General features: G+C 65.8%; 107 protein-coding genes, 9 tRNA genes, 1 pseudogene and 1 riboswitch (2 of these 118 only partly in view). Of the genes and pseudogenes, 73 read left to right on the top strand and 44 right to left on the bottom strand.

Features of this window, described 5'->3' with window-relative positions:
- The 14 genes and pseudogenes from ABE434_RS01615 to ABE434_RS01550 form a co-directional block, all read left to right on the top strand.
- On the top strand, positions 1-21 hold the end of the coding sequence (locus ABE434_RS01615) for a type IV secretory system conjugative DNA transfer family protein (protein ID WP_179458636.1). The gene continues 1,656 nt to the left of window position 1, outside the view; only the last 21 of its 1,677 coding nucleotides appear in the window; its start codon lies beyond the left edge, outside the window; its stop codon occupies positions 19-21.
- Positions 22-454: 433 nt separating this feature from the next.
- Positions 455-898: a hypothetical protein gene (locus ABE434_RS01610; RefSeq protein ID WP_346477557.1), complete on the top strand. Its 444-nt coding sequence runs from the start codon at positions 455-457 to the stop codon at positions 896-898.
- 89 nt (positions 899-987) lie between these two features.
- Positions 988-2,070 carry a VirB8/TrbF family protein gene (locus ABE434_RS01605; protein ID WP_346477556.1) on the top strand — a complete coding sequence of 361 codons (1,083 nt, stop codon included), beginning with the start codon at positions 988-990 and terminating at the stop codon, positions 2,068-2,070.
- Complete coding sequence (locus tag ABE434_RS01600) at positions 2,067-2,846, top strand: TrbG/VirB9 family P-type conjugative transfer protein (protein WP_346477555.1); 780 nt, start codon at positions 2,067-2,069, stop codon at positions 2,844-2,846. Before ABE434_RS01605 ends, ABE434_RS01600 begins: the two co-directional genes overlap by 4 nt.
- Positions 2,843-4,099 carry a TrbI/VirB10 family protein gene (locus tag ABE434_RS01595; RefSeq protein WP_346477554.1) on the top strand — a complete coding sequence of 419 codons (1,257 nt, stop codon included), beginning with the start codon at positions 2,843-2,845 and terminating at the stop codon, positions 4,097-4,099. Before ABE434_RS01600 ends, ABE434_RS01595 begins: the two co-directional genes overlap by 4 nt.
- Positions 4,100-4,115: 16 nt before the next feature.
- A complete protein-coding gene (gene virB11 / locus ABE434_RS01590; protein ID WP_319207051.1) occupies positions 4,116-5,159 on the top strand; it encodes a P-type DNA transfer ATPase VirB11 in 1,044 nt (347 codons plus the stop codon).
- 71 nt (positions 5,160-5,230) lie between these two features.
- On the top strand, positions 5,231-6,193 hold the full coding sequence (locus tag ABE434_RS01585; protein ID WP_346477553.1) for a transglycosylase SLT domain-containing protein: 963 nt from the start codon (positions 5,231-5,233) through the stop codon (positions 6,191-6,193).
- 73 nt (positions 6,194-6,266) lie between these two features.
- Positions 6,267-6,671, top strand: coding sequence for a TrbC/VirB2 family protein (locus tag ABE434_RS01580; RefSeq protein ID WP_319207055.1), 405 nt, complete (start codon positions 6,267-6,269; stop codon positions 6,669-6,671).
- Positions 6,664-6,972, top strand: a complete 309-nt coding sequence (locus ABE434_RS01575) for a VirB3 family type IV secretion system protein (RefSeq protein ID WP_319207057.1) — start codon at positions 6,664-6,666, stop codon at positions 6,970-6,972. The genes ABE434_RS01580 and ABE434_RS01575 overlap by 8 nt, the downstream gene beginning before the upstream one ends.
- Before the next feature lie 81 nt (positions 6,973-7,053).
- A complete protein-coding gene (locus ABE434_RS01570) occupies positions 7,054-9,501 on the top strand; it encodes a VirB4 family type IV secretion/conjugal transfer ATPase (protein WP_346477552.1) in 2,448 nt (815 codons plus the stop codon).
- Positions 9,498-10,367, top strand: coding sequence for a hypothetical protein (locus tag ABE434_RS01565; RefSeq protein WP_179458646.1), 870 nt, complete (start codon positions 9,498-9,500; stop codon positions 10,365-10,367). Before ABE434_RS01570 ends, ABE434_RS01565 begins: the two co-directional genes overlap by 4 nt.
- Before the next feature lie 70 nt (positions 10,368-10,437).
- Complete coding sequence (locus tag ABE434_RS01560; RefSeq protein ID WP_346477690.1) at positions 10,438-11,559, top strand: type IV secretion system protein; 1,122 nt, start codon at positions 10,438-10,440, stop codon at positions 11,557-11,559.
- Positions 11,560-12,230: 671 nt separating this feature from the next.
- Positions 12,231-13,132 (top strand): annotated as a pseudogene (locus ABE434_RS01555) (type IV secretion system protein).
- A gap of 45 nt (positions 13,133-13,177) precedes the next feature.
- The gene (locus ABE434_RS01550; protein ID WP_346477551.1) at positions 13,178-13,717 is read left to right on the top strand and encodes a DUF4189 domain-containing protein; all 540 of its coding nucleotides are present in this window, start codon (positions 13,178-13,180) and stop codon (positions 13,715-13,717) included.
- A gap of 39 nt (positions 13,718-13,756) precedes the next feature.
- On the opposite strand, the gene ABE434_RS01545 is transcribed toward ABE434_RS01550, so the two are convergent.
- Positions 13,757-13,918: a hypothetical protein gene (locus ABE434_RS01545; protein ID WP_346477550.1), complete on the bottom strand. Its 162-nt coding sequence runs from the start codon at positions 13,916-13,918 to the stop codon at positions 13,757-13,759.
- A gap of 197 nt (positions 13,919-14,115) precedes the next feature.
- On the opposite strand from ABE434_RS01545, the gene ABE434_RS01540 reads away from it, so the two are divergent.
- On the top strand, positions 14,116-14,721 hold the full coding sequence (locus ABE434_RS01540) for a DUF4189 domain-containing protein (protein WP_346477549.1): 606 nt from the start codon (positions 14,116-14,118) through the stop codon (positions 14,719-14,721).
- 548 nt (positions 14,722-15,269) lie between these two features.
- Here the strand turns inward: ABE434_RS01540 and ABE434_RS01535 are convergent.
- A complete protein-coding gene (locus tag ABE434_RS01535; protein ID WP_346477548.1) occupies positions 15,270-16,589 on the bottom strand; it encodes an XVIPCD domain-containing protein in 1,320 nt (439 codons plus the stop codon).
- Positions 16,586-17,206, bottom strand: coding sequence for a hypothetical protein (locus ABE434_RS01530; RefSeq protein WP_346477547.1), 621 nt, complete (start codon positions 17,204-17,206; stop codon positions 16,586-16,588). The genes ABE434_RS01535 and ABE434_RS01530 overlap by 4 nt, the downstream gene beginning before the upstream one ends.
- Before the next feature lie 380 nt (positions 17,207-17,586).
- Here ABE434_RS01530 and ABE434_RS01525 point away from each other — a divergent pair, with 380 nt between their 5' ends.
- Positions 17,587-17,718 carry a hypothetical protein gene (locus tag ABE434_RS01525; protein WP_346477546.1) on the top strand — a complete coding sequence of 44 codons (132 nt, stop codon included), beginning with the start codon at positions 17,587-17,589 and terminating at the stop codon, positions 17,716-17,718.
- A gap of 14 nt (positions 17,719-17,732) precedes the next feature.
- On the opposite strand, the gene ABE434_RS01520 is transcribed toward ABE434_RS01525, so the two are convergent.
- Positions 17,733-18,032 carry a hypothetical protein gene (locus ABE434_RS01520; RefSeq protein WP_346477545.1) on the bottom strand — a complete coding sequence of 100 codons (300 nt, stop codon included), beginning with the start codon at positions 18,030-18,032 and terminating at the stop codon, positions 17,733-17,735.
- Between the two features lie 155 nt (positions 18,033-18,187).
- Between ABE434_RS01520 and ABE434_RS01515 the strand changes: the two genes are divergently transcribed.
- Positions 18,188-19,183, top strand: coding sequence for a GAF domain-containing protein (locus ABE434_RS01515; RefSeq protein WP_346477544.1), 996 nt, complete (start codon positions 18,188-18,190; stop codon positions 19,181-19,183).
- Between the two features lie 36 nt (positions 19,184-19,219).
- On the opposite strand, the gene ABE434_RS01510 is transcribed toward ABE434_RS01515, so the two are convergent.
- The 4 genes from ABE434_RS01510 to ABE434_RS01495 all read right to left on the bottom strand — a co-directional run bounded on the left by ABE434_RS01510 (position 19,220) and on the right by ABE434_RS01495 (position 22,957).
- Complete coding sequence (locus tag ABE434_RS01510; protein WP_346477543.1) at positions 19,220-19,474, bottom strand: DUF1653 domain-containing protein; 255 nt, start codon at positions 19,472-19,474, stop codon at positions 19,220-19,222.
- 69 nt (positions 19,475-19,543) lie between these two features.
- A complete protein-coding gene (locus tag ABE434_RS01505) occupies positions 19,544-21,328 on the bottom strand; it encodes a sensor domain-containing phosphodiesterase (protein ID WP_346477542.1) in 1,785 nt (594 codons plus the stop codon).
- Between the two features lie 110 nt (positions 21,329-21,438).
- Complete coding sequence (locus ABE434_RS01500; protein ID WP_121037386.1) at positions 21,439-21,807, bottom strand: response regulator; 369 nt, start codon at positions 21,805-21,807, stop codon at positions 21,439-21,441.
- A complete protein-coding gene (locus tag ABE434_RS01495; protein WP_346477541.1) occupies positions 21,800-22,957 on the bottom strand; it encodes an ATP-binding protein in 1,158 nt (385 codons plus the stop codon). Before ABE434_RS01495 ends, ABE434_RS01500 begins: the two co-directional genes overlap by 8 nt.
- Positions 22,958-23,111: 154 nt before the next feature.
- Between ABE434_RS01495 and ABE434_RS01490 the strand changes: the two genes are divergently transcribed.
- Genes ABE434_RS01490 through ABE434_RS01475 form a run of 4 tightly spaced genes read left to right on the top strand, consistent with a single transcriptional unit; the run spans position 23,112 to position 28,742 of the window.
- Entirely contained in the window at positions 23,112-26,222 is a 3,111-nt protein-coding gene (locus ABE434_RS01490) for a response regulator (RefSeq protein WP_346477540.1), read from the top strand.
- A complete protein-coding gene (locus ABE434_RS01485; protein ID WP_346477539.1) occupies positions 26,195-27,043 on the top strand; it encodes a CheR family methyltransferase in 849 nt (282 codons plus the stop codon). The genes ABE434_RS01490 and ABE434_RS01485 overlap by 28 nt, the downstream gene beginning before the upstream one ends.
- The gene (locus tag ABE434_RS01480; RefSeq protein WP_179458656.1) at positions 27,043-27,627 is read left to right on the top strand and encodes a chemotaxis protein CheB; all 585 of its coding nucleotides are present in this window, start codon (positions 27,043-27,045) and stop codon (positions 27,625-27,627) included. The genes ABE434_RS01485 and ABE434_RS01480 overlap by 1 nt, the downstream gene beginning before the upstream one ends.
- Entirely contained in the window at positions 27,624-28,742 is a 1,119-nt protein-coding gene (locus tag ABE434_RS01475; protein ID WP_346477538.1) for a hybrid sensor histidine kinase/response regulator, read from the top strand. Before ABE434_RS01480 ends, ABE434_RS01475 begins: the two co-directional genes overlap by 4 nt.
- A gap of 48 nt (positions 28,743-28,790) precedes the next feature.
- Here the strand turns inward: ABE434_RS01475 and ABE434_RS01470 are convergent, their stop codons facing one another.
- From ABE434_RS01470 to ABE434_RS01455, 4 genes are all read right to left on the bottom strand, one after another.
- Positions 28,791-28,970 carry a hypothetical protein gene (locus ABE434_RS01470; protein ID WP_346477537.1) on the bottom strand — a complete coding sequence of 60 codons (180 nt, stop codon included), beginning with the start codon at positions 28,968-28,970 and terminating at the stop codon, positions 28,791-28,793.
- 60 nt (positions 28,971-29,030) lie between these two features.
- Entirely contained in the window at positions 29,031-29,210 is a 180-nt protein-coding gene (locus tag ABE434_RS01465; RefSeq protein ID WP_346477536.1) for a hypothetical protein, read from the bottom strand.
- A 54-nt stretch (positions 29,211-29,264) separates the two neighbouring features.
- Positions 29,265-29,459 (bottom strand): hypothetical protein, encoded by a 195-nt coding sequence (locus tag ABE434_RS01460; protein WP_346477535.1) that lies wholly within the window; start codon positions 29,457-29,459, stop codon positions 29,265-29,267.
- Between the two features lie 109 nt (positions 29,460-29,568).
- Complete coding sequence (locus ABE434_RS01455; protein ID WP_346477534.1) at positions 29,569-30,183, bottom strand: TlpA disulfide reductase family protein; 615 nt, start codon at positions 30,181-30,183, stop codon at positions 29,569-29,571.
- Between the two features lie 241 nt (positions 30,184-30,424).
- Between ABE434_RS01455 and mntR the strand changes: the two genes are divergently transcribed.
- The 5 genes from mntR to ABE434_RS01430 all read left to right on the top strand — a co-directional run bounded on the left by mntR (position 30,425) and on the right by ABE434_RS01430 (position 34,262).
- Entirely contained in the window at positions 30,425-30,883 is a 459-nt protein-coding gene (gene mntR / locus ABE434_RS01450; protein WP_176988641.1) for a manganese-binding transcriptional regulator MntR, read from the top strand.
- On the top strand, positions 30,876-31,400 hold the full coding sequence (gene tadA / locus ABE434_RS01445; RefSeq protein WP_179458660.1) for a tRNA adenosine(34) deaminase TadA: 525 nt from the start codon (positions 30,876-30,878) through the stop codon (positions 31,398-31,400). The genes mntR and tadA overlap by 8 nt, the downstream gene beginning before the upstream one ends.
- Positions 31,401-31,500: 100 nt before the next feature.
- On the top strand, positions 31,501-32,070 hold the full coding sequence (gene orn, locus ABE434_RS01440) for an oligoribonuclease (RefSeq protein ID WP_176988643.1): 570 nt from the start codon (positions 31,501-31,503) through the stop codon (positions 32,068-32,070).
- 73 nt (positions 32,071-32,143) lie between these two features.
- The gene (locus tag ABE434_RS01435) at positions 32,144-33,013 is read left to right on the top strand and encodes an EcsC family protein (RefSeq protein ID WP_346477533.1); all 870 of its coding nucleotides are present in this window, start codon (positions 32,144-32,146) and stop codon (positions 33,011-33,013) included.
- A 118-nt stretch (positions 33,014-33,131) separates the two neighbouring features.
- Complete coding sequence (locus ABE434_RS01430) at positions 33,132-34,262, top strand: alkene reductase (protein WP_346477532.1); 1,131 nt, start codon at positions 33,132-33,134, stop codon at positions 34,260-34,262.
- Between the two features lie 180 nt (positions 34,263-34,442).
- On the opposite strand, the gene ppsA is transcribed toward ABE434_RS01430, so the two are convergent.
- Complete coding sequence (gene ppsA / locus ABE434_RS01425) at positions 34,443-36,821, bottom strand: phosphoenolpyruvate synthase (protein ID WP_346477531.1); 2,379 nt, start codon at positions 36,819-36,821, stop codon at positions 34,443-34,445.
- Between the two features lie 143 nt (positions 36,822-36,964).
- Here ppsA and ABE434_RS01420 point away from each other — a divergent pair, with 143 nt between their 5' ends.
- From ABE434_RS01420 to ABE434_RS01410, 3 genes are all read left to right on the top strand, one after another.
- Entirely contained in the window at positions 36,965-37,786 is an 822-nt protein-coding gene (locus ABE434_RS01420; protein ID WP_019184148.1) for a pyruvate, water dikinase regulatory protein, read from the top strand.
- 257 nt (positions 37,787-38,043) lie between these two features.
- Positions 38,044-38,553, top strand: a complete 510-nt coding sequence (locus tag ABE434_RS01415) for a DUF1249 domain-containing protein (RefSeq protein WP_179458666.1) — start codon at positions 38,044-38,046, stop codon at positions 38,551-38,553.
- A 59-nt stretch (positions 38,554-38,612) separates the two neighbouring features.
- Positions 38,613-39,101 (top strand): 8-oxo-dGTP diphosphatase, encoded by a 489-nt coding sequence (locus ABE434_RS01410; RefSeq protein WP_179458667.1) that lies wholly within the window; start codon positions 38,613-38,615, stop codon positions 39,099-39,101.
- 19 nt (positions 39,102-39,120) lie between these two features.
- Here ABE434_RS01410 and ABE434_RS01405 read toward each other — a convergent pair whose 3' ends face one another.
- A complete protein-coding gene (locus ABE434_RS01405) occupies positions 39,121-39,771 on the bottom strand; it encodes a methyltransferase domain-containing protein (RefSeq protein WP_346477530.1) in 651 nt (216 codons plus the stop codon).
- A 376-nt stretch (positions 39,772-40,147) separates the two neighbouring features.
- Between ABE434_RS01405 and ABE434_RS01400 the strand changes: the two genes are divergently transcribed.
- From ABE434_RS01400 to ABE434_RS01355, 10 genes are all read left to right on the top strand, one after another.
- Entirely contained in the window at positions 40,148-40,762 is a 615-nt protein-coding gene (locus ABE434_RS01400) for a CDP-alcohol phosphatidyltransferase family protein (RefSeq protein WP_070474651.1), read from the top strand.
- A 52-nt stretch (positions 40,763-40,814) separates the two neighbouring features.
- A complete protein-coding gene (phaE, locus tag ABE434_RS01395) occupies positions 40,815-41,918 on the top strand; it encodes a class III poly(R)-hydroxyalkanoic acid synthase subunit PhaE (RefSeq protein ID WP_346477529.1) in 1,104 nt (367 codons plus the stop codon).
- Complete coding sequence (locus ABE434_RS01390) at positions 41,915-42,985, top strand: class III poly(R)-hydroxyalkanoic acid synthase subunit PhaC (RefSeq protein WP_346477528.1); 1,071 nt, start codon at positions 41,915-41,917, stop codon at positions 42,983-42,985. The genes phaE and ABE434_RS01390 overlap by 4 nt, the downstream gene beginning before the upstream one ends.
- Positions 42,982-43,353, top strand: a complete 372-nt coding sequence (locus tag ABE434_RS01385; protein WP_346477527.1) for a YfeK family protein — start codon at positions 42,982-42,984, stop codon at positions 43,351-43,353. Before ABE434_RS01390 ends, ABE434_RS01385 begins: the two co-directional genes overlap by 4 nt.
- Before the next feature lie 47 nt (positions 43,354-43,400).
- On the top strand, positions 43,401-43,604 hold the full coding sequence (locus ABE434_RS01380) for a PspC domain-containing protein (RefSeq protein WP_123729552.1): 204 nt from the start codon (positions 43,401-43,403) through the stop codon (positions 43,602-43,604).
- Entirely contained in the window at positions 43,601-44,065 is a 465-nt protein-coding gene (locus ABE434_RS01375) for a hypothetical protein (RefSeq protein WP_346477526.1), read from the top strand. Before ABE434_RS01380 ends, ABE434_RS01375 begins: the two co-directional genes overlap by 4 nt.
- A 134-nt stretch (positions 44,066-44,199) precedes the next feature.
- Positions 44,200-44,415, top strand: a complete 216-nt coding sequence (locus ABE434_RS01370; protein ID WP_176988654.1) for a hypothetical protein — start codon at positions 44,200-44,202, stop codon at positions 44,413-44,415.
- Positions 44,416-44,622: 207 nt separating this feature from the next.
- Entirely contained in the window at positions 44,623-46,998 is a 2,376-nt protein-coding gene (locus tag ABE434_RS01365; RefSeq protein ID WP_346477525.1) for a Tex family protein, read from the top strand.
- A gap of 228 nt (positions 46,999-47,226) precedes the next feature.
- Entirely contained in the window at positions 47,227-49,374 is a 2,148-nt protein-coding gene (locus ABE434_RS01360) for a PAS domain S-box protein (protein ID WP_346477689.1), read from the top strand.
- A 280-nt stretch (positions 49,375-49,654) separates the two neighbouring features.
- The gene (locus ABE434_RS01355) at positions 49,655-51,517 is read left to right on the top strand and encodes a methyl-accepting chemotaxis protein (RefSeq protein WP_346477524.1); all 1,863 of its coding nucleotides are present in this window, start codon (positions 49,655-49,657) and stop codon (positions 51,515-51,517) included.
- Between the two features lie 62 nt (positions 51,518-51,579).
- Here ABE434_RS01355 and ABE434_RS01350 read toward each other — a convergent pair whose 3' ends face one another.
- The 3 genes from ABE434_RS01350 to ABE434_RS01340 all read right to left on the bottom strand — a co-directional run bounded on the left by ABE434_RS01350 (position 51,580) and on the right by ABE434_RS01340 (position 52,441).
- Positions 51,580-51,939 (bottom strand): transcriptional regulator, encoded by a 360-nt coding sequence (locus ABE434_RS01350; protein ID WP_346477523.1) that lies wholly within the window; start codon positions 51,937-51,939, stop codon positions 51,580-51,582.
- Complete coding sequence (locus ABE434_RS01345) at positions 51,936-52,241, bottom strand: type II toxin-antitoxin system HigB family toxin (RefSeq protein WP_346477688.1); 306 nt, start codon at positions 52,239-52,241, stop codon at positions 51,936-51,938. The genes ABE434_RS01350 and ABE434_RS01345 overlap by 4 nt, the downstream gene beginning before the upstream one ends.
- Positions 52,242-52,354: 113 nt before the next feature.
- Positions 52,355-52,441, bottom strand: a tRNA-Leu gene (locus ABE434_RS01340).
- Positions 52,442-52,565: 124 nt separating this feature from the next.
- Between ABE434_RS01340 and ABE434_RS01335 the strand changes: the two genes are divergently transcribed.
- On the top strand, positions 52,566-52,946 hold the full coding sequence (locus tag ABE434_RS01335) for a response regulator (RefSeq protein WP_346477522.1): 381 nt from the start codon (positions 52,566-52,568) through the stop codon (positions 52,944-52,946).
- Positions 52,947-52,955: 9 nt separating this feature from the next.
- On the opposite strand, the gene ABE434_RS01330 is transcribed toward ABE434_RS01335, so the two are convergent.
- Positions 52,956-53,912 carry an SOS response-associated peptidase family protein gene (locus ABE434_RS01330; protein WP_176988658.1) on the bottom strand — a complete coding sequence of 319 codons (957 nt, stop codon included), beginning with the start codon at positions 53,910-53,912 and terminating at the stop codon, positions 52,956-52,958.
- 105 nt (positions 53,913-54,017) lie between these two features.
- Between ABE434_RS01330 and ABE434_RS01325 the strand changes: the two genes are divergently transcribed.
- Positions 54,018-54,434, top strand: a complete 417-nt coding sequence (locus ABE434_RS01325) for a GNAT family N-acetyltransferase (RefSeq protein WP_346477521.1) — start codon at positions 54,018-54,020, stop codon at positions 54,432-54,434.
- Between the two features lie 49 nt (positions 54,435-54,483).
- Here the strand turns inward: ABE434_RS01325 and ABE434_RS01320 are convergent.
- The 9 genes from ABE434_RS01320 to ABE434_RS01280 form a co-directional block, all read right to left on the bottom strand.
- Positions 54,484-54,559: transfer RNA gene (locus ABE434_RS01320), tRNA-Glu, on the bottom strand.
- 50 nt (positions 54,560-54,609) lie between these two features.
- Positions 54,610-54,685 (bottom strand) — tRNA-Ala (locus ABE434_RS01315).
- 103 nt (positions 54,686-54,788) lie between these two features.
- Positions 54,789-54,864: transfer RNA gene (locus ABE434_RS01310), tRNA-Glu, on the bottom strand.
- A 50-nt stretch (positions 54,865-54,914) separates the two neighbouring features.
- Positions 54,915-54,990 (bottom strand) — tRNA-Ala (locus ABE434_RS01305).
- A 135-nt stretch (positions 54,991-55,125) separates the two neighbouring features.
- Positions 55,126-55,201, bottom strand: a tRNA-Glu gene (locus ABE434_RS01300).
- 52 nt (positions 55,202-55,253) lie between these two features.
- Positions 55,254-55,329 (bottom strand) — tRNA-Ala (locus tag ABE434_RS01295).
- A gap of 226 nt (positions 55,330-55,555) precedes the next feature.
- Positions 55,556-55,631 (bottom strand) — tRNA-Glu (locus tag ABE434_RS01290).
- A 53-nt stretch (positions 55,632-55,684) separates the two neighbouring features.
- Positions 55,685-55,760, bottom strand: a tRNA-Ala gene (locus ABE434_RS01285).
- Positions 55,761-56,060: 300 nt separating this feature from the next.
- Positions 56,061-56,459 carry a heavy metal-responsive transcriptional regulator gene (locus ABE434_RS01280; protein WP_346477520.1) on the bottom strand — a complete coding sequence of 133 codons (399 nt, stop codon included), beginning with the start codon at positions 56,457-56,459 and terminating at the stop codon, positions 56,061-56,063.
- A gap of 210 nt (positions 56,460-56,669) precedes the next feature.
- Here ABE434_RS01280 and ABE434_RS01275 point away from each other — a divergent pair, with 210 nt between their 5' ends.
- The 9 genes from ABE434_RS01275 to map all read left to right on the top strand — a co-directional run bounded on the left by ABE434_RS01275 (position 56,670) and on the right by map (position 67,070).
- Entirely contained in the window at positions 56,670-57,734 is a 1,065-nt protein-coding gene (locus tag ABE434_RS01275; protein ID WP_346477519.1) for a helix-turn-helix domain-containing protein, read from the top strand.
- Positions 57,735-57,848: 114 nt separating this feature from the next.
- Positions 57,849-58,649, top strand: coding sequence for a TlpA disulfide reductase family protein (locus ABE434_RS01270; RefSeq protein ID WP_346477518.1), 801 nt, complete (start codon positions 57,849-57,851; stop codon positions 58,647-58,649).
- A 41-nt stretch (positions 58,650-58,690) separates the two neighbouring features.
- On the top strand, positions 58,691-59,512 hold the full coding sequence (gene dsbG, locus ABE434_RS01265; RefSeq protein WP_346477517.1) for a thiol:disulfide interchange protein DsbG: 822 nt from the start codon (positions 58,691-58,693) through the stop codon (positions 59,510-59,512).
- Between the two features lie 432 nt (positions 59,513-59,944).
- On the top strand, positions 59,945-61,378 hold the full coding sequence (locus ABE434_RS01260; RefSeq protein WP_346477516.1) for a DcaP family trimeric outer membrane transporter: 1,434 nt from the start codon (positions 59,945-59,947) through the stop codon (positions 61,376-61,378).
- Between the two features lie 51 nt (positions 61,379-61,429).
- Positions 61,430-62,779: an arginine/agmatine antiporter gene (gene adiC / locus ABE434_RS01255; protein ID WP_176988665.1), complete on the top strand. Its 1,350-nt coding sequence runs from the start codon at positions 61,430-61,432 to the stop codon at positions 62,777-62,779.
- Positions 62,780-62,800: 21 nt separating this feature from the next.
- The gene (locus ABE434_RS01250) at positions 62,801-65,089 is read left to right on the top strand and encodes an Orn/Lys/Arg decarboxylase N-terminal domain-containing protein (protein ID WP_346477515.1); all 2,289 of its coding nucleotides are present in this window, start codon (positions 62,801-62,803) and stop codon (positions 65,087-65,089) included.
- A gap of 28 nt (positions 65,090-65,117) precedes the next feature.
- A complete protein-coding gene (locus ABE434_RS01245; protein WP_346477514.1) occupies positions 65,118-66,020 on the top strand; it encodes a cation diffusion facilitator family transporter in 903 nt (300 codons plus the stop codon).
- A 73-nt stretch (positions 66,021-66,093) separates the two neighbouring features.
- Positions 66,094-66,306 carry a ParD-like family protein gene (locus tag ABE434_RS01240; RefSeq protein ID WP_088433419.1) on the top strand — a complete coding sequence of 71 codons (213 nt, stop codon included), beginning with the start codon at positions 66,094-66,096 and terminating at the stop codon, positions 66,304-66,306.
- Positions 66,303-67,070, top strand: coding sequence for a type I methionyl aminopeptidase (gene map, locus ABE434_RS01235; RefSeq protein ID WP_346477513.1), 768 nt, complete (start codon positions 66,303-66,305; stop codon positions 67,068-67,070). The genes ABE434_RS01240 and map overlap by 4 nt, the downstream gene beginning before the upstream one ends.
- 4 nt (positions 67,071-67,074) lie before the next feature.
- Here the strand turns inward: map and ABE434_RS01230 are convergent, their stop codons facing one another.
- Positions 67,075-67,851: a LytTR family DNA-binding domain-containing protein gene (locus tag ABE434_RS01230; RefSeq protein WP_346477512.1), complete on the bottom strand. Its 777-nt coding sequence runs from the start codon at positions 67,849-67,851 to the stop codon at positions 67,075-67,077.
- Positions 67,848-68,984, bottom strand: coding sequence for a histidine kinase (locus ABE434_RS01225; protein WP_346477511.1), 1,137 nt, complete (start codon positions 68,982-68,984; stop codon positions 67,848-67,850). Before ABE434_RS01225 ends, ABE434_RS01230 begins: the two co-directional genes overlap by 4 nt.
- A gap of 185 nt (positions 68,985-69,169) precedes the next feature.
- Between ABE434_RS01225 and ABE434_RS01220 the strand changes: the two genes are divergently transcribed.
- Positions 69,170-69,547: a hypothetical protein gene (locus ABE434_RS01220; RefSeq protein ID WP_346477510.1), complete on the top strand. Its 378-nt coding sequence runs from the start codon at positions 69,170-69,172 to the stop codon at positions 69,545-69,547.
- Positions 69,548-69,576: 29 nt separating this feature from the next.
- Here the strand turns inward: ABE434_RS01220 and ABE434_RS01215 are convergent, their stop codons facing one another.
- Positions 69,577-70,494 carry a LysR family transcriptional regulator gene (locus ABE434_RS01215; RefSeq protein WP_346477509.1) on the bottom strand — a complete coding sequence of 306 codons (918 nt, stop codon included), beginning with the start codon at positions 70,492-70,494 and terminating at the stop codon, positions 69,577-69,579.
- A gap of 139 nt (positions 70,495-70,633) precedes the next feature.
- Here ABE434_RS01215 and ABE434_RS01210 point away from each other — a divergent pair, with 139 nt between their 5' ends.
- From ABE434_RS01210 to pnuC, 5 genes are all read left to right on the top strand, one after another.
- Positions 70,634-71,023 (top strand): RidA family protein, encoded by a 390-nt coding sequence (locus ABE434_RS01210; protein ID WP_176988673.1) that lies wholly within the window; start codon positions 70,634-70,636, stop codon positions 71,021-71,023.
- A 72-nt stretch (positions 71,024-71,095) separates the two neighbouring features.
- On the top strand, positions 71,096-73,294 hold the full coding sequence (locus ABE434_RS01205; protein ID WP_346477508.1) for a hypothetical protein: 2,199 nt from the start codon (positions 71,096-71,098) through the stop codon (positions 73,292-73,294).
- A gap of 102 nt (positions 73,295-73,396) precedes the next feature.
- Positions 73,397-74,533, top strand: a complete 1,137-nt coding sequence (locus tag ABE434_RS01200; protein ID WP_346477507.1) for a phosphotransferase — start codon at positions 73,397-73,399, stop codon at positions 74,531-74,533.
- A 39-nt stretch (positions 74,534-74,572) separates the two neighbouring features.
- A riboswitch (TPP riboswitch) is annotated at positions 74,573-74,668 on the top strand.
- A 67-nt stretch (positions 74,669-74,735) separates the two neighbouring features.
- Positions 74,736-76,901: a TonB-dependent siderophore receptor gene (locus tag ABE434_RS01195; protein ID WP_346477506.1), complete on the top strand. Its 2,166-nt coding sequence runs from the start codon at positions 74,736-74,738 to the stop codon at positions 76,899-76,901.
- Complete coding sequence (gene pnuC, locus ABE434_RS01190; protein WP_346477505.1) at positions 76,898-77,494, top strand: nicotinamide riboside transporter PnuC; 597 nt, start codon at positions 76,898-76,900, stop codon at positions 77,492-77,494. The genes ABE434_RS01195 and pnuC overlap by 4 nt, the downstream gene beginning before the upstream one ends.
- Positions 77,495-77,542: 48 nt before the next feature.
- Here pnuC and ABE434_RS01185 read toward each other — a convergent pair whose 3' ends face one another.
- The 5 genes from ABE434_RS01185 to ABE434_RS01165 all read right to left on the bottom strand — a co-directional run bounded on the left by ABE434_RS01185 (position 77,543) and on the right by ABE434_RS01165 (position 81,915).
- A complete protein-coding gene (locus tag ABE434_RS01185; RefSeq protein WP_346477504.1) occupies positions 77,543-79,594 on the bottom strand; it encodes a TonB-dependent receptor in 2,052 nt (683 codons plus the stop codon).
- A gap of 142 nt (positions 79,595-79,736) precedes the next feature.
- A complete protein-coding gene (locus ABE434_RS01180; RefSeq protein WP_179458702.1) occupies positions 79,737-79,970 on the bottom strand; it encodes a hypothetical protein in 234 nt (77 codons plus the stop codon).
- 73 nt (positions 79,971-80,043) lie between these two features.
- Positions 80,044-80,973: a hypothetical protein gene (locus ABE434_RS01175; protein ID WP_346477503.1), complete on the bottom strand. Its 930-nt coding sequence runs from the start codon at positions 80,971-80,973 to the stop codon at positions 80,044-80,046.
- A 46-nt stretch (positions 80,974-81,019) separates the two neighbouring features.
- Positions 81,020-81,376, bottom strand: coding sequence for a VOC family protein (locus tag ABE434_RS01170; RefSeq protein ID WP_346477502.1), 357 nt, complete (start codon positions 81,374-81,376; stop codon positions 81,020-81,022).
- An 11-nt stretch (positions 81,377-81,387) separates the two neighbouring features.
- Positions 81,388-81,915 carry an H-NS family nucleoid-associated regulatory protein gene (locus ABE434_RS01165; protein ID WP_346477501.1) on the bottom strand — a complete coding sequence of 176 codons (528 nt, stop codon included), beginning with the start codon at positions 81,913-81,915 and terminating at the stop codon, positions 81,388-81,390.
- A gap of 76 nt (positions 81,916-81,991) precedes the next feature.
- On the opposite strand from ABE434_RS01165, the gene ABE434_RS01160 reads away from it, so the two are divergent.
- From ABE434_RS01160 to ABE434_RS01150, 3 genes are all read left to right on the top strand, one after another.
- Positions 81,992-82,366, top strand: coding sequence for a glycine zipper 2TM domain-containing protein (locus tag ABE434_RS01160; protein ID WP_176988680.1), 375 nt, complete (start codon positions 81,992-81,994; stop codon positions 82,364-82,366).
- A 256-nt stretch (positions 82,367-82,622) separates the two neighbouring features.
- The gene (locus tag ABE434_RS01155; protein ID WP_346477500.1) at positions 82,623-84,002 is read left to right on the top strand and encodes a hypothetical protein; all 1,380 of its coding nucleotides are present in this window, start codon (positions 82,623-82,625) and stop codon (positions 84,000-84,002) included.
- Complete coding sequence (locus ABE434_RS01150; protein ID WP_346477499.1) at positions 83,995-84,282, top strand: hypothetical protein; 288 nt, start codon at positions 83,995-83,997, stop codon at positions 84,280-84,282. Before ABE434_RS01155 ends, ABE434_RS01150 begins: the two co-directional genes overlap by 8 nt.
- Positions 84,283-84,329: 47 nt before the next feature.
- On the opposite strand, the gene ABE434_RS01145 is transcribed toward ABE434_RS01150, so the two are convergent.
- Entirely contained in the window at positions 84,330-87,935 is a 3,606-nt protein-coding gene (locus ABE434_RS01145) for an autotransporter outer membrane beta-barrel domain-containing protein (RefSeq protein ID WP_346477498.1), read from the bottom strand.
- Between the two features lie 522 nt (positions 87,936-88,457).
- Here ABE434_RS01145 and ABE434_RS01140 point away from each other — a divergent pair.
- The 7 genes from ABE434_RS01140 to ABE434_RS01110 are packed head-to-tail and all read left to right on the top strand — an operon-like array spanning position 88,458 to position 96,796.
- Positions 88,458-89,624: an efflux RND transporter periplasmic adaptor subunit gene (locus ABE434_RS01140; RefSeq protein ID WP_346477497.1), complete on the top strand. Its 1,167-nt coding sequence runs from the start codon at positions 88,458-88,460 to the stop codon at positions 89,622-89,624.
- Positions 89,621-92,797, top strand: coding sequence for an efflux RND transporter permease subunit (locus ABE434_RS01135; protein ID WP_346477496.1), 3,177 nt, complete (start codon positions 89,621-89,623; stop codon positions 92,795-92,797). The genes ABE434_RS01140 and ABE434_RS01135 overlap by 4 nt, the downstream gene beginning before the upstream one ends.
- A complete protein-coding gene (locus tag ABE434_RS01130) occupies positions 92,794-94,299 on the top strand; it encodes a TolC family protein (RefSeq protein WP_346477495.1) in 1,506 nt (501 codons plus the stop codon). The genes ABE434_RS01135 and ABE434_RS01130 overlap by 4 nt, the downstream gene beginning before the upstream one ends.
- A gap of 21 nt (positions 94,300-94,320) precedes the next feature.
- On the top strand, positions 94,321-94,587 hold the full coding sequence (locus ABE434_RS01125) for a glutaredoxin family protein (RefSeq protein WP_346477494.1): 267 nt from the start codon (positions 94,321-94,323) through the stop codon (positions 94,585-94,587).
- Positions 94,588-95,607, top strand: a complete 1,020-nt coding sequence (locus tag ABE434_RS01120; protein WP_346477493.1) for a 2Fe-2S iron-sulfur cluster-binding protein — start codon at positions 94,588-94,590, stop codon at positions 95,605-95,607.
- 36 nt (positions 95,608-95,643) lie between these two features.
- Positions 95,644-95,916: a heavy-metal-associated domain-containing protein gene (locus tag ABE434_RS01115; protein ID WP_346477492.1), complete on the top strand. Its 273-nt coding sequence runs from the start codon at positions 95,644-95,646 to the stop codon at positions 95,914-95,916.
- Between the two features lie 25 nt (positions 95,917-95,941).
- Positions 95,942-96,796, top strand: a complete 855-nt coding sequence (locus ABE434_RS01110) for a hypothetical protein (RefSeq protein WP_176988688.1) — start codon at positions 95,942-95,944, stop codon at positions 96,794-96,796.
- A gap of 79 nt (positions 96,797-96,875) precedes the next feature.
- On the opposite strand, the gene ABE434_RS01105 is transcribed toward ABE434_RS01110, so the two are convergent.
- From ABE434_RS01105 to ABE434_RS01095, 3 genes are read right to left on the bottom strand one after another with little or no spacing between them, the layout of a single operon-like run.
- Entirely contained in the window at positions 96,876-98,474 is a 1,599-nt protein-coding gene (locus tag ABE434_RS01105; protein WP_346477491.1) for a DHA2 family efflux MFS transporter permease subunit, read from the bottom strand.
- A complete protein-coding gene (locus tag ABE434_RS01100; protein ID WP_346477490.1) occupies positions 98,471-99,607 on the bottom strand; it encodes an HlyD family secretion protein in 1,137 nt (378 codons plus the stop codon). Before ABE434_RS01100 ends, ABE434_RS01105 begins: the two co-directional genes overlap by 4 nt.
- Positions 99,608-99,636: 29 nt before the next feature.
- Entirely contained in the window at positions 99,637-101,103 is a 1,467-nt protein-coding gene (locus tag ABE434_RS01095) for a TolC family protein (protein ID WP_346477489.1), read from the bottom strand.
- 39 nt (positions 101,104-101,142) lie between these two features.
- Between ABE434_RS01095 and ABE434_RS01090 the strand changes: the two genes are divergently transcribed.
- The 3 genes from ABE434_RS01090 (at position 101,143) to ABE434_RS01080 (ending at position 103,223) form a co-directional block, all read left to right on the top strand.
- Positions 101,143-101,976 carry a helix-turn-helix transcriptional regulator gene (locus ABE434_RS01090; RefSeq protein ID WP_346477488.1) on the top strand — a complete coding sequence of 278 codons (834 nt, stop codon included), beginning with the start codon at positions 101,143-101,145 and terminating at the stop codon, positions 101,974-101,976.
- 135 nt (positions 101,977-102,111) lie between these two features.
- Positions 102,112-102,381, top strand: coding sequence for a hypothetical protein (locus ABE434_RS01085; RefSeq protein WP_088433391.1), 270 nt, complete (start codon positions 102,112-102,114; stop codon positions 102,379-102,381).
- Between the two features lie 155 nt (positions 102,382-102,536).
- Positions 102,537-103,223 (top strand): hypothetical protein, encoded by a 687-nt coding sequence (locus tag ABE434_RS01080; protein ID WP_346477487.1) that lies wholly within the window; start codon positions 102,537-102,539, stop codon positions 103,221-103,223.
- Between the two features lie 42 nt (positions 103,224-103,265).
- Here ABE434_RS01080 and ABE434_RS01075 read toward each other — a convergent pair whose 3' ends face one another.
- On the bottom strand, positions 103,266-104,006 hold the full coding sequence (locus tag ABE434_RS01075) for a hypothetical protein (protein ID WP_346477486.1): 741 nt from the start codon (positions 104,004-104,006) through the stop codon (positions 103,266-103,268).
- A 139-nt stretch (positions 104,007-104,145) separates the two neighbouring features.
- Positions 104,146-104,805, bottom strand: coding sequence for an AprI/Inh family metalloprotease inhibitor (locus ABE434_RS01070; RefSeq protein ID WP_346477485.1), 660 nt, complete (start codon positions 104,803-104,805; stop codon positions 104,146-104,148).
- A gap of 226 nt (positions 104,806-105,031) precedes the next feature.
- Here ABE434_RS01070 and ABE434_RS01065 point away from each other — a divergent pair, with 226 nt between their 5' ends.
- A complete protein-coding gene (locus tag ABE434_RS01065; protein WP_179458719.1) occupies positions 105,032-105,313 on the top strand; it encodes a hypothetical protein in 282 nt (93 codons plus the stop codon).
- A 48-nt stretch (positions 105,314-105,361) separates the two neighbouring features.
- Positions 105,362-105,946: a DUF3011 domain-containing protein gene (locus ABE434_RS01060; RefSeq protein WP_179458720.1), complete on the top strand. Its 585-nt coding sequence runs from the start codon at positions 105,362-105,364 to the stop codon at positions 105,944-105,946.
- Between the two features lie 20 nt (positions 105,947-105,966).
- On the opposite strand, the gene ABE434_RS01055 is transcribed toward ABE434_RS01060, so the two are convergent.
- On the bottom strand, positions 105,967-107,475 hold the full coding sequence (locus tag ABE434_RS01055) for an FAD-dependent oxidoreductase (RefSeq protein WP_346477484.1): 1,509 nt from the start codon (positions 107,473-107,475) through the stop codon (positions 105,967-105,969).
- A 48-nt stretch (positions 107,476-107,523) separates the two neighbouring features.
- Here ABE434_RS01055 and ABE434_RS01050 point away from each other — a divergent pair, with 48 nt between their 5' ends.
- Together ABE434_RS01050 and ABE434_RS01045 are read left to right on the top strand one after the other, a co-directional pair.
- The gene (locus ABE434_RS01050; RefSeq protein ID WP_346477483.1) at positions 107,524-108,009 is read left to right on the top strand and encodes a MarR family winged helix-turn-helix transcriptional regulator; all 486 of its coding nucleotides are present in this window, start codon (positions 107,524-107,526) and stop codon (positions 108,007-108,009) included.
- Positions 108,010-108,082: 73 nt separating this feature from the next.
- The gene (locus ABE434_RS01045; protein WP_346477482.1) at positions 108,083-108,898 is read left to right on the top strand and encodes a trypsin-like serine protease; all 816 of its coding nucleotides are present in this window, start codon (positions 108,083-108,085) and stop codon (positions 108,896-108,898) included.
- A 112-nt stretch (positions 108,899-109,010) separates the two neighbouring features.
- Here the strand turns inward: ABE434_RS01045 and ABE434_RS01040 are convergent, their stop codons facing one another.
- On the bottom strand, positions 109,011-109,916 hold the full coding sequence (locus ABE434_RS01040; RefSeq protein WP_346477481.1) for a tyrosine-protein phosphatase: 906 nt from the start codon (positions 109,914-109,916) through the stop codon (positions 109,011-109,013).
- Positions 109,917-109,933: 17 nt separating this feature from the next.
- Positions 109,934-111,330, bottom strand: partial view of a TonB-dependent receptor gene (locus tag ABE434_RS01035; protein ID WP_346477480.1) — the 3' portion only. 886 nt of this gene lie beyond the right edge of the window; the window shows 1,397 of its 2,283 coding nt (coding positions 887-2,283); its start codon lies beyond the right edge, outside the window; the stop codon is at positions 109,934-109,936.

Raw genomic sequence — 111,330 nt, 5'->3', positions numbered from 1 at the left:
GTCCCGAACCTCAATATCTGATCAGCTTGGCATCAATTGTGTGATGCACGTCAAAGAAGTGACGTTTGAAAACGTTTTTTTGCTCGTGATTTGACGCGGAATTGACGCTCGCCTGTGGCATCGTGTTCATGATGGTGAGCTGCTTTCGTCGTCGTTTTTGTCTGGCATGCGACGCGGAAGCCGAGCATCGAATCGTTGCAGGGAAGTCATGGACGGCATTGTTGAAGTGATGTGGATGTGGGGCGATGGGGCCGGGCAGTACGCCCGGGGCGCCTGCACATCGGTACGTGCAGCCACGGGCTGCACAAGCGGGCGGGGGCCGATCGCAGTAGTCCAGGATGTTTCATCACTCCATCTGCCATAGCCAACTGCGTCCGGGTCTTCCACCCGGTCCAGTGAGTTGCTGCCAGTCAATCGAATCAAGCCGCGTTACGTACGTCATAGGGAAGTCCGTATGAAGCAAGCGTATCTGTCACAGGGATTCATCGTCGCCGCCGCCGCACTGATGCTGGCCGGCTGCGCCACCAAGCCGGCCCCGGATATCGGCGGCCGCTGGAAGCCGGTCAACCGCTTCGCCAGCACCACCATGGAAATTCCGCTGTACACCAGTTACGTGTACCAGGCCACGCCGATGGACGGCACGCTGAAGACCATGCTGGAACGCTGGGCCAAGGATTCGGGCATGACCCTGGATTACCGGATCAGCTCGGACTACACGCTCTACGGTGCCGTCTCCGGCATCGGGACCACCAATCCACAGCAGGCGATGGTCGACCTCAGCTCCGCCTATGCGGCGCAGGGCGTGTCGGTGTCCATCGTCGGCAATCAGATTGTCGTGCAGGCCGCTGCGTCGCCCACCGTTTCGGCGGCTGCGGCCGACGCGTCCAGCGGCAGCTGACGCGGGTCGAGTATCGGTAAACGTGATGCTCCCCGCGTACCGCGCAGGGGTGCCGCGCCCATTGACGTTCCAGTAGTACGGATGAACCCATGTTCCGAAAGAAGGAAACAGGCAGTAGCCAGAAGGTCGACCAGGCGGTCGCCAAAGCGGTGAGCTACGAGCTGACCGTGGCCGACATGGCACGCCGCAGCGAGCGCCGCGCATGGTGGGTGGCCACGGCCTCGCTGGTGATGTCGCTGGCCCTGGCCGGCGGCTATTACTACATGCTGCCGCTGAAGGAGAAGGTACCGTTCCTGGTGATGGCCGATGCCTATACCGGTACGGCGACCGTGGCGCGGCTTACCGGCAACTTCGAAAACCAGTCCATCACCGCCAGCGATGCGATCAACCGCAGCAATGTGGCGCAGTACGTGATGGCGCGGGAGTCCTACGACTTCGCGGTGATGGGGCTGCGCGACTGGCAGTTGGTCTTCGTCATGTCTGATGACCTGGTGGGCGGCTCGCTCAGGGCGCGCTATGCCAACAACAACCCGCAGAGCCCGTTCAACATGTACGGCAAGGAGCGCGCGATCCGGGTCAAGATCCTCAGCATCACGCCGCTGGAGGCGCAGGCCAATGGCGGCTTCCGCGGCGCTTCGGTGCGTATCCAGCGCAGCCTCTACGACAAGACCAAGGCGACCACCACCTATCTGGACAACCAGTTGGTGACGCTGCGCTTCCGCTATGTGCCGAATCTGGCCTTGAACGAACAGGAGCGCATCCTGAATCCGCTCAGTTTCCAGGTGTTCGAGTATCGCGTGGACAACGATTACTCGCGCGGCGTGCCCGGCCCGGACCAGGCCGCATTGCAGCAGCAGGCCGCCCAGGCCCAGCAGATCGCCCAGCAGGGCGTGTACGACCCGAACAACCCGGCGGCAGCGACTATGGTGATCGACCCGACCACCGGGCAGCCGATGGTGGTGCCGGCACCCGGCGCTCCAGGGCAGGCCTATCCGGGCCAACCCGTGCCGGGCCAACCGGTGCAGGGCGTGCCGCCGGTTCCGGGGCAGCAGATCCAGGGCCAGGGGATGCCTGGCCAGGCAATGCCGGGGCAGGCAGTGCCCGGACAGCCGGCAATGACGCCGGCGCAGAACAATTCCACCGGAAGTGCTGATGGAGCAAGCAACCGATGAGTAGTCGAAAAGTCAGAGGGCGCGCATGGGCGTTGGTGTCGATGCTGTCATTGTTGTTCTCCGCGTCCGCGTTCGCGCAGGCAGTGGATTATTACGAGTATGAAAAGGACCGCATCTACCCGGTGCGTACCGGCCTGGGCCTGACCACCCAGATCGAATTGAGCCCGGACGAGAAGATCCTCGACTACAGCACCGGCTTCAGCAGTGGCTGGGAGCTGACCCGTCGCGAGAACGTGTTCTATCTCAAGCCCAAGAACGTCGACGTCGACACCAACATGATGGTGCGCACCGAGACCCATTCCTACATCTTCGAGCTGAAGGTGGTGGCCACCGATTGGCGCCAGCTGGAACAGGCCCGTCGAGCCGGTGTGCAGTACAAGATCGCCTTCAACTATCCGGCCGATACCGAATTCGGCATCGCGCAGGAGGCCGTGAAGGAGGAAGCCAAGCCGCTGCTCAGCACCGAGCTGGCCAAGGATCGGCAGTACAACTTCGATTATTCCTATTCGACCCGGCGGGCCAAGAAGATGGGCTGGCTGGTTCCGGTCAATGCGTATGACGATGGTCGTTTCACCTACCTGCGTCTGCCCAATTCGCCTGAGTTCAAGACCGGCATCTTCCCGGCGGTGTTCGGACGGGATACCGAATACGGTGAAGACTTCGTGGTCAATACGACCGTGGAAGGCAACAACCTGATCGTCCACGGGACCTACCCGTACCTGGTCATCCGCCACGGCGAGTTCGTCGTCGGCCTGCGAAGGAACGTCAAGAAATGAGCCAGAACACTACGCCCGGGAATGATCCGTACGACGGACGTGAGCAGGAGCAGGGGCCGCAGGGCAATGGCCCAGCTGCCGGAGAAACGCATTCGAATCCGTACTTCGGCACGGCGCAACCGGCGCAGACGCCGGACCTGGATGCCGCTGCGCCGCAGCTGCGCTCGGCCGAAGAGCAGCGCCTGAACCGCAAGGCCCTGGCCTTCCTTGCCGGCATCCTGCTGCTTGTGGTGGCCATGGGGTATCTGCTGCTTCGCGGCTCTGGCGACAAAGACGCCAAGCCGGTCACCGGAACGCCGGTCACCTCCACCCCGGAGCTTCCGAATCTGAACCAGGGGGCGCCGGTGGTGCCGGTGGCGCCGGCCGATCCCATCCCGATGCTGCCGCCCTCGGAGGCCAACACGCAGCCGACCCTGGTCCCTCTGCAGTCGCCTGAGCCGATGGGGCCGCGCGTTCCCACGTTGCTGGAGCGTCGCCTTGCCGGCATCGACGGCGCGGCAGCCAATGGCGTTTCCGGTGGCCCGCCCAATGGCCAGAATCCCGCCATCGAGGCTGCTGCGCGCAGCGCGATGATGGCGCAGATGGGGGGGCAACAGCCCGGCGGTCCCGCCAGGCTCCAGCGTGGTCCCGATGTCGAGGACGTATCCAATGCAAGCTTCATCCGCAGCCCGGATGCCTTGCTGGTGCGCGGCACCTATCTGCGCTGCGTACTGGAAACCCGCATCATCACCGACTACGCCGGCTACACGTCGTGCCTGCTGACCGAGCCGGTGTATTCGATCAATGGTCGCAGCCTGCTGCTGCCGAAGGGCTCCAAGATCTATGGCAGCTACGGCGGCCGCCCGACCGGCAAGCGTGTGGAGGTGATCTGGGATCGCATCACCACGCCCAATGGCCTGGACGTGGCCATGTCCAGCCCGGGTATCGATGGGTTGGGCAGTGCGGGCCATCCGGGCCAGTACGACGCCCATTGGGGCGCGCGCATTGGCTCGGCGCTGATGATCAGTCTGATTGCCGACGCCTTCAAGTACGCCGCCGCCGAGAACGGCCCGGAAACCACCACGGTCACCGGCAGCGGTCTGGCCGTACAGTCGCCCTATGAGAGTGCCACCGCGCGGACCATGGAGCGGCTGGCTGGCGAGGCGCTCAGCGAGCGTAGCCCGCCAACCGTGACCATCAACCAGGGCACCGTGCTTGCCGTCTATGTCGCCAAGGATGTCGACTTCTCCGATGTGCTGTCCCAGCGACGTTGATCGAGTGAACTGAATCATGGATGCCGAAGTGGCCCCCCTAGCTCTGGTTTCAAGCGATTTCCTGCGCTATCAGTACGAAGTGCTGGGCATCGCCGAGTACATGAATTCGCCGGAGGTGACGGAAATCTGCATCAACCGTCCCGGCGAGCTGTACCTGGAAACCCGGGCAGGGTGGCAGCGGGTGGAGGTGCCGGGACTGACCTTCGAACGGGCCCGGCAGTTCTGCACTGCAGTGGTGAACGAAAGCAACACCGGCCAGCGCATCACCGATGCCGACCCGGTCGTGTCGTTGACCTTCCCGACGGGTCAGCGCGCCCAGTTCGTGATTCCGCCGGCGTGTGATGCCGGCAAGGTGTCGATCACCATCCGTTTGCCGTCCAAACACACCAAGACGCTCAGCCAGTACAACGAGGACGGTTTCTTCAACCAGATCCTCGAGCAGGACGGCAGCATCAGCGAGCAGGACCGCGAGCTGCTGGAGCTGCGCCAGTCGCGCGATTACGCCGAGTTCTTCCGGCGTGCGGTGATATACCGCAAGAACATCGTGGTGTCCGGCGCCACCGGCAGCGGCAAGACCACCTTCATGAAGGCGCTGGTCAACCACATCCCCGATGAAGAGCGCCTGGTCACCATCGAGGATGCGCGCGAGCTGTTCATCAGCCAGCCCAATGTCGTGCATCTGCTCTACTCCAAGGGCGGGCAGAGCGCCAGCAACGTCACCGCCAAGAGTTGCATGGAAGCGTGTCTGCGCATGAAGCCCGAACGCATCATCCTGGCCGAGCTGCGTGGCGACGAGGCGTTCTACTTCATCCGCAACTGCGCCTCCGGTCATCCCGGTTCGATCACCAGCTGCCACGCCGGCAGCCCGGAACAGACCTGGGACCAGCTGGCGCTGATGGTGAAGGCATCCAGCGAAGGCTCGGGGCTGGAGTTTGCGGTGATCAAGCGTCTGCTGATGATGACCATCGATATCGTCGTGCACATCAAGGCGCACGTCGGGTCGCGCTACATCACCGGCATTGATTTCAATCCCGGCCGTGCGCAGGGACAGGAGGGCTGAACGATGAACGACATGAAGACCGGACATGGCTGTGTCCACCCCACCTCGAGGGCGCCCTGATGCTGCCTGGCATGGAAGTGCTTGCGTGCCCGGAGATGGCCGTCTCGATGGACGTGATGAAACACGTCATCAATGTTGAATCTTCCCGCAATCCCTACGCCATCGGCGTGGTCGGGGGGGCCTTGGTGCGCCAGCCCAGGCAGCTGGAGGAAGCCCTGTCGACCGTGCGCATGCTGGAGGAGAAGGGCTACAACTTCTCGATCGGACTGGCCCAGGTCAACCGCTACAACCTGGCCAAGTACGGCCTGGATTCCTACGAGAAGGCATTCCAGCAATGCCCGAACCTGGTGGCCGGCTCGCGGATTCTCGCCGAATGCTACAAGCGGTCCGGTGGCGACTGGGGCAAGTCGTTCAGCTGCTACTACTCCGGCAACTTCACCACCGGCTTCCGCCACGGGTACGTGCAGAAGGTGTTCGACTCGATCCAGCGCGGGCAGCAACTGGCCTCGGCTGGCGGCGTCCCGCCGATCGACGTGGTCAGCCGCGACAGCCGCCGTACCGTCAAGGTCGAGCATCACCCGCAGCAGGTCTCGCCGGCACAGTCGCGCATCGTTGCCCAGGCCGATGGGCCACTGTATGCGCCCCAGCCGCCGGTTGATCCAGCGCGGGCGTATGTGGTGTATCCCTCGACCAGCGCCATGGCACGTGGCGCGCTGGTCAATCTTGCCGACCAGGCCCTGTCGCGGGTGGTCCTGGGCGCGGTGGACCGCGCCGGTACGGCAGCCCCGGCCCAGCAGGCCGCTTCACCGTATGCGCAGTACCCGCAGGATGTGCAGGAGGCGTTGAGCCAAGCCGGTGCACCGCCGATACCGCAGGTGCCTGCGGGGAGCGCCGCGCAACAGGCTGGGCAGCCGGTAATGCTGCGGCCATGGAATGAACGCAGCACGCCGGCTGCCTTGCCCAGCCAGAACGGTGAAGCAACCAGGCAGCCGGAGCAACAGATTCCCGCAGGGGATGCGGCCTTCGTTTTCTGACGAAGTCGTGGCGTGGCCAGGCCCTCGACTGGTCAATTGAGTTATGTACGTTCAACTACAAGGAAACCCACCCATGAAGCGCTCCAATCTCGACCTCGTCCACGCCCAGCGTCTGCTCAAGTCCGCCTCAATGGCCGTGCTGTTCGTCGGCGCGGTGTTCGTGCCGGAAGTAATGGCCCAGGGCACGCCCAACTTCGGCGGCACCGATGACAAGGTGTGCGGCTTCTTCAGCAACATCAATGGTCTGCTGAACATCGCGTCGATCGCCGTGGTGACCATCGCGGTTATCTTCGCGGGCTATCAGATCGCGTTCGCCCATAAGCGCATTGCCGACGTTGCTCCGATCCTGATCGGTGGCCTGCTGATCGGTGCGGCCGGCCAGATCGCCAAGATGCTGCTCGGCGACAGCTCCAGCAGCAGCTGCGGCGGCACCACCACCGTGATGATCGAGCAGGCGCTGCTGTACTACAGTGCATAAGAACGTCGTCTTCCGGGGTTGCACGCGCCCAGCGATGTTTCTGGGCGTCCCCTACATGCCGTTTTTCCTCGTGATCGGCGGCTTGTTCCTGTTGAGCGTCTACACGAACTTCTGGTACCTGCTGTCCATTCCGGTCGCGATCTTCATCATGCGGAACATGGCCAAGCGCGATGAGATGATTTTCCGGCTGCTTGGTCTGCGCCTGCATTTCAAGTTGAAGGCGCGCAACGTGCAGGACCACGATGGCATGTGGGTGTTCAGCCCCAATCACTACCGTACCAAGCCGGCGCCCAAGGATTGAGGCGCCGGATCATCCCGGGCAGGCAGCCGCCTGCCCGGTTTGTCCTGGAAATGTCGCAGTACCCTCTACGGAAGCAGTCCCATGTTCAGCCCCGACACCTCCATCGCAGAGTTCATCCCGCTGTCATCGCACGTCTCGGCGAACGTGGTCAAAACCACGGGCGGTGATTACCTGTTGACCTGGCATCTGGAAGGTCTGCCCTTTGTCGGGCGCGAAGAATGGGAGCTGGAACACAAGCACAACACCTTCAACCGCCTGCTGCAGACGCTGCGCGCACCGGATTTCGTCAACGTGGCCTTCTGGGTCCATGACCTGCGCCGCCGTCGCACGTTGAAGAGTCGCAGCTCGTTCAAGCAGACGTTCAACCAGGACGTGTCCGACCAGTACATGGGGATGCTGTCCTCGCAGCGGATCATGCAGAACGAGCTGTACCTGACCATGATCTACCGCCCGGTGGTGGGGGGTAAGCGTTTCGTCGAGAAATCCGCCAATGTCTCCAAGCTGCAGGCCGAGCAGGAGCAGGCCATCGACAAGCTGATGGAACTGGCCGGCAACGTGGAAGCGGTCATCCGCGACTACGCACCGTATCGCCTCGGCATGTATGAGGCCAAGAATGGCATCGTGTTCTCCGAGACCCTGGAATTCTTCGGTTATCTGATCAACCGCATCGACGAGCCGGTCCCCGTGCTCTCTGCGCCGATCAAGGATTACCTCCCGGTCAGCCGCCACATGTTCTCGGCCAAGACCGGCGATTTCGTGGTCGCCACACCCAACGGCGTCAATCACTTCGGTGCCATCCTCAATATCAAGGAATACGCTGAAGGAACCTATCCGGGCATCCTCAACGGCCTGAAGTATCTTGATTTCGAGTATGTGTCCACCCATTCGTTCAGCCCGATGGGCCGCCAGGACGCGCTCAAGGTGCTGGACCGCACCAAGGGCATGATGATCTCTTCCGGTGACAAGGCGGTCAGTCAGATCATCGAGCTGGACCAGGCCATGGACCAATTGTCCTCGGGCAACTTCGTGCTGGGCGAGTACCACTACACCATCGCCGTGTACGGCGACAGCCAGGCCAAGCTCTCGCAGAACGTAGCGGCCACGCGTGCAGAACTCTCCAACGCCGGGTTCATCTCGGTCAAGGAAGACCTGGCCGTCACCTCGTCGTTCTATGCGCAGATTCCCGGCAACTGGCGCTACCGGACGCGCTTGGCCAATCTGAGTTCACTGAATTTCCTGGGCCTGTCGCCGCTGCACAACTTCGCTACCGGCAAACAGCACAACAACCCGTGGGGCGACTGCGTGACCACCCTGCAGACCACCAACGGGCAGCCGTACTACTTCAATTTCCACGCCACCCACCCGTCGGAAAACTCGCTGGGTGAGAAGGCGATCGCCAACACCATGGTGATCGGCAAGTCCGGTACCGGTAAGACCGCGTTGATCAACTTCCTGCTCAGCCAGGTGCAGAAGTACGACCCATCGCCGACCATCTTCTTCTTCGACAAGGACCGCGGTGCGGAGATCTTCGTGCGTGCCTGCGGGGGCAACTATCTGGCGCTGGAGAATGGCGCGGCCACCGGCTTCAACCCGTTCCAGTGCGAACGCAACGAAGCCAACGTGCAGTTCCTGTCCGACCTGATCAAGGTGCTGGCCGGCAAGCGCGAGTACAGCTCGCGCGAGGAAGAGGACATCTTCCGCGGCGTGGAGAACATGCTCGACACCCCGATGCACCTGCGCAGCATGACCAACTTCCAGAAAAGCCTGCCCAACATGGGCGACGACGGCCTGTACGCGCGCATGCGCCGCTGGACCTCGGGGAACTCGCTGGGCTGGGTGTTCGACAACCCGGTCGATACCATCGACCTGAGCCGGGCCAATATCATCGGCTTCGACTACACCGACATCATCGACAACCCCGAAGTGCGGGTGCCGGTGATCAACTACCTGCTGCACAAGCTGGAATCGCTGATCGACGGGCGGCGCCTGATCTACGTGATGGACGAGTTCTGGAAGATCCTGGACGGCGAGGGTGGCCTGAAAGAGTTCGCCAAGAACAAGCAGAAGACCATTCGTAAACAGAACGGCATGGGCATTTTCGCCACCCAGAGCCCGGAAGACGCGCTCAAGAGCGATATCTCCGCCGCGCTGATCGAGCAGACCGCCACCCTGATCCTGCTGCCCAATCCCAATGCCAGCAAGAGCGATTACATGGATGGTCTGAAGCTGACCGAGGCCGAGTTCCGCGTGGTGACCGCGCTGGACGAACGCTCGCGATGCTTCCTGGTCAAGCAGGGGCATGCATCGAGCGTGTGCCAGCTCAACCTGCGTGGCATGGATGACATCCTGTCGGTGATTTCGGCATCCACCGATAACATCGACATCATGCACCGGGTGCTGTCCGATGCGGCAGCGCGTGAGAAGGTGCTCGAGTCAGAGTTGACGCCGGAGCAATGGCTCAGCGAGTTCTACCGCAGGCGGAAAGGCTCGGGAAAACCGGCCCCGGGCAGCCAGGAGGCAGCCGCATGAAAACGATCGTTGAGCTGAAGGAATATCGCCGTTCGAATTCGATGGAGAAGACAATGGATACTGCAAAGCGAGCCCAAAAGCCCCGAGCCATGTACGCGCGTGCGCGCGCGACCTTGCTGAGCGTTTCGTGCGCGGCCATGCTGGCCGCCCCGGTGCAGGCCTATACGCTGCCCGTTGTCGAGGTCGGCGCCAACCTGTTCAACCTGACCTACACGCAGGTCAATACGCTGTACTCGCAGATGGAGTCAGCTGCTGAATACGGCACCCAGGCCTGGCGCTTCACCAAGACGCTGGCCAACTGGGCGCAGAAGATGGCACGGTTCCAGCAGATCATCGCATCGCCTCTGATGCCCGTTACTCCTACTCTCAAGCCCGTTCCCATCGACTTCAATGTCGCCGAGAAGTGCGGGACCTCCAGCATGTTCAGTTTCCAAGGGGTGATGCAGGCACTGGATATCGGCTCGTTCTCCCCGCAGGGGGACATCCGCGCGCAGCAGCGCACCATCTGCAGCATGATCCAGGTCATCGAGAATCAGAAGTACAACGAGACCGTCAAGGTCCTGCAGGAGAGCCTGCCCAACATGAATCAGGTGCTCAACAAGATCGCCGAGATCCGTGCCCTGACCAGCTTTGAGGACGAGGGCCCGATGAACGAGGTGCTGAGCAATACGACCCTGTCTATCGCCAAGTCGACTGCCGCCATTGACCAATGGGAGCAGCAGATGGGCCTGTACGACAAACACATCGACATTCTCACCCGGCAGCAGCGGATGCTGGCCGAGCGGGTTCTCAGGGGCAGCAAGGCCCCCAACATACTGGGCACTGCGGTGAAGACGGCCGCGCTGAAAGCGGCGCTGTCCAACTGATCACGGACACCGTTGAACGCGGGCCGACACAATATTGGGTGAGATTATGACTCTAGGGATGGTGCACGCCATGTTCGGCCACGGGCCGCTTCAATGGCTCCAGGACCTGCAGGCGCAGGCGTCGGTCGGCGATTTCTTCTTTTTCAGGCTGATCCTGGATTACCTTCACAAGGAGATTGCAGAGTTCGGCATCAAGTTGCTCGGCCGCATGATGAAGTGGGTCGGTGCGATCGCGCTGATCCTGATGACGCTGTGGGTGCTCATCCAGGGCTTCCGCATCGCCACCGGCCAGAGCCGCGACTCGATGATGGTGCTGGTCACCAACATGGCCCGCGCCGCGTTGATCGTGTCGGTGGCTACGAGCATGGCCATGTTCGGCGAAGACCTTCATGGCTTCCTGATCAATGACGTGAAGAACGAGATCAGCTACGTCATTACGGGCAAGGACGAATCGCCAGAGGACCTGATCGACAAGAATCTGGGCTATATGCAGATTGCATTGTCGGCGGTCGATGCGCTGGATGTGATGGGCGATGTGACCCTGGACAGCGCAAAAACCCGCGCCATGTGGTTTGTCGGCCTGGGTACCGGGGGGCCGGCCGTAACCGCCGGCTCGATGCTGCTGTTGTACGAGGTGGCGTTGGCCTTGTTCATCGGCTTTGGCCCTCTGTTCATCCTCTGCCTGCTATTTGATCAGACCAAGCAGCTCTTCCAGAAATGGTTGTTGTACGGGATAGGAACGATGTTCTCTATGGCGGTACTGGCAGTGATGACCACAATCGCGATGAAGATGGTTGCCAAAGTGGCGGGGGCCTTCTGGGCCAGTGCCGCATTGGGCAAGCTGATCGGTCAGGACTTCTCCGATGGCGTGACCAGTATGGCGTTGCAGCAGGGCGGCATGGGTCTCATCCTGACCACGCTGATCCTGACCGCCCCGCCGATGGCCGCCATGTTCTTCCAGGGCACGCTGGGCAGCTTCATGGCGTACTCGCAGATTGGTGGTTCGGGCGTTGGAGCACAGCCGGGCCCGCAGGGGCAGCCGCCGGGTGCGGCGGGGTCTTATACGCCGCCAGCGCCACAGAATACCAATAGTCGTGAAGTAGAGTCCTTTGCGGCACCTCGGATGTCTGGTGGCAACTCGCCGGTTTCATCCCAAGGGTCGGGCTCTCGCGGCCTGGCTGCATCTGAATGATCGGATGGCTGAATAGTGAAGACCGATTTTTCTAACAGTTGCGTTTCAGGAGGTTGGAACATGTACCGCATTCTTTCTGCAATGTTCTTGCTGGCCCTATCAATGGTATTGCCAGCGAACCTCCGAGCGGAAGGTGCGTGCCCACCGGGCTTCTATCCGATTGGGGGGCAGGGTGTACAGGGCTGTGCGCCTATTCCCGGCTCATCTTCCTCTAGTCAAGGCTCTGCCAGCATTCCGACTCCCCCCAGTCCAACTGGACGCTGGCATGATGCCTGGGGGGCAGTTGCAGGTTCAGATTCGACATCATGGGTTGGGTCGGCGACTGATCAAGCCTCGAAGACTCGGGCGGAGAAGATTGCGCTTGAAAAATGTGCGGAAGAAGGTGCAACGGATTGTTCGGTTTTGATGTCTTACTACAATCAGTGTTTTGTTTGGGTGGTTCCGCGCACAAAGGCTAGAGGAGCTCGAAGTGGGATGGGGACCGGTCAGACGTTGAAGATTGCGACTCAAGCTGCAAACAGGAAATGCTCTGATCCAGCTGGCGGCGCATGCGAGGTCTTCTATTCAGATTGTGCCGAACCGACATTCGAGAAGTTCTGAGCTGTAGGGTCGGCGATGCAGGTGAAGTAATAGCTGCGTTTGCGCCATCGGCAAAAGAGGAAGCATCGTTGATGTTATCGATCAAGAACATGGCCCGCATCACGTCGCGCTGATCGTGTCGGTGGCCACGAGCATGGCCATGTTCGGCGAAGACCTTCATGGCTTCCTGATCAATGACGTGAAGAACGAGATCAGCTACGTCATTACGGGCAAGGACGAATCGCCGGAGGACCTGATCGACAAGAATCTGGGCTATATGCAGATTGCATTGTCGGCGGTCGATGCGCTGGATGTGATGGGCGATGTGACCCTGGACAGCGCAAAAACTCGCGCGATGTGGTTTGTCGGCCTGGGTACCGGGGGGCCGGCCGTAACCGCCGGCTCGATGCTGCTGTTGTACGAGGTGGCGTTGGCCTTGTTCATCGGCTTTGGCCCTCTGTTCATCCTATGCCTGCTATTTGATCAGACCAAGCAGCTTTTCCAGAAATGGTTGTTGTACGGGATAGGAACGATGTTCTCCATGGCGGTACTGGCAGTGATGACCACAATCGCGATGAAGATGGTTGCCAAAGTGGCGGGGGCCTTCTGGGCCAGTGCCGCACTGGGCAAGCTCATCGGTCAGGACTTCTCCGACGGCGTGACCAGTATGGCGCTGCAGCAGGGCGGCATGGGTCTGATCCTGACCACGCTGATCCTGACCGCCCCGCCGATGGCGGCGATGTTCTTCCAGGGCACGCTGGGCAGCTTCATGGCGTACTCGCAGATTGGTGGCTCGGGCGTTGGAGCACAGCCGCGCCCGCAGGGGCAGCCGCCGGGTGCGGCGGGGTCTTATACGCCGCCTCAGACCACAAATTCTAGTAGAGCAGGGTCTGATGCTCCGGTTGCGATGGGGCAGGATAGTATGCCTCGAAATATTGGTTCTGCTGATAGCAGTCCGGTTACCGGAAAAATGGGCAATGCAAATCGTGATTGAGTTACAGCTCCTGAAAGGGTCTGATCGGTTCATGAGGAAGGGTAGATGAAAAAGTGGATCGTGCTTGCCATTCTGGCGCTTCAGTCAGGAGGGGTTCTGGCCGAGGGAAACTGCCCTCCAGGTTTTTATCCCATTGGTGGGCAGGGTGTCCAAGGTTGTGCGCCAATTCCTCAATCTAGTGCAGGGGGCAAGCAGTCCGCACCTGCCGCTCGGGTGCCATCCGGCGAATGGGAGACACGGTGGGGGGCCGTCGCCGAAGACAGCGGATCCATGACCACGGGCGTCTCTACATCGAGGAAGTCTAAGGAAGAGGCTGTTTCCGCTGCGGTTGGGCAATGCACCAAGATGGGTGGGAAGTCATGCAAGCTTCGAATCGCCTATTTCAATCAATGTGTCGCCATCGCAGACCCAAAGACGGAAAATGTCATGAAAAGAAGCGTAGGGAGATCTTCCGCCAATTCCGCGGCCACAGAGCAGCTCGCGCAGGAGGATGCTCTGAAGCGATGCACAGAGTATGAAGGAGGGCAGAGCTGCAGCATCGTCTACTCGGCATGCAGCCTTTCAGAGTTTCGCCCGTACCGCTAGCGATTGACCGAACAGTTACCGGAGCTTGCGCTCTGAAATTCATGCGTTGGTATCGTCTGTCGTATGAATTTCCGCATAGCATGCGACCCAATCAAGCAGCGTACTGCAGCAGGGCGGCATGACGTTGATCCTGACCACGCTGATCCTGACCGCCCCGCCGATGGCGGCGATGTACTTCCAGGGCACGCTGGGCAGCTTCATGGCGTACTCGCAGATTAGTGGTTCGGGCGTTGGAGCACAGCCTGGCCCGCAGGGGCAGCCGCCGGGTGCGGCGGGGTCCTATACACCGTCGGCGCCCGCTAAGCAAATTGATAGGGCAGATAGTGCTGGTCCTGTCGCTATGCCAAGGTTCTCGCCCGGTTCTGAGCCTGCAAGCTCTCCAACTGGACTCAGGGGTAATGCCCCGTCATCCGGCAACACTTGAGGTTGCAATTCATATGGCAGTCTGTGGAGGAGGCAGTATGTCCCCAAAAATGGCTTTAGTTTTACTATTGGTGGTCGCTTTAGCCAGCGCGAGCCTTGGGGTACGCGCGGAAGGAAACTGCCCGCGCGGCTATTATCCGATAGGGGGGCAAGGAGTTCAGGGGTGCGCACCAATTCCGGGCTCAGGGAATACGTCATCCTCGGCTGCTGCCGTGCCATCAGCTCCTGTTCCAACCGGAGAGTGGATTAAGACATGGGGTGCAATTGCGGCGTCAAAGGCGACGTCGGATGCAGGAGTCTCGACCGCGAAGTTCTCCAGGCAGGACGCGGAGCGTGAGGCGCTAGGGAAATGCGCAGATCGTGGCGCTCGTGATTGTTCAGTCTCTCTTGCATACTTCAATCAGTGTGTGTCCTGGGTAATACCGAGTGGACGGTCCGGCAAAGGACAGTCCGGTATCGGGCGTGGCCCCACACTCGATGTAGCCAAGGAGGCGGCTGCAAAGTCCTGCAAGAATGATGAAGCAGGAAGCTGCGTAGAGGTATATGCAGACTGCACTGAGCCCTACTTCAAGAAGTACTGATTCTTCATCATCTGGATTTGGATGTTTGCTGCCAATTCCGACATGAGCCACTTTATCGCTTCTGTGCTGTTTCTTCTTGCGCTTGGCTTTGCCTAAGCTGCGTATGCTGAGGGAAATTGCCCTTCTGGGTTTTACCCAGTCGGTGGCCAGGGAGTGCAAGGGTGTGCGCCTATTCCAGCGAAGAGAGGAGCTGCGACAAGCGGCCCAGCTCCTGTTGCACCCAGGCCTACGGGGCAGTGGATAAAGACCTGGGGGGCGCTTGCGCAATCTCCAGGGTCTGAGCTGATTGGTGCTGCGAACGGCTTGGAAACCATCGATGCAGCCAAACGTCTCGCAATTGAGCGGTGCAAAGCGAAAAATGCGCCGGAAATGTGGTGATCGGAGGCACACCTCGGCACGGCAGCAATCTCTCAGTCGTTTGTAGGTTGTGCGCCGTGCTTGCGCCAGATGTCGATTCCGGGAGCCTGCAGGTTGCAATGGTCGTTGCCCAAACAACAACAGCCATCCCGTCCCGGCGATGGCTGTTGCGGTCGTGCCGTGGCGCGGCCTCACCCCATCATGGTGCGGCTGTTGCTCTGGACCTGTTCCTGGCTGCGCTCCTGTTCCTGGCGCTGGCTGCTGACCTGTTCTTCCACCTTGCGGCTGCTCTGTTCCAACGGCGTGTTCATGGCCAGCAGGGTGTCGACGGTGACGCGCAGGTGGGCCGGGTCGTTCTGGTTGCCCTGCACAGCAAAGGTGTTGGCCGCGTCGTTGCTCATCAGCACATGATCGATGCGCTTGCCGCCGGCGGCGTGCATCTGCGCAGCCAGGCTGCCGGCGAGCTGGTCGCTGGACTGATCCGGAGTGCGGCCCACGCGGGTGTCCTGGGCGTAGACGCCACGCTGTGCGTCGTTGAACAGGGGATGGCCCGGATGGCGGGCATCGTCCATGCGCAGACTGGTGTGGCTGTTCTGGTGTTTCTCGGCCTCGCGCCGGGCCGGTTCACCTGCCGGCAGCGGGCCGCGCAGGGTGTCGATCAGGTCTACCGCGCCACCGACCGTACCGCGCGAAATGACGGTGGTCGCGGCGCGGCGTTCTCCGATGTCGTCGCGATATTCGTCGATCATTCGGGCATTGGTATTGGCCAGGGTCCTGGCCTGCTCGGAACCCAGCACCGAGCCGCTGTCGAGGAAGTTGCCCAGTTTGTGCGAGCCCAGCGATGCGGCGGCGGCGATCACGGGGCGATCGGGGATCAGCGCGTTGTACCTGCTGTTGCTGAAGCCGGAGGCCTCCAGGGTCTTGATTTCCTGGGGGCTGGCGTAGATGCGGACCTGGCCGTAATGCGGCGATGCGGCGCTGACCGGATCGGCCGCCATGACATGGTTGATCATCCTGTTGCCACCTTCGGGAATCCGGTAGTTCAGGCTGGCCGCGCCGAAGGCATTGAAGGTTTCGCCTTTGAGATCGAAGTGGTGCGCACTGATCTGGGCCAGCGTGCCGCCCAGCGAGTGGCCGGTGACGGTCACTTCCGGGGCGTGCCCAACGTCCTTGCCCTGTTTGATCGCATATTCCATGGCCCTCTCGGTCAGTGCGATCGCATCCTTGGCCTGCAGATTGGTGCGCCCGGTGACCATCGTGCCATCGGTGAGTACGGCATCAAGCAGGATCTGCTCGGTGCCGCGGTGCGATACCACGATCTCATTGGTGTCTACACGCTGGTAGACCGTGCCTTGATAGCCGTTGCGGGTGTTGTTGACATGTTCAAGCACCACGTACCGGTGGCCGTTGAGCGTGACCGGCTCTTCCTCGCCAGGTGCGCGACGTCCTACCGCTCGATCCTTGTACGCGTCATCGGAGATCGCCGCGTAATCCTGGCTGGGAATAGTCATTGTTTGGCCTCTTTGGCGGACAACGAGATCGAGAACAACGCGTCACGCAGTTCCGGCACGAATACGGTGGGATCTTCATTGCCCCTGGCCGGATAGTCTTCGATCGAAGTGATGCCCGATGGACCTTCCACCGGCGAGGCACGCGGATAGTCCCTGGCCGGGTAGTGACGGGTCAGCGTATCGCCCGCAGTGAATCGGTCTGCATCGATGAAGGTCAGAAAACGGGTTTCCTCATGCGCGCCGGTGGCCTTGAGCAGGGCACCCGTACCGCTGAATTTCCACTGGCATACGCCACGCCCGTAGTAGTCCTCGTCCAGCATCCGGTCGAGGTAAACGGTGCCGTGGTACTCATCGTCGGCGACGCGCTTGAGCGCGAGCGGCTCCTGGCTGGTGATGCGCCCGGCGGTGCCGGTTTCCGGGTTGATGCGACCGCACTCTGCTTCGTTGGTGACGTCGTACTGCGCGACGCCTTCGATGCGTTCGAACGGGCCCGGGGCGTTGTGCAGTTTGAGGACCACGTCATAGGCCTGGCGCGGTTGTGGATTGAGCTTGGCGAGACCGCGTCCGCCGTGTTCGACATCGGCCTCAGCGGCGGCGGTGGAAAGGTCTTGGCTCATGGTGTTCTCCGTACGGCTGCAGGCGGTGATCAGAAGGGTGACAAGGCAGATCTTGAGGACACGGTGCACGGCCGGTCTCCGTTTGACAGGGGTGGAAGGCGGGTGGGGCGGTGCGGGGATGCCGCACAGAGCAGGCGGCAACGGGCAGGGAGCCGTTGTGCCAGCGTCGGGGGAATCCGTCTGTCCGGCGATGCCCGCGTACAGGGGGCCCGCGTACAGGGGGGCGGTTCGCATGGCGACATGCGGCGCCGCCGCCGGGGCCGTGCGGATGATCAGGCCGGGCGTGTCGGGAGTCTGCAGGGAGCAGGGGGACATCAAGTCTCCGTTCCATGGTGACGAGGCCCGAGTATAGGGGGGGAGCGAGGCAGGATTTGTTCAGAATGCGCGAAATGCGTCGAAAATTTGACGGCCTTGTTCGCAAGACCGGCATCACCCCGCACGGCAGCCCATCAACGCAAGCAGCAGACTGCGGCGGGCGAAACGGCGCCGGCGAAGGCCAGCACCGGCGCTGACGATCGGCGGACCCTCACGGATACGGCCCGACCCGGAACGGCTGGGGTTCGGGAGACGCCGGCGGCAGGCGATCGCCGTGGACGCGGCTGAGAATCTCGTTGGTCCGCCGTTGTTCGGCCACGATCTGCTTGAGCAGGCCCTTGATCCCGAAGATGGCGAAGGGGACGAAGATCCAGAGCAGTCCGAGCAGCGCCCAGAGAATCCCGACCAACACTGAAAAACCCTGACCCGTTGAGCCCATGAAGTCCGTTCCTTGTTCTTGGCAGAGGGTGCATCCTGCGCCCGTCGGCGAAGCAATCAACGAATCGATCACGACGAGCGGCGTCCGAATGATATCCGCTGCCGCTGTGGGCGCGTTCCGGCGGGCGGAGCAGCGTCCGCTCACGGCCAGTCTCGCTCATTCGTGCGACAATTTCGCTTCAAAGCCACCAGCTGTCGATGGCTGCGCCAGGCCGCATAGGGGTTGTGATGTCTACCAGTACGGGCTTTCCAGCGCTCATCGGCTTTGATCTGCCCGGTCTACCGGTCGGATCGGCGCCGTCGCGGGTGATCGTGACCGCGCTTCTCGATGAAACGCCGCCCAGCGACTGGATGCGCATCCTGCACCGCCAGGCGTGGCCCTCCCTGCGCGTGGACCATGGCGTCGAGCAGATCCGCCTGGTCGGGCAGGGCATCCATTTCGTGGGCATCATCAAGGACGCGCGCGCGTTGTCGGCGGCCGTGCGCGGCCTGTTCAACGAGGTCAACGCCAAGGCGCTGGATCGCCGATTGGCGGCCATGGAGAACCCGCTGGAGGACGGCGGCCCGGGCTCGGCGCCAGTGGCGGAACCGACGGTCTCGACGGATCCACGCCTGGACGATATCGCGGCGCTGCTGGCGATGCCGGCCGTGCCGGGCATCCTGGAGTTGGCCAGTGCGATGACCGGCATGCGCTTCGTCGCGGTGGCGCGGGTGACCGCGGATCGCTGGACGGCCTGCGCCGTGCATGATCGCCTGGATTTCGGCCTGCGGCCGGGCGACGACCTCGTGCTGGAAACCACCATCTGCGATGAGATCCGCGAGCATCGCCATCTGGTCCAGTTCGACCAGGCCAGCACCCATCCGGTGTTCTCCCGCCATCCCACGCCTGCGCTGTACGGATTCGAGAGTTACATCTCGGTGCCGATGTTCCGCCGCGACGGTGGTTTCCACGGCACCCTGTGCGCGCTGGACCCGCAACCGTCCAAGCTCGACGCAGCCACGGTGAAAGCGTTCGAAGTCCTGGCGGGCGTCATCGGCGCGCATCTGGAGGTGCCGGAGGCGGCCGTGGACGCTGGGCAGGACGTGGTCAGCGTGAGCGAGGCGCTGTCGCTGCTGTCGGGCCAGGTCGATGCCCTGGAGGCGGCGAGGCTGCCGGAGCCGTTCCGCGCGGTGACCGCGCGCCTGCGTGTACTGGTCGACGCGCGACAGACTGCGGCGAGCTGATCGCGCCGCAACCGCGATGGGCGTCGCTGTCGCCGTTCAGCCGTTCAGCCGCTCATCCGCCCATTCGACGCGCGCAAAGCGCGCCCGCCACTGGCCCTCCACCTCCACCTGCGCGACGAACATCTCGAACGGGCGGACCCACAGTCCGATGTCCGCGTCCAGCGGCCGGTACAGCACCATCGGTGCGAGCGTTTCGCTGTGGCGCACGACCCCGATCACCTCGTAGTTGCCGCCCTTGAAGTGGCGGTAGTGGCCGGGCGGCAGGATGGGCAACGGGGCGAGATCGGACATGGTCGGCAGTGACTGGGGCGGGCCGCGCATTATCGCCCGTGCTGCAGGCGGCGTCGCGGCGTGGCAGCGTCAGCCCGCATCCGGCAGGGGACCGGCGCGGCAGGCGCTGACCAGCTGCAGCACCGCGTCGGGATGCATCGGGCGGGCGAGGTGATAGCCCTGCGCTTCGTCGCAGCCCCACAGACGCAGCAGGGACAGTTCGGCCTCGTTCTCCACGCCTTCGGCGACCGTGCGGTACCCCAGCTGCCGGGACAGCTTGATGATGGCTTCGACCTTCAGCCGTGCGGTACGCGAACGCGCCAGCCCGGTGACCAGCGTCTGGTCGATCTTGATATGGCTGATCGGCACCTCGCTGAGGTAGCCGAAGTTGCTGTAGCCGCTGCCGAAATCATCGATGGCGATGCGTACGCCGGCGGCGGCCATCTCCCGCAGCTGTGGCAGCGCCGCGGGATGGTGGTTGAGCCACTGCCCCTCGGTGATTTCGATCTCGACCAGGCCGGGTGCCAGCCCATGCGCGTCCAATCGTTCGGACAGCACGCTCCACACACACTGGTCGTCAAAGTCGCGCGGCGAGAGATTGAGCGACAGGCTGAACCCCGGCACGCTCTGCTGCCATTGCGCGGCCTGGGCCAGGGCGTGGTCGATGACCCAGCGGCTGATCGCGGGCATCAGCGCGGTCCGCTCCAGGACCGAAATGAACTCGCCCGGGCTGACCGGACCGAGTAGCGGATGGGTCCAGCGCAGCAGGGCCTCGGCCGAGACCGGCAGCCCGTCGATGAGATTGAATCGGGGTTGGTAGACCAGGCTGAACTGGTGCTGGGCCAGGCCGCGTCCGGCGTCCGAGGCCAGCCGGTAGCGACGGCGCAGCGCATCGTCGCGTTCCTGCGAGTACCAGCACAGGCAGGCGTCGGTCTGCAGGGCGTGATGCATGGCGACCAGACACTTGCGGATCAGATCGGCCGCCTGTTCTGGAACGGCGCGGAAGTCGCAGACCCCGGCGTGGAACTGCGGCGACATCGGAATGCTGCCGGCCATCAGTGGCCGGCGCATGCGTACGCGCAGGCGATCAAGCAGGGCCTCGGTCTGGTCATGCGATTGCTCCGGCAGCAGGAAGGCAAACCGGGTCAGGCCCACGTGGTACACCTGCGCGATATCGCGCAGCACGTCCTGCACGCGCAGCGCCGCCTGGCGGAGCAGGGTTTCCACCGGCTTCATGCCCAGCGCCTGGCCGGCGTCGTTGGCGCTCTGCAGATCGAACACATCCAGCAGCACCGCCGTGAACGCGCGCGCCTCGCCGCCACGGGACAGGGCGTTGAGATCGGCCTGGAACTGCTGCCGGTTGGGCAGGCCGCTGACCTGCTCGCGGCGGCCCAGCGACATCTTCAGTTCCATCTGCGCGATCACCACGCGTGACAGCGTCTGCAGCTGCAGCTGCTCCTCTGCGGACAGCCGGCGCGGCTCGCGGCCCATGATGCACAGCGTGCCGAGCGCGATGCCCGCCTTGGTGATCAATGGGACGCCGGCGTAGAAACGCAGTTGTTCGGGGCCGGTGACCAGCGCGTGGTCGGCAAAGCGCGGGTCGAGGCGCAGGTCGGCGACCTGGAGCACGTCGGCGGCACCCAACGCCAGCGCGCAGATCGAGGCATGCCGTTCGTTACGGGTCAGCGCCAGACCGACGCGCGAGATGATGTGCTGGTGGACGGCATCGAAGATGGACACCAGCGCGATCGGAACCCCGAAGGTAAAGGCCACCAGTTCGGTGATCGGGTCCAGCGCCGTCCCCAACGCAGGGTCCATCACGTTGAGTGCTTCGATCAACGCGATCCGATCCAGATCCTCAGCTCTGTCCTGCATGTACCGCACCCTGTCCCGACTTCACCCTCACTATCCGGGGTGGGTTGCAGCACCGGCGTGAAGCAGGGTCGCCACGGATGAAGCGTTCACGCTGGCGGCGGTGCGCCGGCTCAGCAGGGCGCGACGGGGGACTGCAGCAACGTCACCAGCTGGCGCAGGCGATACGGCTTGGGCAGGAATTCGACATGCTCGGGCAGCGGCGGCAGCTGCGAGCGTGCGTAACCGGAGGCCAGGATGATGCGCGCATTGGGCAGCACGTCGGCAACGTGCTCGCTCAGCTCCACGCCGCTCATGCCGTTGGGCATGCTGATATCGCTGAACACCACATCGAACCCGCCGGGATCCTGCATCAGGCGCAGCGCGGCCGGGCCGTCGTCGGCGGTGTGGATTTCGATGCCGAAGTCCTGCAGCGCCTGGCCGATCAGTTCACGCAGGTCCTGCTGGTCTTCGACCATCAATACGCGTAGGGGCTCAGACATGCTCGACTTCCTCAATGACAGGTAACAACAGGCGGACGGTGGTACCCCGGCCGGGGGCGGTTTGTACGTCGACGAAGCCGTCGCACTGGGAAACGAAGCCGAAGACCTGGCTCAGGCCCAGCCCGCTGCCCTTGCCGATTTCCTTGGTGGTGAAGAACGGCTCGCTGGCGCGCGCGGCGATGTCCGGGGGCATGCCATTGCCCTGGTCGGTCACCGCGATGGCGACATAGTTGCGGCGCATGGGCTGGGACAGATCCGGTGCCAGTCGCTGTTCGACCTCGGCCGTGATCGTGACCGTGCCGCCCTGGGGCATCGCTTCGCCACTATTGAGCACCAGATTCAACACGGCGCTGTGCAACTGTACGCCATCGGTGACGATCGGGGGCAGATCCGGGTTCACATCGAGGTGGACCTCGATGCCGGTCGGGCAGGCGCGACGCAGCACGGGCAGGGCATCGCGCAGGAAATCCTGCACCACCACCGGTTCGCGCACCAGGGTCTGATCCGCGGAGAACGCGAGCAGCTGGCGGGTCAGCAGCGAGCCGCGGTCGGCAGCGGCCTGGGCGAGGTCCACCAGCTCCTGGGTGCGCCCGTCGGCGCCGGGGCGCAGGGCGATCAGGTCCAGCGCGTTGCCGATGGTGGTCAGCAGGTTGTTGAATTCATGGGCCAGGCCCCGGGTCAGCCGGCCGACATTGTCCAGCTGGCGCTGCTGCACGTGCGCGCGCTGCGCATCCTGCAGCAGGCGCTGGGCCTGGTAGCGCTCGGTGACATCCTGGGTGACCTTGACGAAGCCCAGCAGGCAGCCATCCTCGCGGACCGGCTCGATCACTTCGCCGGCCCGGAACCGCTCGCCGTTGCGGCGCACGCGCCAGCCTTCGCCGACGAAGCGGCCATGGTCGCGGGCGTATTCCAGCGCCTGCTGGGGCACGCCCAGCTGCTGGTCTTCGGGGGTATAGAACAGGCCGACGTACTTGCCGATCACCGCTTCGGCGTCATAGCCCTTGACCCGTTCACAGCCGCGGTTCCAGCTGCAGATGCTGCCCTGCGTATCCAGCAGATAGATCGCGTGATCGCTCACGTTGTCGATCAACAGCTTCAGCTGCCGGCTTTCGTCGGCGAGCGGTGCAACGCTGGATACGGCCTGGACCACGACGGTTATCGACTCCCCCGATAAGGGACCGAACCGTAGGGGCCATGGTGTGAAGAAAGTGTCAAGAACGTGCGCCAAACGCGCTGACTTCTGGCGCTTAACAGCCGTTTACCGCTTCGGGTACCATCAGCCCCCTTTTACGCTGGAACATGGCATGAATTCTGCGCCTACCGCCCGTGACCGCTGGATCTGGCTTGCGTCGGCCGCCTTGATGGCGGCCACGCTGGGCACGGAAATGGTGGTGCCGCTGGGCTATGCGGTCTGGCTGACCTACTTCATGGCGGTGGGCATCACGCTGTTCCAGCGCCGCATGGAAGTGCCCCTGCTGGTGGCGATCGGGTCCTGCATCCTGTTGGCGGTCGGCTACAACGTTGCGCCGGCCAGCAGCAATTCGGCGTTTTCCTTCGTCAACCGCAGCATCGGCGGCGTCGCCTTCCTGATGATGGCGCTGACCGTGATGAAGGCCATCGGCGCCCGCCGTGAAGCGGCCGACGCGCTGTGGCTGCAGGCCGGCGAGAACGTGGTCGGCACCAGCCTGCAAGGGGATCCCACCCCGCGTGAACTGGCCGAAGCGGCCATGCGCGCGCTGTGCGCGCAGCTCAATGCCGATGTCGGCGCGATGTACCGCCTGCAGGGCGAGCGGCTGGTGCTGGTCGGTGGCGCCGCGCTGCCGTCGCAGCTGCCGGAGACGCTGCCGGCGAATGCAGGGCAATGGGGCGAGATCATCCGTGAGGGCCGTGCCCGTCGGCTGGAGGACAGCGACAGCCCGCTGGATATCGACACGCCGCTGGGCCGCACCACCGTGCACCAGCGCCTGCTGGGACCGATCACCGCCGATGGCGTGGTGATCGGCGTGATCGAGCTGGGCCGTGCCGGCGTATCGCCCGCACGCGGCCTGGAGATGGCGCTGCTGCTGCAGTGCGCCGAGCCGATCGGCATCGCGCTGCGCGCGTCGCTGCTCAATGCCCAGCTGGTGGAACTGCTGGAGGAAACCCAGCGCCAGAGCGAAGAGCTGCAGACCCAGCAGGAAGAGCTGCGCGTGGCCAACGAGGAACTGGAGGAGCAGAGCCGCAGCCTGCTGCATTCCCAGGCCAACCTGGAGCAGCAGCAGGCCGAGCTGGAGCAGACCAATGTGCAGCTTGAAGAGCGCACCCACGAGCTGGAGTCGCGCCAGCAGGCCCTGCTCCTGGCGCAGGCGCAGCTGGTGCAGAACAGCAACGAGCTGGAGGCCAGCTCGCGCTACAAGTCCGAATTCCTGGCCAACATGTCCCACGAGCTGCGTACGCCGCTCAACAGCGCGCTGATCCTGGCCAAGCTGCTGGCCGACAACAAGGACGGCACGCTGACCGCCGAGCAGGTCAAGTACGCCCAGGCGATCCACTCCTCCAACAACGACCTGCTGGCGCTCATCAACGACATCCTGGACCTGTCGCGGATTGAAGCCGGCCACGTCGAGCTGGTCGAGGAGAACCTGGCCGTCTCCAGCGTGCTGCAGCGGTTGAAGGAAACCTTCGAGCCGATGGCGGTGCAGAAGGGCCTGAGCCTGGAGATCAGCGCCGCGCCGGATGCGCCGACCCAGCTGCTGGCCGACAGCCAGCGCCTGCAGCAGATCCTCAAGAACCTGCTGGCCAACGCGGTCAAGTTCACCGAGCACGGCAGCGTGTCGCTGAAGGTGCGCAGTGCCGGGGCAGGGCGGATCCAGTTCGCCGTGTCCGATACCGGCATCGGGATTCCCGAAGAGCAGACCGCGGTGATCTTCGAAGCGTTCCGCCAGGCCGATGGCAGTACCCGCCGCCGTTATGGTGGCACCGGGCTGGGCCTGTCGATCTCGCGCGATCTGGCCGCCCGCATGGGCGGCAGCATCTCCGTTTCCAGCGAGCCGGGCCGCGGCAGCTGCTTCACCCTCGAACTGCCGCTGCTGGCTGGCGGCGGCACCGGCAGTGCCCAGCACGTCGTGCATGACGTCCGCCCGGCGGCCGTCGCGGCCCCGTCGCTGCCCGCCGCCGCGCCGCTCGGCCGTGCGCATGCCGGGTCGACGCCGGCCCCGACGCCGGCGGCAAAGGTGATCGATGACCGCGGCCGTCGCAGTCGCGCGGGCCGGATGATCCTGGTGGTCGAAGACGATGCGACCTTCGCCAGCGCGCTGGTGTCGATGGCGCATGAACTGGACTTCGACTGCGTGGTCGCCGGCACGGCCGAGGAGGCGCTGGCCCTGGCGACCGAACTGCGGCCCAACGGCATCCTGCTCGATATCGGCCTGCCCGACGTCTCCGGGCTCAGCGTTCTGGAGCGCCTCAAGCGCGACCCGGCCACGCGCCACATCCCCGTGCACGTGGTGTCCGGGCTGGAGCGCTCGCAGGTAGCGATGGAGCTGGGTGCGATCGGCTATGTGATCAAGCCGGCCACGCGCGAGCGCCTGGTCGGGGCGATCCAGCAGCTGGAGGCCACCAGCCAGCGCGACATGCGCCGCCTGCTGATCGTCGAGGACGACAGTGAGCTGCGCTCCAACCTGCAGCTGCTGCTCGGCCGCGACCAGCTGGAGATCACCGCGGTGGGCACCATCACCGAGGCGATGGCGGAGCTGGCCGGATCGACCTTCGACTGCATGGTCACCGACCTGGCGCTGCCCGACGGCACCGGCTACGACCTGCTCGAGCGCATGGCCGGCAACGAGGCCGTGGCGTTCCCGCCGGTGATCGTCTACACCGGCCGCGCGCTGACCCGCGATGAGGAGCAGCGCCTGCGCCGCTATTCCAAGAGCATCATCATCAAGGGCGCGCGCTCGCCCGAGCGCCTGCTCGATGAAGTAACCCTGTTCCTGCACAGTGTCGAGGCCTCGCTGCCGACCGACCAGCAGCGCCTGCTGCGCGAGGCGCGCCGCCGCGATGCGGTGCTCGATGGCCGCACCGTGCTGCTGGCCGAGGACGACGTGCGCAACATCTTCGCGCTGTCCAGCGTGCTCGAGCCGCTCGGTGTCACCCTGGACATCGCCCGCAACGGTCGCGAGGCGCTGGAGAAGCTGCGCCCGGAGATCGACCTGGTGCTGATGGACATCATGATGCCGGAGATGGACGGGCTGACCGCCATGCGCGAGATCCGCGCGGACAACCGCTGGCGCGACCTGCCGATCATCGCGCTGACCGCCAAGGCGATGCCCGATGACCGCGAGCATTGCCTGCAGGCCGGTGCCAACGACTACATCGCCAAGCCGATCGACGTGGACAAGCTGGTCTCGCTGTGCCGTGTGTGGTGCTCGCGCCGATGAATGAAACGGAGTTGTTCGACCTGGAGTTGAAGCTGTTGCTGGAGGCGGTCTACCAGCGCTACCACTACGACTTCCGTGACTACGCACTGGCGTCGCTGCGGCGGCGGATGCGGCATGCCATGGCGCGCTTCGACTGCCCGACCATGGGCGCGCTGCAGCACCGGCTGCTGCACGAGCCGGACACGTTCGCCCAGGCGATGCAGTACTTCACCGTGCAGGTCTCGGAGATGTTCCGCGACCCGCCGTATTTCCGGGTGCTGCGCGAGCATGCGGTACCGGTGCTGCGCACGTATCCGTCGATCAAACTGTGGATCGCCGGCTGCAGCACCGGCGAAGAGGTCTGGTCGCTGGCGATCCTGCTGCATGAGGAAGGCCTGCTTGACCGCGCGATCATCTACGCCACCGACATCAATCCCGAAGCGCTCCAGGCGGCCGAGTCCGGCGCTTTCGCGCTGGATCGTCTTGCGCAGTTCAGCCGCAATTATCTGGCCGCCGGCGGCACCGGATCGCTCTCCGACTACTACAGCAGCGGCTACGGCAGCGTGGTGTTCGACCGTCGCCTGAAGCGCAACATCGTGTTCGCCGACCACAGTCTGGCGACCGATACCGTGTTCTCGGAAGTGCACCTGGTGTCCTGCCGCAACGTGCTCATCTATTTCCAGCGGCCGTTGCAGGACCGTGCCATCGGCCTGTTCCATGAGGCGCTGGTGCACCGGGGCTTCCTCGGCCTGGGCAGCAAGGAGTCGCTGCAGTTCGGCGCGCACGCGGACCTGTTCGAAGCCTGTGCGCGCGAACAGCGTCTCTACCGGAAGCTGGCCTGATGAGCGCGGCATCGCAACGCAGCCGGTTCGACCTGGTGGTCGTCGGTGCGTCGGCCGGCGGCGTCAGTGCGCTGCAGGCCCTGCTGTCATCGCTGCCGTCGGCGCTGGCGCTGCCGGTGCTGGTGGTGCTGCATCTGCCGCGCGACCGTCCCAGCCGCATCGCCGACCTGCTCGACGCCGGCTGCCCGCTGCCGGTGCGCGAAGCCGAGGACAAACAGCCTCTGCAGCCCGGCACGGTGACGTTCGCGCCGCCGGACTACCACCTGCTGGTCGAGGACCGTGCCACGCTGGCGCTGTCGGTCGATCCGCCGGTGCTGTTCTCCCGCCCCGCGATCGATCCCCTGTTCGAAAGCGCTGCCGATGTGTTCGGTGATGGCGTGCTGGCGATCCTGCTGACCGGGGCCAGTACCGACGGCAGTGACGGTGTTGCCGCCGTGCGCCACGCCGGTGGCGAAGCCTGGATCCAATGCCCTGAGGAGGCCTATTCCTCGATGATGCCCGCTTCGGCCCTGGCGCACGCCGGTGCCGATGCGGTACTCCCGCTCACCTCCATCTGCACGCGTATGAAAGGTCTTACCCGATGAACCTGATCGAGCCCGCCGGGTCGACTGCCACCACCGATTGCGTGAAGCTGCTGATTGTCGATGACATTCCGCAGAACCTGGTCGCGATGGAAGCGCTGCTGCGTCGCCCGGGCCTGGAGATTCTGTGCGCGCCCTCCGGCGCCGAGGCGCTGGAACTGCTGCTCGAGCATGAGGTGGCGCTGGCGCTTCTGGACGTGCACATGCCGGAGATCGATGGCTTTTCGCTCGCCGAACTGATGCGCGGCTCGCAGCGCAGCCGCGATGTGCCGATCATCTTCCTGACCGCCTCGCCGAACGACCCCGTGCGCGCGTTCAAGGGCTACGAAACCGGGGCGGTCGATTTCCTGCACAAGCCGATCGAGCCGCAGGTGATCATGAGCAAGGTCAATGTGTTCATCGAGCTCTACCAGCAGAAGCAGCTGCTCAAGACGCGCAACGAGGCGCTGGAGCATGCGCTCACGCTCAACGAAACGATGATGGCGGTGCTCACGCACGATCTGCGCACGCCGCTGGCCTCGATCCTGCTGTGCGCCGACAAGCTGGCGCTCGACCTGCCCGACGACAGCCAGGTCCAGCGCACGCTCGGCCACCTGGAGAACAGTGCCCAGCGCATGGCCCGGATGGTGGAACAGTTGCTGGACTTCTCGAAGATCCGTACCGGCGGGTTGCGCCTGTACAGCACCGAGTGCGATCTGGCCGACGTGGCCGCAACGGTCGTGGCCGAGATCGGGCGTGCGCATCCTCAGGCGCGCATCGAGCTGCAGGTCCAGGGCGATGCCCACCTGCAGGGCGATCCGGATCGGCTGGCGCAGTTGTTGTCCAACCTGATCGGCAATGCGGTGCTGCATGGCGGCGATGCACCCGTGCTGGTTCGCCTGGAGGGTGAGCGCAGCGCGCCGCTGCGTCTGCAGGTGCGCAATGCCGGCCAGATTCCCGAGGCGTTGCTGCCGCGTCTGTTCGAACCGTTCAAAGCCAGTTTCCACGACAGCCGCGGGTTGGGGCTGGGGTTGTTCATCGCCAGCGAGTTCGCGCGCGCGCATGGCGGCACGCTGGTGGCCGCGAACCAGGACGGCACGGTCCTGTTTGAAACCCTGCTGCAGCGCAGGCCGCGCTGATCGCGGCGGAACCATCCCGGCAGTGTGCCGGGATGGTCGAGTGCTTGTTTACAGCGGATCGCAGCAGAGGCGCACGCCGTGCCCGCCATAGGTGCAGCTCGGCTGCTCTTCACACCCCGCCAACGGCGTGGGCTGGCTGGAGGTGGCCACCGCCTGGCTGGAGGCGAACGCCAGTGCACAGATCAGGGTAATGCCACCGAAGGCCGACAGCAGTTTTTTGGATGTCATGGTTACTCTCTCCTTGAGGGGATGATGCGGGTGGTCGAGCGTGTGGATGCGGCGGGGGTGTTACACCGGCTGGCAGCAGCGGATCTCGCTATGCCCGCCATAGGTGCAGCCAGGCTTGTAGGGGCAACCCTCCAGCTGTTTCGGTTGGCTGGAGGTTGCCACCGCCTGGCTCGAAGCAAACGCCAAGGCGCAGACAACAGCGATACCGCCAAAGACCGAGACGAATTTCTTGGACTTCATGGTGTTTCTCCTGTTGTGGATCATGCGGATGCAACGGGTGGTGCGCGAGGCGGTTTACCGGGCCGGCGGATCCGTCAGCGGGCAGCAGGTGCCGTCCGGATTGGCGCCGTAGTCGCAGTGCGGCGCGGCTTTGCAGCCGGACAACGCCGCGGGCGTGGCTGAGGTGGCGAAGGCCTGGGCGGAAGCGAAGGCGAGCATGCCGGCGACGGCGAGGCCGCCAAGCAGGGACAGCGTGTGTTTCGACGTCATCGTTCAACTCCTCGGAATGGGAAGGAAAGCCGACGAACTGTCGATCCGCCCCGTGAGCCGGTGCGGACAGACCTTGGGTGCGCCGCCGGGCAGCGGCGTCAGAGGGCCATCAGCCTGCCGGGGCGGGCACTGCACTGCGCGCAGCGTGCACCACGAAGGCGCCGGTGATGGCATTGACCGAGCTGTCCTTGAGCTGGCCGACATGGCGATAGATCACCTTGCCGTCCTGGATGACCACCACCATCGGCACCATGGTCGCGGTGTAGCGCTGCCGGATCCGGTCATCGGTATCGTTGACGACCGGGAAGTCGAACCCATGCTGGCGTGCGTAGTCCGCAGCGGTTTCATGGGGCGGCAGGCTGACACCGAGCATCTCGAAGGCGCGGTTGCCATTGTTCCGGCCGGCGGCGTCCAGCGCCTGGATCTGCGGCACCGAGGCCAGGCAGTACCTGCAGGCCGGGGAGAAGAAATACAGGACCTGGCGGCCGCTGGCCGGGCCGGCGAGGGTGACCGCCTGGCCGTCCAGTGCGGTGGTGTCCAGTGCTTCAGGCTGCGCGCCTTCCGGAAGACCGTGGGCGGCCTTGGAGATCTGTTCGACCTTGCTCACCAGCAGTGCCTGCTCCTGGCGGAGCTGCCGGTTCTGCACGGCCAGCGCCGTCATCAGGGCGGCCAATACGATGATCAGAGCGAAGCTGCCGTACTTGCGTAGCGCGGATGCGTCCATGCTGCTCCTTGGCCTTCGGCCGGGTCCATGGCTGAGTAGGTGGGGTATATATCCGGCAACAAAAATCATTTGTCAAACACCAGAGCCTGTGAATGAGACATCGGTTTCATTCCGTTTGCGGTCTATCAGCGGAACGGGGGCGTGCCGCACCCGCCGGACCGCCCCAGCCAGTCGCAAACCCCCGTGAGGTAAACTGTCCGGGCGCCGCAGCCCTTCGCCGCCGGCCATTGCTGGAGCCACCATGCCGTCGTCGAGCCGTAAAGCCACCACGCCCCTGATCGATGCCCAGGTGCACGTCGAGGGCTTCGTGCAGGTGCGCGAGGCGCGCCGGTCCGAGCTGGTCGAGGATTATGTGGAGCTGATCGCGGACCTGATCGCTGATGGCCGTGAGGCCCGCCAGGTGGACATCGCCAGTCGGCTCGGGGTGGCGCAGCCGACGGTCGCCAAGGCGCTCAAGCGCCTGGTCAAGGAGGGCTGGGCGATCCAGCGACCGTACCGTGGCGTGTTCCTGACCCCGGCCGGCGAGCAGCTGGCGGTGGAGATGCGTGCCCGCCACCAGACCGTGGAGCAGTTCCTGCTGGCATTGGGCGTGGACGCCGACTCGGCGCGCCGCGACGCCGAAGGCATCGAACACCACGTCAGCGAGGCCACCCTGGCCGCGTTCGAGGCATTCGTGCGCAAGGCCAACGGCCATGGTTGAGCGCCTCGCGCCGCCGCCCCCGCTGGGCGTGCCGGTGCACGACCAGGATGAGCACTGGATGCGCCATGCACTGGGCCTGGCCGAGCGTGCCGAGCGTGAGTTCAACGAGATTCCGGTCGGCGCGGTGCTGGTCGGTGCCGATGGCACCGTGCTCGGCGAAGGCTGGAACCTCAACATTGCCGACCACGACCCCAGCGCGCACGCCGAGATCGTGGCGATGCGGCAGGCGGGCAGGGCGCTGGCCAACCACCGGCTGATCGGCAGCACGCTGTACGTCACCCTGGAGCCGTGTGCGATGTGTGCCATGGCGATCGTGCATGCACGCGTGGCGCGGCTGGTGTATGCGGCGACCGACCCCAAGACCGGTGCCTGCGGCAGTGTGTTCGACCTGATCGGCGACCCGCGGCACAACCACCGTGTCGAGCTCCACGGCGGCGTGCTGGCCAAGGATGCCAGCACCCGCTTGACCAACTACTTCCGCGCCAAGCGCGGCAAGCCGCCGCTGCTGCTGGAGTAAGGGCGCCGCAGCGACAGGCTCGTGACGCGTTGGCGGTATCATGTGGGCCTTATCCATTCCCGGTCGCGGCGCAGGCGGCGACCCAGCACAAGGCGAACACATGGCGGACAACGGCGCAGAAGGCGAGCGACTGATCTGGATCGATCTGGAAATGACCGGTCTGGACACCGACAACGATGCCATCATCGAGATCGCCACGGTGGTGACCGATGCGCAGTTGAACGTGCTGGCCGAAGGTCCGGAGTTCGCGATCCATCATCCGGTCGAGCGGCTGGAGGCCATGGACGAATGGAACCGCAACCAGCATCGCCGATCCGGCCTGTGGCAGCGCGTGGTCGACAGCAGCGTGACGCTGGGCCAGGCCGAGGCGCAGACCATCGCGTTCCTGCAGCAGTGGATCAAGGCGGGTGCCTCGCCGATGTGCGGCAATTCGATCTGCCAGGACCGTCGCTTCCTGCACCGCGAAATGCCGCGCCTGGAGAAGTACTTCCACTACCGGAACCTGGACGTTTCCACGATCAAGGAACTGGCCAAGCGCTGGGCCCCGGGCGTCGCCGCCGGCGTCGGCAAGACCGCCAGCCATACCGCGCTGAGCGACGTGCACGATTCCATCGCGGAGCTGCGCCATTACCGGCAGTTCATGGGCGCGCTGTCGGGCCTGCCGGCCTGAGCCTACCGGAGCATTCAGCCACCGGCAGGCGAGGCAACAAGCGCTAGACATCGGCGGCGCTATGATCGCGGCCATGAACGCCATCACCTCGCCGCAACCGCCGCCGCTGTCGTCCTCGATCCTGCCGACCTCGCAGGATTGGCGCGATCTGCAGCGAGCGGTGGACCTGCTGGAATCGCCCACGCTGACCGCCAAGATGGCGAACCTGATCGGCTCGCCGCTGGAGTTCGCGGTCAAGCGGCTGCCCGATTCGGTATCGCGCCGCATCCATGGTGCGGTCGAGGCGGCATTGTTCAAATCCGCCCAGGCCGCGTTGTGGACGATGGACAACACGCCCGGCAAGGCGGCCTCCACCCGTTGGCACAAACTGGCCGCAGCCACCTCCGGTGCAGTCGGCGGCGCGTTCGGGTTCACCACGCTGTTCATCGAACTGCCGGTGTCGACCACGATCATGATGCGCTCGGTAGCCGACGTCGCCCGCAGCGAGGGCTTCGACCTGCGTGACATGAGCACCCGGCACGCCTGTCTGGAGGTGTTCGCGCTGGGCGGTAATTCGGGCAAGGACGACGCCAGCGAGACCGGCTACTACATCACCCGTGGCTTCACCGCCGAAGTGATGCGCCACCTCTCCGCCGAGCTGGCCGGGCGCGCGGTCGGCGGCAGCCCGGTGATGATCGGGCTGACCCCGAAGGAGGCCGGCAAGTGGCTGGCCAAGCTCGTGGAGAAGGTCGCCGCGCGCTTCGGCGTGGTGGTCACCGAGAAGTTCGCCGCGCAGGCGGTGCCGATCGTAGGGGCGGTGGCCGGTGCAACGCTCAACACCATGTTCACCGACTACTACCAGGACGTCGCGCGCGGGCACTTCATCGTGCGCCGGCTGGAACGTACCTACGGCTACGAGACCGTGCGCGCGGCCTACTCGATGCTGGCGGCCGAGCGTACCTGATCGATCGTTGCACGGGCGGCACAACTGTTTTGCCGCCGCAGGGCTGTTGAGCGGGCGGTGCGGTCCCCATCCTTGTCGGCATCACCGCTTCGGCGGCGCCCCCCGATCAAGGATTCCCATGCTGTTCTCCCCCTACACCCGTGGCGCGTTGACGCTGCCCAACCGTATCGTGATGCCGCCGATGACCCGTTCGCGGGCCGGTGCGGGCAACGTTGCCACGCCGCTGATGGCCGAGTACTACGCCCAGCGCGCCTCGGCCGGCCTGATCGTCAGCGAAGGTACCCAGATCAGCCAGCAGGGCCAGGGCTACGCCTGGACCCCGGGCATCCATGACGAGGCCCAGATCGCCGGCTGGCGCGGCGTCACCGACGCTGTCCACGCGGCGGGTGGCCGCATCGTCGCCCAGCTCTGGCATGTCGGCCGCGTCTCGCATGTGGCCCTGCAGCCGGGTGGCGCCGCACCGGTGTCCTCCTCGGCGCTGCTGGCCGAGGGCGTCAAGGTGTTCGTCGATCCGGAAGGGCGCGGCCCGCAGAGCGGCGTCGGCGAGTTGGTGCAGCACTCGATGCCGCGCGCATTGGCCATCGATGAGATCGCCGGGATCGTGCGCGACTACGCGGCGGCCGCGCGCAATGCGATCGCGGCAGGCTTCGATGGCATCGAACTGCATGGCGCCAACGGCTACCTGATCAACCAGTTCATCGACTCCCAGGCCAACCAGCGCACGGATGCCTACGGTGGCGCGCTGCAGAACCGCCTGCGCTTCCTGCGCGAGGTGACCGAAGCGGTGGCTGCGGAGATCGGTGCCGAGCGCGTCGGCGTGCGTCTGGCCCCGCTGACCACGCTGCAGGGCGCGGTGGACGACACCCCGCAGGCGACCTACCTGGCCGCCGCGCACCTGTTGGACCGGATCGGCGTGGGCTACCTGCATATCGCCGAAGCCGACTGGGAGGATGCACCGGTGATGCCGGTGGCCTTCAAGGAAGCGCTGCGCATGATCTACCGGGGCACGCTGATCTACGCGGGCAAGTACACCGTGGCGCGCGCGGAGGAAGCGCTGGCCAAGGGCTGGGCCGACCTGATCGCGTTCGGCCGGCCGTTCATCGCCAACCCGGACCTGCCGGAGCGGCTGCAGCAGGGCCTGTCGTTGAACCCGTCGGACAAGGCGACGTTCTTCGGGGGCGGAGCGGAAGGGTTTACCGATTACCCGGTGGCCGAGCTGGCCGAGCCGGCCGAGCCCGCCGACGCCTGACGGTAGTGCCACGCCATGCGTGGCAACGCGGACCTTCCGGCCATTGGATGCCCACCAAATGGCGGCCCAACGAAAAGCAGCCACGCATGGCGTGGCTCTACCCCTGGGACCAAATGCCGCGTCCCAAAAACAAAACCCCGCTTGCGCGGGGTTTTGTTCTTCATCGCATTGCCGAAGGGATCAACCCTTGGCTTTGAGCTTGGCCAGACGCAGCCAGGTATCCACCACGGTGTCCGGGTTCAGCGACACCGATTCAATGCCTTCCTGCATCAGCCATTCGGCCAGGTCCGGATGATCGGACGGGCCCTGGCCGCAGATGCCGACGTACTTGCCCTTGGCGCGCGCGGACTTGATCGCCATCGACAGCAGCTTCTTCACCGCCGGGTTCCGCTCGTCGAACAGGTGCGCGACGATCGAGGAATCGCGGTCCAGGCCCAGGGTCAGCTGGGTCAGGTCGTTGGAGCCGATCGAGAAGCCGTCGAAGATCTCCAGGAACTCATCGGCGAGCAGTGCGTTGGACGGCACTTCGCACATCATGATGATCTTCAGGCCGTTTTCGCCCTGCTTCAGGCCGTTCTGTTCCAGCACCTCGACGACCTTGCGGCCTTCTTCCAGGGTGCGCACGAACGGGATCATGACCCACAGGTTGTCCAGGCCCATCTCGTTGCGCACGCGCAGCACGGCCTGGCATTCCAGGGCGAAGGCGGCCGAGAAGCTCGGGTCGACGTAACGGCTGGCGCCGCGGAAGCCGATCATCGGGTTCTCTTCGTGCGGCTCGTAGTTGCTGCCGCCGATCAGGTTGGCGTACTCGTTGGACTTGAAGTCCGACAGGCGCACGATCACCGGGTTCGGGGCGACCGACGCGGTCAGCGTGGCGATGCCTTCGGCCAGGCGACCGACGTAGAAGCTGACCGGATCGGCGTAACCGGCGATCTTCTCGTCGATCTTCTTCTTGGTCGCCGCGTCCTGACGGTCGTACTCCAGCAGCGCGTTCGGGTGGATGCCGATGTGGCTGGCGATGATCATTTCCAGACGGGCCAGGCCGATGCCGGCGTTCGGCAGCTGGCCGAAGTCGAAGGCACGTTCCGGGTTGGCCACGTTCATCATGATCTTCAGCGGCGCCGGCGGCATGTTGCCCAGGTCCGTGGTGGTGCGCTCGAATTCGAGGATGCCGTCGTAGATGAAGCCGGTGTCACCCTCGGCGCAGCTGACGGTCACTTCCTGGCCATCCTGGATCAGCTGGGTCGCGTTGCCCGAGCCGACCACGGCCGGTACGCCCAGCTCACGCGCGATGATCGCCGCGTGGCAGGTACGGCCGCCGCGGTTGGTCACGATGGCCGAGGCGCGCTTCATCACCGGCTCCCAATCGGGATCGGTCATGTCGGCGATCAGCACGTCGCCGGGCTGCACGCGGGCCATGTCGTCCAGGGTGCGCACTACGCGGGCGGTACCGGCACCGATCTTGGCGCCGACGGCGCGGCCTTCGGCCAGCACCTTGCCGTCCTTCTGGTTCAGTGCGAAACGTTCGATCTGGGTGGCATGGCCACGCGACTTCACCGTCTCCGGACGCGCCTGCACGATGAACAGCTTGCCGCTGACACCGTCCTTGGCCCACTCGATATCCATCGGGCGGCCGTAATGCTTTTCGATCACCAGCGCCTGCTTGGACAGTTCCTGCACGTCCTCATCGCTGATCGAGAAGGTGTTGCGCAGCTCGGCCGGGGTGTCTTCGATGCGCACGCGCTCACCGGGGACATCCGAATACACCATGCGGATCGCCTTGCTGCCGAGCGAGCGGCGCAGGATCGCCGGCTTGCCCGCGCTCAGGGTGGGCTTGTAGACGTAGAACTCGTCCGGGTTGACCGCACCCTGCACGACCATTTCGCCCAGGCCGAACGAGGAGGTGACGAACACCACGTCGCGGAAGCCGGACTCGGTGTCCAGGGTGAACAGCACGCCGGACGAACCGACGCCCGAGCGCACCATCAGCTGCACGCCGGCGGACAGGAACACGTCCTCGTGCTTGAAGCCGTGGTGGACGCGGTAGGCGATCGCGCGGTCGTTGTAGAGCGAGGCGAACACTTCCTTGACCTTGAGCACGACATCGTCGGCGCCGGTCACGTTGAGGAAGGTTTCCTGCTGGCCGGCGAAGGACGCATCGGGCAGATCTTCGGCGGTCGCCGAGGAACGCACCGCGACCGCGACGTCGCCGCCGCCGTTTTCGCTGCACAGCTTGGCGTAGGCGGTGCGGATGTCCTGGTCCAGCGCCGGGTGGAGCGGGGCATCGATCACCCAGCCGCGGATTTCCTTGCCGGCGATCGTCAGGGCACCGACATCTTCCACGTCCAGCGTGGCCAGCTTGTCGAAGATGCGCTTGGACAGATCGTTGTGGGCGATGAAGTCCTTGAAGGCTTCAGAGGTGGTTGCGTAACCGCCGGGGACAGACACCCCCAGACCGGCCAGATTGCCGATCATTTCGCCAAGCGACGAATTCTTGCCGCCTACGCGGGCCAGATCGGCCAGGCGCAGTTCGTGCAACCACAGGATATTCTCGTTCAAGCGCGATGCTCCGTTTGGCCATCGCCCGAGGCGGGCTGGATGGCCACGTCCGTAGGAAGAAGCCGATATGATGCCGGGCAGACCGCTGTCGGCACAAGCTTGTATCGACAGCCTTTTTAAGCTTCGGAGGGGGTAAAAGCCGTATGTCGACGATCCGTCCGGTGTTCTACGTGTCCGATGGAACCGGTATCACCGCTGAAACCATTGGGCATAGCCTCCTGACCCAGTTCTCCGGGTTCAGCTTCATCACCGACCGAATGTCGTTCATCGATGATCCGGAAAAAGCGCGGGAAGCCTGTGAAAGGATCCGTGCAGCGGGGGAGCGGTACCAGGTTCGGCCCATCGTGGTCAGTTCCTGCGTGGACAGCGGGCTGAGCATCATCCTGGCCGAAAGCGGCGGGTTGATGCTGGACGTGTTCGCCCCCTTCATCGAGCCGCTGGAGCGCGAACTGGCGGTCAACCGGCATTCCCGGGTCGGCCAGGCGCACGGCATGGTCGACTTCGAGACCTACCACCGGCGCATCAACGCGATGAACTTCGCGCTGACCCATGACGACGGCATCGCCATCAACTACGACGATGCCGACGTGATCCTGGTGGCCGTGTCGCGGGCCGGCAAGACTCCCACCTGCATCTACCTGGCCCTGCATTACGGGGTCCGCGCGGCCAACTACCCGCTGACCGACGAGGATCTGGAGCAGGACCGGCTGCCGCCCCGGCTGCGTCCGTACCGCAAGAAGCTGTTCGGCCTGACCATCGACCCGGACCGCCTGCAGCAGATCCGCCAGGAGCGCCGCCCCAATTCGCGCTACGCCAACCTGGAGACCTGCCGCCGCGAGGTCGCCGCGGCCGAGACCATGTTCCGGATGGAGCGGATCCCGACCCTGAGCACCACCCACACCTCGATCGAGGAAATCTCGAGCAAGGTGCTGGGCACGCTGGGGCTGCAGCGCGAGATGTACTGATTTGGCACGCGAATCAGTACGCGCATTGCACCTCTCCGGGGGAGCGGTAGTGCCGGCCGCTGGCCGGCTCCTCCAGGTCTCGAACGGAGCGGTTTGTCAGGGCAGCCGGCCAGCGGCCGGCACTACAACAGCGCAGGATGTGCAGTGAGCCGGCCAGCGGCCGGCACTACCCCGCGTCCGTGAACCGGTGGCGGGCCGCCCCTTTGGCCGGGCTGCTGCCGCCCCCACGTTGGGAGATCAACGTGTAGGATCGACCCATGGCCCAGGCATCGCCCCGTATCGAACGCATTCCCCGGCTCAGCCGCCTGAGCTGGCTGATGGGGCTTTACGCCGAGAACTACCAGCACCTGGTGCGTCTGTTCGCGCCGTCCGAGCTGGTACCCGGCAGTTATGTCTCCTCGATCGGCGACGGCCTGGACGTGCGGCTCGACGTGATCGAGTGCCACCGTTACACGGTCGAGCTGCGTCTGACCTACGACTTCGCCGACCCGGTCACCGGGCAGCCGGATCCGTCGGCCTATGTGCGCCTCTACCGTGACGCCCGCCAGGCCGAGACCACCCATTGCTACGTCGGGCGCCGCTGGCAGGACGTGGTGGGCATGTACCCGCCGCCGGCCGAGCTGATCAGCCACCGCATGCGGATGAACACCTTCCTCGGTAAATGGCTGGAATACCTGGCCGAACGCGGCCACGGCGTGGCGACCCTGCGTCGGGATGGCGCGGTGGCGGCACCCGCGGATGCCCGTCGCACCACCCTGGTGCCCTGAGCCGCCCCCTGGCGGATCACGCATAATCGGGGGTCTGTGTTCCCCCGAGCCTGTGCGAAATGCCCTATACCCCCATCGTGGCCACCCTGGGCTACGTGCTGTCCGCCGACGGCAAGCAAGTGCTGATGATCCACCGCAACGCCCGCCCCGGTGACCTGCACCTGGGCAAGTACAACGGGCTGGGCGGCAAGATGGAGCGCGATGAAGACGCCGCCGCCTGCATGCGCCGCGAGATCCGCGAAGAAGCCGGGATCGAGTGCGGGACCATGCGCCTGCGCGGCACGATCAGCTGGCCGGGCTTCGGCAAGAACGGCGAGGACTGGTTCGGTTTCGTGTTCGTCATCGATGACTTCACCGGCACGCCGCTGACCTCCAATCCGGAGGGCACCCTGGAATGGGTGGACGTGGACAGGATCGACAGCCTGCCGCTGTGGGAAGGCGATCGCAGCTTCCTGCCGCTGGTCTTCGACGACGAGCCCCGCGCCTTCCATGGCGTGATGCCGTACCGCGATGGCGCCATGGAATCCTGGAGCTACACCCGGCTGTAGTGCCGGCCAGCGGCCGTCACTACCTGCGGGCGAGCAGCAGGTGGAAATGCTTGTTGACCTCGCGCCCGTCGTTGCTGCGCCCGGTTTCGTGATGGGCGCGCCAGCCCTGTACGGTCAATCCAGCGCTGCGCAGGGCTTGCTCGACCTCGGCCAGTTCGTGCAGGTGGAAGCCATGCGCGGTGAACGGCAGGGTGCGCATGAAGGCGGCATCCCCAAAGGCCAGGCAGAGCCGGCCACCGGGGCGCAGCACGCGGGCCAGTTCGGCGAACGGGAATTTCAGTTCGTCCCAGAAATACAGGGTGTTCACTGCCAGCGCCGCGTCGATGCAGGCCGCGTCCAGGGGCAGGGCCTGGGCATCGCCGAGCCGGACCTCGGCGCGATCCTGCAGCCCTCGCGCGGCCAGCAGCGTGTTGCCCGCGTCGACCATCGCGGCCGAGACATCCAGCCCCAGATAGAGGCTGCCCGAGGCACGCAGCAGATCGGGCGCGAAGGCCGCATTGCCCGGGCCGATCTCCAGCACCTGCTCGCCCGCGGTGACCGCCAGCAGGGCGATCGCGGCGCGGTTGAGGTCGCCGTTGCTGCGGTTCATCGATTCGGCCACGACGAGCGCGTGCTCACCGTGCGGGTGGCGCAACTGGGCGGCCAGATGGTCGAGGGAAAGCACGCGCAAGACTCCTGTCGGTTGGCGGCAGGACCTGGCGGCGGCGGAGTCCATCCACCAGCTTAGCCCACCGGCGGCACCGATGGGCGCGCCTGTGTAGATCGATCGGCCAGCCACGATGAAGATCGGTGATCAACAAATCACCAAGGTCGCGTCTATTGAGACTGAGTTGTCCACAGGGGGTGTGGATGACTCGTGGGCAAGTTTGTGGATAAGCGCCTCCGGCCCCCGCTGGCGCTCGCTGTCAAGATGGGTGGTCAAAAATTCACCGCAGGTCGTCCCCGCGTGAACGGCGCGGCAAGGCCGGGTACGGTGGCGTAGGGTGGGGTGTCCGGGTGCGGGCCGCTCGCGGTACTCTCTTGCGATTGCCGCCACCCGATCTTCCATGAAACGTCATTTCTCGATGTTGCGCGAGTTCCACCTGGCCGACTGGTTCACCCTGGCCAACGCGTTCTGCGGCACCGGCGCGGTCTTCGCCGCCATGCGCTACCTGCAGGACGGCGAGCGCAGCTACCTGCTGTTCGGCATGGCGCTGATCCCGCTGGCCTTCATCTTCGACGCACTGGACGGGCGCATCGCCCGCTGGCGCAAATCCAGCTCCACGCTGGGCCGCGAGCTGGATTCGCTGTCGGACATCATTTCCTTCGGCGTGGCCCCGGCGGCGCTGGCCTACGCCTGCGGCATGCAGGGCGGCTGGGACTGGCTGGTGCTGAGCTATTTCGTCTGCTGCGGTGTCAGCCGCCTGGCGCGCTACAACGTGACCGCCGAGGCGCTGGCTGGTGAAGGCGACAAGGTGCCGTACTTCGAGGGCACCCCGATTCCGACCAGCCTGGCGCTGGTGGTGGTGCTGGCCGTGGCGGCGAGCGTCGGCGCGACCGGCGCGGACCTGTGGCTGGGCCAGTGGCAGCTCGGCCCGTGGCAGCTGCACCCGCTGGTGCTGCTGTTCGCGCTGTCCGGCTCGCTGATGATCAGCAAGACCCTGCGCATCCCCAAGCCGTGAGGCGGCGCGGCGCGGCATTGCTATCATCGTTTCCCGAGACGGGAGGGCGATCATGACCACGGCGGGCAGCGGCAGCGGCGCAGGCGATGTAGAGGCCTTGGCGCGGCAGTATTTCAGTGCGTGGGGCGATGCCCTGCGGCACGCTGCGGCAGCGCCGGGCCATACGGGTGGCCCTGATGGCCAGGGCAACTGGCAGCAGGCGATCGACGGGTGGGCGCAGATGATGCCCAACGCCGCCAGCGGCCCGGCCGACGAGGCCGTGCACCGCTTCCGTGAGCAGGCGGGTGGCTGGTACGGGACCATGCAGCAGGTGGCCGCGCAGTTCGCCGGCCGCGACACCACCAGCGCCGACGTCGCGCAGGCCTGGCGCACGGCCGTGCTGGGGCAGGGCGACGGACTGCTGCAGTGGATGCTGCAGGGCGCACGCGGACACACGCATGCCGAGGGGCCCGATCTTCTCCAGTTGCTGGAGACCTTGCAGCGCCAGCTTGGCCCGTGGCTGCAGAGCCCGGCGTTCGGTCCCGGTCGCGAGCATCAGGCCCGGTGGCAGGCACTGCTGCGTGCGCAGCAGGAGTATCAGGCGCATTCGCGCGATTACGTGGAGCAGATCAAGCAGGCACTGGACGATGCGTTCACCCTGTTCGAGCAGCGCCTGGCCGAGCACGAACAGCCGGGCAACCAGCTGACCAGTGCGCGGGCGATGTTCGATCTGTGGATCGACGCGGCCGAAGAGGCGTATGCCAAGGTCGCGCTGTCCGAGCCGTTCCAGACGGTCTATGCCTCGCTGGGCAACGCCCAGATGCGGCTGCGCGCGGCCACCCAGCAGGAAATCGAACGGCTGACCGAGAGCTTCGGGCTGCCGACGCGCACGGAGATGGATGCGGCGCATCGCCGGATCGCCGAGCTGGAGCGGTTGGTGCGGCGCATGGCCAGCGGCGCGGGTACGGCGGGCCCCAACAAGGCAACATCCGGCAAGGCAGCACCGAAGCAGGGCAAGGCACCTGCGGCAGCGCGTGCGGCTGCGGCACCTGCCGGTAAGGCCAAGGCGAGCAGGCCCGCGGTAAAGCCAGCCGCCGCGAGCAAACGCGCAGGCAACGTTTCCACGCCGGCCGAGGCCGCCAAGCCCACCTCCAAGCCCCGGAAGCGCAGCGCATGAAAGGCCCCCTGGGCTTCAACGCCGAAGACCTGCTGCAGGAAACCCTGGCCATGCAGCGCAAGCTGATGGATGGCCTGAAGCTGCTGCCGTCGGTGGACGATGTCGATTACGGCGTGACCACCCGCGAAGAGATCTGGCGCGACGGCAAGGTCACGCTGTACCGCTTCGTCGGTACCGAAGCGCCGGTGCACCGCACGCCGCTGCTGATCGTCTATGCGCTGGTCAACCGGCCGTACATGGTCGACCTGCAGACTGACCGCTCGCTGGTGCAGAAACTGCTGGCGCTGGGCCACGATGTCTATGTGCTGGACTGGGGCTACCCGGACCGTTCCGAGCGCTACCAGACGCTGGAGGATTACCTGCTGCGCTTCGTGGATGGCGCGGTGGATCACCTGCAGGCGCGCAGCGGTGGCGAGCCGATCAACATGCTGGGCATCTGCCAGGGCGGCGTGTTCGCGCTTTGCTATGCCGCGCTGCGCCAGGCCAAGCTGGCGAACCTGATCACCATGGTCACCCCTGTCGATTTCCACACGCCGGACAACATGCTCTCGCACTGGGCGCGGCAGGTGGATGTGGACCTGCTGGTGGACACGCTGGGCAACATCCCGGCCGACCTGATGAATGCCAGTTACCTGATGCTCAAGCCGTTCCGCCTCAACGTCCAGAAGTACGTGGGCCTGCTCGACATCCTCGACGACAAGGACGCGCTGGAAGATTTCCTGCGCATGGAGAAGTGGATTTTCGACTCGCCCGATCTTGCTGGCGAGGCGTTCCGTGACTTCATCAAGCAGTTCTACCAGGGCAATGGCCTGATGCACGACGGCGTGCGCATCGGCGAAGAACAGGTCGACCTCCAGCAGGTCACGTTGCCGGTACTGAACATCTATGCCGAGCAGGACCATCTGGTCCCGCCGGATGCATCGCGCGCGCTGCGCGGTCGAATCGGCAGCACGGACTACACCGAAAGCAGTTTCCGCGGTGGCCATATCGGCATCTACGTTTCCGGGCGCGCGCAGCGCGAGGTTCCGGCGACCATCACCGGTTGGTTGAACGAGCGCGCGCAATGAACATTCGCCCCCTTCTCTGGCTGGCCGTGGGTCTGTCGGGCATTGGTGCCGCCCAGGCCGCGCCCAGCGAGGCCGCCCGCCGCGAGATCGCCGGCCTGATCGGTGCGCTGGATGGCTCCAGCTGCCGCTTCCAGCGCAACGGCAGCTGGCATGATGCGCCCGAGGCGCGGGCCCACCTGCAGCGCAAGTACGACTACCTGCTCAAGAAGGACAAGGTGGACACCGCCGAGCAGTTCATCGAGCGGGCCGCCAGCCAGAGCAGCATGAGCGGCAAGCCGTACCGGATCGCCTGCCCGGGCCAGCCGGAGCAGACCGCCGCGGTCTGGTTCGGGGCGCGACTCAAGGCCCTGCGCCAACGCACCCCGTAGACACGGTTCGCGCTAGAGTCGGCACCTACCGGCTCGAGACCCCGTGCATGAACACACCGCCGCGCCCGCTGTCCCGTTCGCTCAACGACCGCATGATCGCCGGGGTGATGGGCGGCATCGCGCATCGCTACGGCTGGAACGTCACCCTGGTGCGGGTGCTGTTCGTGCTGATCTCGATCGGCTCGGCCGCCTTCCCGGGCATCCTGGTCTACCTGATCCTGTGGCTGTTGATCCCCAACGAGGCCGATTGAGCCTGTCGCCGCTGCTGCTGCGCGCCCTGCAGGGGCTGGGCGCGCTGTGGACGTCACCCAACACCCTGATCGGCCTGGCCGCCGGCACCGCCGGGATGCTGGCCGGTGCGCGGCCATCGTGGAACGCGCGCGACTGCGCCATCGTGTTCCGCGAGTTTCCGTGGGGGCCGGGTGGGGCGATCACGCTGGGCAATGTCATCCTGCATACCGGACAGGTACTGGACGTACCGTGCCGCACGTACGCGCACCAGGCGGGCCACGCCAGCGAGCCGGTGATCGGCCTGCACGACCACGAGCGTGCGCATGTCTACCAGTATCTGGTGCTGGGGCCGTTGTATCTTCCGGTGTATCTGCTCTGTGGTGGCGTGAGCGCACGCAATCCGTTCGAGCGGGCGGCCGATGTGTACGCGCTGCACGGGCGGGGTTGGTGGCCCTGTTATTTCCGCGTTAAATCCATGTAAGAAAAATGTCGACAACGCGGCGTCATCTGCATGCAAAAAAACGTTATTAGCCTGCATGACGAATCAGTCAGGTTTGCCGGGGTAAACTTGCATCGCTGTATGAGCAACAACGTTTTTCTGGAGGAATACATCACATGGCAATCGTTCTTTATGTCGGTGGTAGCAAGGATGGCGACAAGGGCCTCGTGCCCCATGGCTTCAGCAAGTCCCAGGCCGATACCGAGCTGGGCCCGGAGATCTACACCGAGCGGTTCATGGAGCTGCAGGGTGTGGGCAGGGTGCGGGTGATGGCGTTGGAGTCGATGCGCGACGACATCGTCCATCAGCGTGCTGCAGTGCATTACCGGTAAGCGAGCCACACCGCGGAGGTGCCCGGTTGTCGCGGGCGCCCGCGCCGGCATCCCAGCCCCACGCAGGATGCCGGCGTGAACGCAGGACCCCCTCGTGTGGTGATCGCCACGGGGCGACAGGTTCGGCCCGGCCTGTCAACGGCTTTCCCCCGCCGCCCGGCATCGCCAGAATGGGTTCTTTCCGCAAAGCGGCTCCGGCCGGAAGCAATGCCTGACATCAAGCTCGCGCAGCAGATCGCCCAGACCATCGCCGATGAGATCGGTGCCCAGACCGCCCAGGCCCTCGCCGCCATCGCCCTGTTGGACGAAGGCGCCAGCGTTCCGTTCATCGCCCGCTACCGCAAGGAAGTCACCGGCGGCCTGGACGATACCCAGCTGCGCAACCTCGAAACGCGCCTGACCTACCTGCGCGAACTGGAAGACCGCCGCGCCGCGGTGCTCTCCAGCATCGACGAACAAGGCAAGCTCAGCGACGAGCTGCGCAACGAGATCCTCGGCGCGGACACCAAGTCGCGCCTGGAAGATCTGTACCTGCCCTACAAGCCCAAGCGCCGCACCCGTGCGCAGATCGCGCGCGAAGCCGGCCTGGAGCCGCTGGCCGATGGGCTGCTGGCCGATCCCGGCCTGGACCCGCAGGTGTTCGGCGCGGGCTTTGTCGATGGCGACAAGGGCGTGGCCGACGTCAAGGCGGCCCTGGAAGGCGCCCGTGCGATCCTGATGGAGCGCTGGGGCGAAGATGCCGCGCTGGTTGGCGAGCTGCGCACCTGGCTGGGCGAGAACGGCGTGATCCGCGCACGTGTCGCCGAGGGCAAGGAAGAGCAGGGTGCCAAGTACCGCGATTACTTCGAGCATTCGGAGTCGCTGGCAAAGATTCCGTCGCACCGGCTGCTGGCGCTGTTCCGTGCGCGGCGCGAGGAAATCCTGTTCCTGGAGCTGGACCCGGGCAGCGATGCGGAGGCCGGCAATCTGTACGCCGAAGGCCGTGTCGCGCACAACGCCGGCATCCGCGACGCCGGCCGCCCCGGCGACCGCTGGTTGCTGGACGCCTGCCGCCTGACCTGGCGCGCCAAGCTGCACATGCACCTGCTGCTGGACCTGTTCAACCAGGCCCGCGAGAAGGCCGAGGCCGAGGCGATCGCGGTGTTCGGCGACAACCTCAAGGACCTGCTGCTGTCCGCCCCGGCCGGCCCCAAGGCCGTGCTCGGCCTGGACCCGGGCATCCGCACCGGCTGCAAGATCGCCGTGGTCGATGCCACCGGCAAGCTGGTGGCCACCGACACCATCTACCCGCACGAACCGCGCCGCCAGTGGGACCAGTCGCTGCACGCGATCAAGCAGTTGTGCGTGCAGCACAACGTGGACCTGATCGCGATCGGCAACGGTACCGCCAGCCGCGAAACCGACAAGCTGGCCGGTGAGGTGATCAAGGCACTGGGTGATACGAAGCTGCAGAAGATCGTGGTCAGCGAAGCCGGTGCATCGGTGTACTCGGCCTCGGAGTTCGCGGCCAAGGAATTCCCGAACCTGGACGTGTCCATCCGTGGCGCGGTGTCGATCGCCCGCCGCCTGCAGGACCCGCTGGCCGAACTGGTCAAGATCGATCCGAAGGCGATCGGCGTGGGCCAGTACCAGCACGACGTGGACCAGTACCGGCTGGCGCGCGCGCTGGATGCGCGCGTGGAGGACTGCGTCAACGCGGTCGGCGTGCACGTCAACACCGCCTCGGCCGCGCTGCTCTCGCGCGTGTCTGGGCTGTCGTCCACCGTCGCCGAGAACATCGTGCGCCACCGCGACGACAACGGTCCGTTCAAGCGCCGCAAGGACCTGCTCAAGGTGCCGCGCCTGGGCGAGAAGACCTTCGAGCAGTGCGCCGGCTTCCTGCGCATCGCCGATGGGGACCAGCCGCTGGATGCCTCCTCGGTGCACCCGGAAGCCTACCCGGTGGTGGAGCGCATCGTGGCCGCCACCGCACGCCCGATCAAGGCGCTGATCGGCGACGGCAGCTTCCTGCGTGGGCTCAAGGCCGAGCAGTTCACCGACGAAACCTTCGGTGTGCCGACCGTGCGCGACATCCTCAAGGAACTGGAAAAGCCCGGCCGCGATCCGCGGCCCGAGTTCAAGGCCGCGCGCTTCGCTGACGGTGTCGAAGAACTGAAGGACCTCAAGGTCGGGATGATCCTGGAGGGCGTGGTCAGCAACGTGGCCGCGTTCGGTGCCTTCGTGGACATCGGTGTCCACCAGGACGGCCTGATCCACATCTCCGCGTTGTCGGACACCTACGTCAAGGATCCGCGCGACGTGGTCAAGGCCGGTGACATCGTCAAGGTGAAGGTGCTGGAGGTCGACGTGGCGCGCAAGCGCATCGCGCTGACCCGGCGCCTGGACGACACCCCGGCTCCGGTCAAGGCACCCGGCGAGCGCGATGCGCGCCCGGCCGGTGGCGGTCGCCGGGAGGGTGGGGCAGGCAACGGCCCGCGCAATGGCGGCCGTGGCACCCCCTCCGGGCCGCGTCCGGGCAGTGCCGCGCCGCCGGCCAACAATGCGCTGGCCGACGCCTTCGCCCGGGCCAAGCGCGGCGGTTGAGCGCTTTCCGCTGCCTGCCAGGGGCCGCCTTCGGGCGGCCCTTGACGTTTCTGGTCCCTGCCGATGGGCGGAGGCACTTCTGGTTTCGCCCGGGTTTACGCACACTTCGCGTTCAATGCCCGTAGGGTAGGTGGACGGCGGGGAGCCCAGATGACAGACGACCAGGCAGGACCGGGCGACCGGGCGGGCCGCAGCGCCGATGACCGCGCTGGCGCCGCGCTGCGCGAGATGGCCGAACAGCGCCACCGGCTGGAGATGATCATCGAGGGCACCGCGGCGGGCACCTGGGACTGGGACATTCCCGGTAACCAGATGCGGGTCAACGAACGCTGGGCGGAGATCGTGGGCTACACCCGCGAGGAACTGGCGCCGATCACGCCGGAGACCTTCTTCCGGCTGGTGCATCCCGACGACCTGGCCCAGTCCAACGCGTTGCTCGAGGAGCACATGGCGGGCCGCTCGCCGCGCTACGACAGCCTGTGCCGGATGCGGCACAAGAAGGGCCACTGGATCTGGGTGCAGGACCGGGGCCGCGTCTACGAACGCGATGCACAGGGCCGGCCGCTGTGGATGGCCGGCGCGCATGCCGACGTCACCGAGCTTCAGGAGGCCCGGCAGGATGCGGCCAACATGCGCCAGCGCCTGCAGGCGGTCGTCGATGCCTCCGACGAGGTGGCGGTGATCGCCACCGACATCGACGGGGTGGTCAATCTGTTCAACACCGGTGCGCAGAAACTGCTCGGCTACCGCCCCGATGAAGTGATCGGACGGGTCAACCCGGGCCTCTTCCACGATCCGGAGGAGATGCGTGCCTACCTGCAGCCCCAGATGGGGGCGGACGGGCGTCTGCCGACCGTGTTCGAGGCGTTGAGCGCGCGGGCCGCGCAGGGCACCTGGTCGCATCAGTGGACGTTCCTGCGCAAGGACGGCGGGCGCCGCCAGGTGCGCCTGTCGATCAGTCCGCTGGACTGCGCCGGCGGCAACCGGATCGGCTACGTCGGCATGGCGGTCGACCTGACCCCGCTGCTGCAGGTCCGCGAGCAGGCATTCCTGGCCTCGGAGAAATTCGCCGGGGCGTTCTCGTCCGCGGCGCTGGGCATGGCCCTGGTATCGCTGGAGGGGCGCTGGCTGGACGTCAACGATTCGCTGTGCGGCATCCTCGGCTACACCCGTGCCGAGCTGCTGCTGATCGATTTCCAGACGCTGACGCATCCGGACGACCTGCATACCGACCTCGCCCTGCTTGGCGATCTGCTGGCCGGTCGCCGCGAGCATTACCACATGGAGAAGCGCTACCTGGGCAAGGCCGGCAACCTGGTCTGGGGGCGGCTGTCAGTCTCGCTGGTCCGCACGGAAAATGGCGAGCCGCTGCATTTCGTCTCCCAGATCCAGGACGTGACCGCGCAACGGCTCAGCGGCCAGCAGCTGCGCGAATCCGAGCAGCGCACCCGGGTCACGCTGGATGCGGTGGCCGACATGGTGCTGACCCTGGACCTGCACGGTGGCATCCAGTACGCCAACGCAGCGGCCACCCGCGCGCTGGCGGGCGAGGGCGCCGACGCACTGGCCGGGAGCCGGCTGCAGGAGGTGGTGGAACTCACCACCGAGTACGCGCCGCGCTCGCCGTTGGACGTGGCGGTGCTGCTCGACCCGGACAGCAATGCGGTCGACCTGCATTCGGACCTGCTGCTCGCGGTGGGAACCCACCTGCTGCCGGTCGACCTGACCCGTGCCTGGCTGCGCGATGAGGACGGGCTGACCAGCGGCGCGGTCTGGGTGATCCGTGACGTCACCCAGCAGCGCGCGCGCCAGCGCGAGGCCCGGCACCTGGCTGAGATCGACCCGCTGACCGAGCTGAGCAACCGGCGCGGATTCGAGGCGCACCTGCAGCAGGCCATCACCCGCGTGGCCCGCACCGGTCAGTCGGCCTCGTTGATGTACATCGACCTGGACCACTTCAAACCGGTCAATGACACCCACGGCCATCTGGCCGGTGATGCGGTGCTGTGGGCCGTGGCCAGCGTATTGCGGCACGGGGTGCGGGATTCGGACATCGTGGCGCGGCTGGGGGGCGATGAGTTCGCGGTGATCCTGGCCGGCTGTTCGCTCAAGCGTGCTCGCCGCATCGCCAGCGACCTGCTCGAGGCGATGCGTGGGTTGTCCATCCCCTGGGACCAGCGCCGGCTGAGCGTGGGCGCGAGCATCGGCATCGCGCCCCTGTTCGGCGGCATGAGCGTGGATGACGCCGTGGCGGCGGCGGATGCGCAGTGCTACCGGGCCAAGGCGCTGGGGCGCGACAACGTGCAGGTGGAAGCCCAGGCGCTCGGTGCAATCGACCCGCTGGACGCGCTGGATGCCAGCGAAAGCGGCGAGTAGACCCCGGCCCAGCCTGCGCCACGGCGCGACGATGATGGCCCTAAAGCTTTCAGAAGACGCGCCGTTATATGACTCGCAGTTGCTGCCTGTCTGCTCACGTGGATACCTGGCCGTACATCTTTTTTAATGGTTCATGTTCACCGGCCTGCCCGGTGTTTGAAGTCCATCGAAGCAACGTCATCCCCACTGGCGATCTTCGTGAGTCCCAGCCAACGGAATACCGCCACCGGGCCACCGCCCGGCGCTGACCTATTCGCTAACCGGACACCGAGGTCTAAAGATGATTACTTCAGGCTTGCACACGCATGTGCCAGGTCGTGACAGCGACGCCGATGCAGGCTCGTTGTGGCGTTCGCTCACCGCATTGTTCGTTTCCCGTCGCGCCGCCCATGGCGCTGCGGCATCTGCCGCGCTGCAGCGGCAGGCCGAGCTGGAAGACCAGGTCAAGGCGCTGCACCGGGTGCAGGCAGTGATCGAGTTCCACCTCGACGGCACCATCGTGCACGCCAACGACAATTTCCTGCAGACGCTGGGCTACACCCTCGAGGAAATCCAGGGCAAACACCACGCCATGTTCGTCGATGCCGAGTATGCGCAGAGCAGGGAATACCGGGACTTCTGGGCCAACCTGGGCCGCGGTGAGTTCGAAGCGGGCCAGTATCGGCGGCTCGGAAAGGGCGGCCGCGAAATCTGGATCCAGGCGTCCTACAACCCGGTCTTCGACAGCCACGGGCGGCCCTACAAGGTGGTGAAGTTCGCCACCGACATCACCGCGCAGAAGTTCCAGGCCGCCGATTTCGCCGGCCAGCTGGCGGCGATCAACAAATCGCAGGCCGTGATCGAGTTCGACCTGGAGGGCCGCATCCTGGCCGCCAACGAGAATTTCCTCGCCGCGATGGGATATGCACTGGACGAGGTGCGCGGGCAGCATCATGCGATGTTCGCCGAGCCCGACTATCGGCAGAGTGCGGAGTACCGTGCGTTCTGGGCCAAGCTCGGCCGCGGCGAGTACGATGCCGGCCAGTACAAGCGGCTGGGCAAAGGCGGTCGCGAGGTCTGGATCCAGGCCTCGTACAACCCGATCTACGACATGAACGGACGCCCGTTCAAGGTCGTCAAGTACGCCACCGACATCACCGCGCAGGTGCGTGACACCCTGGCGCTGCAGCAGGCCGTCGCCCAGACGCGCGAGGTCGTCGCCGCGGCGCAGGCCGGCGACCTGACCGGCCATATCGCCACCGAGGACAAGTCCGGCCCGATCGCCGAGCTGTGCCAGGGCATCAATGCGCTGGTGGAGGCGATGGCCGGGATCATCGCCCAGATCAAGCTGGCCGCCGACACCATCGCGGTGGGTGCCAGCGAGATCGCCGAAGGCAACAGCGACCTGTCCGTGCGTACCGAACAGCAGGCCGCCTCGCTGGAGGAAACGGCGGTCTCGATGAAAGGCCTGACCGCCACGGTGCGTCGCACCGCCGACAATGCCCGCCAGGCCAATCAACTGGCCGGCGGCGCGGTGGAGGTGGCCGCGCAGGGTGGGCAGGTGGTGCACGAGGTGGTCTCGACCATGTCGCTGATCAACGATTCCTCGCGCCGCATCGTCGACATCATCGGGGTGATCGACGGCATCGCGTTCCAGACCAATATCCTGGCGCTCAACGCGGCGGTGGAGGCGGCCCGCGCGGGTGAGCATGGCCGTGGCTTTGCCGTGGTCGCCTCGGAAATCCGCTCGCTGTCGCAGCGTTCGGCCGAGGCCGCCAAGGAGATCAAGCAGCTGATCGGCGATTCGGTCGAGAAGGTCGGGGCAGGCACGCGCCAGGTCGAGAGCGCGGGGCGCACCATGGACGAGATCGTGGTCAGCGTGAAGCGCGTGAGTGATCTCATGGCCGACATCAGCGCCGCGGCCCAGCAGCAGAGCGAAGGCATCGAGCAGATCAACCAGGTGGTCGAGCATATCGACGAGAGCACCCAGCAGAATGCCGCGCTGGTCGAAGAGGCCTCGGCGGCCGCACGCAGCATGGAAGAGCAGTCGACCCAGCTGCTGCAGACGGTGGCGGCGTTCCGGGTGACGGGGGCGGTGGGTGCGGCGCGGCCGGCTGCGGCGAATACGCACAATGGCGCACATCCGACGCTTCGGCTGGTCTGAGCGGGTCTGGATGCACCTGATATGAGAAGGCCGGACCGGAGCGGTCCGGCCTTCGTCACCGCTTAGAGTCCGACAAGACTTTCCACCGGAATACCCAGATTCCGGTGCAGGTTGCGGATCATGTTCAACGTCAACGCACGCTTGCCGTTGAGCACCTCGTAAACCCGATTGGGCTGGCCGATGCTGGGCACCAGATCCTTGGCGGTCAATCCGGATTGCTCCATGCGGAACTTGATCGCCTCGATCGGGTCGGGAGGGGCAATCGCGTGGTGCTTGCTCTCGTAGGACTCGATCAGGGTGATGAGTACGTCGAACTCATCGCCTTCGGGGGTGCCGACCTCGGGAGGGTGGTCGAAGTAGTGCGACACAGCCTTGAGAGCGAGCTGATAGTCGTCTTCATTGCGGATGGGACGGATGTTCATGGGGTGCACTCCACCGTAGTCACATCGATTGCATCGTATTGGGCATGCGTGCCGATGAATTTGATGTAGACCGCTTGGTATTGATAGGCGATTGCCACCACGAGGCGGTAGTCATTGCCTTTGATGTTGAACACGACGCGATTGTTCGCCACGAAACTGGCCGTCGCGTAATGATTCCGGATGTCCTGCGGCGTACGCCACTCAGCATTCTTCGCCTCGTCGTACCAGGCCTTGAGAGATTGCTCTGCTGCAGGGTACTTGGCCCAGAATCGCTCGAGTACAGGCTTTGCCAGGATTCGCATCTGCACATTTTAGTCCCGTTTTGGGACTTGGGCAAGGAGGCCAGCAGGCAGGCGAACCCGCCGCGCACAAAAAAACGCCCCGGATCCGTCGATCGGGGCGTTCTGGTTTTCCATGGTGCCGAAGGTGGGACTCGAACCCACACGCTTTTAAGGGCGGCGGATTTTGAGTCCGCTGCGTCTACCGATTCCGCCACTTCGGCTGGCTGGCCGCGTAGTGTATACAAGATGTCGACATTTGTGCAGACCTGAATGCTTAAGTTCCTGTCAGGGTTTCACCTACACAGGACGCTATACTCATCGCGCTGAACCATACAGGGAGTCGTCATGAGCGCGCTGCAGGATCTTCGGGTGCTGGTGGTCGAAAACGACGAAATGAGTGCGGCCCTGCTGCAGATGCAGCTGGCGCAGTCCGGCGCCGTGGTGGTGGGACTGGCGGCCTCGGTCGCCGAGGCACTGCGCCTGCTCGCCGAAACCGAGCCACAGGTGGTGCTGCTGGATTACCGCTTGGCCAACAACGAGACCAGCGAAGCGGTGGCCGCTGCCCTGGTGGCGCGCCAGATCCCCTTCGTGCTGGCGACCGGCATGGCGACCGAGCATCTGCCCGAGGCATTCCGGCCGGGTGTCATCCTGACCAAGCCGTACCTGACGGCCGACCTGAACACCGCGCTGGGGCGTGCCCGGGTGGGCGACTCCGTCGCCGGCTGAGCGGCGACCTCAGGCTGCTTCGGCGTGTGCCAGGGCGACCGGTTCGCGGTCGTCCAGGATCCGGTACAGCGCGGCCAGATCCTGCGGGTCCGGATTCAGCCACGCATCCAGATGTTCGCGCCGGATCGGGACGATGCATCGGTCATGGCCGGTCCGCGCCACATCGGCAGGCGGATCATCGGTGATCGCGGCGAACGACAGCAGGCGACCTTCCGGTCCTTCCCACTCCGACCACAGGCACGCGATCAGCAGATCGCGCGGCGGCTGCGGACTGAACTCCAGGACGACGTTCTCGGCTTTCTCGCCGGGTGAGAGCGGGCGCTGCTCCAGTGCGTGCCGCGGTACGTGCTCGTAGAACGACTGCACCACCACCACGCCATGCCGATGGCCGAACGCGGATTTCCAGTACGCCTCCAGGCTGTCCCGGCGTGCGTTGTACGTACCGGGATACAGCGCGTCGTTGCGCGCGGGCTTGTCCGGCAGCCGGCACTGGTATCGCATCGGCTTGATCACGCGCTGCCCGTGCTCGGACACGATCACCGGCGCGTAGACCCCCGGGAAAATGCGGCTGTCGCGCGGCACCAGGCCCGCGCGCTGCAGATCGGACAGGCGCGTCTGCGCGCGCTCGATGCGGTTGCCGGCCACGCGCACTTCGGTGCGCGCCTTCTGCGTGGGGCGCGTAGCCAGTTGTTCCTCGGCCGCTTTCAAGCGCGCGCCCTGCAGGCGCACTTCCTCATCCAGTGCCTGCATTTCCTCGGCATGCCATTGCTGGATCCGCGCCACGATCTCCTGGCCCTGCGCGGTGCGCGCGCCGGCAAAGCCGTCGTCCATCGCCTTGGGGGTCTTCGGGCGCTGCTTGCCGGCATCGTGGGCATAGAGCTGGGCGAACTCGTCCAGCGACATCATGGCGCCGTACTCACGGACCAGCTTGGTGTAGTCGGCGCGGATCTGGGCGGAATAGCACATGGCGGGAGAGCAGGGTGGGCAGGGGGACAGGATAGGCCCATGGGTCGCACATCCTGCGAATCCGTTCGGGCATGCTGAGCGTCCATTCAGTGCTGGATCCGCGTCATGTCGCTGCCCGTCGGTGTTCACTGCATTCCGTTACCGCCCAGCGTGGAGGAGTACCGCGCGCTGCGGGTGCTGGCCGGCCTGAGCCCGAAATCGGCCGAGGCGGCGGCGCGTGGCCTGCCCAATACGGTGTTCGGCGTGAGCCTGCGCGAAGGCGACCGGCTGCTGGCCATGGGTCGGATCATCGGCGACGGTGGCTGCTTCCTGCAGGTGGTGGATATCGCGGTGGTGCCGGACCGCCAGGGGCAGGGCCTGGGCAAGGCCGTGATGCAGCAGCTGGATGGCTGGCTGCGCGCGAATGTCGTCGGTGCCTACGTGAGCCTGATCGCCGATGGGGAGGCGCATCGGCTGTATGCGCAGTTCGGCTTCGCCTTGACCGCGCCGCGTTCGGTGGGCATGGCGAAGGTGGTGGCGTAGGCAAATAAACAAACAGCCCCGACCGAAGTCAGGGCTGTTTGTTTGAAGCTGGCGTCCCCACGGGGATTCGAACCCCGGTCGCCACCGTGAAAGGGTGATGTCCTAGGCCTCTAGACGATGGGGACGCGTTAAACCGAATTTTTGGCTTCCATCGGACGGCCTGTGTCCGGAGAAGTGGTGGAGCCAGGCGGGATCGAACCGCCGACCTCCTGCATGCCATGCAGGCGCTCTCCCAGCTGAGCTATGGCCCCACAGTTGTGCTGCGAGCCGCCTATCATAGCGGCGGTTTTGCCGGATGGGAAGGGGGTGTCAAACAAAAAGCCCCGACCGAAGTCAGGGCTGTTTGTTTGAAGCTGGCGTCCCCACGGGGATTCGAACCCCGGTCGCCACCGTGAAAGGGTGATGTCCTAGGCCTCTAGACGATGGGGACGCGTTAAACCGAATTTTTGGCTTCCATCGGACGGCCTGTGTCCGGAGAAGTGGTGGAGCCAGGCGGGATCGAACCGCCGACCTCCTGCATGCCATGCAGGCGCTCTCCCAGCTGAGCTATGGCCCCACGTTGTACCGCGAGCCGCCTAGTATATCTGCCTGTTCACGTTTGTGGAAGCCTTTCGGGACATCCGCAACGCAACCGCAGTAAGCGGTGAACAAAAAGACCCGGCATGCCGGGCCTCGGTGTTCTTCTGATGAGTGGCGTCCCCACGGGGATTCGAACCCCGGTCGCCACCGTGAAAGGGTGATGTCCTAGGCCTCTAGACGATGGGGACGCATGAATCTCATCAAATTGTTCAGCACACCCGGACGGCCTAATGTCCGGAGTGGTGGAGCCAGGCGGGATCGAACCGCCGACCTCCTGCATGCCATGCAGGCGCTCTCCCAGCTGAGCTATGGCCCCACGATGCTGGAGGCGGAATTCTACGCGGCCGTGAAGCGTTCGCCAAGTCTTTTTTCTGAAACACCGAAGAAAGAATGCACACGACCACTCGACCATCGATGCCGCCGGTTCCCGGCAGTCCGCATCGACACGCAGACCAAGGAAAACAGACCGCACGTGCCGTGTCATTGAACGGCGCGCCCCAAACAAAAAGCCCCGACCGAGGTCAGGGCTGTCTGCTTGAAACTGGCGTCCCCACGGGGATTCGAACCCCGGTCGCCACCGTGAAAGGGTGATGTCCTAGGCCTCTAGACGATGGGGACGCACGAAAACTTCAAATTTTGTCACTGCAATCTGATCGGCCTAATGATCGGATTGGTGGAGCCAGGCGGGATCGAACCGCCGACCTCCTGCATGCCATGCAGGCGCTCTCCCAGCTGAGCTATGGCCCCACGTCGTGAGGAGCGAAATCATAGCGACGACGTTTTGGATTGGCAAGGAAAAAGTGAAGAAATTTCGTCATGCACGCGCGCTCATTCGCCAGGCAGTCGTTGATGGCGCAGTCGCAGTGCATTGCCGATCACCGACCCGAACTCAGGCTCATCGCCATCGACGCCAAGAGCGGCGACATCACGATGCCCAGTGGATACAGCACGCCGGCGGCAACCGTCGTATCCATCGCGGAGCTTCACACCGTGTGCGTGGCGTCACCATCGTCGCGGCACATGCGCTGCACTGGAGCGTGAGTGGTTTCATAGGCGTGTGTCGGTCAACGCCGTCAGGATCGGGCACCGTTCCTGATCCCCGTGACCGGGGCAGGCATCGACCAGTTGCTTGAGCGCACCGTGCATGCGTTGCAGCTCGCCGATGCGCTGCTCGATATCGGTGAGTTTGTTCACCGCGCTGTCGCGGATCTGCGCCATGTCCCGACCGCGCTGATCGCTGAAGCCAAGCAGGTTGGCGATCTCGTCCAGGCTGAAGCCGAGTGTCTTGGCGCGGCGGATGAACTGCAGCCGGGTCAGGTCGGACTCGCTGAAGACGCGGTAGCCGCCGGCGCTGCGTCGGGCGGTCGGCAGCAGCTGTTGCCGCTCGTAGTAACGCACCGTGTCGATGGGCACGCCGGCCAGGCGCGCGAGCTGTCCAATATTCATGAGCACCTCGTGGATGACGAGCCCATTCTGAAGCTTGGAGTGCTCTCCAGGGTCAAGCTTGCTCAAACCCCACTGGAAGTTCAGCCGATGTGAAATTTGCAACTAGTTGCATGGTCCTCCTCCCCGGACGTCCGTAGCCTCAGGCCATCTTATGTATCGACCCGTTCTGCCCGGCCCTGCGCCGGCAGGCACTGTTCCAGGAGAATGGCCATGGACGCACCCCGCAACACGCTGCAGCCGGACCGCCGGCCGGACAAGCCGGCCCTGATGGAAGTCGCGGTGGTGGAATTCCCCGGCAGCCTGCGCGCTGCCGCGCCGGTCCTCTCCGAGCTGGCGCAGCGCTGCAACCGGACGGTTGCCGCCGGCCGCCGCACCGGCGCACGCATGCTGGTGACGCGGTGGACGCTGTCCGCACGCGGTATGCAGCGCGTTGCCGGAACGGAGCTGTTCGGCGATGCGCTCCCGGCCATCATCGTCGTGCCCGGTAGCGAATCGAGCTGGACCATGCCGCCGCCCGACGAACGCCTGCTGGCCTGGCTGCGGGAATGCCACGATAGCTGCAGCCTGCTGGCCGGCTGCGACGAGGGCGGGCTGCTGCTGGCAGCGTCGGGTGTGCTGGCCGGGCGCTCGGTCAGCGTGCCCGATCCCGCGCGGTGCCCGCCGCTGCGCATGATGGTGCCCAGCTGGTTGCCCAGCGAGCGCACCCTGGTTGATGACGGCGATCTGCTGACCGCCGCCGGCCAGGACGCCTGGAAGTACCTGAGCCTGCGGCTGCTGGCGCGCATCTATGGGCAGAGCGTGATGAACACCGTGATCCAACAGCTGCAACTGGTGATCCCGCGTACCGAACTGGACGACCTGGAGCGCTTCAGCCCGAACTTCGCGCACGGTGACCGATGCATCCTCAAGGCGCAGCGTTGGCTGCACGGCATCGCCGCCCGCGGGGTCGGGCTGGAGGACATCTGCATGCAGGCGGGCCTGGAGCCGCGCACGTTGCAGCGCCGTTTCCTGAAAGCCACCGGGATGCGGCCGATCGAGTATTGCCAGCGCCTGCGCATCGCCAAGGCACAGTTGCTGCTGCAGGCCGGTGGCGTGGTCGACCAGGTGGCCTCGTTGGTGGGGTATTCGGACCAGAGCGCGTTCCGACGGTTGTTCCTGCGCATCGTTGGGCTGACCCCGGCACGCTATCGGCGTCAGGTGGCCGCGCAACTGCGTGAGCGGGTTGCCCCGCGAGCGGTCGGTCGGATGGTCGAGCCGGTGCGCTCGGTGGCCTGAATCGCGCACCACCGGCACGCTTGCTCCATTGACGCCTTGCTGGGACCATGCCGGCGGGCCCGAAGCAACAGCCGTCGCAGCGAGGCAGACCCCGAGCGATGGCGGAGAGAATCAATGATCAGCAGTGTAGGCCCGGTACCGCTTGCGGTCGTGTGGGTGTTGGTGGCCGTCGGCATTGCGATGCTCGTGGCCAGCGTGGTGCGTGCGCCGGCCATCGATGGCGCACCGCGGCCGCGATCGGTGGTGGTCGACATGCTGCTGCTGGGCCTGCTGGCCGGCCGCGCCGCATTCGTGCTCTGGCATGTGCGCGATTATGCGCAGGATCCCTGGGGCGTCCTGCGCATCGGCGATGGCGGCTTCCTGCTGTGGCCGGCCCTGGTGGCGGGGCTGGGGTGGGGCGCTTGGCGCCTGCGCCGATGGCCTTCGCTGCGTCGCCCGGTATGGGCTGGTGCCCTGGCCGGTGTGCTCGGCTGGGCCCTGCTGTCCAGCGGCGCTGGCTGGCTGCAGCAATCGCGGGTGACGCTGCCGGCCATCACCCTGACCTCGCTGGAGGGCGCGCCAACCGCGTTGTCCGACACGCAGGGCAAGCCGGTGGTGGTCAATCTCTGGGCGAGCTGGTGCGGCCCCTGTCGCCGCGAGATGCCGGTGCTGGCCCGCGCGCAGCAGCGCCATCCGGATATCCGCTTCCTGTTCGTCAACCAGGGTGAAACCCGCGAGGAGGTCCAGGGTTTCCTGGCCGCCGAGCGGTTGACGCTGGCCAATGTGCTGCTCGACGAGGACGCACTCACCGCCGAGCGGCTGCAGGTGCACGCCTATCCGACTACCCTGTTCTTCGATGCGCAGGGCCGGCTGCGGGAAATACACCTGGGTGAACTCAGTGCCGCTGGCCTGCAATCCAAGCTCGACAGCCTGTAACCGGGGTCGCGTTGTCATGTTTATTGAATCCAGGAGTCACCATGAAATTGAAGTCCTCGCGCCCGCTGGGCACCGTGCTTGCCGTGTCGCTGCTGATGGCCTTGGCCGGGTGCAGCCAGGCGCAGACGCCGAAGGTCGGTGAGGCCGCCCCGGTCAAGTCCGGTGGCGATCGTCCGGCGGTACTGAAGGGCATCGAGAAGCATGGGTTCGAGGTGATCGGCGAGTTTGATGCGCCCGGTGGCCTGCGCGGTTTCGCCGGCGTGGTCGGCGGGCAGCAACCCGCGGCGGCGTATGTCACCGCGGATGGCAAGCATGTGGTCGTTGGCAGTCTGTTCGATGCCAGCGGTGAGGACGTGGGTGCGGCGCCGCTGGAGAAGCTGGTGGCCAAGCCGATGTCCGAGCGCAGCTGGAAGAAGCTCGACGAGAGCGCCTGGGTGCGCGATGGCCGTGCCGATGCGCCGCGCGTGGTCTACACCTTCAGCGATGCGAACTGCCCGTACTGCCATCGCTTCTGGGAAGCGGCACGACCGTGGGTGGATGCCGGCAAAGTACAGTTGCGCCACGTCATGGTTGGCGTTATCCGCGAAGACAGCCCGGCCAAGGCGGCCGCGATTCTCACCGCGCCCAATCCCAGTGCCGCGCTGCTGGAGAACGAACGACTGTTTGATCGCGGCGGCATCAAGCCGGCCGCGTCGCTGACCGCGGAGGTCGCCAACAAGCTGGATGCGAACCAGGTGCTGATGATCGAGCTTGGCTTCCAGGGCACGCCGGGCATTCTGTTCAAGGATGCACAGGGCATGGTGCAACGCCGCTCCGGCATGCCGCAGGGCGACGACATGACCGTGGTGCTCGGCCCGCGCTGAGCCAACGCGCCCCGTTACACGCCACACCTCGCGCCGGGCCATGCCCGGCGCGTTTCGTTTCGGCTTCGCGCTGCAGCGGTGCACCTCCGTCTGGGCCGATGCGTCCGGCTTGATTTGGATCAAGGCCGGAATCGCCCGGATCGCTACGCTGGGCTCCATGCGCTATTCCATGGATTTTCCCGCACGCATTGGATTCGTGGCGTGGCGGTCAGAAAACGGCCTCACAACATTCACGACATTCTCACTTTGCGATTGTTACTCAAGGCGCTGGCCGACACGCGTGAGCGCGTTGGTCATCAGGGATGAGGGGATCCCGTGCGGGCGCGGTGGTCGCGCTCCGTGCAGTGCCGGGCTGTGCGCCCGTGGCCTGCGGCGTCCTGGACGTCTGCCGCTGCGGACGCGCGGGACTGTGTGCGTTTCAAGGAGGATGTGATGCGCTTGGCTGTGTTGACGGTCGCATGCGTGGCAGCGATGGCTGCGGCGCCGGTGTACGCGCAGGATTCGGCCGCGGCGTTGCGGCAGGACATCCAGACGCTGCGGCAGACCCTGGAGCAGATGGAGAAACGCCTGGAAGCGATCGAATCCGGGAGGCCTCCTCCCGCCTCGCCGGTGGCCACGGCGATTCCTTCGCCGGGCACGACGGCCGCGCCTTTGCCGTCACCGGCCCCGCTGACCGCCCAGGCCCAGGTGCCGGGCATGGGCCAGGCCATCCTCCCGCAACGTGATTCCGTTTCCGATCCGTCCACCGCCGCGTCCCGCCCGGACAGCGCCGCCGGCCCGACCGATCCCGAGCTGAAAGGCTTCTTCGCGATTCCCAACACCGACACCCTGATCCGTATCGGCGGCTACGCCAAGCTCGATGCGATCGCCGATTCCCGTGCGGCCGGTGACCAGGAGCAGTTCATCACCTCGTCCATTCCGGTCGGCAGTGCGCACCGGGATGTGTCCAACTTCACGCTGCATGCCAAGCAGACCCGCTTCAGCTTCGAAGCGCGGCGCCCGACCACGCACGGCAACCTGCGCTTCTACCTGGAGAACGACTTCTTCGGCAGCAGCGACAGCTATCAGTTCCGCCTGCGCCACGCGTACGGCCAGCTCGGCAACACCTATGCCGGCTACGGCTATTCCAGCTTCATGGATGCCGACAGCCTGCCCGACACCCTGGATTTCGCCGGTCCGGGCGGCGCAGGCTACCTGCTGGTGGCCGGCATCCACCACAGCTTCGCGATGGGCAAGGGCAACACGCTCACCGTGGCAGCCGAAGATCCGGATACCCAGTTGAGCAACCCCGCCGACGGGATCATGCCGGTCGACCAGCTCCCCGATGTCACCGTCACCGCCCGCATGGAGCGCGACTGGGGTCATCTGCAGCTGGGCGGTGTCGCGCGCAGCCTGGGCTACGACGGCGATGCCGGCGATGGCCGGCGATTTGCCGGTGGCCTGCAGCTCAGCGGCTCTGCGGCCGTAGGCGACCAGGACCTGCTGTTGTTCGGCATGCTCGGTGGCAAGGGGCTGGCGCGCTATACGGCCGACCTGACCGGGTCGGGCATGGATGCGGTGGTGACCGCCGATGGTCGCCTGCAGGCGCTGTCGCTGTATGGCGGCTTCGTCGGGTACACGCATTACTGGTCGCCGCTGTGGCGCTCGAACCTGATCTACGGCCAGCTGACCAGCGGGCGCAACGATGCGCTGGCCGCCGATGCCTTCCGCCAGAGCCGGTACGGCGTCTTCAACCTGCTGTGGAGCCCGGCGCCGTCCTGGACGATGGGCATGGAACTGCTTTACGGGCAGCTGGAGCAGCAGGGTGGACAGCGCGGCGACACCGTGCGGCTGCAGGGCAGCCTGCAATACAACTTCATCAAGTAACTCCCAACGCCCGGCTTGACCGGGTCCCTGCCTGGCAAAGGAGCAAGCGTCATGGCACAAGCAAAGAAAATCGGGGTCGTCGGGGCCACCTTCCTGGTGGCCGGCAACATGATGGGGTCGGGGGTGTTCCTGCTGCCCTCCAGCCTGGCCAAGATCGGCACCGCCTCGATCTGGGGCTGGCTGATCACCACGGCCGGCGCGCTGCTGCTGGCGTTCGTGTTCGCCAAGCTCGGCAAGCTGGCGCCCAAGGCCGGTGGGCCGTATGCCCACGCGCGTGACTGGTTCGGGCCCTACATGGGCTTCCAGACCAACGCCGTCTACTGGTTTGCCAACTGGATCGGCAACGTCGCCATCCCGATCGCGGCGGTGGGCTACTTCAGCTACTTCTTCCCGATCCTGTCCGAGCCGGTGCCGCGCTGCATCGCGGTGCTGGCGCTGGTGTGGGCGCTGAGCTTCGCCAACGTCATCGGCCCGTCGTTCGTCAGCAAGCTGCAGACGGTGACCACCAGTTTCGCGCTGGTGCCGATCCTGGGCATCGCCATCTTCGGCTGGTTCTTCTTCGACCCGACGATCTTCAAGGGCGCCTACAACGTGTCCGGGGAGTCCAACTTCGGCGCGATCTCCAGCGCCGCCGCGTTGACCCTGTGGGCCTTCATCGGCGTGGAATCGGCCTCGGTGACCGCCGGTGTGGTCGAGAATCCGGAGAAGAACGTGGCGCGTGCCACGCTCGCCGGCGTGTTCCTGGCGGCGATCGCCTACATCGCCAGCTCTTCGGTGATCATGGGCATGGTGCCAAATGGCGACCTGCAGGTGTCCGATGCGCCGTTCGCGCTGGCGGCGGCCAATGCCGTGGGCGGGTGGGGCGGGGCGCTGGTCAGCCTGTGCGCCTTCGTGGGTGCCGCCGGCTCGCTCGGTGGCTGGATCCTGCTGACCGCGCAGAGCGCCAAGGCCGCATCGGACGATGGCCTGTTCCCGAGCATCTTCAGCAAGACCAACAAGGACGACGTGCCGGTCAAGGGCGTGCTGATCGTGGCCGTGCTGATGACCCTGGCGGTGCTGGTCACCTCGACCTCCAAGACCGCCTCGGCCCAGTTCGACGTGATCACCTCGGCCGCGGTGGTGCTGACCCTGCTGCCCTACATCTACTCCTGCGTGGCCTGCTATTTCGTGGTCGAGCGCTCGCACACGCTGGTGCATACCGGCGCGTTCTGGCTGCTGACCAGCGTCACCGTCGTGTACTGCCTGTGGGCGATCTTCGGCTCGGCCGGCAACATCGTGCAGTACGCCTTCCTGTTCGTGTTGTTCATCACGGTGTTCTATCCGTTCTTCAGCGAGGAGCGTCGGCGCCAGCGCGGCCAGCTGCCCGCCCTCGACGCCGCCGTCCGCACCACGCTTTCGTGATCTTCCCCCAGGAGAATCCCTGTGTACTTCAAGTCCCTTGACTACCCGATCATCGTCATCGACGACGACTACGAATCCCCGCGCATCGGCGGCATCCTGATCCGTGCGCTGGTGGACGAGCTGCGCAAGAGCGACCAGCGCGTGCTGTGCGGTCTGACCCTGGCCGACGCCCAGGCCGGTGCACGCACCTATGTGGCGGCTTCGGCGGTGCTGATCTCCATCGACGGCACCGAGGAGAACCCGGAGCAGTTCCAGCGCCTGCTCGGGTTCCTGCGTGAGCAGACCGCCCGCCGCGCGAACCTGCCGGTCTTCCTGTACGGCGAGCGGCGCACGATCGAGAAGGTGCCGAGCAAGCTGCTCAAGTTCGTGCACGGCTACATCTTCCTGTTCGAAGATACCAAGAGTTTCATTTCGCGCCAGGTGATGCGTGCGGCCGAAGACTACATGGCCAACCTGCTGCCGCCGTTCTTCAAGGCCCTGATCCACCATACAGCCGAGTCGAACTATTCCTGGCACACGCCCGGTCATGCCGGCGGCGTGGCGTTCACCAAATCACCGGTAGGGCGCGCGTTCCACCAGTTCTACGGTGAGAACACGCTACGCAGCGACCTGTCGATCTCGGTGCCGGAGCTGGGTTCGCTGCTCGACCACAGTGGCCCGATCAAGGAAGCCGAGAACGAGGCGGCGCGCAACTTTGGTGCCGACCATACCTTCTTCGTCACCAACGGTACTTCCACCGCCAACAAGATCGTCTGGCACGGCACGGTAGGGCGCGGCGATGTGGTGTTCGTCGACCGCAACTGCCACAAGTCGCTGCTGCACTCGCTGATCATGACCGGGGGCATCCCGGTGTATTTCACCCCGAGCCGCAACGCGCACGGCATCATCGGCCCGATCAGCCTGGATCAGTTCACCCCCGAATCGCTGCAGCAGGCCATCGCCGCCAACCCGCTGGCCAGCAAGGCCTACAAGGCCGGCTCCAAGCCGCGCATCGCGGTGGTGACCAACTCGACCTACGACGGGCTGTGCTACAACGCCGAGAAGATCGCCGAGGAGATCGGCAGCGCGGTCGACTTCCTGCATTTTGACGAAGCCTGGTACGCCTACGCCGCCTTCCATCCGTTCTACGAGAACCACTACGGCATGGCCAAGGGCAAGCCGCGCGAGCAGGATGCGATCATCTTCACCACGCACTCCACGCACAAGCTGCTGGCTGCGTTCTCGCAGGCCTCGATGATCCACGTGCGCAATGCGGCCTCCCGCGAGCTGGATGCCGAGCGCTTCAACGAAGCCTTCATGATGCACACCACGACCAGCCCGCATTACGGGGTGATCGCGGCCTGCGATGTGGCCTCCAAGATGATGGAGGGCGCGGCCGGTGAATCGCTGGTGCAGGAAATGCACGACGAGGCGATCGCCTTCCGCCGCGCGATGCTGCATGTGCGCGAGGACCTGGGTCGGGATGACTGGTGGTTCAGCGTATGGCAGCCGGACAAGCTGGAGCGCTCGCTGGCCAAGGGCGACGCACCGGCCCCGATGGTGGCCAAGCGCAGCGAGTGGTACCTGCAGCCGGACGCGCACTGGCACGGTTTCGAGGGCCTGGTCGACGACTACGTGCTGATCGATCCGATCAAGGTGACCCTGCTGACCCCCGGGCTATCGATGGACGGCGAAATGGGCAAGCGGGGGATTCCGGCCGCGGTCCTGAGCAAATTCCTGTGGACCCGCGGCATCACCGTGGAAAAGACGAACCTGTACTCGGTGCTGTTCCTGTTCTCGATGGGCATCACCAAGGGCAAGTGGAGCACCCTGGTGACCGAGCTGATGGCGTTCAAGGAGCTGTACGACAGCAACGCGCCGTTGACCCGTGCACTGCCGCAGCTCGCCGCCGAGTTCCCGATCGCCTACGCCGGCTGGGGCCTGCGCGACCTGTGCGATGCATTGCACGCCTTCAACGCCGAGTTCGGCGTGGCCCAGGTGATGCGCGCGATGTACGTGGACCTGCCCGAGCCGGTGATGACCCCGGCCGAGGCCTACGACCACCTGGTGCGCGGCCAGATCGAGCGGGTGGACATAGAACAGATCAGTGGCCGCATCGCGGGCACCATGCTGGTGCCATACCCGCCGGGCATCCCGACCATCATGCCGGGCGAGCGCTTTGGTGCCAGCGATGAGCCGATCATCCAGTCGCTGCGCATCGCCCGTGAGCAGAACGCGCGCTTCCCGGGCTTCGAGTCGGATGTGCACGGGCTTATCATCGACACCGACGGCGATGCGCCGAGCTACAAGGTGGAGGTGCTGAAGGTCTGACGCCCGCGCGGAGGACCCTCGGCCAGCGATGGATACAGCACGCGAGCAGCGGGTCCTCACGTTTTCCATCGGGGTGACGATGGCGGTCAGCGCCGTCGGCTTCATCGGGGGCCTGCTGGTGGGATCGCAGGCCATCCTGTTCGACGGCGTCTACAGCCTGGTGGACGTGGCGCTGACCCTGGTGGCGTTGTCGGTGCTGCGGCTGGTGGCGCGGGAAGAAAGCCCGCGCTTCCAGTATGGGTACTGGCATCTGGAGCCGATGGTGGAGGCCCTCGGCGGCGCGATCCTGTCGCTGGCCTGCATCTATGCATTGGCCAACTCGGTGATCGGGCTGACCACCGGCGGGCACGAGGTCAAGGCCGGGCCTGCGCTGCTGTGGGCGGCCCTGCTGTGCGTGAGCAACCTGGCCATGGCGGCGTTCGTGCGTATCCGCGCGATGCAGCTGCAGTCGGCCCTGCTGTGGCTGGACGTGCGCGCCTGGCTGCTCAGCGGGTTGATGAGCCTGGCCGTGGTGCTGGCGTTCGCGATCGCCTTGCTGCTGCGCGGTGGCGAGCACGCCCACTGGATTCCCTATCTGGATCCGCTGGTGCTGGCCGCGATCAGCGTCGCGGTGCTGCCGGTACCCCTTCGCAGCGCCTGGAAGGCCATGCGCGAAGTCCTGCAGGTGGCGCCGGATACGCTGGATGCGCGCGTGCAGGCGGTGATGAAGGACTTCGTCACCGAGCACGGCTATCTGGATTTCACCAGCCACGTGGCCAAGATGGGCCGCATGCGGTTCGTGGAAATCCACATCCTGACCCATCCGGACACGGTGATCGGCACCATCGGCAACGTGGACGCGATGCGCGACGAGATCGCCGAGCGCTTGGATGCGCGCGGCAGCGAGTTCTGGCTGACCATCGATTTCACGGCCGATCCGGCCTGGACCTGAGGGGAGGTTCGGTGCTGGCTCTCGATATACGAAACATATATGATGTGTATATCAATCTTCAGAGGGCTCGCCCATGGGCATCGTCAACATCGACGACGAACTGCACGACAACCTGCGCCGCGCCAGCGGCGTCTCGGGCCGCTCGATCAATGCCCAGGCGGGGTTCTGGATCAAGATCGGCATGCTGTGCGAGATGAATCCGGGTATGAGTTATCAGGAGATCGTCAGCCGTGAACTGCGTGCCGCCGGAGTCGAACCGGGCGCGTTGCGGGTGGCCGAAGCATGATCAAGACCGCTGAAGAACAGGCGCTGATGCGCGCATCGGGCCGCCTGCTGGCACAGGTGTTCGAAGCGTTGGACGAGCTGTCGCTGGAGGGCATGAGCACGCTGCAGGTGAACGACTGGGTCGAGCGCTTCATCGTCGATCAGCTGCACGCCCGTCCGGCGAGCAAGGGCCAGTATGGCTTTGCTTACGTACTCAATAGTTCGATCGACAACGTGGTCTGCCACGGGGTGCCCTCCGCCGATGACATCCTGCACAGCGGGAGTATCGTCAACCTGGACATCACCCTGGAGAAGGACGGTTACATCGCCGATTCCAGCAAGACCTATCTGATCGGCGAGGTGGACTACGCGGCCAAGCGGCTGGTACGGGTCACCCGCGAGGCGATGTGGAAGGGGATCGGCGTGGTGCGCCCGGGTGCGACGCTGGGCGACATCGGTTTTGCGATCCAGCAGCATGCCAAGGCGCATGGCTACAGCGTGGTCCGCGAATTCTGCGGCCATGGCATCGGCCAGGAGATGCACGAGGAACCGCAGGTGCTGCATTACGGGCGCCGCGGCGACGGGCTGGAGCTGGAAGAGGGCATGACCTTCACCATCGAGCCGATGATCAACCAGGGCCGCGCGGCCATCGACATGAGTGACGACGGCTGGACCGTGACGACCCGTGACGGGAAGCTGTCGGCGCAGGCCGAGCACACCGTGCTGGTCACCGCCGAGGGCGTCGAGGTGCTGACGCTGCGCGCGGGCGAGCGGATGCCGGATTGAACCGTCATTCGCTGCGCGTGGAGACCAGTTTGAGGAATGCCTCGTTCTGATACCGGCTCATGCGCAGCTGCTGGCCGGTATCCATGGTTACCACATGGTGGCCGTTGAACCACGGATGGATCGCCTTGACCCGGCGCACGTTGACGATCGCCGAGCGATGCACGCGCGCGAAGTGCCGCGGGTCCAGCCGCGCGGCGAGGGTGGTCATGGTCTCGCGCAGTTCGTGCATGCGGTCGACCAGGTGGATCTCGACCGTGTTGCGTGCCGCCTTGATCCAGACGATGTCCTCCACCGCCACCAGCACCACATGCTCATCGACCCGCACCGGGATGCGCTGCAGGTAGTCGTCCCGCTGGCGCAGGGCATCCAGCGCCTGCAGGATCTGCGCCGAGGCCTGCGTGCCCATCGCGGTTGACGCCGCCACCCGGGCTTTGGCCCGCTCAAGCGTGGTGGCAAAGCGCTCGCGGCTGAACGGCTTGACCAGATAGTCCACGGCATTGGCCTCGAAGGCCTTCACTGCGTACTGCTCGTACGCGGTGACGAATACGGTGGCCGGCATCCGCGCCGCACCGATGGTGGCCACCACGTCCATGCCGTTGATCGCCGGCATCTGGATGTCCAGGAACACCAGGTCCGGTGAGTGGCTGCGGATCGCGGCGACCGCCGAGATGCCATCGCCGCATTCGCCGACGATCTCGATCCCGGGATCATCGCGCAGCAACCGCACGATCGCGTGCCGTGCGATGGGCTCATCATCGACCACCAGCACGGTCAGGCTCATGCCGGTGCGATCCCCGGCGTTGTCCCCGGGATGAATTCGGGTGCCTCGTCGGCACTGTCCAGTTCACGGAACGGCACGCGGATCCGGCAGGCCACGCCTTCTGGCCAGAGCATGTCCAGGCGGACGTCGGCGGCATCGCCGTACAGCTCCTTCAGGCGCAGGCGTGTGTTGGACATGCCGATGCCGTGCCCGGCCGATGCGGCCGGTTCGGCCGAGAGGGTGCTGTTGCGGTTGCGGACTTCGATGCACAGCGTATCGCCATCGCGGCGCGCCTCGATCTCGAGGGTGTCGCTGCCCACGCGCTGGCCGATGCCATGGCGCAGCGCGTTCTCCACCAGCGGCTGCAGGATCAGGCTGGGCACCGCGCAGTCCAGCGTGTCCGGCGCGATATACGTGCGGGTGGTCAGCCGATCCTTGAAGCGGGTGCGCTGGATGCCCAGGTACAGCTCGATCAGGTCGAGCTCCTGGCGCAGGCGGATTTCCTGGCCGTCGTAGTCTTCCAGGAACGCGCGTAGCAGTTCGCTCAGGCGCAACAGCATGTCTTCGGCCGAGACTTTGTCCTCGTCGAGCAGGGTAATGATCGCGTGCAGGGTGTTGAACAGGAAGTGCGGCTGCAGCTGGGATTTCAGCGAGAGCAGGCGCGACTGCGCCAGTTCGGTGGCCAACTGGCTCGCCTCCAGTTCACGGCGGGCTTTCTCGGCGTGGAAATGGATGGCCTGCTGGATGGCGAACAGGGTCCAGTAGGTCAGCAGCCCGATGGCGAAGTGCTGCTCCAGGAAGTAGCCCAGCTGCTCGAAGAAGCCACTGGGCTCGAACAGGGTGGAGACGATCGCGCCCACCACCATGGCGATGAATGTCATGCAGAAGCTGGCCACCACCTGCGTGCCGAGCCCGTGCAGGCGCCCGCTGCCGCGCACCGGAAAGCGCTCGGCGAGGCGGAAGACGGTGGGTGCCAGGGCCGCCCAGGTGTACCACTGGATCAGCGACCACCGCAGGAGATCCCAGAGGGGTTGTTGGCTGTTCGGCAGGCCGGCGTTGATCGAGGTCTGCAGGGCGAACACCACCGCCACCGCCGTCCACAGGGCGAGGTAGCGGGACAGGCGGATCCGGGTGCTGCCGAGGCGGATGTACATGGTCGATTTCCGGGCCAGGCATCTCTGGCGAAGCTCATCTTAGGCAGGCGGCGGGAGCGCGGGAAGCGCCATGACGGCCCATTACGATTGGCCTGGTCGTGGCGACGATTCGTCCCGGATCGGTTGGCGGCGAGGGCGCCCGGGCGCGTGATGCAGGGGTTCATCACCCGCCTGGAGACGCTGCCATGACCTTGATCCGCCCCTTCCTGATCGTTTCGCTGATGCTCGCCGGTACCGCGCACGGTGCGGAGGCACGCTACCTCGGCCTGCTCAACCGGGCCCATGACAGTGTCGTGGCCCTGGACGTCGCGCCTGCCGGGACGGAGGCCTTCGTTCCGCGGTCGATCGATGCCCTGCCGGGTGGTGGTGTCGGCACTACGGTCCGGTTGGCCGACGAAGGCTGCCGGTTCGACCTTCGCGTGGCGTTCCGCAACGGCCGGCGCGTGATCTACCGGGATGTGGATGTGTGCAGGGGCGATACGCTGGTCATCGCGCCGCTGAAGAAAACACTCGATGATCGCGCGGTTGCGCTGGAGCCACAGCGTGCGTCCCGTAGCCGATAACCGTGGCGTGCAGCCAGTGCGTCCCGCGCTTACGGACGCGCACGTGGCATGCGCTGCTCCACCAAGGCCGCGATCCAGTCGATGAAGACGCGCAGCTTGGCGCTGACATGCCGGTTCGGGGGGAACGCAAGGTGCAGCGGCATCGCATCGATGCGCCACTCCGGGAACAGCCGGACCAGCTCGCCGGCGGCCACATGCGGGGCGGCCATGTAGTCGGGGAGCCACAGCGCGCCCAGGCCCGCCACGCCCGCGGCGAGATACGCATTGCCATCATCGACCGCGAGCAGGTGGTGCCCCTTCACCGTGACCTGTTCGTCGCCGCGCTGGAGGGTGTAGGGCAGCACCGTGCCACTGCGCGAGCGCAGGTAGCCGACCACGCGATGCGGGCTCCGCTCCAGGTCCTGCGGATGCGCGGGGATGCCCGCCTGCTGCAGGTAGGCGGGCGAGGCGTGGATGCCGGCCTGCAGATCGCCGATATGGCGCGCGACCAGCGATTGATCCGTGATCTGTCCGCCGCGGATCACGCAGTCCACGTTTTCGTCGATCAGGTCCACGTGGCGATCGCTGACGCCCAGATCGAGGTGGATCTCCGGATAGCGGGCAAGGAAGTCGGGCAGGGCGGGCACCAGTACCAGCCGCGCGAATGGGGCGGGCACGTCCACCCGCAGGCGCCCGCGCGGCGCCGCCGCCGCAGTGGACAGGCTGGTTTCAGCGTCGTCGATGTCGGCCAGCAGCCGGATCACCCGCGCGTAATAGGCGGCGCCATCGGCGGTGACGTTCACCTGCCGGGTGGTGCGGTTCAACAGGCGCACCCGCAGCCGGGCCTCCAGGTGCTGTACCAGCTGCGTGACCGTGGTGCGGCTCATGTGCAGCGTGTCGGCGGCCTTGGTGAAGCTGCCGGTTTCCACCACCCGGGCGAAGGCCTGCATTGCGTCGAACCGGTCCATCTGCATTCCACGGGGGCTGATTGTTTGGATTCTACAAACAATCCTGGCGGGGAGGCCGCGTTTATCCCGCGCCCCTGCCGGTCTACTGTGGCGCTTCATTCGTGACGAGCCGTTCGTCGGCCCAGGGCAGAGGTTGATCATGGCAACACGTGACGTCGTTTTCCCGCCGGGCCGCCAGGCCCTGTACGAGCGCAACCGCTATTCGCCGGCCGTGCGCTCCAACGGCTTCCTGTTCGTGTCCGGCCAGGTCGGCAGCCGCGAGGATGGCTCGCCCGAACCCGACCTCGAGGCGCAGGTGCGGCGTGCGTTCGAGAACCTCAACGCCGTGCTCGGCGCGGCGGGCTGTACGTTCGAGGACGTGGTCGACGTCACCGTGTTCCTGGTCAACCCCGAGCAGATCTTCGAGCGGGTGTGGGCCATCGTGCCGGACTACTGGGGCGAGGCGCCGTATCCGACGCTGACCGGGATCGGGGTGACCTGGCTGTACGGATTCGACGTGGAAATCAAGGTGATTGCGAAGCTGCCGTAGCAGGCCTTCACGCGGTGACGGCCGCACGTTGTCGATAGTGGGCCGTCATCCTGCTTCCTGTTGCGGATCCACATGCCCCTGATTCCCGAGCGCGTCCAGCGCTGGCCCCGGCCGTGGCGCGTGGCGTTGCTCTCCTTGTTGGCGCTGTACGTGCTGTACCTGCTGGCAGGCAACGTATTCCTCAATACGCCGCTGTTCGATGCGGTCACCAACCGCAAACCTGAAAAATTCACGATGCAGACCGGGCCGGCGCTGACCCTGATGCCGGGCCAGGCCGTGGTCTGGAACATCCGCATGCGTGGCCAGGCCAACCGCACGCAGTACGTGTTCCGTGCCGACCGGGCCAGTGCGTGGATCGACCTGCCGGCGCTGTTCCGCAAGGAAGTGCGCATTCCGCGGATTGACGCGACCGGGGTGGAAGCCGAGGTCGAGCGCGTCGAAAACGCCATCCCGCCACCGCCGCGCGGCGAGCGCGGCTGGACCCTGCGCTTCGATGCCATCCACAGCGACACCATCCGCAGCGGCCGTTTCGGCAAGCTGCTGGTGGTCGGCCAGGGCCACGGCACGGTCGGTTTCCTCAAGCAGCTCAAGGGCGGCCCTTCGGAGCTGTTCGATTCCACGGCAGGCTTCGACGATGCCCAGTTCAGCTTCGACGGGGTCAACGTCCTGGACGATGCGCATATCGCCGCGCGCTTCCACTTCCCGCGCCACTATCGTGACGACGCGCCGGGGCTGCAGAAACTCGGCATCACCTGGGCACAGCTGCAGATCGACGCCCGCAGCCAGGGCCTGCGCATCGACACCGGCGGGCCGCACGTCAAGGTTGGCAGTGCGGTCTCCAATGCGCGGCTGAAGGCGGATGTGACCCTGGAAGACGGCGCGCTGCGACCCGGCAGCCGTCTGGTCTGGCGGCTGCCGCTGCATGCCGGCGTGCACGCCGACGACCGTGGCCTGCTGTCCCTGCAGCTGGACGTGGCGCAGGACATGCGGGTGCAGGCGCGGCTGCCGCGCGACCCGGAGACGGGCAGCGAGATCAACGCCGATGTCCGCGTGACCGGCCGGAAGATTCCGTTCCAGGCGCCGGCCGAGCTGCTGCCGCGACTGTCCGGCAGGGTGCAGGGCGCGTGGCAGTTCCAGTCGCTGAACTGGATCAGCGACCTGTTCGTGAAAAAGCCCTGGTTCCATCTGGACGGCGGTGGTCTGCTGAAGGCCGACGTGCTGCTGGCCGAGGGTGAGCTGGCACCGGGCAGCAAGGTGGATATTCCGCAGGTGGCGGCCGTGGCCGAAGTGGCCGGCGTCCGCATGCGTGGCGATGCGCAGGCACAGGGCCGGATTGTCGAGGGCACGCCGGCGCAGGCCGAGCTGAAGGTGCAGATTCCGCGGTTCCAGGCCGCGCCGACCAACGCGCCCAAAGCGCTGTTGTTCGATGGGCGCGAGCTCGCGCTCACCCTGCAGGGCGATGCGCGCCTTAAGCAGTTGAGTGACGGCATGCGCGCGCAGCTGCGCTTTACCGATGCACGCGTGCCGGACCTGACGGCCTACAACCGGTATCTCGGCAACGACAACGTGCGCCTGCTCGGCGGCACCGGACTGCTCAGCGGTGATGTGTCGCTGGATGCGTCCGGCCGGGTCGGCAAGGGCAGGGCCGATCTGCGCGGGACCGGCGCCCGCCTGAGCGTGGCGGGCATCGCGATGCGCGGCGACGCGCAACTGCAGGCGCGCCTGCAGCGAGCGGATTTCGACAGCCGCCAGTTCGACCTCGGCGGCACCACGGTGGACCTGCGCAACATCCACGTGGGGGATGAGAAGAGTGATGGACGCTGGTGGGGCAAGGTCGCGATCCGCAGCGGCCACATCGATGCGGCCGCGCCGTTCCAGGTCGATGGGCTGGCCGACCTGCGCCTGCGCGATGCCGGGCCCTTGCTCGGCGTGTTCGCCCAGGGCAGTGAATACCCGCGCTGGGTGCTCGGCATGCTGGACTCGGGCGAAGTGCAGGCCAGTGGCCAGCTGCGCTGGCGTAGTGGCGAGCTGATCGTGGAGGACCTGAAGGCCGAGAACGAGCGGTTGTCCCTGCAGGCGCGGTTGGATCTGAGTCACGCCAAACGTCGGGGTGATCTCTATCTGCGCTGGGGCGTGCTGGGGGCCGGCATCGAGCTGCAGGGCGAGCAGCGCAAGTGGCACCTGGCCGGGGCCCGCGACTGGTATGCGGAGCAGCCGCGGTTGCTGCCGGCCAAGCCGGCCGCAGCGAAGCAGGGCAACGGCACGCCCTGACCGACGGCCGCTGCTCCCCCTTGCCGGGCCCGGCTTGGTATCCTCGCCGCGCCCACTGTCTGGTGACAGCGTGCTTTCTCGCCGTCATCGACCCGTTATCCCATGAGCAACAGCACCCACCGCGTCCAAGGCCTCAACAACGATGAGGTGGCGGCCGATTGGCCCGCCATCACCGATCGCGAGATCGCCTGGCTGCGCGGGCGCTTCGCCCAGCTGGACGGGGAGTGCCAGCTGATCTGGCACAGCCCGCGGCCGCTGTCCGCCGCCGCCATCGTGGAAAGCCGGGGCGGCAGGGTGTTCGTCAAGCGCCACCACGGCAGCGTCCGCACGACCGTGGGACTGGCCGAGGAGCATCGCTTCCTGCAGCACCTGGCCGGGCACGGCGTGCCCGTGGTCGAGGTGCTGCGTGACCGCGACGGTGCAACCGCGGTCGAGCACGAGGGGTGGACCTATGAGCTGCACAGCGTGGGCCGTGGCCACGACCTCTACCGCGACGCGCCGTCGTGGACGTTGCTGACCGATGCCGCGCAGGCACGCGAGGCGGGACGGATGCTGGCGACGCTGCATCGCGCGTCGGCCAGCTACCGCGCACCCCAGCGCAGCACGCATCTGCTGGTCGCGCGCGACGATCTGATCCGCGCCGCCGATCCCGTCGCCGCCCTCCAGGCCGGTCTCGCTGATCGCCCCGGCCTGGCGGCCTATCTGGCACGGCAGGACTGGCAGGCCGACCTGCAGCGTTCGGTGCTGCCGTGGCATGCCGGGCTGGCCGCACGGCTGCAGGCCGAACCGCGCCTGTGGGCGCACAACGACTGGCATGTCTCCAACCTGCTGTGGCGCCCGCACGGCGATACGTCCGTGGTCGCGACCGTGCTCGATGTCGGCCTGGCCTCACCGACCAGTGCCTTGTTCGATCTGGCCACGGCCATCGAACGCAATGCCATCGCCTGGCTGGCGCTGGAGCAGGAGGAGGAGGCCGTGCGCGTGGATATCGCACTGGCGCTGCTCGCGGGCTATCGCGGGATCGTGCCGCTGTCGGCCGAGCGCGTGCACCTGCTGGCCGATCTGCTGCCGGTCGTGCAGCTGGATTTCGCGCTCTCGGAGGTGGAGTACTTCGAAGGTGTGACCCACTCGCCGGCCAATGCGGACGTGGCGTACCACACCTTCTTGCTGGGGCATGCTGACTGGTTCAGCACCGCCGCAGGGCAGGGCCTGCTGAAGGCGCTGCACGCCGCCGCCTGAGGGCAGGCTCGCAAATCCGTACGGTTTGTAGTGAAATAGTCGCAGAAGCGGGGGTGCCTGGCGAAACCAGGCTGAGAGAGTCCCTTGGAACCTGATCCGGTTTGCACCGGCGTAGGGAGCTTTGAGCAGCAGGCATACCGCCGTGATGGGTCGGTGCGCGTGCGCGCCTTCGCTTCGTCTCCCCTCGCTGATGACGAATCGAATGAACCGCTGCTTCCGCCCCACGTTGTTGTCCGCCGCCCTCTGCGCCGCGCTGCCTCTCCATGCCAACGAACCCGCGGATGCGCCCGAGCGCTCGCCGACCGAACTGGCTGCGGTGCGCGTGCAGGCACATCAGCCGGCGGTCACCGCCACGCAGACCAGCAGCTTCGGCGCCGGTGACTGGAAGAGCACCCCGGCCTCGGTGAACGTGCTGGACCGCGACCTGCTGGACAGCCGCCAGGTCCGTACGCTGTCCGAGCTGGCCAGCAATGATGCCTCGCTGGGCGACAGCTACGCCCCGGTCGGCTACTACCAGAACATCGCCATCCGCGGCTTCCCGCTGGATACCGGCACCGGCTACCGCTTCAACGGGCTGGCCATCACCGGCGAGCAGCGCCTGGCATTGGAGAACATCCAGTCAGTGGAGATACTCAAGGGCGAGGCGGGTCTCGCCGCGGGCGTCATGGCGCCCGGCGGCATCATCAATTACGTGGGCAAGCGCCCGACCGAGGTCCGCAACGTCACCCTCGGCACCGACTCGGAAGGCTCGCGCTACACCGCGGTGGATCTCGGCCATTGGCTGTCGCCGCGTTTCGGCGTGCGCTTCAATGCGGCTTGGGAAGACAGCGATTCCTATATCGACCATGCCGATGGCCGCCGCAATTTCTACTCGCTGGCCACCGACTGGCTGATCGGCGAACGCGGCAAGCTGGAAGTGGATGCCAACTACCAGACCAGCGCGCAGCGCTCGGCCTCGGGCTATCAGCTGCTGGGCGCCACCGAGCTGCCGCGCGGCGTGGACCGCAAGCACCTGCTGGGTTACCAGGCCTGGCAGCGGCCGGTCGGCATCGACAGCACCAACCTGACCGCGCTGCATACCTACGATTTCAGCACGCGCTGGCAGTCGCGCGTGTCGGCCAGCTACAGCCGCTCGGTGATCGACGACAACGTCGCCTTCGCCTATGGCTGCTACTACGCCGCCGGATGCGCCGATGGCAGCGTGCCGGGCAACTACTTCGCGCCCAACGGCGACTACGACATCTACGATTACCGCAGTCCGGACGACACCCGCCGCAACCTGGAGTTCCGTGGCGAGCTGCGGGGTGCGTTCGACACGGGTGCCGTCAGTCACGCGCTGAGCATTGGCGCGGATCGTTTCGAGCGTACCGTGGACAAGCGCCGCAACGTCAACGAGTACGTGGGCACGGCCAACATCCACGACGCACAGGTGCCGCAGTTCGCGCCGTCGCCGCTGATGCCGGGTGCGTCCGCGCGGCGTCTGGACAGCGCGCAGACGGCGGTCTTCGCGCTGGACCGCATGAGCTTGGGCGATTGGCAGTGGCTGGCCGGGGGCCGTTTCGTGCGCCTGGACGAGCGGGCCTACGACAAGCGCGGCACGCCTGAGCGCCACAGCCGCCTGTCGCGCTTCCTGCCGCAGACCGCGCTGGTCTGGAAGGCCACCGATGAGGTCAACGCCTACGTCAGCTACGTGCGCGGCATCTCGCTCGGCCAGGAGGCCCCGTTCTGGACGTCCAACGAAGGCACGTTCCTGCCCGCGGTGCTGTCGCGCCAGGTCGAAGTGGGCGTCAAGTTCGTCCCCGGCGATGCGCTGACGTTGGGTGCCGCGCTGTTCCGTACCTCGCAGCCGTTCCAGTACGCCAAGCCGGACGGCAGCGATGCGGGCTACACCTTCGTCGAAGAAGGGCAGCAGACCCACACCGGGCTGGAGCTCACCGCGCAGGGGCAGCTCAGCGAGCGCCTGTCGCTGACCGCCAGCGCCAGTTTCCTGCGCGCCCGTGCACGCGATGCCGGCACGCCGGACTACGAGGGCCACCAGCTGATCAACGTACCGAAGACCCGCGCGACGGTGCACGCGGAGTACCAGCTGCCGTTCGTGACCGGACTCGGGATGACCGGTGGCTGGCGCTACGCCGCGTCCAACGTGGCCACGGCCGATGGCCGCGTGAGCGCGCCGGCCTACAGCGTGTTCGACGCCGGCCTGCGCTTCAAGCATCAGGTGGGCGTGCACCCGGTGACCTGGAACCTTTCGGTGGACAACCTGTTCAACCGCTTCTACTGGCGCGATACCGGCAGCAGCTCGGGTGACTACTACCTGTTCCCGGGCGCGCCGCGTCAGGCCCGGTTGTCGGTGACCTTCGCGCTATGAACCCGGCGATCCTGGAATGGTCGGCGGCCGCTGTCAGCATGCTCGGGGTGTGGCTGATGACGCGCCGGGTGCCGTTGGCCTGGCCGGTCGGGTTGGTGTCGGTCGCGCTGTACGCGCTGGTGTTCCTGGAGGCCAGGCTGTATTCGGACACGCTGCTGCAGATCGTGTTCGGCGGTTTCCTCGTCTATGGATGGGTGCGCTGGCGCGGCCAGGTCGAAGACGATGGCCGGGTTGCGATCCTGCCGCTGGCGCGGGTGGCGTTGTGGCGTGACCTGGGCATCGGCGTGGCCTTTGGTATCGCGCTTGGTGCGGCGATGCACTTCTATACCGATGCAGCGCTGCCGTGGCTGGATGCGATGCTGGCCGCACTGAGCCTGGTCGCCCAGTGGTGGCAGGCGCGCCGGCACACGGCGGCGTGGTGGCTGTGGATCCTGGTCGATGTGGTGTACGTCGGGATGTACCTGGTCAAGTCACTGCATGTCACGGCGGCGCTGTATCTGGTCTTCGTGGGCCTGGCGGTGATGGGCCTGCGGGCGTGGACGGCCGCACGTAACGAGAGCATGTTCCACAACGCGGAAGGGCGGCGCGTTTAAGTCCGCGCCGCCCTTCTTCACCTCAGGTCTGCACTCGACCCGGCGCGGTCAGAACCGCGCCGTGGCACCCACGAAGAACGTCCGCGCGCCACCGTCGTAGTCGTTGCCTTCTTCGATGGTGGAGACATCGCCGAGGTTGAGCACGCCGGCGCGCAGGGTCAGGCTTTCGTTGACGTCGAACCCGGCCACCAGGTCGCAGGTGGTGTAGGCCTTGGCGAAGGTCGAACTGGAGGTGGAGACCAGCTGTTCGCCGATGTGCTGGGCGCTCAGGTTGAGCGACCAGTCGTCGCTGACCTGCCAGTCCAGCGAGGTATTGGCGGTGAGCTTGGGCACGACCAGCAGGTTGGACCCGGTGGTGCGGTTCTTCGACTCCAGCATGCGCGTGGCATTGGTGGTCCAGGTCAGGCGCTCATGCAGCGGCACGGTGACGCTGGCTTCCACGCCCCGGGTACGCGCCTTTTCCACGTTCTGCGCGACGGTCCACCAGAAGCCGTTGACGAAGCTGGTGGTCTGGCCGGGGATGTCACGCAGCGGAACCTGCTGGATCTTGTCGTCGAAGTCGGTCAGGAAGTAGGTGGCCGAGGCCAGCCAGCCGTTCTTGTCGAAGCCCACGCCGATCTCGTAGTTGGTGCTGGTTTCCGGTTCCAGGTTCGGGTTGCCGGCCATGTAGCAGCCGGTGGTGCCATCGGCGCTGACCGAGCGGCTGTTCCAGCCCTCCACGGTGAGCGCGGTGCAGCCGCGGCCACCGGACTGCGTCGCCGCGCCGGCCGTGCCCTGCTTCAGCGTCGGTGCGCGGAAGCCCTGCGAAACGCCACCGCGGACAGTCCAGGCATTGGACGGATGCCAGACGCCGTAGACGCGCGGGCTCAGGTTGTCGTCGTAGTTGTCGGTGTTGTCCCAGCGCAGGCCGACGGTGAGGATGAAACGCTCGTGCAGCGTGATGTGGTCTTCGGCGAACAGCGCCCAGGAATCGGCTTCGCTGGTCGGGCTGATCCGGCCGGTGCCGGTCCAGGTCACCGGTACGGTGCCGATGGTGGCGCTGTTCTCCAGTTCCTCGCGCTTCCACTGGCCACCGACGTTCAGGCTCTGCTCGAAGCCCCAATGGAAGCTGCGGGTGAACGCGGTATCGAACACCGTCTCCTTGGAATGCGTGCCGACCGAGCTGCCCTTGTCTTCGTAATCGTTCTGGACCAGCGTGGTCTTGGAGGTGGCGGCATCGCCGTAACGGCCGTCATGCTTGATCGCGTAGCCGGTCTGCACCAGCTTGGACAGGCCCCAGGCGCCGACGTCACCGGCGCCGCTGTTGCGCTGTTCGCCGCGCGATGCCTCGAAGCCCAGAGTGTGGTCGTCATTGATGCGCCAGTTGAGCAGCGCGTTGGCGTTCTCGGCCTTGTTGCCCGGCGTCTGGTACTCGCCGCGATCCGATTCGCGGTCGGTCACGTTGGCACCCACGCGCAGGCCCAGGTTCCGGGTCAGCGGGCCACTGAACAGCCCGCCCATCTGCAGCGTATTGCCGCGCGTGGAGGAATCAGGCTTGCTGTAGTTGTAGGTGACCGAGCCACCCCATTCGTCGGCGATCTTGCGGGTGATGATGTTGATCACGCCGCCCATGGCGTCGGAACCGTACAGCGAGGACATCGGCCCGCGCACCACTTCGATGCGCTCGATCATGTCCGGCGAGAGCCAGTTCAGATCCTGCGGGCCCAGGTCATCGCGGTAATTGACGCCGGAGGAATTGCCCTGGCGGCGGCCGTCGATGAGGATCAGCGTGTACTGCTCGGGCAGGCCGCGCAGGCGGATCTTGGACTGCGCGCCGGACAGCGCATAGCCACCGGTCACGCCGGGAACCGTGCTCAGCAGCTGGCCGATGCTGCTGACCGGCTTGCGTTCGATCTCCTCGCGGGTGATCACGCTGATACTGGCCGGGGCGTCCTTGATCCACTGCTGGGCGCCGGTGGCGGTGACCACGACGGTGTCCATCTGGCGGGGCGAGGCGGCGTCTGCCGCTACATCCGCATGTACCTGACTCGCCAGGGCAAGACCAATGGCCACAGTCAGCGTGGCAACGGAACGACGGGAACGGGGGGACGGGTGCAACATCGACGCAGTACTCCTGGAAAAGAGGGGTCCGCTGGCGATGGCTTGGGGACGTCCGTGTGGGAAATTTCAACAACTCTTAACAATCGTATCACGACCCATTCGCATTTGAAATATTAGGATACGTTTGCACTCCCGCGTATTGTCAGCGCCAGCTGGGCGGTTCCCCTTTCTTCCAGCAGATCAGCACCAGCGCTATAACGACAGTCCAGGTGCACACTTGGAACGCCACGGGTTCCTTGAATGGCGAGAACACGAATGGGCTGGCCATCAGCAACGCGAACGCGACGGTGTAGACGACCCATCCCTGCCAGGCGCAGGGAAGTCCCCATCCCCAGCCATTGGAACGCGCGACAAACCAGTACTGTGTGTCCTTCATCTGCGGCTATCTCCTTATAGCGGGGTCAAACATCGCGTAGGTCTGGCCGCCATGCAGGCACCCACAGGCCGCGTTATTCCACCAAGGCCAATTGTCCGGCAACAACCGGCCGCAGTGCCAGCTTGTGGGTGACGCTGGTGATCGTGCGGCGCGGATCGGTCGGATGCGGCCGGGAGGTGGTGCTGCTCCTGCCTTGGCGCCAAAGCCCGACCATCACGATCTCCGCGCCCACCGGGAAGGACTTCAGCCACGCGGCATCGGGGTGCCCGACGCTTACTTCGTAGAAATCCCGGCGGTCGGTCACGCCGGTGTGCTGATACTTCGGGGCACAGTTGAGGAAGGTGACGCCATGGGGGTCACCGGGCTGCGGCGTGCGATGTGACCGCACGGTCCCAAGCAGCGCCATCGGCAGCTCGCTGGATGCTGAGCCAAGCCGTTCCCATGCCGCGTCGTAGCGGTCTTGCCGGTAGACGAAATTCGTCCAATCCACCCGCTTCTTGCCCAAGCGCAGGGTCAGCTGTGCGGCCAGCAGCGTGTCGTCCTCGCACATCGCCTGCAGCATGAGCAGGTCGGTGAGGGTGCGCAGGTAACCGTCGAGCGGTGCGTCTGCCGGGAGAGGCGTCGGCCCCGCGCTGCCGCGTTTCAGGGCCTGCTGAAGGACCAACAAGCGAAGCTCATGCTTCCCATCATCCAGTGTGGGCAGGAACTCGGGATCGGCTCCGCTGGCAAGGAGGGCCTGCAGGTGCCCGGGGGCGTTGTAGCGGCAGCCGGGAAGATGCTCGGTGCCTTTCTGCAGCGCGATGTAGGCGGGGACCAGGAGGGGCGGGGCACGCTCCACGCCGGGCCTGCTGTGCTCGGGGACGAACCGCACCGGCACGTTGCAGCCATCGCACAACAGGGTCGGCAGGGTCTGCTGCGCGTCATGGCGCTTCTGCAGGTCGCCCACCCGGTGCAGGGTGCCGTGCGTGCCCACCGCCTTGCGCATCTTGATTCCGCGACTCATCTGCAACCACTGCTTCGTTCAATGGCGACCATCATAGTCGCTTCGATCAGTCGCCCTGCGTCGCAAACCGCAGCCGGTTGTGGTCCGGATCGATCACCATCATCTCGCGCCCGCCCCAGGGCACGTCCGCCGGCGGTCGAAACACCGGTGCTCCGGCCGCGACAAACGCAGCGTGCAGTGCATCTACCTCCGGGACGTGGAAATAGACGGCGCCGCCAGGCTCGCAGTCGCCGGCATGCTCGCTCAGGAACAACGATTGGCCCTCACGGCTGATCTGCACGAACAGCGGCATGTCCGGGGCGAACCGGTGTTCCCAGTCGATTGCAAACCCGAGCCGCTGGTAGAAGGGCACGCTGACCGTGGCATCGGTCATGCGCAGCTGGGGGATGACGGTCTGCTGCATCAATGATCGCCTCAGCCCGGATAGGCAGGGAAACGCTGATCCGGGTGGGTTTTCTTCCATTCGGTATGCGCCACCGTGCCTTCCCAGGACAGGAAGGCATTGGGCACCCGGCCGCGGCCCGACCAGGTGGCGCCGCTGTGCGGCAACCAGAAACGCGGTGGCAGATCTTCTTTGGCGGCCTTGGCGGGCTTTTCACGCCTGGCCGGGCCTTCGGCTCCCACCACTGCCTGGATCCTGCGCTGCTGCTCCGGAGTGAAGTCAGCGAAGCTCGTGCTCAGCAGCACCGTGACGCGCTCGTAGGCCTCCCGTGTGGCGGCCTTCAGCAGTGCCTGCTCATCCATGCCCGATCGCGCGACCTGCGCTGCCAGGCTGGCGTTGATCTTGGATGCGGAGCGGGCAGGGGAGGGCGTTCGGGGCATGGGATTCCAGGGTAGGTGGGACTGACGGAGGGCACGATAGCAAATGCCGGCGTGAAGCCATCGCAGATCGGCGCGAGGGGAAAGCTGTACTTTCGCCAAACTGAACAGGGGGAGGTTCATCTGCGGGTGCGCAATGTTCCGGCAATCTTCGGCCACCAGATTCGATTCAACACCGTTCCACTCAAAGGATCCAACGATGCTTACCTCGACCGCTTTCAGCTTCCGTGGCCTGGCCCTCGCGTTGGCCCTGACCGCCGGCGTAACCGCCGCAGGCAACGCCGATGCGATGTCGCGCAAGGACAAAAACACGCTGGTGGGTGCCGTGGTGGGTGGCGTCGCCGGGCACGTGTTGTCCAACGGCGATCCGCTGATGACCGCAGGTGGCGCAGTGGCGGGCGGTGCGATCGGCAACGTGACCACCAAGGATCGCCGCGACCGTGACTATCGCTACGACCGTGATCGCCGCTATGACCGCGACCACCGTTACGAGCGCAGCAGCCGCCACGACCGCCGTCATGACCAGCGTCGCTGGAACCAGGACCGTCGCCACCATAACCGCGGCTGGCGCTGACGGTGGGCGCAGCCCGTGGCAAGGCCAGGGCTGCGCGTCCTTCCCAGGAGCACCCACCGATGCGCTGCGCGCGCGTGCGGCGAAGCAGGCGTAGATATTCCACGTGAGACGCCGGTGCCGAAAACCGCGGTGCCGGTGTTGGCGTGTCCATTGATTGAAGCCGTGCTCGGCCACGACGATATGGAATCGCCGGCTGTCGTGGGTTACCGTCCGGATTCAGAGCAGGGAACAGCCTGCAAGGAGACGCGCGGAGATCATGGCAAGGACGTCCCGTTCGAAACAGGTGGCGGAAGCGCAACGCCATCGGCATCGATGCAGCGCTTTCGCTGCGGTTGCCTTGGCTGTGTGGCTGACACCGTGTGTGGCTGCAGGCCAAACGCCGCCTGCCGGAATCGAGGAGGCGCTGCAGAGAGTGGTCGTCGTGGCGCAAGCGCCCGCATTCCGGCGAGCCGCGCAGCGTCTCTGGGGTGTTCCGCTGGCTGCGCCGGTGGTCGTGCCTGATCGTGCCTCCGGCACGAACTGGCAACGGAATTCCGTGACAGGGGCGACAGTGCCGGTGGCGCTGCGGAAGGATCAGCCGCCTGCCAACACCTGCACCCTCATCGACGGCGTACCCACTGTCCTGCTGCTTCTGCCGTTGCCCGCCGACCGGGATGGGCTGGCGACGCTGCTCTGGCACGAGCAGTGGCATTGCGTGCAGGCGGCCCTCGGTCTTCCTGCTGCCGAAGGCGACACGGCCCATCTGGACAGCGAAGCCGGTCGCACGGCGTTGCGGCTGGAAATGCGCGCCTTGGCACAGGCCGTTGCGGAAACCGATGACCGCCAGGCGCGTCAGCACGCCGCGGCGGCGCTGGGCTTCAGGGCGCTTCGCTCCGGGTCTCCACCATCGTCGAAACGCGCGCTGGGCGAGGAAGCGAACGTCGAACGCAACGAAGGCTTGGCCGAGTACACAGGGCGCTTCGTCGCCGCAGCCGCCAGCAATGCCAATGCCGCCCCCGCCGTTGTGGAGGCGCTCGCCAGGGCGGATGTCTCGCAGAGTTTCGTGCGCTCGGCTGCATATGCGACCGGGCCGGCGTACGGGATTCTGCTGGATCGTTGGTCGCCGTCGTGGCGCAGCGGGCTCTCGGCCACTTCGGACCTGGCGGGGCTGCTGGCAGGGACGCTTGATGTCCCACTGAGCGCGACGGACCTTGCCCGTGCCGGTGGCACCTATGGAATGAACGCAGTGCGCGCAGAGGAGCGCGAGCGGGCTAAAGCGCGGGAGCAGCGCAGCGCCGAGTACCGTCAGCGTTTCCTGGGCAAGGATGCTGTTCGCCTCTCCCTCGGTACGCCATCGGTGTCCTTCGATCCGCGCGCGCTGTTTCCGCTGGATGACGCGGGGACGGTCTATACGCCCATGACGGTTCGGGATGAGTGGGGGGAGCTGACGGCGGAATCCGGGGCGCTGCTGTCCAAGGACTGGGCGCTGCTCAGTGTCAGCGGCGACCCGGTGGAAGGCGAGGCCTCCAGATGGACGGGGCCGGGCTGGATGCTGGAGCTCAGCGAGGGGTGGAGACTCGGCAGGGACGCAGAAGGATGGCGTTTGACGAAGGCATTGCCGTCGAGCGTTGATCGTTCTGGAGACGATAGTGAGTGACGCATCGCATCGCATAAGAACGCACGTCCTGTCCGGCGATCATGCGCAGGCCTATGCCGTTGGCAGGGCGGCCTTGCGTGATATGCCTGACAACCAGGCCGTGCTGTCTGCGCTTTTCGAGTTGACCGCAACGCTCCGTTCCGAGTGCATGGACATGGCGAGCCGAAGAATGGACGCGAGCACCACCTACGCAGCCACCGAAGCGCTGCTGCGTGGGGTCAATGAACTCACCGGGCAGGACATGTACGGTAGGGCCACGCAGCACCCTGCGACAGAATAGCGATGAGGACGCCCATGGGCGTCCTCATCGGTTACCACCCCGCCGTCTTACCAGGCGTATTTCACGCCCAGCAGCCCGCCATAGCTGCGGTAGTCCTTGGCGCCACGCCCGGCGCTGATCTCACCCCAGGCAGTCAGTGCCCGGCTGAGCTGCAACTGCACGCCCGCCTTGGCTTCGTACACATCGCGCGGCGCAGCGCCTTGCAGCTTGATGTCATCCATCCACACCGAATTCGCGCCGCCATGGTTGCGCAGCCAGTTCACCGCTGCGAAGGGCTGCACCCGGTTGATGCCCTCCATGGTCGTGTGACCGAACAGGCGCACGCCCACCCGGGTCCGCACGCCGCCCGCGTTGGCCTCGCGAACCTGGGTGCCGTTGGTTTCAACGTGGTGGCCGCCGTCCATGCGGTAGTCGCTCCAGATCACCTGGGCCTGCGGCTCCAGATACATGGCGCTGGCGCTGCCGCGATGGACGTTGAAGGCGTAGCCGGTTTCGACCGAGGCAGTGGTGCTGCGGCTGTCGTAGCGCTCGGCCTGCAGCGCATCGCCCTGGGTCGTGTTGCGGAAGTGCGCGAACTGCGCCCAGCTGTCCACGTACAGGCCGCCGTCATTGGCGGCATCGCGCAGCCAGCTACCGTAGACACCGGCGGCGCGGCCCTTGACCCGACCTTCGGCGGCATAGCCGGTGACCTGGGAAAGCACGCGCTCGGTGGCTTCGCCGGTCCCCACCATCACGCCAACCACACCGCGGTCCTCGCGGCCCCAGCGGGTGAGGTCGGCACCCACCTGCAGCAGGTTCTGGCGACCCTGGTGGGTGAGCTGGTCATCGATGCGGCCACGGGTGTGGTCCGAGGTCACGCGGGCCCACACGCCGCCCATTGTATCGCCGTTCTTCTGGCGCTCGGCCAGGTTCGGCTCGCCCACGCGCTCGTGCATCGTGAGGTCGAACATGCCGACGGCAGCGGCCTGGTTGGCGAGGTAGACGCCGCCTTCCGGGCGCTCGACCGGCGTGGGCACTTCGGGGTCCAGGCAGGCAGGGTTCTGCGGGTTGGCCAGGCACTCGTCGATGGGGGCCACCGGCAGCTGCGAGCGCAGGTACCAGTCGCCATCGGTCGGGTCGGTGCGGCCACCCTGATGCAGGAAGTACTCATAGGCACCGCCCACGGCACGGCCCTGCAACTGGTATTTACCGGCAGAAACGCCGTCCACCTGGACCAGCTGGATGCCGTCATTGGTGAGGGCGCCCGGCCCGCCGATATTGTTCACGGCGATACGCGCGGTACCCGAGGTGTCGCCGCGTACGTGCAGCCGGTCGGTGGGCGAGGTGTCATCACCCAGTGCGGTGTTCATCGCCAGCAGGCCGTTGTCGGCGTGGAAGTTGCCGTCCACGGTGACGGTCTTGTACTGGCCGTCCGTATGGTCGAAGGCGAGGGTGGCGTTGGCGATCGCAAGGTTGCCGATCTGCGAATCGCCGGTCACGTCCCAGCGGCTGCCGTTGGCGAGCGAGAGATCACCCACGGCATCGGTGGCACCCTTCCAGTAGCTGTCGTGGTCGAGCGAGAGGGTGGAGGTGCGGTCGAGGGAACCATTGCCGTCGCTGTCGATGGCGGCATCGGAGAAACGGATGTCGCCGAGGGCGACCACGTTGCGGTCGAAGGAAACGGTATTGGCGCTGTCCGAGGCGAACTCGGCCAGCCGACCGTTGCCGCCTTCGATACGGGTGCCATCGCTAGCGCGCAGTGTTGCAGCTTCGAGGCCGAGGCCGGCCGAGGCGGCGGCGAAGAAGGTGCCGCCCTGGAGGTCGATCCGTGCGCCATTGCGGGCACGCGCCGCATAGGCACCGCTGCCCTGGGTAGTCACGTGGGTACCCGTTGCCTGTACGCGCGCGCCGTCGATGGCGTCCAAGCCATGCGATGCACCGCCGCGGGTCGTGATCGTGGCGCCCGCCACATCTGCACTGCTGCCAGCGCCAGACGCCACCACGCCGCGCGCGCTCTGGCCTTCGGTGAGAATCTGCACCTGCTCCAGGCTTAGATGGTTGGTGCCGCCATAGGCGGCGGCGCCCTTGGAGTCGTCGCCGGTGGTGTGCACGCTACCGCCGATCATGCGAAGCAGCGAGCCGTCACCTTCAACATCGACACCGTCGCCCCAGTAACCGGTAGTGGCGACGTCGGTGTTCTGCAATGTGATTTGGGCGCCGGAGGAAGCGACTGCGCCGGCTGCGCCGAACGGTAGACCGCTGGCGTCGGCGGTGCGGTTGCCGGCGGTTTCGATACGCGCGTTGGTGACATTGACCGTGCTTCCACCAGCGGCCCAGATGCCGCGACTGCGGTCGCCGGCGGTGCTGATGCGGCCGCCGTCGATGGTTGCGCTGGCGGTGTCGCTCAGCAGTACTCCGTGCGAGTCCTGGGTGCTGGTCTGGATGTTGGAGCCGACGACGTTGACCCTGGTACCCGCATTGCGGGCGGTGACGCCGTTCGAATCGTTGGCGGTGAGGTCGGAGCTGATGATGTTCAACTGTGCTCCGCCCAGCGCGGCAGCGCCATGGGCGCGGTTGTTGCCGACAACGGTGCTGTTGCTCAAGGTGACGACGGCATCGGAACCGCGTGCGAATACGCCGATGGAGCCAAGGCCGGAGGTAGTGATGGTGAGGTTGTCGGCGTTGATCACACCGGCGCTGGAATAGAGGCCGTAGGCTTCCTGGCCCGTTGTGGTGACCTGGCCGCCGGCGATGGTGATGCGGCTGTCGGCGCTGTCGACCACGGCGCCGTGGGAGTTCAGGCCTGTGGTGGCGACATTGGTCGAGGTGGCATCGATGGTGCCCGCAGTAGTGGCGTAGAGGCCGTAGGACCTGGCGCCGATGGTGCTGATGGAGGTGTCGCGGACATCCACGTGAGCACCGTTATCGGCGGACACACCATGGCTGTTGATCCGATCGGCGCGACCCGCGCGAATGGTGGTGCTTTCGACCACCGCTTGGCCGCCCAGCGTGGCGACCACGCCAGACGAAAGTGAGTTGATGGAGCTCTCCCGGATGTTCAGCCGGGCGCCCGCACCGCCGGCGAAGGCAGCAGGCCCGTTGCTGTTCACGGTGGCACCGACCGCGTTGATCGCGCCACTGGCACCTGCAGTGCTGCTGCCAGCGAGCAGGCCGACCGAGCCGCCATTGCTGGTAATCACGGTGCCCTGGCCGGCGCTATCGCGGCCCAGGTTGATCACGCCATTGTCGGCGGCACGCACGCCATCGGCGTAGATCGTTGCGGTGGTGATGCGGCCGCCGTTGAAGGTGACTTCACTGCCGGCGCCGGTGGCCTGCACGCCACGTCCGTTGTTGCCGGTGGAGCTGAAGGTCACGCCATCGGCCGCGATCCTGCCACCGTCCGTGGCGTTCAGGCCAGGGGACACATAGCCGGAGGTGGCGATGGTGCTGTTGCTCAGTTCGATGCGACTGCCGACCCCACTGGCGATAGCACCGGATGCCTGCTCCCCGCTGGTGGACAGGGTCATGTCCGACGCGGTGATGCTGCCGCCATTGACGGCGCTCATCGCGTGACCCAGATAGCCGGGATTGCCTGCAACGGTTTGACCGCTGGCATCGACATGGGTGCCGTCGGCAACGATCGGCAGCGCGCTGGCGGCATCCGCAGCCGCCATTGCGATCACCGAAGCGATAGCCAGGGAAAGGACCCGCTGTACTGAGACATCAGACTTCATGGTGTGCAACCTCGTAGTGTCGGCATTGGAGATGCCCGGGAAGATCGAGGTCGCAACGGTAGGAGGGCTGTCAATGAGAAAATATGCAATTAGTTGTAAATGATGGGTCGATCACAGAACGATTCACTGGAAATTCAGTAAAGACATCGCGTCCTGGATTTTGATGTGTCGCATGTATGGTCGCGCCGACTGCCGCGACTGCACTGGGACGACCGACGCGGCGTCTTCCCGACGCCCTATCGCCCAGCGCCGAAAACGCGCTTCTACGCCCCCGTGCCCGGCCTGCCTAAGCGCAGCCCAGGCGGCATCGCCATGCCTGCGTTTTGGCCGGGCCATCGGCGCAGCAGGCTGCGTACTCAAAAACCGCTTGACCTTCCCAGCGTGTCATGCCGGACAACGGTCGCCGGAGCCGTTTCGGTTCAGCAATCCAGATATCCAACCGCAGTCGCGAAAGGCACAACGATGATACTCACGCGCACCACCTTGATGACCCTGGCGATCGGCGCCGCACTCGCCCTCGCTGGATGCAGGGAGACCGCGCCTGGCGCGGGCTCCGCCCAGCCGCCCGGTGTGCCCGTCGCCGAGGTCATCGTCCGCCCGGTAACGCCCTTTGCCGAATTCACCGGCTCACTGACGGCGGTCAAGCAGGTGGAACTGCGCCCGCGCGTCGCCGGTTACATCCAGCAGGTCAGCGTGCCGGAGGGAAGCTTCGTGGAGAAGGGCAAGGCGCTCTTCCACATCGACCCGCGGCCGTTCCAGGCCGCACGCGATGCGGCCGCCGCGCGTCTGCGCGAAGCGCAAGCGGCCTCGGCGCTCGCCCAGGCCGACCACGCACGCGCCGAGCAGCTGTTCGCCCAGAAGATCGTGGCCCGCAACCTGCTGGACTCGGCCACGGCGGCGTTGAATGCCGGCAAGGCACAGGTGGACGCGGCCAAGGCGGCGCTGGATGCCGCGCAGCTGGACCTGGGCTTCACCCACGTCACCTCCCCGATCAGCGGCCGGGTAGGGCAGGTCCTGGTCACCGAAGGCAACTTCGTTGCCGCCGGGGTGACGCCGCTCACCACGATCGTGTCGATCAATCCGCTCCACGTCTATTTCGACGTGGACGAGCGCACCTATCTGCGCTCACTGGCTGCGGGCCGGACGCAGGACGCCGCCGCCGGCCCTGCAGCCGCCAAGGTTGCGGTGGCCCTGGTCACCGACAAGGACTACAGCCGCGAAGGGCGGCTCGATTTCCTCTCCAACGCAGCCGATCGCGGGACGGGGACGGTGCGCGTGCGCGCGGTGATCGACAACCCCGATGGCCAGCTCACGCCCGGCCTGTTCGCCAAGGTGAGACTGGAGGCCGGCCCGTCGAAGGACCGGGTGCTGGTCTCGGATCAGTCGATCAGCACCGACCAGGGCCACCGGTATGTGTTGGTGGTGGGGAAGGGGGATACGACCGAATACCGACCGGTCGAACTCGGCCCGGTAGTGGATGGGCTGCGGGTCATCGAGCAGGGCCTGCAACGTGGCGACCGCATCGTCGTCAAGGGCCTGGTGCGCCCCGGCATGAAAGTGACGCCGCAGGCGAGTGCCATTGACGGTACGCCGCTGAAGGCGCCGGCGAAGAAAGGAGCGGCGCAGTGAATTTCCCGCGCTTCTTCATTGATCGGCCGATCTTCGCCATCGTGCTGTCGGTGCTGATGGTGATCGCCGGCATCGTCGCCTTCTTCCAGTTGCCGCTGAGTGAGTATCCGGCGGTGACGCCGCCTACCGTCCAGGTCACGGCGTCCTATCCGGGTGCCAATCCGAAGGTGATCGCCGAGACGGTGGCAGCGCCCCTGGAGCAGGCCATCACCGGTGTCGAAGGCATGATGTACATGTCTTCGCAGTCCGCGACCGACGGCCGGATGATCCTCACCGTCACCTTTGCCGACGGGACCAATCCGGACATGGCACAGGTCCAGGTGCAGAACCGGGTCTCGCGTGCGTTGCCGCGCCTGCCTGCCGAAGTGCAGCGCCAGGGCGTGGTGACCCAGAAGACGTCTCCCGACATCCTGATGGTGGTCCACCTGCTGTCGCCGGACAAGCGGTACGACCCGCTCTACATCTCCAACTATGCCTATCTGCAGGTGCGCGACGAGCTGTCCCGCATTCCCGGCATCAGCGATGTGCTGGTCTGGGGAGCGGGGGAGTACAGCATGCGGCTGTGGCTGGATCCCAGCCTCATCGCCGCCCGCGGCTTGACCGCCGGTGATGTCATTGCCGCGGTGCGCGAGCAGAATGTGCAGGTCGCCGCCGGTTCGGTCGGGCAGTCGCCGGATTCCACCGCCGCCTTCCAGGTGACGGTGAACACGCTGGGCCGCCTGACCGACGAAGAACAGTTCGGCGACATCATCATCCGCACCGGCGATGACGGCCAGGTCACCCGCCTGCGCGACGTGGCACGGATCGAGATGGGCGCCGACGCCTATGCGCTGCGCAGCCTGCTCGATGGTGAGCCGGCGGTGGCCCTGCAGATCATCCAGAGCCCGGGTGCGAATGCACTCGACGTGTCGGCCGCCGTGCGCGAGACCATGGCCAGGCTCGAGAAGAACTTCCCGGAGGGCCTGTCGTCGCGCATCGCGTATGACCCGACGGTCTTCGTGAGGGCCTCGCTGGAATCGGTCGCGACGACGCTGCTGGAAGCAATCATCCTGGTGGTCATCGTCGTGGTGTTGTTCCTGCGCAACTGGCGGGCCTCGCTGATCCCGCTGCTGGCCGTCCCGGTGTCCCTGATCGGCACCTTCGCCGTCATGCACCTGATGGGGTTCTCACTCAACACGCTGTCCCTGTTCGGCCTGGTGCTCTCCATCGGCATCGTCGTCGATGATGCGATCGTGGTGGTGGAGAACGTCGAACGGCATATCGAGGACGGCGAGGAGCCGCTGGAGGCGGCGCGGCGTGCCATGCGCGAGGTGACCGGGCCGATCATCGCGATCACCTCGGTGCTGGCTGCGGTATTCATTCCCACGGCCTTCCTGACCGGCCTGCAGGGCGAGTTCTATCGCCAGTTCGCCCTGACGATCGCGATCTCCACGATTCTGTCCGCGGTCAACTCGCTCACGCTCAGCCCGGCGCTGGCCGGGATGCTGCTGCGACCGCGCACGATCGCACCTCCACGCGATCCGCGCAGCCTGCGTGGCCGTGCCGGGCGGGTGTTCGAGCGACTCAGCCGTCCCTTCGAGCGTGCACCGGATGCGTATGGCAATGGCGTGCGCAAACTCGTGCGGGTCAGTGGGGTAGCGCTGTTTGTCTACGGTGGATTGCTCGCGCTGACCTTGTTCGGCTTCAAGGTGGTGCCGCCCGGTTTCGTGCCGATGCAGGACAAGTATTACCTGATGGGCATCGCCCAGTTGCCCAACTCGGCCTCGTTGGACCGCACCGACGATGTCGTCAAGCAGATGTCGAAGCTCGCACTTGCCGAGCCGGGCGTCGAGAGCGTGGTCGCCTTCCCGGGGCTGTCGATCAATGGTTTCGTCAACGTGCCCAACGCAGCGGTCATGTTCGTCATGCTCGATCCGTTCAAGGACCGTACGTCGCCTGATCTCGCGGCGACGGCGATCGCAGGGCGTCTGCAGGCGAAGTTCGCTGGCATCCAGGATGGCTTCCTCGGTGTGTTCCCGCCGCCGCCCGTCCCCGGGCTGGGCGCCACGGGCGGCTTCAAGATGCAGATCGAGGATCGCGGCGGAGTGGGGCTGGACGCCCTGGTCCAGCAGACCCAGATCCTGATGATGAAGGCCACCGAATCCGGCCAGGTCGCCGGGCTGATGACCAGCCTGGATGTCAACGCGCCGCAGCTGGACGTGGTGATCGACCGGACCAAGGCCAAGAGCCAGGGCGTGCCCTTGGCGGATGTCTTCGAGTCCCTGCAGGTCTATCTGGGCTCGCTGTACATCAACGACTTCAACCGCTTCGGTCGCACCTACAAGGTCACCGCCCAGGGGGACGCGGAACATCGCATGCAAGCCGAGGCGATCGGCCAACTGCAGGTGCGCAATGCCGCCGGTCAGATGCTGCCGCTGTCGTCATTCGTGACGGTCACGCCGAGCGCGGGTCCGGACCGTGTCATCCACTACAACGGCTATCCCTCCGCCGACATCTCCGGCGGCGCGCCGCCCGGGGTCAGCTCGGGCCAGGTCGTGGCGGTGATGGAACGCTTGGCCAAGGAAGTGCTGCCCGAGGGCGTGAGCTTTGAGTGGACCGAACTGACCTACCAGCAGAAGCTGGCCGGTGACGCGGCGCTGTACATCTTCCCGCTGTGTGTGCTGCTCGCCTACCTGATCCTCGCCGCGCAGTACAACAGCTGGTTGCTGCCGTTGTCGGTGCTGCTGATCGTGCCGATGTGTCTGCTCAGTGCGATCGGCGGCGTCTGGCTGATGGGGGGGGACAACAACGTGTTCGTGCAGATCGGTCTGATCGTCCTGGTGGGGCTGGCGGCGAAGAACGCGATTCTGATCGTCGAGTTCGCCCGGGCACTCGAGGCAGAGGGATGGGCCACCGTCGATGCGGTGGTGGAAGCATGTCGACTGCGGCTGCGTCCCATTGTGATGACGTCGTTGGCCTTCATCGCCGGTGTGGTGCCGCTGGTACTGGCGACCGGCGCGGGCGCCGAGATGCGCCAGGCGATGGGCGTCGCGGTCTTTGCCGGCATGTTGGGGGTGACCGTGTTCGGCCTGTTCCTGACGCCGGTGTTCTATGTGGTGATCCGCCGCATTTCGTCCCGCTTCGAGAGGCGCAAGCGCTGCGCCAGCCACCCTGCACAGGAGAGTGCGTCGTGAACGATCGTCGCCGCAGGCTGTCCCTGCTTCCCCTTGCCGCAGGCGTGATGCTGTCCGCGTGCGCCTCGGTGGGGCCCAACGTCGCCTCGCCGTCGCTGCCCAATCTGCCGTCGGCGCCGTTCCCCACCGAATTCCGCGTGGGGTCGGCCGGGCTTTCACCCGGTGCAGTGGACGCGGCGTGGTGGCAGTCCTTTGACGATCCAGTGCTGACCTCGCTGATCCAGCGCGCATGGGCGGCCAACCATGACATCGGGCTCGCCGCCGCACGCCTGGACGAAGCCAAGGCGATGCTTCGCGAGAGTCGGCAAGGCTACCTGCCACGCGGCAGCGTCGGCGTCGGGCATGAGAACCGTCGGCTCGGCGAAGTGGAACGCGGACCGGGCCAGGCGCGCCGGACCGAGACCTATCGGGCTGCAGTCGATGCCTCCTGGGAGATCGATCTGTTCGGCCGTGTCCGCCGCTCGGCGGAAGCAGCACGGGCCGACGCCGGTTCGCGTGAAGCGCTGCTGCGCGATGTGCAGGCCAGCGTGGCGGCGGCGGTGGCGGCCACCTGGTTCGAGCTGGGCGGGCTGGAGGCGGAGCTCGGCGTGGTTGTCGAGATGACGCGGAGCCAGCGCGACAGTCTGCGGCTGGTCGAGGGACTGGTGGATGCCGGCTCGGCCAACGAGGTCGACCGCCTGCGGGCGGACGCCGCGCTGCGCGCCGTTGAAGTGGTGGCGCCCGAACTGGCGCACCGCCGCGCCGTGGCCTCGAACGCGCTCGCCCTCCTGCTGGGTGAGACACCGCAGACCTTCGCCGCACCTTCGACCGCAACCGCACGCGACGTGCTGGAGGTCCGCAGGATCGCCGTGGGTGATCCCACTGCGCTGCTGGCACGACGTCCGGATATCGAAGCGGCGGAGTTGAGCCTGGCGGCGGCGACCGCTCGCATCGGCGTAGAGACCGCAGGGCTGTATCCCCAGATCGAGGTGCAGGGGTCGATTGGCGTGGTGGCAGGCAGCCTGGGCTCCACGGGCGGGAGTTCGGCGCTGTCGAGCCTTCTGGCACCGCTGCTGCGCTGGTCCTTCCTCGACAGCGGACGGGTTCGCGCCAGGATCGCGGCGAGCGAAGCACGTGCGCGTGAAGCGCTGATCCGCTACGACCAGACCGTGCTGCATGCGCTGGAGGAAACCGACAACGCGTTCGGTGCCTTCAGCTCGGCCGGCGAGGCGCTGCAGCTCCGGCTCCAGGAAGCGTCCGCTACGGGTCAGGCAGCAGGCCTTGCACGCGCGCAGTTCACCCACGGCGAGGGCATCTATCTGGATGTCCTGGATGCGGAACGGGCCGACTTCGCCAGCCGGCGTGCCTTGGTGGTAGCCCGGACCAACCAGCGCCTGGCCATTGTCAGCATCTACAAGGCGCTGGGCGGTGGCTGGCTGCCCTGCACGCGGGAAGAGATCGACTGTGGTGGTGCAAGCGGCGCGCCGGATGGGCGATTCACCACGCTTCTGCCGCGGCCTTAGACCTGCCTGAAGGAGACCACCATGAGCAACAGATCCCATCCCCCCGTCATTCTCTACACGACACCGACATGCCCGAATTGCCATACGCTGAAAGCGTGGCTGGATCGCGAGGGAGTCGTGTTCGAAGAGCGCGATCTATCGATCCGCCAGGTGATGGAGGAGGCCAAGGCGCGCACCGGTGTACGGATAGCGCCGATCACCCTCGTGGGTGAGTCGGTTTTCTACGGCACCTTCCTGACCCAGAGGCCGTTGCTGACCGCGGCCCTCGGCCTGTCTGGAGCCGCCTGAGTGAGCGACAGGACCCGACATGTCGAACTACGCTCCGCAGGACGAACCCTCGTCGTGCCGGAAGGAACCACCGTACTGGACGCCGCATTGGCCGCGGAGGTGGCCTATCCGCATGGCTGCCGCTCAGGTCGCTGCGGCTCCTGCCTGTCCCGCGTGATCAGCGGGAGCGTTGTGCACCTTGAGCACAGTCGCTTTGCACTCACCGATGAGCAGAAGGCCCAGGGCCTGTTCCTGGCGTGTCGTGCGCTGCCGGGAAGCGACCTGGTCGCTGCCTATGCGGGTGACATCGAAGCAACTCCTTCGCTCGCGATGCAGCGCCTTGAATATCGGGTCGAGGCGATCGAAACCCTGACCCATGACATCAAACGCATCCGGCTCGCCACCTGCGGCGCCGAGCTGGCGTTCAATGCCGGCCAGTATGCTCGACTGACGTTCCCGGGCGTTCCACCGCGCGATTATTCGATGGCCGGCGGCGCGCTCGATGGCGAGCTCGATTTCCATGTTCGCCGCGTGCCGGGCGGAGCCGTGACCGAGTGGATCCACGCGTCGCTGAAGCCGGGAGATCCCGTGCTGGTGGAGGGGCCCCTGGGCGTCTCCCATCTGCGCAGCCAGCACGACGGCCCCATGCTCTGCATCGCCGGGGGCTCGGGTCTGGCCCCCATCCAGGCCATCGTGCACGCGGCGATCGCGGCGGGCATGTCGCAGCCGATCCATGTCTACGTGGGCGCACGCGCTCTCCGTGACCTGTACCGGGTGGCGCATTTCCAGCGACTGGCGCAGACCCGGCCCAACCTGTCGTTTACCCCCGTGCTGTCCCACGATCAGCGGCAGACGATGTGGCGGACCGGCTGGGTGACCGATGCCGTGGCCCAGGATCATCCGAATGTTGAAGGGTGGAAGGCCTACGTGGCCGGGCCGCCGTTGATGGTGGATGCAGCCATGCGCGTCCTCAGGGCAGGGCGCCTGCGTCAGGAAGATCTCCACGCCGATGTCTTCTTTACGCCGGACACCGCTGCATGAACGGAAACCCAGGGGCAGGCGGAGATCGCAGAACAGGTGATTGACATTGCCATGCTGTCAACGCCGAAGGTGGTCGCTGTACCACTCAATCAGGAAAACACCATGCTCCAGTTCAACATTCCCAACATGACGTGCGGGTCCTGCGCCAGGCCGGTGAGAGATGCGCTGCTGAGCGTCGACCCGCTGGCGCAGATCGAGACCGACACGCCGGCGCGGCAGGTGCGCGTCGAGACCGCGCTGGACGAAGCCGCTTTCATCGCGGTGCTGGCAGAGGCGGGGTATCCGCACCAGCCGCAGCCGCGCCCGTAATTCCCTTCTCGAGGAGAAACGTCACATGTTCATGAAACAGCTTCTTACCTTCGGCGTCGCCGCCCTCGGTACCGTGGCAGTACCGTCTTCGGCATCCGACGCATCGATCAAAGGCGCCTTTGCGCTTTCCGGTACGACCGAGAAGGTCATTGCCCAACTGTCCATCGAAGAAACCGGCCCGCTGTCCCGCGATCTGCTCATCACCTTCGCCGACAAAACCACCGGGAAGCGCATCGCGCAGTTTGACGAGGAGCTGACACAGGAGCTGCATGTGCTCGCGACCGACAGCGCATTCTCCACCTTCCTGCACGAGCATCCCGGAAAAGCGGGACCGGACGGTCAGTTCCGGGTCGCGATGACCTTCCCCAAGCCCGGCGTTTACCATGTCTTCGCCGACGCAATGCCGACCGGGCTGGGCCAGCAGGTGGTTCGATTCGACGTCAACGTGAGTGCCCCCGCCGGCGCGACGTCCTCCCAGCCGGTTTCGGCCCCGAGGGAAGGGACGGATGGTCCGTATACCGTCCAGCTGGACAAGGCCGGCCTGCAGGCGGGCAAGGAAAGCATGTTGAACCTGACGGTGTTGAAGAACGGCACGCCGGCGCAGGACCTGGGCCTGTACCTGGGCGTGCCGGCGCATGCGGTGTTCGTGGGCACCGATGACCTTGCCTACGTCCACGCGCATGCGATGTCCGCCGATGCCGCCAAAGGTGCACACGGCGGCCACGGCGCAGCGCATCCGCAGGCCGGACCGGTGTCGGCACGGATGATGCTCCACGCACAGCCGCCTCATGCGGGCCGATATGCACTCTGGATCCAGTTCATGGCGAGTGATGAAATCCGCACGGTGCCGTTTGTCGTGGATGTTGCGAAGGGCTCGTAGGCCACCGGTTCCAACCTCTCTGTAGCCGTGGCCGGGGTCAACCCCCGGCCACACCTGTTGGCGCACAGCGCTGGTAGATCTATTGCTTCATGCTGGACGGGCTCGCCTTCCTGCCACGAAGCAGCAGGCTGCCAGCCGCGCAGCCCAGCATGGCGACTCCCGCCACCAGGAAGGCGTCGCTGTAGGCAAGCAGCAGCGCCTCACGATGGATGATCCGGTCCAGCATCGCAAAGGCCTGCTGCCGCTCCAGTGCGAGGCCACTGCCGTAGAGGGCCGTCGCACTATCCACCGGCACCTTCGCCAGCATCCAGACCAGCTCGACCACACGCACCTGGGTCGCCTCCGCGAACGGCGACACTGATTCCCCGATGTGCAATGCATGCAGCCGTTCCCGGGTCACGATGAACTGGCTGGCCACGGCGATGCCGATGGCACCGCCGACATTGCGTACCATCGAGAACACCCCCGCCGCCGAACCCAGTTCCGCGCGCTCCAGTCCTTCCACGGCCATCACGCTGAGCGCGACCACGATCAGCGATTGGCCGATGCCGCGTACGATCAACGACGGCACGATGACGTTGCTCGCCGCATTGGCGTCCAGGTGAATGTTCATCAGACAGCCCCCCGCCATGATGACGAAGCCCAGCACGATGGCCGTTCTTACGCTTGTGCGTCTCATCAGCGGCGGCGTAGCGAAGGACATGATGAACTGCACGATGCCGTAGGGAATCATGGTCAGCCCGATCTGGCGCGCGTTGTAGCCATGCACGTCGGAAAAGTAATTGGGAATGAGGAATACCACCCCGAACACCACGGCACCGAAGGTGAACTGCATCAGGCTGGCCAAGCCGAAGTTGTAGCTGGAAAGCAGTCGCAGATTGAGGAACGGCTCCTTGCGGCGAAGCTCGATGACGACGAATGCCACCAGGCCCACGGCAGCGACGAGGGAGGCCTCGATGATGAACGACGACGAGAACCAGTCCTTGCGCCCGCCTTCTTCCAACATGATCTGCAGTGCGGACAGGCCCAGCGCCATGGCGATGATCCCACCCCAGTCACCCTTCCTGAACTTCTCCAGCGCCATCGGCTCCGGCCGGATCGACCAGCCGATCGCAGCCAGAAGCAGCAGCCCGGGTGGGACCTGGAGATAGAAGATCGCGCGCCAGGAATAGGCATCGGTCAGCCAGCCGCCCAGCGAGGGCCCCGCGGCCTGTGCAACGTTGTTTGCAATGGCGAACAACGCCATGCCGAAGGGATGCTTCGAGGAGGGCAGCTCGGTCACGATGAGCTGGAAGGAAAGCGGGATGAGGACGCCGCCAAAGGCACCCTGCAGTGTGCGCGCCAGGATCATTGCGTTGATGTTGGGCGCTATCGAGCAGGCCATCGAGAAGATCACGAAACCAGCCGCCCCTACCATCAGGACGCGACGGACGGTGAACACCGCCGCCAGCCACGCCGCCAGCGGAATCACGATGATCTCCGCCACGAGATAGGCGGTGGTGATCCACGAGCCTTCTTCGAAGGTGGCGCCCAGCGAACCGCGCACATCGGGCAGCGACGCATTGGTGACATGGACGTTCATGCCCGCCATGAAACACCCGACCACGCCGCCGATCACCGCGACCCAGGAGCGCAGGGAGACCGATTCTTCGCCAGGCAGTGCAGTGGCGGCGGTCATGGACTGGATTCCGGTCGGGTGTTGATTGAGGCCACGACCGACATTCCCGGCCGGAGGTTGGAGAGCTTCGGCTGGGCGGCATCCACGGCGATGCGCACCGGGATGCGCTGCACGATCTTGGTGAAGTTCCCGGTGGCGTTATCCGGCGGCAACAGCGCAAACTGTGCGCCGGATGCAGGCGCGAAGCTCTCTACGCGGCCTTTCAGCACTCCGCCACCCAGCGCATCGACCTCGACTTCCACACGTTGGCCGGGTGCGACGCCCTCCAGCTGTACTTCCTTGTAGTTGGCGATGACGTAGACCTCGTTCGGTACGATCGCCATCAAAGGGCTGCCCGGACCGACGTACGCTCCCACCCGCGCGGCACGTTGGCCGATGGTTCCCCCCATCGGCGCGCGGATTACCGTGTGTTCGAGATCAAGGTTTGCCAGCGCCAAGCCGGCTTCGGCCTGCAACAACGCTCCGCGCGCCTCATCCAATGCGGCGGCGGATCGTTGTCGCTCTGTCGCCAGTACCTTCGCATAGGCTCGGCTCGCTTCGGCGGTGGCACGCGCGGCCTGAACCGCGGCCTCTGTACGCGTCGCACTGGCGTCGGCCGCTTCCAGGTGCCGCGCATCGGAGGCCTGTTGATGCTCCAGCGCACGTTCACGACGATACTCCAGGGTCGCTTGGCGATGATCAGCCTGGCGCGCCTGCACGTCTGCGGTGGTCGCGGCGATCACACTGCGTTGCCGCTCGCCTTGCGCATCGAGATTGGCAATGGCCGCGTATTGCGCGTCCAACGCTGCCTTTGCGGCCGCGACCGCACCCTCGGCCCGGGCCACGCGCATGCGGTAGTCCCGATCATCGAGCGTCGCCAACACATCGCCCTTGGCGACGCGTTGGTTGTCACGCACCCCCACGTTGACGATGTAACCAGTGACGCGCGGACTGATGGTGGCGATGTCAGCCCGGACATAGGCGTTATCGGTGCTGACCATGAAGCGGCCGGCTGTCCACCATCGAATGCCTGCGCCACCGGCAGCCAGCAGGCACAGCGCGATCGCGCCTATCACCGCGGGGCGGCGTGTCTTGCGGATCAGCGAACCGGACGCATCGGCATGTGCGCTGCGGGAAGGAGTTGTATTGGTCATGTTGGCTATCAGAGGAGGGGGAAGGGGGTTCAGCGCGCCGCATCGACAGCGCGAGTGATCACAGGTCGGCGTACCGCGGGCGCCTGTTCCCAGCCGCCACCGAGGGAGCGGAACAAGGCCACCTGGTCCGAGGCAACGTCGGCCTCCGCCGAGGCGAGCATCGCTTCCGCCTCGACATTCCGGCGCTGCGCATCCAGCGCATCCAGTTCACTTATCGCGCCGGCGCGGCGGCCCACCCCGGCCAGGCGGGCAGCCTCGCGGCTCTGCTGGGCAGCCTTAGCCAGGGCGCTCTGCCGGCGCACTGCCGCCGCGTAGGTGGCGAGCGCCTGCTTCACGTCTTTGAGTGCCGTCAGGATCACGGCGTCGAAGCGTGCAAGTGCGGCCACTTCCTGGGCCTCGGCCTTGGCTATCTGCGCACGCGCGGCGTTGCGGTTGGGAAAGTGCCAGGACAGTGCCGGCCCCACACCCCAGACGATCGAGCCGTGGTCGCGCATGCCGTCCACGGTCGGCGCGGAGCTGGCTACGGAACCCAGGATGGACACCGTCGGATACAGACTGGCCATGGCTACGCCGATGCGCGCGGTACTGGCCTCAAGCCGCCGCTCCGCCTCGCGGATATCCGGTCGGCGCTGCAGCAGTGCTGTCACGTCTCCGATCGGGATCGGTGCCGTCAGTTGAGGCACGCTGACACAGCCCGTCGCAGGGGTGGACAGATGATCCGGGGGACGTCCGGTCAGCACGGCCAGTTCGTACAGCGCATTCTGCCGCGCGGCCTCGATGGCCGGAATTGCTGCACGTGCCTGTTCCATCAGCACCGCCGAGCGCGCGACATCCAGTGACGTCATGCCCCCCGCATCACGCAGCGCGGTCTTCAGTTCCAGGCTGCGCGTGACTACGGCGAGCGACCTTTGCGCCACTTCTGCGCGCGCGGCGAAGCCACAGCTGTCCAGGTAGGCACGCGTCGTTTCGGCGGCTACGACAACGCGAACACTGTCTTCAGCGGCCAGGGTTGCCGCCTCGTCGGCGTGGGCGGCCTGGATGCTGCGGGCTATCTGGCCAAACAGGTCGAGCCGCCAGCCTGACGAAAGCCCCGCGGTGTAGCGCGGTCCGGTGCGTACCCCGGTTTGATCCAACGCGGCTGCGATCTGGTCACTGACCGTGCTGCCATACCCGATGTCGCTGGACACGGTGGTGACCGGCAGGCGACTGTCCTGGCGTTCCAGGAGCACCGCGTGGGCTTCGGCGAGATTCGCCGAAGCCACCCGCAGGTCGCGGTTGTTCTGCAGCGCCTCGCTGACCAGCGCATCCAGCGTGGGGTCCTGATAAAGGCTCCACCATCGAGGCACGGTGGGCAGGCCCACGCTGGTGCTGTCTGATGGGTTCAACGATGGCGCTGCGTCGAGGGTGGAACGGGGGGAGCGCGTTGGACCCACGGCGCATCCGGAGAGGGCGGTGGTAGCCAGCAAACACAACAAGAAGGGACGGGGAACGATCATGGACGAGGGGCTTGTGGGTGTCGTGGAGCCAAGGCATCCATGACACCAGCCTCACGTCTGTCCTTCTCCCGCCTGGCGGACTACCATCGTCGAGATATGGACAAAAAACGCACTGTCAGCGACTGCCACGCCACCGACCGCCCCGTCGCAGCCCTGGCCACTCGACATCCCCATGGTGAACATATCCGTCCGCACAGCCACGCGCGGGCGCAGTTGATCCATGCACTCAGCGGCGTGTTGACGGTCGTCAGCGCTGCTGGAAGCTGGGTGGTGCCGGCCGGCAGGGCGGTGTGGATGCCTGAAAATGTCGTCCACGGAATCCACATCGCCGGCAATGTCGCCATGCGGACCCTCTACCTTGCACCGCAGGTGCGGCCGGGCCTTCCCACCTACTGCGAGGTCATCGAGGTATCCGCGCTGCTGCGTGAGGCCATCATTGCCGCTACCGCGATCCGCCTGGATTACGGCAATGGGGGGCGCGACCAGCGCGTCATGGACCTGATCCTTGACGAGATCGAAGTGGCTCCCCGGCTTCAACTGCATGTCCCGCTGCCGCGCAATCTCAAGCTGCTGCGCCTTTGCGAACGAATGATCGCCGAGCCCGCTGAACCGGTAACGCTGGAAGGCCTGGCGCGCGAGATGAACACAAGCGGGCGAACGGTGGCGAGGCTGTTCCATCGAGAAGTCGGCATGAGTTTTGGCGACTGGCGGCGGCGAATGTGCCTGCTGCTCAGCCTGCCGCGTCTCGCCTCGGGCGTCTCCATCCTCGAGGTCTCGCTGGAGCATGGGTATCAGAGCCCAAGCGCGTTCTCGGCCATGTTTCGCCGCTCTCTTGGGGTGTCACCAACGGAGTATCTGGTCTCCAAAGTGTGAGGTTTTCGGGCTGAGCCGACGAGGAGCATGTCCTTCACGCTCCCTCTACGTCGCCCAGCTTCAACTGAATGCCGGTCATGGCTCTGGCGTAAAGGCCGCTATAGTCCGAACACCCCATAAGAAGGAGGCAGTGCAATGATTCTGACCAAACAACACCTGACGACCGCGCGTACGCTTGCTGTGGCGCTTGTCGCTACCGTCGGCCTGAGTGCCTGTGCGACCTACAAAGACGAGTTTGCAACGATCAACTCCCGCCTCGACCAGCTCGACGTGAAGGTGCAGGGCGCGGCGCAGAGCGCAGAGTCCGCCAATCAGTCGGCGCAGCAGGCCAACCAGCGTCTCGATCAGATCGAGGGCCGCGTCCAGCAGCTCGAACAAGCACCGCGTCGCAAGCCGCGCGGCTGATCGTTCCCGCACCATGTATCACGCAAGTAACGTGTGAATCGGAAACCAGTGGCCTTTGCGGGCCACTGGTTTCCTGTGGTTGTGCAGTCTTCAATGCAAGGAATCGTCCCATCCGTACGCACTCATACCCTGTAACCCGGGCCCTGCGCGGCGCATTGGCCGTGGCGCTGGCGTTCACGAGCATCGGCGTGGCCAGCGCCGAGGATGCTCCCGCTCAGCCAGCCGGCGCCGTCGATGAGCTTCCGCAAGGGCAGAACGTGTCCGAGACCGTGATTGAACTCGCGGGCTGGATCGTCGCGAGCAAGGACAGCCAAGGCTATCCGTTCGCGATCATGGACAAGGCTGCTGCCCAGATCCTGGTCTTCGACGGCGAAGGTCGGCTTCGCGGCGCCGCTCCCGGGCTGTTCGGCTCGGCGACCGGCGACCATATCGCGCCGGGGATCGCCGGTCTCGCCCTGCGTGAAATTCCAGGCCGGGATCGCACGACGCCCGCCGGGCGCTTCGTGGGCGGCTTCGGGCCGTCCATCGACGCGGGCCGCGTCCTGTGGGTGGACTACGATTCCGCCGTCTCCATCCACCCGACGGCGACGGGCGTCCCGAAAGAGCGACGCGCCGAGCGGCTGGCATCGGCGTCGCCGGACGACAATCGTGTCACCCATGGCTGCATCAATGTCTCGCCGGCGTTCTACGAGCAGATCATTCAATCCACGTTCGAGCGCGGCGGGGTGTTCTACGTGCTGCCCGACAAAGCCTCGATAGCGGAGACCTTCCCCGAGTTCGCGAAGAGTCGCGCGACCGCGCAGGCGAAGGATGGAGCAGACGCGGGTGCCACCGGCAAGTAGACCGGCGTAATCGGCCAAGGCCGTCACGCACCCCCATTGCTGTCATGGGTCGAGCGATGCCTCAAAGCTGTAGGGGTCGCCCGGATCCGAAAAGCGCAGCAGATAGCCCGCGATGCGCGTGCTGCCGTCGGACAGCAGATAGTCCACCTGCAGGCCGGTCGGATGGTTTTCCTGCTCAGCTCCCAGGTAGGTATTGCTGGGATAGCTGAACCCACCACGGGGCGCTTCCCGAACGGCCGCGCAGCTGCCAAACAGCGGAGGCAGGATGTACAGGCGATCACTGTGCAGCAGGAGCACCGTCGTGTAGCGGACGCTCGCGCCACTGCCGGCGTGCCGGACATCCAGACACACGGAGCTGCCGCGCTGCCAGGCTGTTACGTCTGCGACGCGCTCAGGATGGATGTGCGCGCCGCTGGCCCGTTGCTCTGGTCCGAGGCTGACGGCGCTGCCCAGCGACCAGCGTCGCGCACCCACGATCACGGCCTCGCCATCAAAGGCAACGTCGGGGGTTCCCTTCGGCGGCGACATGGCCAAATCGCCCGGCGTGGTCCACAGCGGCTGGTCGTAGCGCCGCAGTGCCTGGCGCATCGAGGTCACCCAGATGCAGTGTCGCGGCGATTCGGCGCAGGGCAGCGCCAACGGTGTCCCGGCGTCGGGGAACAGGTTGCCGCCTAGTGACCGGTAGAACTCGGCATAGTCAGTGAACGGAACGGGCGCGGCATGGGCTGCCGCTGACAGGACCACACTCACCAACCCAACCAACGCGCGATGGAGGGGGATCATTCTGCATTCCATGCGGGCGGTGGCATCCATGATGTCGCGGTTGCTGCATACGGCACTCACTGTAACCGGCACGCGGCCCGGCACGCCAACGCTGATGGGCGGATGGGGTCGCTTGGCGGCCGCAGCGCCGCTGACTCTGCTAGCGCGCGGCGGGATTCAGGAACAGACGTGCGCCATCGGATTCCCGACGCCCCGACCAGCGACCGCCGCCAGACGGACGGAAGCGGCCGATGACCTGGTTGTTGCTGTCGGTGAGCAGCAACTGGTTGCCTGACATCAACCACCGCGACGCCTGGAAAAAGCCATCCGGGCAACCTGCAGGCACGTAGGCGCCGTATCCGCCCAGCCAGGGGTTGTCCTTCAATTGGACGGTACACGTCTCACCGCTCTCCTGGCCGAGCGTCCAGTTTCCGATCATGTCGGTCGCCGGGCCCGACCTGTCGCCCCGATGGTGTTCGTAGCTGCGGCCATGGTCATCGGCCCACTCTCCGTCGTCATTGAGGTCGACGCCCACATAGGCGCGCGTGCTCCGGCTTCGTGTCGCTGAGCTGCTGCTGGTCTGCTCGGTGACCGTACCGAGGTTGCCGGACGCCGCACTCCCGTTCTGGTCGGCGCCTGCATCGTCAATCTGGCCGGCATCGGACTGACGGGTCGAGGTGGTCGAGGAGGCGCTGGTTTGTTGAGTGGAGATGGTCTGCTGCTGGACGCCGAGAGAGGCGTCCTGGCCGAAGGCCACACTGGCAGTGAGGCACAGCCCATAGCAGATCAAGGTACGTGCGGGTAAAGGAACAGATGCCATCGCTGAAATCTCCAATGAGACAGCGGGGTGCGGGGGTGCTGTGAGGGTGCGGCGTGCCGGCCAAGCGGAGCACGCGGGCCGTGAGCACGTCGCGAAAGAGGCCGAACGTCCTCCCGCACGTGGCGGCGACATGAATATTCATGATCCGTTCACGGACTTTTCACTCCGTCGCGTCGTTAATTGGCCCGTGGCCGATCGGCGCCACTTCGTATGGGTGGTGCCCCTCATGCAGACCAAGTCGATTGGCGCCGTCGCCCTGCTTTCTGGTGCTCTGATGCTGGTTGGGTGTGGTACGTCCCAGATCAAGGCGTGGAGCAGACCGGGCGCAAGCGAAGAGCAGAAACAGCGCGACCTTGCAGAGTGCGATTACGACGCTTCCAAGGCCACGATCGGGGATGGAAAAGCCCCCAGGAGTACTGACGATGCGGTAGGCGAGGGCGTCGTCCGCGGAATGGAAAAATCGGATCTCATCAAGAAGTGCATGCGAATCCGCGGTTACGGCGGATGAGCGTGGCGCACCCGATCGACCTTACCCCCAACCTGCAAGGAACATGCTATGCGCCGTGTGATTTCCTTTGCTGTCCTGCTCTGCCTGGTTCCCCTGTATCAGGCTGCCGCTGGTGAAACGGTTGAATGCGCGTCGCGTCATTTTGAGTACAACGAATGCAGTGCGGGACCGCTGAGATCCCCGCAGCTTGTACGACAATCTTCTTCCAGCGCCTGCATCGTCAACAGATCGTGGGGCTTCAACAGGCGGAGCGGTTACCTCTGGGTGTCGGACGGCTGCGCCGGCGTGTTTGCGGATGTGGGCGGCTATCACCACGGCAGGGGTGATGGATATGACGCCAATACGCGTCGCTATGATGACCGTGGCCATGACGTAGGCGCGGTAGCAGCCGGCGTGGTGCTCGCTGCGCTGTTGGCCGGAGCGGCCGACGACGATTCCCATAAAAGCCACAAGCATCACAGCAGCACCTACGACGGTTGCCATGGCAATGGTTGCCTCGTCGACAACCCGGACGCGATCGACACGCGGCCTCAGTTCGACAAGGACGGAAATCCGAACTTCGACACCCATGGCAATTATCAGGGCTGCCACGGTGAAGGCTGCAAGGTCGACAACCCGGATGACAATAACTGACGCGCCTACGCAGAACCGGATCAAGCCCCTCGGGGGCATGGGTGGCAGGCATCAATCCCCCCGAAATGCCGCTCCAGTATGTCGATGCGCGACGTGTCGACCACGGCGGCGACGTAGCCGTCCGGCCGGATCAGCAGCCACTCGCCCGGTTGCACGCCATAGGCCTCGACGAAGTGCCCCTCCACATCGTGCAGGTCGCCAGCCGGGCCGATAACGTGGACGCGAACCCCCGCACGCGAGGGGGCGTTGGACCGATCGCAGGCGTAGCCGAGCAATGTCCAATGCGTCCCGCGCAGCACGTCGAACAGGCGCACGCGCTGCCCACCCGCGCCCTGCAGCGGCGCATCCGGCGCCCGGCTGCCCGGCGCGATGCGCCCGCTACGGGGGTCGGCAGGCAGCGTGAGTGACGATTCTGGATAGGCGAGATCGAGCTGCTGCACGTCGCGCCCGCGGCGGTTGTCGCCGCGCTGGGCCTGGGCGAGCAGCGTCGTGGCAAGCCCGAGCATCGAGGCCGCAATGGGGCGGCGCTCTTCCTCGTAGGTATCCAGCAGGCCCTGCGGCGCACCCTTCAGCACTGCGGCCAGTTTCCAGCCGAGGTTGTAGGCATCCTGCGCGCTGGTGTTCAGGCCCTGGCCGCCCGTCGGCGGATGCGTGTGGGCGGCGTCGCCGATGAGGAACACGCGGCCGTCGCGGTACCGGTCGGCCAAGCGCGCGTTCATCCGGTACGCGGACGCCCAATGGACATCGAGCACCGCGAGATCCTCGCGGCCGGTACGCATGCGCACCATGTCCGCCAGCCCGTCGACGGAAAGATCCACGTCACCGTCGAGCGGCACGGGGGCCTGCAGCTGGAACAGCGCCGTTCCCATGAGCGGGCACAGCGAGATGCGCCGCGCCATGTCCTCCTCGTTGAAGCTGTGCCAGGCATCGCGCGGCAGTCCCTTCAGCACGATGTCGGCCACCACCGCGCGCACGCCCAGCGTTTTGCCCGGGAAGCCGATGTCCAGTGCCTGCCGCACGAAGCTGCGGCCGCCATCGGCACCGACCAGATAGCGCGTCTGAAGCGTCTGCTCGCCCGTGGGGGTGGCGAGACGAATGGTCACGCCGCTGGCGTCCTGCTCGAAGCCGATCACTCCATGCCCGAACTCGACCCGGTGGCCCAGCTCGGCCAGACGATCGCGCATCACGGCCTCGGTCAGGAACTGCGGAACCATCAGCGGCTGGCGGTAGGGTTCGGCCGGCGTGGCCGGTGCGCCCTCGATGACGGCCGTGTCGATGCAGCTGCCATCGGCGCGATGGATCCGGGACACAGGGTAGGGCCCACCGACCGCGAACAGGCGATCGAGGATGCCCATGTCCTCGAAGACTTCCTGGCTGCGCGGCTGGATGCCCTTGCCGCGTGAGCCATGGAAGGGCTGTTCCCGCTGCTCCACCAGGCGGAATGACACGCCGCGGCGGGCCAGTTCGATGGCCAGGGTGAGGCCGGCAGCGCCGGCACCGCAGATCACTACTTCAGGGGTCGTCCCCATGTCGCCGCTCCAGGTGTGTGTAATATGCACTTACTTGGAGGGGATGCTATGCCTGCGAAAAAGAAGGTGCAAGATACACATACTTCGGCCGCGCTGAAGTCGCTGCACCTGTCCATGGTCAGCCTCGCCAGCGTGATGAATCGGCCGCGCAACGATGAGCGGCTGATCCAGGAGGCCGGGGTGACGCTGGACCAGGCCCTGTTCCGCCTGCTGGTGGTGATCGAGCGGGTCGGCCCCATCGGCGTGGTGGACCTCGCCGACCGGCTGGGCCGCGACTACACCACCATCAGCCGGCAGGTCGCCAAACTGGCGGCGATGGAGCTGGTGACACGTCGTGGAAACCCCGAGGACCGCCGCATCCGGGAGGCGACCATCGCGCCAAAGGGCAAGGAGATGACCGATCGGCTGGACGCCGCGCGCGAGCGGATCGGCAGGGAGATCTTCGCGTCGTGGCCCGCGCAGGATGTATCGGAGCTGGTCCGTTTGATGGCACAGTTCGCCAGCGCGCTGGAAGCCCGCGAGCGGGAGGCGTAACGACGCACCGCGGACGTTTCAGCCCCTTCGCCCGTCGCTTGGACGCTCCTGTCAGAACCTCAAGGCATCACACGTGAAAGGATTCCTGCTGCTTCCGCTGCTGCTTGCGGTGTCGTTACCCGCCAGTGCCATCGTCATCCGCCACGATGTGGAGGATGCCGCGTACGGCGTTCCTGCCAGCGAGTTTCCCGCTCTCGTGGACATGCCCGGCGAGGGTCACGGCGCGCTGATCGCACCACAGTGGGTCCTGACCGCCGCGCACACGCTGCCGATGCATGCCGGGCTCAAGCAGGTGGTGATCAACGGAACCGCGCGGGAGGTTGAGCGCGTCATCACCCATCCGGGCTACAGGACGCTGCCGCAGACGTTGATCGATCAGGCCATCGCCAGTGGCGAGGCGATGTTGATCGTGGTGTTTCTCGCCTCGGGCGATGATGTTGCGCTGATCCGGTTGAAGGCGCCGGTCACGGACGTAACGCCGGTGGCCCTGTACAGCGACAGCGACGAGGCCGGTCAGATTGCGAAAATCCTGGGGAAGGGCGCAACGGGTACCGGCGCCACCGGGCATTCTCCCAACGGCCCCAATCGCACCGAGCTCCGGCGTGCGTTCAACCGGATCACCAGTGCCTACGACCGCTGGCTCTGCTACGTGTTCGACGAACCGCCGGAAGCGTTGCCCCTCGAGGGCGTGCTGGGCAACGGCGACAGCGGCGGCCCGGTGCTCATCGAGCGCGATGGCCAGTGGCTGCTGGCCGGGCAGGGAGCCTGGAAGGTCGTGCAGGGGAATGTGCTGACGGCCCGGCCCGGGCGCTATGGTCAGGTGACCTGCAATGTGCGGATGAGCCACTACGCGGGTTGGATTGAGCGCGTGATGACCGAGCAGCCGTAGGCAGTGCGATCTGGACGTTGCCCGTCATGCCAGTGGCGAGCGTCGCCACGCGACGTCCGCTGCGTCACGTGTGGACCGTCCGTGGCCCACACGCCCCCGTGACCCGCTCGGCTCAGCCGGCCTGACCCAACCGCAGCTTCAGCTGGTCGATCTCCGCTTCGCTGACGCCGATGGACTTCAGGTAGCCCTCGGCACCGCCGTACTGCTGATGCAGGGCCACCAGGAACATCTCCATGTTCTCCGGCGCGGTGCCCGACATGCCGGCCATCTTCCTGCCGATCTCCGGGTTCTGTCTGATCAGTTCCATGATCTGCGCGTTCATCGCGCTGTCCTTGGGCTGGCCTTCCAGGTAATGCGCGGAGATCGCATAGTTGTGCACGATGTCCGCGCGCGGAACGCCGGCCAGGTCGAGCAGCAGCCCGGCGATGATGCCGGTACGGTCCTTGCCGGCGGTGCAATGGAACAGCACGGTGCCGTCGCGCTCGGCGGCGATGCGCTGGAAGACCTGCTTGAACTGTGGCTGGCTGTGATCCAGCCATTGCACGTAGGCCGCGCCCAGCGAGTCCGGGAACGTCGTCATCATTTTCTGCAGGTCCATCTTCTCGGTCCCCATCAGCGAGGTGCGCTGGTAGGCGAAGCGGGCATCGTCGGCCAGCAGGTCCGGCGACTGCGCCTGCTCATCGGCGGTGCGCAGGTCGATATCCAGGGTGACGCCGGCGGCGGCCAGTGCGTCGCGGTCGGCGGCGGTCAGGCGACCGAGGTCCGAGGTGCGCACGAACGCGCTGGCCGGGATCGGCCCATGGGTGCCCTGCAGGCCGGCAAACGTGCGGGTGTTCCATGCGCCCTGCAGCGGAATGACGCGCTGTGCGTCGGCGGCGACTGGCTGCACGTTGGTGGTGCGCGTGGCGGCGGTCGCAGTCTCGGCGACCGGCGCGCGGGCCAGCACGATACCGGCGCCGGTGAGCATCGGCAGGCTCAGGGCCATGGCAAGGGCGAGTGGGGTGCTTCGGTTCTTCATCGGAATCTCCAGGGCGATCAGAAGGTGACGGTGACGTCCAGGCCATAGGTGCGCGGATCATTGAAGATCCCGCTCTGGCCGAGGGACGCGTTGTTGAGCTTGTAGAACAGGTGTTCTTCGTCGAGCAGGTTGCGCACCCACAGCGAGACGGCCAGGGTCGAGCCCGTGCTGTTGAGGGGGACGTCGATCAGGGCCACGCGGGCGTTCACGATGAAGGAGCTGTCGGTGAGCATCTGGTCGTACTCGCTGGTGTAGTAGCCGTCGGACCAGTTGCCGTCGAGGTGGAACTTGAGCGCGGAGAAATTGGCGAACGGCAGCAGGTAGTCCAGCGACACGCTGCCGGCGTTCTTCGGCGCCAGCAGCGGCTGCACGGTGACCTGCACGCCCGCGCCGAACGGGTCGACCGCGCTCTGCGCATCGATCCGCGTGTAGGCGTAGTTCAGGCCGACGGTGAGGTTGTCCACCGGCATCACGTTGAATTCCAGCTCCGCACCGCGCGAGGTGCCGTTGCTGAGCGCGTTGGTGGTTACCATCGTGGTGCGGGTCTCGCCGCTGTTGGGATCGAAGGGCAGCGAGAAATCCATCTGCTTGTGCTCGATCTTCGAATCGAACAGCGCGAGGTTCAGGCGCGCGCGGTTGTCCCAGAACTGCGACTTGAAGCCGAGCTCGAGCGCGGTCACCTCTTCCGGGGCGAAGGCGGTATAGGTCGTGGAGCGCGAGTTGGCGCCGCCGGCCTTGAAGCCGGTGCTGTACTTGGCATACACCATCGCGTTTTCGCCGAGGTCGTAGGCGATGTTCACCATCGGATCGAAGCGTCCCCAGGCATCGTCGAAGGCAAGATCGGTGGCCGCGCCGTTGACGATGTACAGGCTGCCCTTCTTGTCATCGCGCGTATAGCGGCCACCGGCGGTCAGGTGCAGACGCTCGAGGGAGGCCGGCGTCCAGGTGGCCTGGCCGAAGATGCCCAGGCTGTCGGTCCACGCCTTGCTCGCACGATCGACGCGCACGTTGCCCAGGTTCAACGGGTTGGTGGCGGGATTGAGCGTGTAGCTGTTGCCGCCCGGCCCCCACAGCAGCATGTTGGGGGTCTGTGCGTTGTCGCCGGCGGTTTCGTGATAGTAGAAGGCGCCCGCCAGGAACTGGACCTGCGAGGTGGTGCCGATCAGCTGGAACTCCTGGCTGTACTGGTGCTGGTAGACCTGGGCCAGGCTGTAGCGGCCGAACGGCGTGTTCGGGCCGCCATAGGCGGAGATCGCGTCGACCAGTCCCATGTCGAACTGGCCCTGGGTCAGTTCACGGTAGGAGCTGATCGACTTCAGTTCCAGGCTGTCGCTGAGCGTCCAGCCGAGGTTGAGCAGGTGGCCGCTGGTGCGGCCGATGTTGTCTTCCTGTGGGCCACCGAGAATGGCGGAAT

Origin of the sequence: Stenotrophomonas sp. TWI1183 (assembly GCF_039673115.1) — a bacterium.
Lineage (GTDB): Bacteria > Pseudomonadota > Gammaproteobacteria > Xanthomonadales > Xanthomonadaceae > Stenotrophomonas > Stenotrophomonas maltophilia_AA.
The sequence above is the reverse complement of the archived record's forward strand: the minus strand, read 5'-3'. Positions and strand labels throughout refer to the sequence as shown.

Excerpts from the sequence above, each read along its gene's own strand:
- ABE434_RS01240 (WP_088433419.1), top strand. The coding sequence starts at position 66,094 with ATGGGCATCGTCAACATCGACGACGAACTGCACGACAACCTGCGCCGC.
- ABE434_RS01260 (WP_346477516.1), top strand. The coding sequence starts at position 59,945 with ATGCGCTTGGCTGTGTTGACGGTCGCATGCGTGGCAGCGATGGCTGCG.
- ABE434_RS01595 (WP_346477554.1), top strand. The coding sequence starts at position 2,843 with ATGAGCCAGAACACTACGCCCGGGAATGATCCGTACGACGGACGTGAG.
- ABE434_RS01455 (WP_346477534.1), bottom strand. The coding sequence starts at position 30,183 with ATGGACGCATCCGCGCTACGCAAGTACGGCAGCTTCGCTCTGATCATC.
- ABE434_RS01160 (WP_176988680.1), top strand. The coding sequence starts at position 81,992 with ATGCTTACCTCGACCGCTTTCAGCTTCCGTGGCCTGGCCCTCGCGTTG.
- ABE434_RS01165 (WP_346477501.1), bottom strand. The coding sequence starts at position 81,915 with ATGAACCTCCCCCTGTTCAGTTTGGCGAAAGTACAGCTTTCCCCTCGC.
- ABE434_RS01480 (WP_179458656.1), top strand. The coding sequence starts at position 27,043 with ATGAGCGCGGCATCGCAACGCAGCCGGTTCGACCTGGTGGTCGTCGGT.
- ABE434_RS01490 (WP_346477540.1), top strand. The coding sequence starts at position 23,112 with ATGAATTCTGCGCCTACCGCCCGTGACCGCTGGATCTGGCTTGCGTCG.
- ABE434_RS01435 (WP_346477533.1), top strand. The coding sequence starts at position 32,144 with ATGAACGCCATCACCTCGCCGCAACCGCCGCCGCTGTCGTCCTCGATC.
- ABE434_RS01055 (WP_346477484.1), bottom strand. The coding sequence starts at position 107,475 with ATGGGGACGACCCCTGAAGTAGTGATCTGCGGTGCCGGCGCTGCCGGC.
- ABE434_RS01140 (WP_346477497.1), top strand. The coding sequence starts at position 88,458 with ATGATACTCACGCGCACCACCTTGATGACCCTGGCGATCGGCGCCGCA.
- ABE434_RS01225 (WP_346477511.1), bottom strand. The coding sequence starts at position 68,984 with ATGTACATCCGCCTCGGCAGCACCCGGATCCGCCTGTCCCGCTACCTC.
- ABE434_RS01465 (WP_346477536.1), bottom strand. The coding sequence starts at position 29,210 with ATGAAGTCCAAGAAATTCGTCTCGGTCTTTGGCGGTATCGCTGTTGTC.
- ABE434_RS01475 (WP_346477538.1), top strand. The coding sequence starts at position 27,624 with ATGAACCTGATCGAGCCCGCCGGGTCGACTGCCACCACCGATTGCGTG.
- ABE434_RS01100 (WP_346477490.1), bottom strand. The coding sequence starts at position 99,607 with ATGACCAATACAACTCCTTCCCGCAGCGCACATGCCGATGCGTCCGGT.
- virB11 (WP_319207051.1), top strand. The coding sequence starts at position 4,116 with ATGGATGCCGAAGTGGCCCCCCTAGCTCTGGTTTCAAGCGATTTCCTG.
- ABE434_RS01125 (WP_346477494.1), top strand. The coding sequence starts at position 94,321 with ATGAGCAACAGATCCCATCCCCCCGTCATTCTCTACACGACACCGACA.
- ABE434_RS01085 (WP_088433391.1), top strand. The coding sequence starts at position 102,112 with ATGATTCTGACCAAACAACACCTGACGACCGCGCGTACGCTTGCTGTG.
- ABE434_RS01535 (WP_346477548.1), bottom strand. The coding sequence starts at position 16,589 with ATGACTATTCCCAGCCAGGATTACGCGGCGATCTCCGATGACGCGTAC.
- ABE434_RS01210 (WP_176988673.1), top strand. The coding sequence starts at position 70,634 with ATGGCAACACGTGACGTCGTTTTCCCGCCGGGCCGCCAGGCCCTGTAC.
- mntR (WP_176988641.1), top strand. The coding sequence starts at position 30,425 with ATGCCGTCGTCGAGCCGTAAAGCCACCACGCCCCTGATCGATGCCCAG.
- ABE434_RS01335 (WP_346477522.1), top strand. The coding sequence starts at position 52,566 with ATGAGCGCGCTGCAGGATCTTCGGGTGCTGGTGGTCGAAAACGACGAA.
- ABE434_RS01355 (WP_346477524.1), top strand. The coding sequence starts at position 49,655 with ATGATTACTTCAGGCTTGCACACGCATGTGCCAGGTCGTGACAGCGAC.
- ABE434_RS01230 (WP_346477512.1), bottom strand. The coding sequence starts at position 67,851 with ATGAGCCTGACCGTGCTGGTGGTCGATGATGAGCCCATCGCACGGCAC.
- ABE434_RS01420 (WP_019184148.1), top strand. The coding sequence starts at position 36,965 with ATGTCGACGATCCGTCCGGTGTTCTACGTGTCCGATGGAACCGGTATC.
- ABE434_RS01515 (WP_346477544.1), top strand. The coding sequence starts at position 18,188 with ATGTCTACCAGTACGGGCTTTCCAGCGCTCATCGGCTTTGATCTGCCC.
- ABE434_RS01060 (WP_179458720.1), top strand. The coding sequence starts at position 105,362 with ATGCGCCGTGTGATTTCCTTTGCTGTCCTGCTCTGCCTGGTTCCCCTG.
- ABE434_RS01410 (WP_179458667.1), top strand. The coding sequence starts at position 38,613 with ATGCCCTATACCCCCATCGTGGCCACCCTGGGCTACGTGCTGTCCGCC.
- ABE434_RS01370 (WP_176988654.1), top strand. The coding sequence starts at position 44,200 with ATGGCAATCGTTCTTTATGTCGGTGGTAGCAAGGATGGCGACAAGGGC.
- ABE434_RS01505 (WP_346477542.1), bottom strand. The coding sequence starts at position 21,328 with ATGCAGGACAGAGCTGAGGATCTGGATCGGATCGCGTTGATCGAAGCA.
- ABE434_RS01390 (WP_346477528.1), top strand. The coding sequence starts at position 41,915 with ATGAAAGGCCCCCTGGGCTTCAACGCCGAAGACCTGCTGCAGGAAACC.
- ABE434_RS01040 (WP_346477481.1), bottom strand. The coding sequence starts at position 109,916 with ATGAAGAACCGAAGCACCCCACTCGCCCTTGCCATGGCCCTGAGCCTG.
- map (WP_346477513.1), top strand. The coding sequence starts at position 66,303 with ATGATCAAGACCGCTGAAGAACAGGCGCTGATGCGCGCATCGGGCCGC.
- ABE434_RS01345 (WP_346477688.1), bottom strand. The coding sequence starts at position 52,241 with ATGCGAATCCTGGCAAAGCCTGTACTCGAGCGATTCTGGGCCAAGTAC.
- ABE434_RS01365 (WP_346477525.1), top strand. The coding sequence starts at position 44,623 with ATGCCTGACATCAAGCTCGCGCAGCAGATCGCCCAGACCATCGCCGAT.
- ABE434_RS01105 (WP_346477491.1), bottom strand. The coding sequence starts at position 98,474 with ATGACCGCCGCCACTGCACTGCCTGGCGAAGAATCGGTCTCCCTGCGC.
- ABE434_RS01540 (WP_346477549.1), top strand. The coding sequence starts at position 14,116 with ATGCCCCGTCATCCGGCAACACTTGAGGTTGCAATTCATATGGCAGTC.
- ABE434_RS01500 (WP_121037386.1), bottom strand. The coding sequence starts at position 21,807 with ATGTCTGAGCCCCTACGCGTATTGATGGTCGAAGACCAGCAGGACCTG.
- ABE434_RS01065 (WP_179458719.1), top strand. The coding sequence starts at position 105,032 with ATGCAGACCAAGTCGATTGGCGCCGTCGCCCTGCTTTCTGGTGCTCTG.
- ABE434_RS01565 (WP_179458646.1), top strand. The coding sequence starts at position 9,498 with ATGAAAACGATCGTTGAGCTGAAGGAATATCGCCGTTCGAATTCGATG.
- ABE434_RS01560 (WP_346477690.1), top strand. The coding sequence starts at position 10,438 with ATGTTCGGCCACGGGCCGCTTCAATGGCTCCAGGACCTGCAGGCGCAG.
- ABE434_RS01275 (WP_346477519.1), top strand. The coding sequence starts at position 56,670 with ATGGACGCACCCCGCAACACGCTGCAGCCGGACCGCCGGCCGGACAAG.
- pnuC (WP_346477505.1), top strand. The coding sequence starts at position 76,898 with ATGAACCCGGCGATCCTGGAATGGTCGGCGGCCGCTGTCAGCATGCTC.
- ABE434_RS01415 (WP_179458666.1), top strand. The coding sequence starts at position 38,044 with ATGGCCCAGGCATCGCCCCGTATCGAACGCATTCCCCGGCTCAGCCGC.
- ABE434_RS01095 (WP_346477489.1), bottom strand. The coding sequence starts at position 101,103 with ATGATCGTTCCCCGTCCCTTCTTGTTGTGTTTGCTGGCTACCACCGCC.
- ABE434_RS01245 (WP_346477514.1), top strand. The coding sequence starts at position 65,118 with ATGGATACAGCACGCGAGCAGCGGGTCCTCACGTTTTCCATCGGGGTG.
- ABE434_RS01195 (WP_346477506.1), top strand. The coding sequence starts at position 74,736 with ATGAACCGCTGCTTCCGCCCCACGTTGTTGTCCGCCGCCCTCTGCGCC.
- dsbG (WP_346477517.1), top strand. The coding sequence starts at position 58,691 with ATGAAATTGAAGTCCTCGCGCCCGCTGGGCACCGTGCTTGCCGTGTCG.
- ABE434_RS01175 (WP_346477503.1), bottom strand. The coding sequence starts at position 80,973 with ATGAGTCGCGGAATCAAGATGCGCAAGGCGGTGGGCACGCACGGCACC.
- ABE434_RS01470 (WP_346477537.1), bottom strand. The coding sequence starts at position 28,970 with ATGACATCCAAAAAACTGCTGTCGGCCTTCGGTGGCATTACCCTGATC.
- ABE434_RS01570 (WP_346477552.1), top strand. The coding sequence starts at position 7,054 with ATGTTCAGCCCCGACACCTCCATCGCAGAGTTCATCCCGCTGTCATCG.
- ABE434_RS01460 (WP_346477535.1), bottom strand. The coding sequence starts at position 29,459 with ATGACGTCGAAACACACGCTGTCCCTGCTTGGCGGCCTCGCCGTCGCC.
- ABE434_RS01600 (WP_346477555.1), top strand. The coding sequence starts at position 2,067 with ATGAGTAGTCGAAAAGTCAGAGGGCGCGCATGGGCGTTGGTGTCGATG.
- ABE434_RS01380 (WP_123729552.1), top strand. The coding sequence starts at position 43,401 with ATGAACACACCGCCGCGCCCGCTGTCCCGTTCGCTCAACGACCGCATG.
- ABE434_RS01545 (WP_346477550.1), bottom strand. The coding sequence starts at position 13,918 with ATGAAGCTGCCCAGCGTGCCCTGGAAGTACATCGCCGCCATCGGCGGG.
- ABE434_RS01050 (WP_346477483.1), top strand. The coding sequence starts at position 107,524 with ATGCCTGCGAAAAAGAAGGTGCAAGATACACATACTTCGGCCGCGCTG.
- ABE434_RS01075 (WP_346477486.1), bottom strand. The coding sequence starts at position 104,006 with ATGATCCCCCTCCATCGCGCGTTGGTTGGGTTGGTGAGTGTGGTCCTG.
- ABE434_RS01170 (WP_346477502.1), bottom strand. The coding sequence starts at position 81,376 with ATGCAGCAGACCGTCATCCCCCAGCTGCGCATGACCGATGCCACGGTC.
- ABE434_RS01205 (WP_346477508.1), top strand. The coding sequence starts at position 71,096 with ATGCCCCTGATTCCCGAGCGCGTCCAGCGCTGGCCCCGGCCGTGGCGC.
- ABE434_RS01525 (WP_346477546.1), top strand. The coding sequence starts at position 17,587 with ATGCGCGAAATGCGTCGAAAATTTGACGGCCTTGTTCGCAAGACCGGC.
- ABE434_RS01145 (WP_346477498.1), bottom strand. The coding sequence starts at position 87,935 with ATGGCGGCTGCGGATGCCGCCAGCGCGCTGCCGATCGTTGCCGACGGC.
- ABE434_RS01350 (WP_346477523.1), bottom strand. The coding sequence starts at position 51,939 with ATGAACATCCGTCCCATCCGCAATGAAGACGACTATCAGCTCGCTCTC.
- ABE434_RS01580 (WP_319207055.1), top strand. The coding sequence starts at position 6,267 with ATGAAGCGCTCCAATCTCGACCTCGTCCACGCCCAGCGTCTGCTCAAG.
- ABE434_RS01280 (WP_346477520.1), bottom strand. The coding sequence starts at position 56,459 with ATGAATATTGGACAGCTCGCGCGCCTGGCCGGCGTGCCCATCGACACG.
- ABE434_RS01215 (WP_346477509.1), bottom strand. The coding sequence starts at position 70,494 with ATGGACCGGTTCGACGCAATGCAGGCCTTCGCCCGGGTGGTGGAAACC.
- ABE434_RS01330 (WP_176988658.1), bottom strand. The coding sequence starts at position 53,912 with ATGTGCTATTCCGCCCAGATCCGCGCCGACTACACCAAGCTGGTCCGT.
- ABE434_RS01070 (WP_346477485.1), bottom strand. The coding sequence starts at position 104,805 with ATGGCATCTGTTCCTTTACCCGCACGTACCTTGATCTGCTATGGGCTG.
- ABE434_RS01270 (WP_346477518.1), top strand. The coding sequence starts at position 57,849 with ATGATCAGCAGTGTAGGCCCGGTACCGCTTGCGGTCGTGTGGGTGTTG.
- ABE434_RS01510 (WP_346477543.1), bottom strand. The coding sequence starts at position 19,474 with ATGTCCGATCTCGCCCCGTTGCCCATCCTGCCGCCCGGCCACTACCGC.
- ABE434_RS01610 (WP_346477557.1), top strand. The coding sequence starts at position 455 with ATGAAGCAAGCGTATCTGTCACAGGGATTCATCGTCGCCGCCGCCGCA.
- ABE434_RS01605 (WP_346477556.1), top strand. The coding sequence starts at position 988 with ATGTTCCGAAAGAAGGAAACAGGCAGTAGCCAGAAGGTCGACCAGGCG.
- ABE434_RS01550 (WP_346477551.1), top strand. The coding sequence starts at position 13,178 with ATGAAAAAGTGGATCGTGCTTGCCATTCTGGCGCTTCAGTCAGGAGGG.
- tadA (WP_179458660.1), top strand. The coding sequence starts at position 30,876 with ATGGTTGAGCGCCTCGCGCCGCCGCCCCCGCTGGGCGTGCCGGTGCAC.
- ABE434_RS01200 (WP_346477507.1), top strand. The coding sequence starts at position 73,397 with ATGAGCAACAGCACCCACCGCGTCCAAGGCCTCAACAACGATGAGGTG.
- ABE434_RS01185 (WP_346477504.1), bottom strand. The coding sequence starts at position 79,594 with ATGTTGCACCCGTCCCCCCGTTCCCGTCGTTCCGTTGCCACGCTGACT.
- adiC (WP_176988665.1), top strand. The coding sequence starts at position 61,430 with ATGGCACAAGCAAAGAAAATCGGGGTCGTCGGGGCCACCTTCCTGGTG.
- ABE434_RS01090 (WP_346477488.1), top strand. The coding sequence starts at position 101,143 with ATGACACCAGCCTCACGTCTGTCCTTCTCCCGCCTGGCGGACTACCAT.
- ABE434_RS01360 (WP_346477689.1), top strand. The coding sequence starts at position 47,227 with ATGGCCGAACAGCGCCACCGGCTGGAGATGATCATCGAGGGCACCGCG.
- ABE434_RS01430 (WP_346477532.1), top strand. The coding sequence starts at position 33,132 with ATGCTGTTCTCCCCCTACACCCGTGGCGCGTTGACGCTGCCCAACCGT.
- ABE434_RS01220 (WP_346477510.1), top strand. The coding sequence starts at position 69,170 with ATGACCTTGATCCGCCCCTTCCTGATCGTTTCGCTGATGCTCGCCGGT.
- ABE434_RS01530 (WP_346477547.1), bottom strand. The coding sequence starts at position 17,206 with ATGAGCCAAGACCTTTCCACCGCCGCCGCTGAGGCCGATGTCGAACAC.
- orn (WP_176988643.1), top strand. The coding sequence starts at position 31,501 with ATGGCGGACAACGGCGCAGAAGGCGAGCGACTGATCTGGATCGATCTG.
- ABE434_RS01400 (WP_070474651.1), top strand. The coding sequence starts at position 40,148 with ATGAAACGTCATTTCTCGATGTTGCGCGAGTTCCACCTGGCCGACTGG.
- ABE434_RS01325 (WP_346477521.1), top strand. The coding sequence starts at position 54,018 with ATGTCGCTGCCCGTCGGTGTTCACTGCATTCCGTTACCGCCCAGCGTG.
- ABE434_RS01155 (WP_346477500.1), top strand. The coding sequence starts at position 82,623 with ATGGCAAGGACGTCCCGTTCGAAACAGGTGGCGGAAGCGCAACGCCAT.
- ABE434_RS01385 (WP_346477527.1), top strand. The coding sequence starts at position 42,982 with ATGAACATTCGCCCCCTTCTCTGGCTGGCCGTGGGTCTGTCGGGCATT.
- ABE434_RS01585 (WP_346477553.1), top strand. The coding sequence starts at position 5,231 with ATGGAAGTGCTTGCGTGCCCGGAGATGGCCGTCTCGATGGACGTGATG.
- phaE (WP_346477529.1), top strand. The coding sequence starts at position 40,815 with ATGACCACGGCGGGCAGCGGCAGCGGCGCAGGCGATGTAGAGGCCTTG.
- ABE434_RS01110 (WP_176988688.1), top strand. The coding sequence starts at position 95,942 with ATGTTCATGAAACAGCTTCTTACCTTCGGCGTCGCCGCCCTCGGTACC.
- ABE434_RS01180 (WP_179458702.1), bottom strand. The coding sequence starts at position 79,970 with ATGAAGGACACACAGTACTGGTTTGTCGCGCGTTCCAATGGCTGGGGA.